A 112923-nucleotide genomic window follows, 5' to 3' on the forward strand; every position below is an offset into this window, starting at 1 on the left:
ATATGACCGCTAAATACCGAGGTACCACGGCGGTTAAAGTCGCCTTCCAGACCATGACCGACCGCTTCGTGCAGCAGAACGCCAGGCCAGCCAGCGCCGAGTACCACCGGTAACGTACCTGCCGGCGCGGCTACTGCGGACAGATTGACCAGCGCCATGCGCACAGCCTCTTTCGCCCACGCGTCGGCACGAACGTCACCATCGAGATCGCCAAGGAAATAGTCATAGCCAAAGCGACCGCCGCCACCGCTCGCGCCGCGCTCACGTTTACCGTCTTCTTCGACCTGTACGCTGACGGACAAACGCACCAGTGGACGGACATCCGCGGCCAGCGTACCGTCGGTCGCCGCCACCAGAATCAGCTCATAAACACCGGTCAAGCTGGCGGTCACTTCCTGAACGCGCTTGTCAGCAGCACGCGCAACGCGGTCAACGCGACGCAGAATATCCAGTTTCTCTTCGCGGCTCATGCTTTGTAACGGATCGACCGAAGTGTAAAGCGCCTGATGCTCTACCGCACCCAGCGTTTTTACTTTGCCGTCACCACTGTCGCGCACAATAGTCCGGGCAGCATGCGCACTTTGCTCCAGCGCCAACAGGCTAATCTGGTCTGCATAAGCAAACCCCGTTTTTTCGCCGCTGATGGCGCGTACGCCAACACCCTGATCGATATTGTAAGAACCATCTTTAATGATGCGATCTTCTAAAACCCAGGATTCGTGATAGCTCGACTGAAAATAGAGATCGCCGTAATCGAGACGGCGTTCGGCCAGTTGGCCCAGAATGGCAAACAGATCCTGATGTTTCAGGCCATTCGCCGCTAGCAATTGTTCACTTACCAGGTTCAGACTCATCGTTTTGTTACTCATTTAATTCTGCCGGATGGCGGCAAAAACGCCTTATCCGGCCTACGTTGTTAGGCTACTGTAGGCCGGATAAGCGCTGCTCCATCCGGCAATACTATGTACTGAGATTGGGGCAATTACTTGCCCCCGTCAAATCATTGCTGGCTTTCTTTGCGCGGCTGACGCAGAACTTCGTTAATCTGCGGCTTATCAACCGGACCGGTGATACGGTAACGCAGAATCGAAACTTTACTCCACAGCGGCCCCAGAACCTTACTGGCGGCAAACACCGCCGCGCCGACAATCGGGTTGACGGCGAACGCGGCGGCAACCCCAACGGTGGCAGAAATTTCAGGCGCGACAACCGCTTCCATATCCAGTTCGCGGCGTACCAGATTCACCGAGCCTTTCATCGCGATGTCAGCTTCCAGACCGTCCACCAGCGTGTCGTCGGTATGCATCACACCATCCTTAATCCACGCCGTGCTGCGAATGGAGTCGAAATAGAAGCCTTCACTGAAGGTATCGCTAAAATCAAAGCGCAGTTTACGTAGCAACGCGTCAAAGCTTAACAGGCGTAACAGTTGCCCCGCATGTCCGGTACTAAGTTCGGTAAGCTCACCTTTGCCCAACCGGGTGCGCAAAATCCCATTCAGCGACGCTTCATCCGGATCCCACGGTGGATTACGCCAGTGCAGGTCGTACTCCACATTGAACGAAGAGTTACGAATCGGCGTCGATACGCCAAAGAAACCGGCGGCAGAGTCAATTTTTTTGCCGTTCAGTTTTCCCTTCAGTGACGTACGCTCTTTACCCGGCACATTCACCCATTCACCATCGGCAGTCAGTCTGGCAAAGCCGGTATCCAACAGACCGTTGCTCAACGAGAGCGTATCGCCTTTGATCGCCACATCGGCATCAATACGTCCATATTTCTGTCCCCACAGCCAACACTCTGCACAGCGGAGTTGAACATCCGGCCAGCCACGGAAGCTGACGTTATTGATGGTAGAGAAAGGCGACGCTGGCGCTGTGCCGGGAGAAGGCTTTGCGGCGCTCGGGTTGTAATAGAGGTATTTAATGTTCGCCAGCCACGGGGCGTTATTGCGCATAGCCAGCGTGGCGTTGATCTCACGCCCCTGCGCCTGCACGCTGGAACCGTTGCCCGAAGGCTCAGACACAATACTTAAATTGTTCCACTGCTGCCCCCCCAGGGATAACGATGGCGTACGTACCGTGATGCGTTGCGGGAAGTTGGCGTTCGAGCCAACGTTATCCGCAGCGCCTTTCTGGAACAAGGCCAGCCATTGCGCGCCGTCCATAGGGGGAAGATTGAGCTCAATGCCTTGCTGATCGGGTAACGCGGGCACGGTGCGGCTTTCCGACGTCCAGATAGCGCGGTCAAGGGTCAGCTTCTGATTCAGCAGCCAGTGGCTGTTGAAGTGATTCTTGCTCCCTGCGTTGCCGGTGAGATCAAAGCTGCGCAGATTGCCGTTGGCCTTCACGTTTACCGGCAGCGCCTCACCGGCCGCCTTATTCAGTGGAGCAGGTAAGTGACTACTTACATTCTTCAGGTCACTCTTTAACGCAATGTCGTAGGTCGCCCCGGCATGATACGGAAGATTGATATCCACCTTGCCATTCCACGCCATACTGCCGCTTAACGCATCGTTCACCTGCGTCGGCAAAATCCCCATACGGTTTGGCTGCCAGTCGCCTTGCAGATTCACCGCCACCTGATAGGCTTTGGCCCCTTCGGTAGTGGAAAAATCGACGTTCAGCGGCTGATTAAACCAGTTTGCCGTCATCGGCTCACTCTGCAGATCGCCGTTCACAAAGCTGAATTTACCGGTCAAATTCTTCAACGTGCTGTCGAGCGGTTTAATAAACAGACTGTTATTACGCAGATTGACATCACCTTTGGCCGTAACCAGCGAGCCATCCAACGGGATATCGAGATGTAAGCGAGCATTCACATCGCCATCAATCTGCAACTGCTCAAGCGTGGCGCCAAGAGAATCTTTTAGCGGCGTATCATCAAAATAAGGTCCAACCGCTTTGCCCGGCCCGTTGATGTCGGCATCAATCAGCAGTTTTTCTTTTGCATAGTCGGGAATATTGGCCGTCAGATTGCTGGCTTTTACGCCGCCTAAATTAACGCCATCCGTTTTCATCCACAGACCGTCGTTAATGAAGTTCAGTTCAATATTGAGGTCAGTCAACGCAGGCCAGTCGGGCTGAAAGGCGAATTTAGCATTGCGTAACGGCACCAGGACCTGAAACTGCCCTTCATTATGCAGATATGGGAACAAATGCGGGTTACCGCCATACACCAACGTGGCATTATCCGCTTCGCCGCCCTGAATCGCGCCGCTGAGGTAGTCAACCAGCTCTTTGCCCATCAGATTTTCCGGGAAGTAGCGCCAGGCCTGAGAGCCGTCATCAGTACTGATCCCCGCCAGAATGCCTAACCATGGCTCGTCACCGGTCGGTTGCAGATAGCGAAAACCACCGCGCGCATGTACCGCTTTCGCTTTGACATCAATGTTGCGCCCATCTAACTGAAAACCTTTATCATTCTTCAGCCAGCTTAGCGTCGCCACGCCGTTTTCTATTTCCAATGGTGCGCGGAAGACGCTCTCATACGGCATGCGGGCTTGCTTGATGGAGGCGGTAAGCGCACCATTTTCCACGCTGCCCGAAAGCGTACCGGAGAAATGCTCCGCCCCCGGTAACAACTTCCACTGTTTCCAGGCCAGATTGGTCCACGAGGACTGGAAACGGGTCTTTTCTGTTGCCTGTAATGGGATATCCAGCGCCAGCACATCAATTTTGCCGCTTGGCTGCGTGGCGCGCCAAATATCCCCCAGCGCTGGCGATAACTTAGCCGCCATCGGGCGCAGCCCTTCTAATCCAGCCAGCTCCAGATTGCTGGCGCGAATGCGTAGCTCGTCACTGCGCTTGTTATTCTCACCACCGACTTCCTGCTCAGGGATCCAGGCCAGCGTTAACGCCCCGCTTGGCCAGGGTTTATCATCCATGGTGATACGGGTATCGGGAATAGAGAATTGCCAGCCCGGCTGTTCGCGGCTAATGTGCGCCGTCAGGTTATCCACGGAGAGCGTATGCGTGCGGTTGTTACCCAGCCAGCTGGCGCCGCCTTTCTTCAGCCAGACATCGCCTCCGGAAACGACGCCTTTATTGATCGTCATCCATGCTTCCAGGCTAAAACGCGCGGTTTGCAACGCGACATTATCCTGCATCCATTTGCCCAGCCACGGTTTGACGTCAATGTCGTCTGCCTGCAGCCAGACCCGACCATTATTCAACAGCCCATTGTCGTCGCGCAGATCCATGCGCACCTGCATAACGCCATGTTGACCGGTCAGACTGGAGAGACTGACCTGCCCCTCAGCGCGATGCCGGTTTTTACCGTTCAGCCAGGTAAGCTGTGGGATCGCCAGTTCAGCGCGCTGGCCTGAGAGGGTTAAAAAGCTGATTTGACTGTCGCGGAGATCGAAATGATCGAACTGACGCAGGAAGAGATCGCTGAGGTGACCCGCTTCAATTCCATCACCGCTTTCACTACTCTGGATAGGGGTATTGGTGCGCAACTGCAATTGCCAGAAGGTGAGATCGCGAAACTGCCAGCGCATGTGCAGTAAACTTTGCCAGACATCCAGCGCTAACGTGACGCGTTTTACCGAAAACTCACCGCCGTCTTTGAGCTGAGCGTGGATATCACGCGCTTCAAGCGTAGGGCCGAAATTTTGCCAGTTGGCGGATAGCTGGCTGGCGGTAACGGGCAGGCCAGTCGCGGATTCAATCTTACCGAGAATGGCCGGACGCCAGCTATCAAGATGAGGTAGCGCAAGGCGCAGTCCACTGACCATCAGCGCTGCAATGACAACGAATGCGGCTCCAGTGAGCAGTAATATCCCCGGCAATCGCCTCACGCGCCTCTCCTTGTCTGCAAAAAAATGTGACTCACACCCCTTGAGTGTATATTGCCGGATGGCGGCGCTTGCGCCTTATCCGGCCTACATGCGCTGGTGCTACTACTCAATTACATCATTACGACGTCGAACTGCTCCTGGTTATAGAGCGGTTCAACCTGGACTTTGACCTGTTTACCCACAAAGATTTCGACTTCCGCCAGCGCATGCGACTCTTCGCCTTTCAGGGTTTCTGCCACTGCCGGAGATGCATAAACCAGGAAGCGATCGGAGTCGTATGCATGGTGTACGCGGACAATTTCGCGCATGATTTCATAGCATACGGTTTCCACCGTTTTCACGGTACCGCGTCCATGACAGGTAGGGCACTCATTGCACAGCACATGCTCCACGCTTTCACGCGTGCGCTTACGCGTCATCTCCACCAGGCCCAGCTGTGAAAAACCGTTAATGCTGGTTTTTACGCGGTCCTTGCTCAGAGCCTGCTCCAGAGAGTGCAACACCCGGCGCCGATGATCTTCATTATTCATGTCGATAAAATCGATAATGATAATGCCGCCCAGGTTACGCAGACGCAGCTGACGCGCAATGGCCTGCGTTGCTTCAATATTAGTATTAAAAATAGTGTCGTCGAGATTACGATGTCCAACAAACGCGCCGGTATTGATATCCACGGTGGTCATCGCTTCGGTTTGATCGATGATCAAATAGCCGCCGGATTTCAGCTCAACCTTGCGTTCCAGCGCGCGCTGGATTTCATTCTCAACGTCAAAGAGATCGAAAATAGGCTGACGTCCGCTGTAATGCTCCAGCTTGCTGGTCATCTCGGGAATGTACTCCGCCGTAAATTCCAGCAACGCCTCATAGGTCAGGCGAGAGTCGACGCGGATCCGATCAAGCTGGGCATCGGCAAAATCACGCAAAACGCGCTGCGCCAGCGCAAGTTCGCCATACATCTGGTAGCGCGTTTGCGGACGTTTTTTGCGCTCCATGACTTTCGTCCAGACGCGCTTCAGGTAGGCAGCATCCGAGGCCAGATCCTCTTCGCATACGCCTTCCGCCGCTGTACGAATAATAAATCCGCCCTGCTCATCACAGTAATCGGCTACCACTTTTTTCAGACGTTCGCGTTCGCTTTCGCTTTCGATACGTTGGGAAACGCCAACGTGCGACGCGCCCGGCATAAAAACAAGATAACGGGAAGGCAGCGTAATGTCCGTCGTCAGACGAGCGCCCTTAGTACCCAGCGGATCTTTTACCACCTGCACCATCAAATCCTGGCCCTGGCGAACCAGTTCAGAAATGTCGCGCACGGTGAACTGTTTTTGTTCTTCACCGGCCACGCATTCGGTGTGTGGCATGATGTCTGAAGCGTGAAGAAATGCGGCTTTATCCAGTCCAATATCTACAAAAGCCGCCTGCATACCCGGAAGTACACGACTTACACGACCTTTGTAGATATTGCCTACGATTCCACGTCGCGCCTCACGTTCAATATGAATTTCCTGCAGAATACCGCCATCAATGTAAGCCACCCGTGTTTCCGATGGCGTTACGTTTACCAACAATTCAGCCGTCATGTTTATCCCTTTGCTCACGCAGTGCGTTAAAATTGGTCAGCAACTCATACGTTTCTACCAGCGGTAAGCCGACTACGGCGTGATAGCTGCCATTTATCTTCCTGACAAAACAGCCACCCAACCCTTGAATACCGTATGCACCTGCTTTATCCATTGGTTCACCGCTGGCAACATAACCCGCGATGTCCTCATCGGTGAGTGCTCTGAATGTCACTTCCGTCACCACCAGACAGTCCAGACTGTGCTGGCGATCGGCCAATGCCACGGCGGTCATGACCTGATGCGTGTTGCCCGACAGCTTACGCAGCATTGCGGCGGCATGGGCGGCGTCGTGCGGTTTTTCCAGCACTTCGCCGTTAAGAATAACAATGGTATCCGCACCCAATACCGGCAAATCGCGCTGCGCCAACGCAACGCCAGCCTGCGCTTTTTCGCGCGCCAGACGAGAAACGTACTGCTGCGCGCTTTCCTGCGGGTGCCGCTGTTCTTCAATCCCAGGAACCAGCCGTTCAAACGTGATACCAAGTTGAGCGAGCAGTTCCTGACGACGTGGAGAACCTGAAGCAAGATACAGAGTATTCATATCAACCTTTATTGCACCGCAAACTGCTGACGGATTTTACGCATCAGTAAGAATAGCCATGGCCAGAGCACACCATTCACTACACTACTCCAGAACACTTCAGGTCTGAAAGAGACATTGATCACTAAAAACTCGGCCCAGAAAACAATAATATCCACGACCAGTGATAACAACACGACCACCAGCGCCTGTTGCCAGAGCGCGAGGTTGCGGAATAGCTGGAATTTCAGCGCGACCAGATAGGCAATGATACTCATCGACAAGGCCCGCACGCCAAGCGTGGAACCGCTAATGAGATCCAGTATGGCACCCACCACGAACCCTGTGCCCACATTTACGCGATGCGGTAGCGCCAGAATCCAATACAACAAGATGAGCAGCACCCAGTTTGGCCGGAAAACAATAATGTCATCCGGCCAGGGCATAACTTGCAGCAACAGTGCAATAAGGAACGAAAGCCAAATAACCCAACGCCCCTGGCTACGATAGCTTGCCACTTACTGTCCTCCCGGCTTACGCGGAGCAGGTTGTGGCGGCGTGGTGTCCGTAGGCGCGGTAGTGACGCCTGTAGCAGGTGCCGGTACTGGCGCAGGCGGCCCCATGGCATCTGGCGCAGGCAGAACTTGCGGCATCATTTGCATCAAACGTTCATTGGCAACACGGTGTACTTCTTCCGGCGTCATCGGATTGGCGCCATTACGATCGGCTCCCCACAACAGCAGCAGATAGCGCAAACGCTGCAAACCCGCGGTCGGACGAGCCTGAATGACGGTATAAGCACGCTGAGTGTCCAGCTTAACGGAAGAAACAACAGCAACCGGATAACCTTCCGGGAAGCGTCCACCCAAACCGGAAGTCACCAGCACATCGCCAACGCGAATGTCGGTGTTCGCCGGCAGATGTTCGAGCTGAAGATCGTCCGTACAACCGTTGCCCGCAGCAATGACGCGAATATCGTTACGCAGAACCTGGATTGGCAGAGCATGCGTTGCATCGCAAATCAGCAGTACGCGGCTGGTCAGTTTTGCTACCGCAACGACCTGACCCACTACACCTTTGTCGCTGATAACTGGCTGACCTTCGTAGACGCCGTTAACGCTCCCTTTGTCGATCACGACCTGATCGCTGTATGGGTCATTAACCGTTGAGATGACCTGCGTCACCATCTTTTGTTCGTCCTGACGCAATGGCGATCCCAGCAGCTCGCGCAAACGCGCGTTCTCCTGTTTATATTGCCCCAGCATCAGCAGCTCGCTATTTTTCAGCAGCAGTTCCTGACGCAGCGCCCGGTTTTCAAGTTCGAGTTGGTCACGCGAAGCCAGCGTTTGCGACACGCCGTCGAGTAATTCACGAGGACCATTAGAGATAAAGTAGAAAGGACTGACGGCGGTATCCATGTACGTTCGGATTTGACTAAACGTACCCAGGCGGCTGTCGGCAATAATAACGCCGAGCGCCACCAGCACCGCCAGAATAAGGCGAATCTGTAGCGACGGGCCACGGCTAAAAATTGGCTTCATAGTCTATGCGTATTCTCGTATCAGAGCGGTAGGGCAACCCGCGGGCCACCCTACCTGCGTCCGATTACTCTTCGCTGAACAGGTCGCCGCCGTGCATATCGATCATTTCCAGTGCTTTGCCGCCACCGCGCGCCACGCAGGTCAGCGGATCTTCAGCAACAACAACTGGAATACCGGTTTCTTCCATTAACAGACGATCAAGGTTACGCAGCAGCGCACCGCCACCGGTCAGCACCATACCGCGCTCGGAGATGTCTGACGCCAGCTCTGGCGGACACTGTTCCAGAGCAACCATTACCGCGCTCACGATACCGGTCAGCGGTTCCTGCAGCGCTTCCAGAATCTCGTTGGAGTTCAGGGTAAAGCCGCGTGGAACACCTTCTGCCAGGTTACGGCCGCGTACTTCGATCTCGCGGACTTCATCGCCCGGATAAGCGGAACCGATTTCGTGTTTAATACGTTCTGCGGTGGCTTCACCGATCAGAGAACCGTAGTTACGACGAACGTAATTAATGATGGCTTCGTCGAAGCGGTCACCACCAATACGTACGGAAGAAGAGTAAACCACGCCGTTCAGGGAGATAACGGCAACTTCAGTGGTACCACCACCGATATCCACAACCATTGAGCCGGTTGCTTCAGAAACTGGCAGACCCGCACCAATCGCGGCCGCCATCGGCTCTTCGATCAGAAAGACTTCACGGGCGCCTGCGCCCTGAGCGGATTCACGGATCGCACGGCGTTCAACCTGGGTTGCGCCAACCGGTACACACACCAGTACGCGCGGGCTTGGGCGCATGAAGCTATTGCTGTGCACTTGTTTGATAAAGTGCTGGAGCATTTTTTCAGTCACGAAGAAGTCAGCGATAACGCCGTCTTTCATTGGGCGAATTGCAGCGATATTGCCCGGCGTACGACCCAGCATCTGCTTCGCATCATGACCTACTGCAGCCACGCTTTTCGGCGAACCGGCACGATCCTGACGAATGGCCACAACAGAAGGCTCATTCAATACGATGCCTTGTCCTTTTACATAAATAAGGGTATTCGCGGTACCCAGGTCAATGGACAGGTCATTGGAAAACATGCCACGAAATTTTTTCAACATACTAAGGGATAATCCTGAAAGCTGGGGCGGAAAACAAAATCCGCTTACTTTACCAACCACACGCAGCAGCGACAAGGCGCAAAAATCATCTGCTACGGTGAAAATTAGTGCAGTTCGTTTCCTTTGTTACAAAACCGGCCTGAGTCCATCAGGGCTGAAAAAATCAGCAGCATTCCTCGCTTTTGTTTGCAACCTGTCAAAGGTCATTCACCTGCATGTTTGCTGTTACAACCTGGCGAGCAGACAAGCACACCCCCAGAAGGCACAGCGCGCGTTATTCTACGTGAAAACGAATTAAACGGCAGGTTAAACCGAATATCTTTGCGAATATTTTTTCACGTTAGTGTCAAGTGGCTGTGATGCGGCAAAAAAATCCCCTTGCCCACCAGCAACTCCGCGTTCCGTCAGCGTATGCCACTCGCTACGCGAACGAACTCCCGTGGCATAAACCTGCGTTGGCGTGCCTGAACAGGCCTCCGCCAGGCTTTGAACCAACAGTTGGTTTTCGGTTCGCTTATCAATATTCCTCACCAGGCTTGGATGCAGCTTCAATAACTCAACGTTAAGCTCTTTAATCCAGCTGGTGCTCACCAGCGTTAAACCGGCCTGCGTAACGGCGATCCGTACCCCTAGCGCATCCATCAATCGGATGACGGGCTGTAATCGGCTGATATGTTGACAAACATCTGCCTCAGCAAGTTCAATAATTATGCGTTTGCGTAGTGATTTTTCGCACTGCATCAACGTATCACGCAGCCAGCGCTGAAAACGTGGGCGAATTAGCGATTCAACCGTTATCTGCATCGCCAGGCTTTCCTGCGGCCAGTAGCCCAAAAGCAGGATCAGACGACTTAACTGTAAACGGTCATACTCTTCAGCCAGGCCAAACTGCAGCACCATCGGCATATATTCCGCCGAAATAACCTCTTCGCTGCCATCAAAAATACGGCACATCAGTTCCCGGTGGTGTACCCGTCCTTCACGCGTTACCGCAGGTTTTTGATATATTCTCGGCCCGCCCCGGCTGAGCATCTGTTCAATCAGCGTCCGCCAGCGCACGTTGCCCCGGCCTTTTTCCGGCAGGGAGTCATCATAGACCGACCAGCTGTTCCCACCCTGCAGGACCGAATTCCGGGTGGCGGCCTCAGCATGATCCATCACCTGTTCCGTCGACTGACCACTGCGGCAAACGCAAATGCCAATATGAACCATATCGGCACGATCGATCATTTTATTAGTCGGAAGCGCATCGACCGCTTTTAATAATTGCCCGGCGATGCTTTCGGCTTCTTTCAGCGTGCGATGTGGCAACAGGATGGCAAAATCGCTACGGTGGTAGCGCGCCAGCAATGCCCCCGGATAACGCGTCATAAACGTCGACAACAAATTGATTAGCGTTGAAATTTGTTCTTCCGCCAGGGTGATTCCCCAGCTATCTCGCAGCAGAGTAAAGTCCGGCAGACGCACCATCATCACGACGCCATGCGCTCCCACCTTTTCTTGATCTTCCAACAGCGTGGCCAACTGGTTATCAAAAAACAGACGGTTACTCAGCCCGGTTTTTGTATCCTGCGCAACATAGGAACGAATCAGGGTGTCCAGTCGGCTGCGTTGCTCGCGGGCATTTTGAATTTCAGTCAGCAACATATCGAGCGCACTGCTGGTGCGCGCTGGCCATTCATAGACCGTTCCTCGTACATTCGACCCGCGTTCACCGTTCAGAATACGCGTGGAACGAATCTCCAGTAACTCCTGGCCTGAAAGCTGACGCTGAAGCCAGCGTACCGACAAAAAGAGCATCAGAATAATAAACGCAATGGCCAGTGTGAGCGGCGCGGTAGTCAGTAGCGAATGGAAATAGTTGCCCATCGGATCCTGATAAACCAGGCGAACTGACATGCCCGGATGCTTGACCAACGGTACGGTGATGTCGCGGTAGAGGTTGTTCGTTCCTGCCGGACGGTAGCTGCTGGTTCGGGAGTGGTCATACACTATATGCTCCCCTTGCAGCAACTCGATACGCACGATATCAACAGAAACCATCAGTTCATCGATTTGCGGCGTCAGCGAAACGAAATCGCGGGAGACAAGATGTGTATCAATCGCCGTCGCCACCGCCTGCACTCGCGTAGTGAACTTATATTGAATAGCGTTGTAGAAACTCAGCGAGCAGCCAATCAGAGTCACAAAGATCGTTAACCCAGTAAGCAGCGTGACAAAAGCTGAGAATTTCGTCGTTAATCGCATCCTTGTGTTAACTCCGACAGTTATGAAACAGGTGTGAAAGAGATAAAGCGACTCGAAAATGCAAAACTGAACGCAAAATCCGCCAATTTATGCAAACTGTGGGGGCATACTACCAAATCAGGTATATCTGGCAATTTATTGCGCAGAATCGGCATCATGTTTTGATTAGCGAGTATAGTCTTCATTAACAATTTTCCAATCCACTATACGAATTGAGGACAGGTTATGCAGGCTTTGATCTTAGAACAGCAGGACGGAAAAACCCTCGCATCCGTTCAACCCCTCGACGAAAACCAGCTCCCGGAAGGCGATGTAACGGTGGATGTCCACTGGTCGAGCCTGAACTATAAAGACGCCCTGGCTATCACTGGCAAGGGTAAAATCATCCGCAACTTTCCGATGATTCCTGGCATTGACTTCGCCGGTACCGTGCGTGCAAGCGAAGATCCCCGTTTTCATGCGGGTCAGGAAGTCTTACTGACCGGCTGGGGTGTGGGTGAAAACCATTGGGGCGGGCTGGCTGAACGTGCGCGCGTCAAAGGCGACTGGCTGGTAGCGCTGCCGCAAGGGCTGGACGGGCGCAAAGCGATGGTCATCGGCACCGCCGGTTTTACCGCCATGCTGTGCGTTATGGCGCTTGAGGATGCAGGTATTCGCCCGCAAGACGGTGAGATTGTCGTCACCGGCGCCAGCGGCGGCGTGGGCAGCACTGCCGTGGCATTACTGCATAAGCTGGGCTATCAGGTTGTGGCAGTATCAGGGCGCGAAAGCACCCACGACTATCTGAAGAGCCTGGGCGCAAATCGTATTCTCAGCCGCGATGAGTTTGCTGAATCTCGCCCGTTGGAAAAACAACTGTGGGCCGGTGCAATTGATACCGTTGGCGATAAAGTGCTGGCGAAAGTCCTGGCACAGATGAACTACGGTGGCTGCGTGGCCGCCTGCGGCCTGGCGGGCGGCTTCGCGCTGCCGACCACCGTCATGCCATTCATTCTGCGTAATGTACGTTTGCAAGGGGTGGACTCGGTGATGACCCCACCGGCACGTCGCGCAGAAGCCTGGGCGCGTTTGGTTAAGGATCTGCCGGAATCGTTCTATGCTCAGGCCGCCACGGAGATTACGCTAGCGGATGCGCCGAAGTTCGCCGATGCCATCATCAATAACCAGGTGCAAGGTCGTACCCTGGTGAAGGTGAAATAACAGGCATCGGCGCAGAAATTTACACTTAACTAACAAAATTTCGCGGCATATATAGAGACTCCCTGCCATATTAACTACGCATCCCTTGTCTGTCATGACGCGTAAGCCGGGAGTCTGTTATGAAGAAATTACGTCCATTTACAGAAGCCGACGTCACCGCCGAGTCGGCTTTTTTTATGCAGCGCCGCCAGGTACTGAAAGCATTAGGGATCAGCGTTGCCGCGTTGTCTTTGCCTCACGCTGCGCAGGCCGACCTTCTGAGCTGGTTTAAGGGTAATGACCGCCCTCCGGCGCCTGCGGGTAAGCCGCTTAATTTCAGCAAGCCCACCGCCTGGCAAAATTCGCTTCCTTTAACGCCAGCAGATAAAGTTTCTGGCTACAACAACTTCTATGAATTTGGTCTCGACAAAGCGGATCCAGCGGCCAACGCAGGCAGCCTGAAAACCGATCCGTGGACCTTGAAAATCACTGGCGAAGTCGCAAAACCCCTCACTCTCGATCATGATGCGCTGACCACCCGTTTCCCATTGGAAGAGCGGATTTATCGGATGCGCTGCGTGGAAGCCTGGTCAATGGTGGTGCCGTGGATTGGCTTTCCATTACATAAACTGCTGGCGCAGGTTGAACCCACCAGCAACGCAAAATATGTCGCTTTCGAAACGCGCTACGCCCCGGATGAAATGCCTGGTCAGAAAGATCGCTTTATTGGCGGCGGGCTGAAATATCCCTATGTTGAAGGGTTACGCCTGGATGAAGCAATGCATCCACTAACCCTGCTTACAGTAGGGGTTTATGGTAAGGCCCTTCCGCCGCAAAATGGCGCCCCCATCCGCTTAATTGTGCCGTGGAAATACGGATTTAAGGGCATAAAGTCGATCGTGAGTATCAAACTTACGCGCGAACGCCCCCCAACAACGTGGAACCTGGCCGCGCCTAATGAATATGGGTTTTATGCCAACGTGAATCCGCATGTCGATCACCCCCGCTGGTCCCAGGCCACCGAACGTTTTATTGGCGCTGGCGGTATTCTGGACGTACAGCGTCAATCCACGCTGTTGTTTAACGGTTATGCCGAAGAGGTTGCTTCCCTGTATCGTGGTCTTAATCTACAGGAGAATTTTTAAGTGCGTCTGACTGCAAAGCACATTACCGGGCTGAAAGTTTGCCTGCATCTTGGCGGATTTTTGCCGTTAATCTGGCTCTTTTGGGCGGTAAATCATGGCGGTTTGAGCGCCGATCCGGTCAAAGATATCCAGCACTTTACCGGTAGGACAGCTCTGAAATTCTTACTGGCGACCTTGCTGGTCTCTCCACTCGCGCGCTACGCTAAACAGCCATTATTGATACGCACTCGTCGCCTGTTAGGGCTATGGTGTTTCGCCTGGGCGACGCTGCATTTAACCAGCTACGCGTTACTGGAACTGGGTATTCATAATCTGGCGCTGTTGGGGCGGGAATTCATTTCGCGACCGTATTTGATGTTGGGTATTGTCTGTTGGGTCATATTATTTGCTCTCACCTTAACGTCCACGCAATCTGCACAGCGAAAGCTGGGTAAGTATTGGCAATTTTTGCACAACTTCGTCTATCTTGTGGCGATCCCGGCACCCATACATTATCTGTGGTCGGTTAAAATCATCTCCCCTCAACCGATTATTTATGCCGCACTTGCTGCGGTGCTGTTAGCCTGCCGCTACAGGAAGTTTCGCCAGTGGTGGCGGTAGTTTCACGATATGTGCAGTACGTTGCAAAACACGGACGATCCGATTTTCTTTACATGTTAACGGTTGATTATCTTCCCTGATAAGACCAGTATTTAGCTGCCAATTGCTACGAAATAGTTATAATGTGCGCCTTTGCTATCCCCGGTAGCGTTTTTACGGCGCGGAAAGGGTGACAATCGCATATTGAAGGTATATTTTGTCTTTTACCCGAAAATGACAGAAGATAGCCGCACAATGACTAACAAGTCTGGCAATCTCATGTAATGGCATCAGCACCCAGTGCAACGCCTGAGATGCGTGGCATCTTGTCACTCACTGTTATAAAAATGCTATACAGACGGCGGTAAAACGCCTGTCACAATCTCACTAAACAAAGAGTACGGAACCCACTCATGGATATTCGTAAGATTAAAAAACTGATCGAGCTGGTTGAAGAATCAGGCATCTCCGAACTGGAAATTTCTGAAGGCGAAGAGTCTGTACGCATCAGCCGTGCGGCGCCAGCTGCAAGTTTTCCAATGATGCAACAGGCTTATGCTGCACCAGTGATGCAGCAGCCAGCTCTGTCTAACGCTGTCGCACAAACTGCCTCTCCAAGTATGGAAGCTCCGGCAGCAGCGGAAATCAGTGGTCACATCGTACGCTCCCCAATGGTTGGTACGTTCTACCGCACCCCGAGCCCGGATGCGAAAGCGTTCATCGAAATCGGCCAGAAAGTGAATGCGGGCGATACCCTGTGCATCGTTGAAGCCATGAAAATGATGAACCAGATCGAAGCCGACAAATCCGGCGTCGTTAAAGCGATTCTGGTAGAAAGCGGTCAACCGGTAGAATTTGACGAGCCGCTGGTCGTCATCGAATAACGAGGCGAACATGTTGGATAAAATTGTCATCGCTAACCGCGGCGAGATTGCCTTGCGTATTCTTCGTGCCTGTAAAGAACTGGGTATCAAGACTGTCGCAGTGCATTCAAGCGCGGATCGCGATTTAAAACACGTATTGCTGGCGGATGAGACGGTCTGTATTGGCCCGGCTCCGTCCGTAAAAAGCTATCTGAACATCCCGGCTATCATCAGCGCCGCTGAAATCACCGGCGCGGTGGCAATTCACCCGGGTTATGGCTTCCTCTCTGAGAACGCCAACTTTGCTGAGCAGGTAGAACGTTCCGGCTTTATCTTCATCGGCCCGAAAGCCGACACCATCCGCCTGATGGGCGACAAAGTGTCCGCGATTACCGCGATGAAGAAAGCTGGCGTACCGACTGTCCCAGGCTCTGACGGCCCGTTGGGCGATGACATGGACGCTAACCGCGCTCATGCTAAACGCATCGGCTACCCGGTTATCATCAAAGCCTCCGGCGGCGGCGGCGGTCGCGGTATGCGCGTCGTGCGCAGCGATGCCGAACTGGCGCAATCCATCTCCATGACCAAAGCGGAAGCGAAAGCGGCTTTCAATAACGACATGGTCTACATGGAGAAATACCTGGAAAACCCACGCCACATCGAAATTCAGGTGCTGGCAGACGGTCAGGGTAACGCGATTTATCTGGCAGAGCGTGACTGCTCCATGCAGCGTCGTCACCAGAAAGTTGTCGAAGAAGCACCAGCGCCGGGCATTACTCCGGAACTGCGTCGCTACATCGGCGAGCGTTGCGCCAAAGCGTGCGTGGATATCGGCTATCGCGGCGCGGGTACTTTCGAGTTCCTGTTCGAAAACGGTGAGTTCTACTTCATTGAAATGAACACCCGTATTCAGGTTGAACACCCGGTAACCGAAATGATCACCGGTGTTGACCTGATCAAAGAACAACTGCGCATCGCAGCGGGTCAGCCGCTGTCTATCAAGCAGGACGAAGTTGTGGTTAAAGGCCATGCGGTAGAGTGCCGTATCAACGCCGAAGACCCGAACACCTTCCTGCCGAGCCCGGGTAAAATCACGCGTTTCCACGCGCCGGGTGGCTTTGGTGTGCGCTGGGAGTCTCATATTTACGCAGGTTACACAGTACCTCCGTACTATGACTCAATGATCGGTAAGCTGATTTGCTATGGCGAAAACCGCGACGTCGCTATCGCACGCATGAAAAACGCCTTGCAGGAACTGATCATCGACGGCATCAAAACCAACGTTGATCTGCAGATCCGTATCATGAATGACGAGCACTTCCAGCATGGTGGAACCAATATCCACTACCTGGAGAAAAAACTCGGACTTCAGGAAAAGTAAGCAAGCGTTAACCGAAAAGGCCGGAAATTCCGGCCTTTTGTTTTTCTCCCCTCCCACAGGTGCCATAAGGTACAATCCCCGCTTTCTTTATTCACAAGGGACAAAAAATGGACGCTCGTTTTGTTCAGGCCCATAAAGAGGCGCGCTGGGCGCTGTGGCTGACCCTTTTATATCTTGCCGCATGGTTAGTGGCCGCTTACTTACCAGACACCTCTCTGGGTTTTACCGGCCTCCCGCACTGGTTCGAAATGGCCTGTCTGCTGACGCCATTGGTTTTCATCGTACTGTGCTGGGCGATGGTGAAGTTTATCTATCGCGACATTCCACTGGAGGATGATGATGCAGCTTGAAGTTATTTTGCCGCTGGTCGCCTATCTTCTGGTGGTTTTCGGTCTCTCTGTTTACGCCATGCGCAAAAGGTCGACCGGCACCTTCCTGAATGAATATTTCCTCGGCAGCCGCTCTATGGGCGGGGTCGTGTTAGCCATGACGCTAACGGCAACCTACATTAGCGCCAGCTCGTTTATCGGCGGCCCAGGTGCTGCTTATAAATACGGGCTGGGATGGGTTTTGTTAGCGATGATCCAACTACCCGCCGTCTGGTTGTCGTTGGGTATTCTCGGCAAAAAATTCGCCATTCTGGCACGCCGTTATAATGCGGTTACCCTCAACGATATGCTGTTTGCCCGCTACCAAAGCCGCCTGCTGGTGTGGCTGGCGAGCCTCAGCCTGCTGGTCGCGTTTGTCGGTGCAATGACCGTACAGTTTATTGGCGGCGCGCGTTTGCTGGAAACCGCAGCGGGTATCCCTTACGAAACCGGCCTGCTGATTTTTGGCGTCAGTATCGCGTTATACACGGCGTTCGGCGGATTTCGCGCCAGCGTGTTGAACGACACGATGCAGGGCATGGTGATGCTGATTGGGACTATCGTACTGCTGGTCGGTGTCGTCCATGCCGCTGGTGGTCTCAGCAATGCGGTAGTCACTCTGCAAACCATCGATCCTAAACTGGTCTCGCCGCAGGGCGCTGATGACATTCTGTCCCCCACGTTTATGACTTCATTCTGGGTGCTGGTGTGCTTTGGCGTGATTGGCCTGCCGCATACGGCGGTGCGCTGCATCTCCTATAAGGACAGCAAAGCGGTACACCGTGGAATTATCATTGGCACCATCGTGGTGGCTGTCCTGATGTTTGGTATGCATCTGGCCGGCGCGTTGGGCCGGGCGGTGATCCCTGACCTGACGGTACCGGATCTGGTTATTCCCACGCTAATGGTAAAAGTCTTGCCACCGGTAGCAGCCGGGATCTTCCTCGCCGCGCCCATGGCCGCGATCATGTCGACGATCAATGCCCAATTGCTGCAAAGTTCCGCTACGATCATTAAAGATCTTTATCTGAACCTTCGCCCGGAACAACTGCAAAATGAAACACGGCTGAAACGCATGTCGGCAGTGATCACTCTGCTGCTGGGCGCGTTACTGCTGCTGGCCGCCTGGAAGCCGCCAGAGATGATTATCTGGCTTAACCTGCTGGCGTTTGGCGGGTTGGAAGCCGTCTTCCTATGGCCGCTGGTGCTGGGCCTTTACTGGGAGCGGGCAAACGCGGCAGGCGCACTGAGCGCAATGATTGTCGGCGGCGTACTTTATGCCGTACTCGCTACTTTTAACATTCAGTACCTGGGCTTTCATCCGATTGTGCCCTCGTTACTGATAAGTTTGCTGGCTTTCCTGATCGGCAACCGTTTCGGTTCCGCCGTTCCGCAAGTCGCCATATTGACTACTGATAAATAAAGAGTTTTGCCATGCCATGGATTCAACTGAAACTGAACACGACCGGTGCAAACGCTGAAGAGTTGAGCGATGCGCTGATGGAAGCGGGCTCCGTTTCCATTACTTTCCAGGATACGCATGATACGCCGGTATTTGAACCTCTGCCGGGCGAGACTCGCCTGTGGGGCGATACCGACGTTATCGGCTTGTTCGATGCAGAAACCGACATGAAAGAAGTCGTTGCGATTCTGGAGCAGCACCCACTACTGGGTACAGGCTTCGCGCATAAAATCGAACAGCTTGAAGACAAAGACTGGGAACGCGAATGGATGGATAACTTCCACCCGATGCGCTTTGGCGAACGTCTGTGGATTTGCCCAAGCTGGCGCGATGTCCCGGATGAGAACGCCGTCAACGTGATGCTCGACCCGGGTCTGGCGTTTGGTACCGGTACTCACCCAACCACCTCTCTGTGCCTGCAATGGCTGGACGGTCTCGATCTTAACGGTAAAACGGTTATCGACTTTGGCTGCGGATCCGGCATCCTTGCCATTGCGGCACTGAAGCTGGGTGCAGCGAAAGCGATTGGTATAGATATCGATCCGCAAGCGATTCAGGCCAGCCGTGATAACGCCCAACGTAATGGCGTTTCTGAGCGTCTGGAACTTTATCTGCCTAAAGACCAGCCAGAGTCGATGAAAGCCGATGTGGTGGTCGCCAACATCCTTGCTGGCCCATTACGTGAACTCGCACCTTTAATCAGCGTGCTGCCCGTTGAGGGCGGTTTGCTGGGGCTTTCTGGTATTCTTGCCAGCCAGGCGGAAAGCGTCTGTGAAGCCTATGCCGACCTCTTTACGCTCGATCCGGTTATCGAGAAAGAAGAGTGGTGTCGCATTACCGGACAGAAAAAATAATCCCTTCCGGCGTGGTTATCCGACCACGCCATTTTCAGACAACAGACCAGCATACTGATACTTTACCCAACGATATAATAAATAATTGATTTTTATATTTTTTGTTAAGTAAACGTATGCACTTCAATCGTTTTACAACAATTTTACTGGCAGCATGCTTAATGCCCCTGAAGACGCTGGCCGTGCCATGGGGCTATACCGGAGAAACCAGCCCTGCGCAGTGGGGCAAAATAAGCAAAGAGTATGCAACGTGTCAGACGGGTATCAACCAGTCACCCGTTGATATCCAGACCACGACAACCAGCAAACTCGGCCTGCCCGCGCTCAATTTACAATACATTGATGGCCCGACAAGATTTCGCAGCATTAACCATACGCTGCAGGCAACAATGAGCTCCTACACCCCTAATTTCATTGAAATTGAAGAAAAGCTCTATTATTTAAAACATTTTGATTTTCACGCTCCAGGCGAACATACCCTCAACGGTAAAATCTATCCACTGGAGCTGCAGTTGACCCACAAAAACCAACATGGTGATATCGCCATTGTGGCGGTCATGTTTGACATTGGTGAGCCTAACCAGGCGATTCAAAACCTGTGGGAGTCCTTTCCCACCATGGAGGGCAACAGCATGCCCATTTTTTCGCCCGTCGATATCAACCAGCTTCTACCCGACAATAAGACCTACTGGCTCTACAGTGGCTCGATAACAACGCCTCCCTGTACTGAAGGCGTCACCTGGGTTGTCCTGAAAAAGCCTGTGGCCCTTTCCGCCGAACAGTTAGATAAATTTCACTACATTGTTGGGCCAGCGAACAATCGTCCACCGCAGCCGCTGAATGAACGCACGATTACGAACAGCAATTCAGGTGGCACCGAGATCCTGTACTAAAATGAGGTAACGATCACACAATAGCGAGGTAATTTGCTGATTAATTCAGCAGAATATCTTGTCAGTACCTTCTGTAACTGAAGAAAAAATGAGAAGTTACGCAAAATTATATGCGTATATAAAATCGACACATTTTTGTAATACCATGATTTATATGATTAAATATTTTCATGAGTTCATATTTACGGCAATTCATTGATCCACCTCAGTGGATTGGTCAAAGTTTGGCCTTTCATCTCGTGCGAAAAATGCGTAATATACGCCGCCTTGCAGTCACAGTATGGTCATTTCTTAACTCATGCGCATCGGACAACACCAGCTCAGAAATCGCCTGATCGCAGCACCTATGGCTGGCATCACTGACAGACCATTCAGGACGCTGTGCTATGAGATGGGAGCCGGATTGACGGTATCCGAGATGATGTCTTCTAACCCGCAGGTTTGGGAAAGCGACAAGTCTCGTTTACGGATGGTGCACGTTGACGAGCCAGGAATTCGCACGGTGCAAATTGCCGGTAGCGATCCTGTTGAGATGGCCGATGCCGCACGTATTAACGTGGAAAGCGGCGCCCAGATTATTGATATCAATATGGGGTGTCCGGCTAAAAAAGTGAATCGCAAGCTCGCAGGTTCAGCCCTCTTGCAGTACCCGGATTTAGTGAAATCAATACTAACCGAGGTCGTCAATGCAGTGGACGTTCCTGTCACACTCAAGATTCGCACCGGCTGGGCTCCGGAACACCGTAACTGCGTAGAGATTGCCCAACTGGCTGAAGACTGTGGCATTCAGGCTCTGACCATTCATGGACGCACCCGCGCCTGTTTGTTCAATGGAGATGCTGAGTACGACAGTATTCGGGCAGTTAAGCAGAAAGTTTCCATTCCGATTATCGCGAATGGCGACATTACTGACCCGCTTAAAGCCAGAGCTGTACTCGACTATACGGGGGCGGATGCCCTGATGATAGGCCGTGCTGCTCAGGGAAGACCCTGGATCTTTCGGGAAATCCAGCATTATCTGGACACTGGGGAGCTGCTGCCCCCGCTGCCACTGGCAGAGGTGAAGCGCTTGCTTTGTGCGCATGTTCGGGAACTGCACGACTTTTATGGTCATGCAAAAGGGTACCGAATTGCGCGTAAACACGTATCCTGGTATCTCCAGGAACACGCTCCGGATGACCAGTTTCGGCGCACATTCAACGCCATTGAAGATTCCAGCGAACAGCTGGCGGCGTTGGAGGCATACTTCGAAAATTTTGCGTAAACAGAAATAAAGAGCTGACAGAACTATGTTCGAACAACGCGTAAATTCTGACGTACTGACCGTTTCTACCGTTAACTCTCAGGACCAGGTAACTCAAAAGCCCCTGCGTGACTCGGTTAAACAGGCACTGAAGAACTATTTTGCTCAATTGAACGGTCAAGACGTTAATGATCTCTATGAGCTGGTACTGGCTGAAGTAGAACAGCCCCTGTTGGACATGGTGATGCAATACACCCGCGGCAACCAGACCCGTGCTGCCCTGATGATGGGCATCAACCGTGGTACGCTGCGTAAAAAACTGAAAAAATACGGCATGAACTGATACTAATCAGTTAAATGTTTGTTTTAAAAGGCGCTACTCGGCATGGGGAAGCGCCTTTTTTATTAATGTCACACGGGAGGCTTTGGCGATGAACGCAAGAGGTGAACCTGTCTATTTTGGCGATGAATCTAAAAAGATAATCCTGGGTGATGCGCTGACCGAGCTAAAAAAGCTACCCGCTGAAAGCATCGATCTCATTTTTGCCGACCCACCTTATAACATCGGCAAAGACTTTGACGGGATGGTGGAATCCTGGGACGAAGAGACCTTTCTGGCGTGGCTGTTTGAGTGTATCGACGAGTGCCATCGTATTCTCAAACCACACGGTAGCATGTACATCATGAACAGTACGGAGAACATGCCGTACATCGACCTCAAATGTCGCCAGCTTTTTACCATCAAAAGCCGTATCGTGTGGTCATATGATAGCTCAGGGGTACAGGCTAAAAACTACTTTGGTTCGATGTATGAACCTATCCTGATGATGGTAAAAGATCAGAAAAACTACACATTTAACCGTGATGATATTCTGGTTGAAGCCAAAACGGGCGCTAAACGTGCGCTAATAGACTACAGAAAGAATCCGCCCCAGCCTTACAATCAGAAAAAAGTACCTGGCAATGTCTGGGATTTTCCCCGCGTTCGCTATCTGATGGATGAATACGAAAATCACCCCACCCAAAAACCCAAAGCCCTCCTGGAACGGATCATTCTGGCTTCCTCCAACCCGGATGACAAAGTGCTCGATCCGTTTGCCGGCAGCTTTACAACCGGCGCCACCGCTGTGGAATTAGGTCGCAAATTTGTCGGTATTGAAATCAATGCTGAATACGTAAAAATGGGGCTCAGAAGACTGAGTATCGGTTCTCATTTTTCAGAGACTGAACTTGCAAAAGTGAAAAAACGTAAGACAAAAAACCTGTCCAAAAAGAGCCGATTAACGGCAAACAGTGGCGCTCTTTCGGTAAAGTAAAGGCATTGTAAGTCTGCTTTTCAGCTTACTGATTTCGTGTATATTCCCTGCACGCTTGGGCATGAATACACAGGATTTAGCAATGATTCGCAAGTATTGGTGGCTGGTTGTTTTTGCGGTCTTCGTTTTTCTTTTTGATGCGCTGCTCATCCAGTGGATAGAACTGATGACGACAGAGCACGACAAGTGCCGGAATATGAACTCAGTGAATCCCCTAAAGCTGGTCAACTGCGCCGATCTCGACTAGCACCGTCGACAGCCGTCAGGCCCTGGCGGCTAAACTACCCAACCTGGTTTTCACTCTGTATTAATTGCATTACACAGCCATCCGGACTTAACATTTTTAATACATTATCAACTAATGCTGGTGCTTGCCCATAAAGATCATAACTCTCTGGATTCATTAGCCAGTTTTTTATTATTCCGCTAAAGCTACCATGCAAAATAATTATGATGACGTCTAAATCCAGACTGGTGGCAATCAAATTTTCATCTACGCACCGTTGGAGAGAATCGCGAATGCTTTGGTGGCTGAGACCTATTTTATCGCGAATGGCCTGCTCTGATATCATATCTTTATGGAATTCGCATTTATGATATAAAATCTGCATTAATGCCTGCTGGCGAGGGTTCTCCGCAATATATTGTAATCCCACCACAAATTTTTCACGCAACCGCTGTAAAGGGTTATCCCCCCAACGACCAATAAGCTTGTCCTGAATAAGATCGCGTAAGGGAGGTTGTTGTAACCATAGCTCATTAAACAATTGAGTTTTATTTTCGAAATGCCAATAAAGTGCACCCCGCGTCACATTGGCGGCATCCGCTATGTCGTTTAGCGTCGTATTACTTACGCCACGTGCGGCAAACTGTACAATCGCCGTTTCCATCAGGTGCTGTCGCGTTTTGAGGGCATCCGCTTTCGTTTTTCTGGCCATGATTCCGACTATCTGGATTGGAGTAGAGAATGATTAACTTTCTTATCTAATATTTTCTATCTGGAACAAATGTATCACTTAGCGTTTATTTAGACGAGGGCTAAAGTATTTAATTACGGACATTACACACGAATAGATAAAACAAATAACAGAAAACAATATATTCACCAATCAGATGATCATTTCAAGATGTATTTATAAGCATCATAGTGTTGCTATAAATATCACAATGAAACGGTAGCTGATTAATCTTTTTTTGCTTTTATGTGCCGTCAACCCCGCCCATAAATAAGTATTGCTTACATCGCAAGCTAATAATTTGTAGGATAGCCAACTATTATTTTTCTTGTGCGCGTTATCACCTCCGCTGTTACCCGGTTAATAACGAGCGTTCGGTTTTTTAAGGAATAGAAATGACGAAAAATGCCAGGTTTTCACTCCTGCCCTCATTCATCATCATCTCCGCTGCATTACTCGCCGGTTGTAACGATCAGGGAGAAACACAAGCACATCCCGCAGAGCCGCAGGTGACTGTCCATGTCGTCGAAAAGGCCCCTTTAGCCGTGACGACCGAATTACCCGGGCGCACCACAGCATTCCGTATTGCAGAAGTCCGTCCTCAGGTTAGCGGAATTGTACTTAAACGGAATTTCACCGAGGGGAGCGATGTTGAAGCCGGTCAATCGCTTTATCAGATCGATCCAGCGACTTACCAGGCTGACTATGACAGCGCCAAAGGCGAACTGGCAAAGAGCGAAGCGGCCGCCGCTATCGCGCATTTAACGGTAAAACGTTATGTGCCGCTGGTTGGCACTAAATACATCAGCCAGCAAGAGTACGATCAGGCAATTGCTGATGCCCGCCAGGCTGATGCCTCCGTAATCGCGGCAAAAGCGGCGGTCGAAAGCGCACGTATCAACCTGGCCTACACCAAAGTAACATCGCCCATTAGCGGACGTATCGGTAAATCTAACGTCACCGAAGGCGCATTGGTCACGAATGGTCAGGCAACTGAGCTTGCTACCGTGCAACAGCTCGATCCTATCTATGTCGACGTCACGCAGTCCAGTAACGACTTTATGCGCCTCAAGCAGTCTATTGAACAAGGTAGTCTGCATAAAGACAGCGCCAGCAGTACCGTCGAACTGGTGATGGAAAATGGTCAGGCATATCCGCTGAAAGGCTCATTGCAATTTTCTGATGTGACGGTTGATGAAAGCACCGGATCAATCACTCTCAGAGCCGTATTCCCTAACCCACAGCACACGCTGCTGCCAGGCATGTTTGTGCGCGCGCGCATTGATGAAGGCGTCCAACCGAATGCCATTCTTGTTCCGCAGCAGGGTGTAACGCGCACGCCACGCGGCGATGCCACCGTGATGGTCGTTAACGACAAGAGCCTGGTTGAAGCGCGGACAGTTGTCGCCGCTCAAGCTATTGGTGACAAATGGCTCATCAGCGAAGGTCTGCAACCCGGTGACAAAGTTATCGTGAGCGGCTTACAGAAAGCACGCCCTGGCGTTCAGGTTAAAGCAACCGCCGATACCGAAACCCCTGCGACGAAAGCCCAATAAGGTAACCGGATATGGCTAACTTTTTTATCAGGCGTCCTATCTTTGCTTGGGTACTGGCCATCATTCTGATGATGGCGGGCGCTCTGGCAATCATGCAACTGCCCGTGGCGCAGTACCCGACCATCGCGCCCCCTGCCGTATCGATTTCCGCCACCTATCCAGGTGCGGATGCGCAGACGGTGCAGGATACCGTCACGCAGGTTATCGAACAGAATATGAACGGTATCGATAACCTGATGTATATGTCCTCCACCAGCGATTCTGCCGGGAGTGTGACCATCACGCTGACCTTCCAGTCCGGTACCGACCCCGATATCGCGCAAGTTCAGGTGCAAAACAAGCTGCAGCTCGCCACCCCCTTACTGCCGCAAGAAGTTCAGCAGCAGGGGATCAGCGTCGAGAAATCAAGTAGCAGCTTTTTGATGGTCGCGGGTTTCGTTTCTGACAACCCACAAACCACGCAGGATGACATTTCCGACTACGTCGCCTCGAACGTTAAAGATTCAATCAGCCGTCTGAATGGTGTGGGTGACGTGCAGCTGTTTGGTGCGCAGTACGCTATGCGCATCTGGCTGGATGCAAACTTGTTGAATAAGTACCAGCTCACACCGGTTGATGTGATCAATCAGTTGCAGGTGCAGAACGATCAGATTGCCGCCGGTCAGTTGGGCGGTACGCCTGCGTTGCCTAATCAGCAGCTTAACGCCTCAATCATCGCGCAGACACGCCTGAAAGATCCTGAAGAATTCGGGAAGGTCACGTTACGCGTCAACAGCGATGGTTCGGTTGTTCACCTGAAGGATGTCGCGCGTATTGAGTTGGGTGGTGAGAACTACAACGTGGTCGCGCGTATTAACGGTAAACCAGCCTCCGGTCTCGGGATCAAACTGGCAACCGGCGCAAACGCGCTGGATACCGCTAACGCTATCAAAGCCAAGCTGGTTGAACTGCAACCGTTCTTCCCGCAGGGAATGAAGGTGGTCTACCCGTATGACACCACGCCGTTCGTCACTATATCCATTCATGAGGTCGTGAAAACGCTGTTTGAAGCAATCATACTGGTATTCCTCGTGATGTATTTGTTCCTGCAAAACATCCGGGCTACGCTCATTCCAACCATTGCCGTGCCTGTTGTATTGTTGGGCACATTTGCCGTGCTTGCCGCGTTTGGCTACTCCATAAACACCCTGACGATGTTCGGCATGGTACTCGCCATCGGCCTATTGGTTGATGATGCGATAGTGGTGGTGGAAAACGTGGAACGTGTGATGATGGAAGATAATCTGCCGCCCAAAGAGGCGACAGAAAAATCCATGTCACAAATTCAGGGCGCGCTGGTCGGTATCGCCATGGTGCTGTCTGCGGTATTTATCCCGATGGCCTTCTTTGGCGGCTCAACCGGGGCTATCTATCGGCAGTTCTCTATCACCATCGTTTCTGCAATGGCGCTTTCAGTGCTGGTAGCGCTGATCCTGACTCCCGCGCTTTGTGCAACGCTGTTGAAGCCGGTATCAGCTGAACATCACGAGAATAAAAGCGGTTTCTTTGGCTGGTTTAATGCCAAATTCGATCACAGCGTCAATCATTACACCAATAGCGTCAGCGGTATTGTGCGTAAAACCGGGCGTTACCTGGTCGTCTACCTGGTTATCGTGATTGGGATGGCGGTGTTGTTTATGCGCCTTCCAACCTCCTTCTTGCCAGAAGAAGATCAGGGCGTATTCCTGACGATGATTCAGCTTCCGGCCGGCGCAACGCAAGAGCGAACCCAGAAAGTGCTGGATCAGGTTACCCACTACTACCTGAATAACGAGAAAGCCAACGTCGAAAGCGTCTTTACGGTTAACGGCTTTAGCTTCAGCGGACAGGGGCAAAACTCAGGGATGGCGTTTGTCAGCCTCAAGCCCTGGGAAGAACGCAGTGGCGACGAGAATAACGTTGAATCGATTATCGCCAGAGCAACCCGCGCGTTTAGCCAGATTCGTGATGGCTTAGTGTTCCCTTTCAACATGCCAGCCATTGTTGAACTGGGTACCGCAACCGGCTTCGACTTCGAACTGATTGACCAGGGCGGGCTGGGACATACCGCGTTAACGCAAGCACGTAACCAACTTTTGGGCATGGTTGCTAAACATCCTGACCTGTTGGTTCGCGTGCGTCCAAATGGTCTCGAGGATACCGCGCAGTTCAAACTGGATGTTGATCAGGAAAAAGCCCAGGCCCTTGGTGTCTCGCTGTCCGATATTAATGAAACCATCTCCGCTGCGCTGGGTGGCTATTACGTCAATGACTTCATAGACCGTGGCCGCGTGAAAAAAGTGTACGTACAGGCCGATGCCAAATTCCGTATGTTGCCGGAAGACATCAATAATCTGTATGTTCGTAGCGCCAATGGCGAAATGGTACCGTTCTCCACGTTCAGTTCCGCACATTGGATCTACGGGTCACCACGTCTGGAACGTTACAACGGCATGCCTTCAATGGAACTGTTAGGGGAAGCGGCCCCAGGCCGAAGCACCGGTGAAGCGATGGCGCTGATGGAAAGTCTGGCTGAGAAACTGCCTAACGGTATCGGCCATGACTGGACGGGTATGTCCTATCAGGAACGACTCTCGGGGAACCAGGCGCCTGCGCTGTATGCCATCTCGCTCATCGTTGTCTTCCTTTGCCTTGCCGCATTGTATGAGAGTTGGTCAATTCCGTTCTCGGTGATGCTGGTTGTACCGCTTGGCGTGGTTGGCGCACTGTTAGCAGCATCGCTACGTGGGATGAATAACGACGTGTATTTCCAGGTTGGGTTGCTAACCACTATCGGTCTCTCGGCTAAAAACGCCATCTTGATCGTCGAGTTTGCCAAAGACCTGATGGATAAAGAGGGCAAAGGACTGATCGAAGCGACGTTGGAGGCATCCCGCATGCGTCTTCGCCCTATCCTGATGACCTCTCTGGCCTTCATTCTGGGGGTTATGCCTCTGGTTATCAGCCACGGTGCGGGTAGCGGTGCGCAGAATGCGGTCGGTACAGGTGTAATGGGGGGAATGCTAACCGCAACATTGTTGGCGATCTTCTTTGTTCCCGTCTTCTTTGTTGTCGTCAGACGGCGTTTTAGTCGGCACACTGATTAATTTGTAAAATAAAGGCGTCTACGGACGCCTTTTTCATCAGTACACTCTCTCTTTGTTTATTAATAAGATAGCCATTTATTTCATTTAAGTCGTTCCTTCAAACCCACCCGCAACCTTTCTTTTTATCCATTATTTTTACAATCCACATGAATTGAGATTATTCCTCCTGTCAGTCTTTTTTTAAGAAGTGGTAAAATAATGACCGAGTTCGCAGATGGCTTAGCGTTTGTCTTTGCTCAATTAGCGAAACGCTTATTTTTGAGGTAACATCATGAAAAGATTAATATCCGTTGCATTGCTTACCGCGTTTCTTGCCGGTTGTGCACACGATTCTCCCTGCGTACCTGTATACGACGATCAGGGACGCCTGGTTCATACCAATACCTGTATGAAAGGCACCACGCAGGATAACTGGGAAACAGCCGGTGCCATCGCTGGTGGCGCAGCCGCCGTTGCCGGATTGACGCTTGGGATAGTTGCCCTGACCAAATAACTCTTCTTAAAGGTTTTAAAGGCGCGGTGGTTACCGCGCTTTTAGCAATAAAATAAAATTCACATATAAGACAAAACGTTGGTTTATAGCTCTTCCTGAATAATAAAATTATTATAGATATCCCTCACATATCCACGATTTGAAATTAGCATTTTTCCTGTTCTTTGTTACACCGCGTTTTCTTTTCATTATTCTCACGCGATCAATATTAACGTCCGAAATCGTTATCACGCGTCCTGTCTGATTTTAAAATTTTTGCGCTGAAATGTGGCTTACGTTTCAATTTTGCACCACTTCAGGGCGCTGCATTTATTTTTTCCTGTCTACACTCTGCATATTGCGCCGAATAATCGAGCGCAAAAACCTGGCACTACCTTTGCTTAAAAGAGTATGGCCAAAGCCACAGACCGGTAAAAGACGTTTTCAGAACGTTTTCATAACAATAATTCCTCCACACAGGATGCTCTATGAAAAAGATGATAATAGCCAGCCTGGCTGCAGCCGGCGTGCTCCTTGCGATTGCAAATCAGGCGCATGCCGGCGCAACACTTGATGCCGTAAAGAAAAAAGGGTTTGTGCAATGCGGGATCAGTGACGGGTTGCCTGGCTTCTCTTACGCCGATGCGAACGGTAAGTTTTCAGGTATTGATGTCGACGTATGCCGAGGCGTTGCCTCCGCCGTATTTGGTGATGATACCAAAGTAAAATATACCCCACTTACCGCCAAGGAACGTTTTACCGCGTTACAGTCGGGCGAAGTCGACATGCTCTCGCGTAATACCACATGGACCTCCTCTCGTGATGCAGGTATGGGCATGTCTTTCACTGGCGTAACCTATTACGATGGCATTGGTTTTCTTACCCACAATAAAGCCGGCCTGAAGAGCGCCAAAGAACTGGATGGCGCAACGGTGTGTATTCAGGCAGGAACCGATACCGAACTGAACGTGGCTGACTACTTTAAAGCCAACAATATGAAGTACACCCCTGTCACTTTTGACCGCTCGGATGAATCGGCTAAGGCACTGGAATCAGGACGTTGTGATACGCTGGCCTCCGACCAGTCGCAGTTGTACGCCCTGCGAATCAAGCTGAGCAATCCTGCAGAATGGATTGTCCTGCCAGAAGTTATTTCTAAAGAACCCTTAGGTCCGGTTGTACGTCGTGGCGACGATGAATGGTTCTCCATTGTTCGCTGGACGCTGTTCGCCATGCTGAATGCGGAAGAGATGGGTGTTAACTCGAAAAACGTTGACGAAAAAGCGGCTAATCCTGCAACGCCGGATATGGCGCATCTGTTAGGTAAAGAAGGGGATTATGGTAAGGATCTGAAGCTTGATAACAAATGGGCTTATAACATTATTAAGCAAGTAGGTAACTACTCGGAGATCTTTGAACGTAACGTTGGATCGGAAAGTCCATTGAAGATCAAACGTGGACAGAACAACCTCTGGAACAACGGTGGCATTCAATATGCGCCACCGGTGCGCTAATGCAACGTGATGTAACGGGCGCCGCAGTTGCGGCGCTCAGCCCAGAGTCATTGTTACCGAGGTTTTCTTATGCTTCATCGCCGCTCAACCGTAAAAGGATCGCTATCCTTTTCTAACCCTGCGGTCCGCGCCTGGTTATTCCAAATACTCGCCGTCATTGCGGTCATTAGCATTGCGGTCTATCTCATTCATAACACGATTAATAACCTGAGCAGTCGCGGTATTACCTCGGGATTTTCTTTTCTCGACCGCAGCGCCGGATTTGGTATCGTCCAGCATCTGATTGATTACGAGCAAGGCGATACCTATGGCCGCGTGTTCCTGGTCGGTCTGCTTAATACGCTGTTAGTTTCCGCACTATGTATCGTCTTCGCTTCATTTCTCGGTTTCTTTCTCGGGCTGGCACGCCTGTCAGATAACTGGTTATTGCGAAAGCTCTCCACGGTCTATATCGAAACGTTCCGCAATATCCCACCGCTATTGCAGATCTTCTTTTGGTATTTTGCCGTATTACGTAACCTGCCCGGCCCACGTCAGGCGGTTAACGCGCTGGATTTAATGTTTCTGAGCAACCGGGGGCTGTATATTCCGGCGCCGCAAATGGGAGAAGGTCTTTTTGCCTTTTGTACCGCGGTCCTTATTGCCGTCGTTGTCACCTTCGGGCTATTCCGTTTCAACAGAATGCACCAGATCAAAACCGGTCAGTTACGCCGTACCTGGCCCACAGCTCTGGCGTTGATCGTATTCTTGCCAATGATTTCACAATGGTTTTTTGGCGCGGCACTTCACTGGGATATCCCCGAACTACGCGGTTTTAACTTCCGTGGCGGTATGGTGCTTATACCTGAACTGGCGGCTCTGACGCTGGCGCTTTCAGTGTATACCTCAGCGTTTATTGCAGAAATAATTCGGGCAGGAATTCAGGCTGTTCCTTATGGCCAACATGAGGCAGCACGCTCTCTGGGTTTGCCAAATCCGGTGACGCTCCGCCAGGTCATCATCCCGCAGGCGCTGCGCGTCATCATTCCTCCACTAACCAGTCAGTACCTGAATATCGTTAAAAATTCATCGCTCGCTGCCGCCATTGGCTACCCGGATATGGTTTCCCTGTTTGCCGGCACGGTACTCAATCAAACGGGACAAGCCATTGAAACTATTGCCATCACGATGTCGGTGTACCTGATCATCAGCCTGAGCATTTCTCTACTGATGAATATTTATAACCGTCGTATCGCACTGATCGAGCGCTAAGGAGCCATGATGACAAAAGCACTACTGTCTCACCCCTCGCGCCAGAGCAGTAACCCGGCAAGCCGCTGTCTGTTCTGGGTTCGCAAAAACCTGTTCTCCAGTTGGTCAAATAGCCTGCTCACGCTGCTATGCGTGTGGCTAATTTGGTCCTTCCTTCCACCGCTGTTGAACTGGGTATTTTTTCAGGCCAACTGGGTAGGCTCTACCCGAGCTGACTGTACCAAAGCGGGGGCCTGCTGGGTGTTCATTCATGAACGCTTCGGACAATTCATGTATGGACTTTACCCACACGATCAGCGCTGGCGCATTAATCTGGCCCTGCTGATTGGCCTGGTCTCAATCGTTCCCATGTTCTGGAAAACCATTCCCCACCGTGGTCGTTATATCGCCGTTTGGGCAGTCGTTTATCCTTTGGTGGTCTGGTGGTTGATGTACGGTGGTTTTTTCGGGCTTGAGCGAGTAGAAACCCGGCAGTGGGGCGGGTTAACGCTGACGCTTATCATCGCATCCGTCGGTATTGCGGGTGCGCTCCCGTGGGGGATTCTACTGGCATTGGGGCGTCGTTCTCATATGCCCGTCGTGCGGATTTTATCCGTGATTTTTATTGAGTTCTGGCGCGGCGTACCGTTGATCACCGTCCTGTTTATGTCCTCTGTCATGCTGCCTCTGTTTATGTCTGAGGGGACCAGTATCGACAAGCTTATCCGGGCACTGGTCGGTGTCATTCTTTTCCAGTCAGCCTATGTTGCAGAGGTGGTTCGTGGGGGATTACAGGCCTTGCCAAAAGGTCAGTATGAAGCGGCTGAATCACTGGCTCTGGGGTACTGGAAAACCCAAGGGTTGGTCATTCTTCCCCAAGCCCTCAAGCTGGTTATTCCTGGTTTGGTTAATACGATTATTGCCCTGTTCAAGGATACCAGTCTGGTCATCATCATCGGCCTGTTTGATCTCTTCAGCAGCGTGCAACAAGCAACCGTGGATCCTGCATGGCTGGGTATGTCGACGGAAGGATATGTTTTTGCCGCACTGATTTACTGGATCTTTTGTTTCAGTATGTCGCGTTACAGCCAACATCTGGAAAAACGTTTTAATACCGGGCGTACACCGCACTGAGGAATTTATGAACCAATTATTAAGGCCGTCTACCGACGCGATGATTACGCTGGAAAACGTCAACAAATGGTACGGACAGTTCCACGTTTTGAAAAACATCAATCTGCAGGTAAAACAAGGAGAGCGTATCGTCTTATGCGGTCCTTCCGGCTCGGGTAAATCGACAACTATCCGTTGTATTAACCATCTGGAAGAGCATCAGCAAGGACGTATTGTGGTGGATGGGATTGAACTCAATGAGGACATTCGCAATATTGAGCGTGTCAGGCAAGAGGTTGGCATGGTCTTTCAACACTTCAATCTCTTTCCTCATTTGACGGTTTTGCAAAACTGTACGCTGGCGCCAGTCTGGGTGCAAAAGATGCCGAAAAAAGAGGCTGAAGTGTTGGCAATGCACTACCTTGAGCGAGTTCGTATTGCTGAACATGCGCATAAATATCCAGGACAAATCTCTGGCGGGCAACAGCAGCGTGTGGCCATTGCACGTTCGTTATGTATGAAACCTAAAATTATGTTGTTTGATGAACCCACATCAGCGCTGGATCCTGAAATGGTGAAAGAGGTGCTTGATACCATGATCGGTCTGGCGCAATCGGGTATGACTATGCTGTGCGTTACCCATGAAATGGGATTTGCCCGCACAGTGGCCGACCGGGTGATCTTTATGGATCTTGGCGAGATTGTAGAGCAGGCGCCACCGGATGAGTTTTTTGCCAATCCCAGGTCAGAACGTACGCGGGCATTCCTGTCGCAGGTGATTCATTAATCTTCTGTTTTGCCCGGTGGCCTGCGCTTACCGGGCCTACGGGTTAGCAAGAAACATAACGCAAAAAGGCCATCCTTTCGGATGGCCTTTTCACTTATTTGATGTCTGGCAGTTCCCTACTCTCGCATGGGGAGACCCCACACTACCATCGGCGCTACGGCGTTTCACTTCTGAGTTCGGCATGGGGTCAGGTGGGACCACCGCGCTACAGCCGCCAGACAAATTCTTTTCTAAGTGCCGAACTTTAACCGAAAAACTGGTGCTGATACCCAGAGTCGAACTGGGGACCTCACCCTTACCAAGGGTGCGCTCTACCAACTGAGCCATATCAGCACACTAAATTTGATGCCTGGCAGTTCCCTACTCTCGCATGGGGAGACCCCACACTACCATCGGCGCTACGGCGTTTCACTTCTGAGTTCGGCATGGGGTCAGGTGGGACCACCGCGCTACAGCCGCCAGGCAAATTCTGTTTATTAACCCGCTTTTCGCCGGTTAATCTTATCTGTATCAGGCTGAAAATCTGTCTTCTCAAATCCGCCAAAACATCTTCGGCGTTGTAAGGTTAAGCCTCACGGTTCATTAGTATCGGTTAGCTCAATGTATCGCTACACTTACACACCCGACCTATCAACGTCGTCGTCTTCAACGTTCCTTCAGGAGACTCAAAGTCTCAGGGAGAACTCATCTCGGGGCAAGTTTCGTGCTTAGATGCTTTCAGCACTTATCTCTTCCGCATTTAGCTACCGGGCAGTGCCATTGGCATGACAACCCGAACACCAGTGATGCGTCCACTCCGGTCCTCTCGTACTAGGAGCAGCCCCCCTCAATTCTCCAGCGCCCACGGCAGATAGGGACCGAACTGTCTCACGACGTTCTAAACCCAGCTCGCGTACCACTTTAAATGGCGAACAGCCATACCCTTGGGACCTACTTCAGCCCCAGGATGTGATGAGCCGACATCGAGGTGCCAAACACCGCCGTCGATATGAACTCTTGGGCGGTATCAGCCTGTTATCCCCGGAGTACCTTTTATCCGTTGAGCGATGGCCCTTCCATTCAGAACCACCGGATCACTAAGACCTGCTTTCGCACCTGCTCGAGCCGTCACTCTCGCAGTCAAGCTAGCTTATGCCTTTGCACTAACCTCCTGATGTCCGACCAGGATTAGCTAACCTTCGTGCTCCTCCGTTACTCTTTGGGAGGAGACCGCCCCAGTCAAACTACCCACCAGACACTGTCCGCAACCCGGATTACGGGCCCACGTTAGAACACCAGCCATTAAAGGGTGGTATTTCAAGGATGGCTCCATGCAGACTGGCGTCCACACTTCAAAGCCTCCCACCTATCCTACACATCAAGGACCAGTGTTCAGTGTCAAGCTATAGTAAAGGTTCACGGGGTCTTTCCGTCTTGCCGCGGGTACACTGCATCTTCACAGCGAGTTCAATTTCACTGAGTCTCGGGTGGAGACAGCCTGGCCATCATTACGCCATTCGTGCAGGTCGGAACTTACCCGACAAGGAATTTCGCTACCTTAGGACCGTTATAGTTACGGCCGCCGTTTACCGGGGCTTCGATCAAGAGCTTCTCCTTACGGATAACCCCATCAATTAACCTTCCGGCACCGGGCAGGCGTCACACCGTATACGTCCACTTTCGTGTTTGCACAGTGCTGTGTTTTTAATAAACAGTTGCAGCCAGCTGGTATCTTCGACTGATTTCAGCTCCACGGGTAAACCGCTTCACCTACCTATCAGCGTGCCTTCTCCCGAAGTTACGGCACCATTTTGCCTAGTTCCTTCACCCGAGTTCTCTCAAGCGCCTTGGTATTCTCTACCTGACCACCTGTGTCGGTTTGGGGTACGATTTCGTGTTACCTGATGCTTAGAGGCTTTTCCTGGAAGCAGGGCATTTGTCACTTCAGCACCGTAGTGCCTCGTCATCACACCTCAGCGTTAAAAGGTACCGGATTTACCTGGAACCTCCGCCTACATGCTTAAACCGGGACAACCGTCGCCCGGCCAACATAGCCTTCTCCGTCCCCCCTTCGCAGTAACACCAAGTACAGGAATATTAACCTGTTTCCCATCGACTACGCCTTTCGGCCTCGCCTTAGGGGTCGACTCACCCTGCCCCGATTAACGTTGGACAGGAACCCTTGGTCTTCCGGCGTGCGGGTTTTTCACCCGCATTATCGTTACTTATGTCAGCATTCGCACTTCTGATACCTCCAGCAACCCTCACAGGCCACCTTCAACGGCTTACAGAACGCTCCCCTACCCAACAACACATAGTGTCGCTGCCGCAGCTTCGGTGCATGGTTTAGCCCCGTTACATCTTCCGCGCAGGCCGACTCGACCAGTGAGCTATTACGCTTTCTTTAAATGATGGCTGCTTCTAAGCCAACATCCTGGCTGTCTGTGCCTTCCCACATCGTTTCCCACTTAACCATGACTTTGGGACCTTAGCTGGCGGTCTGGGTTGTTTCCCTCTTCACGACGGACGTTAGCACCCGCCGTGTGTCTCCCGTGATAACATTCTTCGGTATTCGCAGTTTGCATCGGGTTGGTAAGTCGGGATGACCCCCTAGCCGAAACAGTGCTCTACCCCCGAAGATGAGTTCACGAGGCGCTACCTAAATAGCTTTCGGGGAGAACCAGCTATCTCCCGGTTTGATTGGCCTTTCACCCCCAGCCACAAGTCATCCGCTAATTTTTCAACATTAGTCGGTTCGGTCCTCCAGTTAGTGTTACCCAACCTTCAACCTGCCCATGGCTAGATCACCGGGTTTCGGGTCTATACCCTGCAACTTAACGCCCAGTTAAGACTCGGTTTCCCTTCGGCTCCCCTATACGGTTAACCTTGCTACAGAATATAAGTCGCTGACCCATTATACAAAAGGTACGCAGTCACACCCGAAGGTGCTCCCACTGCTTGTACGTACACGGTTTCAGGTTCTTTTTCACTCCCCTCGCCGGGGTTCTTTTCGCCTTTCCCTCACGGTACTGGTTCACTATCGGTCAGTCAGGAGTATTTAGCCTTGGAGGATGGTCCCCCCATATTCAGACAGGATACCACGTGTCCCGCCCTACTCTTCGAGTTCACAACCTGTGCGTTTTTGTGTACGGGACTATCACCCTGTACCGTCGGACTTTCCAGACCGTTCCACTAACACACATGCTGATTCAGACTCTGGGCTGCTCCCCGTTCGCTCGCCGCTACTGGGGGAATCTCGGTTGATTTCTTTTCCTCGGGGTACTTAGATGTTTCAGTTCCCCCGGTTCGCTTCGTTAACCTATGTATTCAGTTAACGATAGTGTGACGAATCACACTGGGTTTCCCCATTCGGAAATCGCCGGTTATAACGGTTCATATCACCTTACCGGCGCTTATCGCAGATTAGCACGTCCTTCATCGCCTCTGACTGCCAGGGCATCCACCGTGTACGCTTAGTCGCTTAACCTCACAACCCGAAGATGTTTCACTTCTGATTGCGAAAATTTGAGAGACTCGAACACACCTTTTATCTGTTCTTATTACGGAGAACAGACACAGTGTGTCGTTTCAATTTTCAGCTTGATCCAGATTTTTAAAGAGCAAAACTTCGCAGTGAACCTTTTCAGGTACACTCTGAAGTTTTCTTGGGTTGTTGCAGTAAAGATGGTGGAGCTATGCGGGATCGAACCGCAGACCTCCTGCGTGCAAAGCAGGCGCTCTCCCAGCTGAGCTATAGCCCCATCGTAGTTATCTCATTCACCTTAATTCTTGCTGAGACAAGGCGTGGAACGGCGAAGCATACTTCAGTATGTGAGTCGTTTCACAACGCGGTATCAGAAAGAATTTGGTAGGCCTGAGTGGACTTGAACCACCGACCTCACCCTTATCAGGGGTGCGCTCTAACCACCTGAGCTACAAGCCTGCAGAGATTTTCTTACTGCTAATTTTCATCAGACAATCTGTGTGAGCACTGCAAAGGTCGGTTCTTTAAGGTAAGGAGGTGATCCAACCGCAGGTTCCCCTACGGTTACCTTGTTACGACTTCACCCCAGTCATGAATCACAAAGTGGTAAGCGCCCTCCCGAAGGTTAAGCTACCTACTTCTTTTGCAACCCACTCCCATGGTGTGACGGGCGGTGTGTACAAGGCCCGGGAACGTATTCACCGTGGCATTCTGATCCACGATTACTAGCGATTCCGACTTCATGGAGTCGAGTTGCAGACTCCAATCCGGACTACGACATACTTTATGAGGTCCGCTTGCTCTCGCGAGGTCGCTTCTCTTTGTATATGCCATTGTAGCACGTGTGTAGCCCTACTCGTAAGGGCCATGATGACTTGACGTCATCCCCACCTTCCTCCAGTTTATCACTGGCAGTCTCCTTTGAGTTCCCGACCGAATCGCTGGCAACAAAGGATAAGGGTTGCGCTCGTTGCGGGACTTAACCCAACATTTCACAACACGAGCTGACGACAGCCATGCAGCACCTGTCTCAGAGTTCCCGAAGGCACCAAAGCATCTCTGCTAAGTTCTCTGGATGTCAAGAGTAGGTAAGGTTCTTCGCGTTGCATCGAATTAAACCACATGCTCCACCGCTTGTGCGGGCCCCCGTCAATTCATTTGAGTTTTAACCTTGCGGCCGTACTCCCCAGGCGGTCGACTTAACGCGTTAGCTCCGGAAGCCACGCCTCAAGGGCACAACCTCCAAGTCGACATCGTTTACGGCGTGGACTACCAGGGTATCTAATCCTGTTTGCTCCCCACGCTTTCGCACCTGAGCGTCAGTCTTTGTCCAGGGGGCCGCCTTCGCCACCGGTATTCCTCCAGATCTCTACGCATTTCACCGCTACACCTGGAATTCTACCCCCCTCTACAAGACTCTAGCCTGCCAGTTTCGGATGCAGTTCCCAGGTTGAGCCCGGGGATTTCACATCCGACTTGACAGACCGCCTGCGTGCGCTTTACGCCCAGTAATTCCGATTAACGCTTGCACCCTCCGTATTACCGCGGCTGCTGGCACGGAGTTAGCCGGTGCTTCTTCTGCGAGTAACGTCAATCACTAAGGTTATTAACCTTAATGCCTTCCTCCTCGCTGAAAGTACTTTACAACCCGAAGGCCTTCTTCATACACGCGGCATGGCTGCATCAGGCTTGCGCCCATTGTGCAATATTCCCCACTGCTGCCTCCCGTAGGAGTCTGGACCGTGTCTCAGTTCCAGTGTGGCTGGTCATCCTCTCAGACCAGCTAGGGATCGTCGCCTAGGTGAGCCGTTACCCCACCTACTAGCTAATCCCATCTGGGCACATCCGATGGCAAGAGGCCCGAAGGTCCCCCTCTTTGGTCTTGCGACATTATGCGGTATTAGCTACCGTTTCCAGTAGTTATCCCCCTCCATCGGGCAGTTTCCCAGACATTACTCACCCGTCCGCCACTCGTCACCCGAGAGCAAGCTCTCTGTGCTACCGTTCGACTTGCATGTGTTAGGCCTGCCGCCAGCGTTCAATCTGAGCCATGATCAAACTCTTCAATTTAAGTTTGATGCTCGTGAATTAAACTTCGTAATGAATTACGTGTTCACTCAGAGACTTGGTATTCATTTTTCGTCTTGCGACGTTAAGAATCCGTATCTTCGAGTGCCCACACAGATTGTCTGATAAATTGTTAAAGAGCAGTTGCGACGCGCTTTAGCGCTCTGTCGCGAGGTGGCGTATATTACGCTTTCCTCTTTCAGAGTCAACCCTCATTTTCAGGTTTTTCTCTTCAACCGACCGGGCTGTTTGCGTGAAGTGATTCACATCCGCCGTGTCGATGGAGGCGCATTATAGGGATCCCATTTTTTAGCACAAGTGTTTTTTGGATCTTTTTTGCTGAATGCTTGTTTTTCACCCCTTTCGCTATATTCCTGCGCAATTTGGCTGATTTTTGATAGATAAATCACTTGCACAGTCTCGATAATCCAACCAAAGTCTTCATTACCGCTCTATTTTCGCTGAGGTAAACATGTCTGATGTACTGCGCCCTTATAAGGATCTTTTCCCACAGATCGGAAAACGCGTGATGATCGACACCAGTAGTGTCGTCATTGGCGATGCTCGTTTGGCTGATGATGTCGGAATTTGGCCACTGGTCGCGATCCGTGGCGACGTGAACTACGTGCAAATCGGTGCGCGTACAAACATTCAGGACGGCAGCGTTCTACATGTCACACATAAATCTACATCCAATCCGCAGGGTAATCCGCTGATCGTAGGTGAAGATGTCACAGTTGGTCATAAAGTCATGCTGCACGGTTGTACCATTGGTAACCGCGTATTAGTCGGCATGGGATCGATTCTGTTGGACGGTGTCGTTGTTGAAGACGACGTTATGATTGGGGCGGGAAGCCTGGTTCCGCAAAACAAACGCCTGGAGAGTGGATATCTGTACCTGGGAAGCCCGGTTAAGCAGATTCGTCCATTAAGCGATGAAGAGAAAGCAGGCTTGCAATACTCAGCTAACAACTATGTTAAGTGGAAAGATGAGTATTTAAGTCAGAGTAACCACACCCAACCCTGAGCGTCTTCCTGCTGGTCCTGGATCAATGCTTCGGCCTCTTCTTCCAGGTCCCAGCGATGTAATCGAAAGATTTCCAGCCACTGTTCAGGCGTGTCGCCGCCAAAGCGGGACGCCAACATCTTTCCCGATATGGCACATGTTAACTGCATACCATGAACCATTGCAGGGAAAACAATGGCATTTACATCCGTCCGCCATTCTTCTCGATCGGGAAACTGGATCGCCTGATTCATGCCGACAATTCCTGCTGCATGCTTTTAATGACCGGCTCAATCTGGGGTAAAACACCATGCCAGAGTAAAACAGCATGTGCAGCTTGCCCCACCAGCATCCCCAGACCATCGGCATACTGTTTCGCCCCATGCTTTTCACACCAGGAAAGGAACGGCGTATTCCCTTTCTGATAAAACATGTCGTAGCAGTAGACGGAGGGATGGATAAGAGATGCAGGAATAGACGGGACCTCACCGCTAATACCGCTGGACGTCGCGTTAATAATCAGATCAAAGCTGTGATTATCAAGTTCGTCCATTCCCACCGCCTGCACGCTACCGGTATGAGAGAAGAGCTGTGCCAATTCTTCAGCGCGGTAGGCCGTACGATTAACAATGGTTACCGCACAATCCATAGAAAGAAGAGGTAGCAATACCCCACGGGATGCACCACCCGCACCAATCAGCAGAATTCGCGATCCGGGACGAATGAAAGATAAACGCTCAAGATCGCTTAATAAACCGATACCATCCGTGTTATCTCCCAGCAAACGTCCATCCTCCAGCCGTTTAAGGGTGTTAACTGCTCCAGCTAGCGATGCCCGCTCTGTTAATTCATCGGCACGCGCAAACGCCTCTTCTTTAAAAGGAACGGTGACATTTGCCCCCTTACCACCCTCAGCAAAAAAGGCGTTCAGCGAATTCACAAAGTCATTGATCGGCGCCAGTACACGTCCATAGGAGTAATCAATCTTCAGTTGCTCTGCAAATTGCTGATGGATAAAAGGCGATTTACTGTGCGCTATCGGATTACCAAAAACAGCATAGGCTTCTTTCATATTACCCCTGTCGAAACTGTTCACCCGTCAGTGCATCACGGATCTCCGAAGGATTCAATCGCCCTCCGGTCTCTCCTTCAACAACGGGAAAGTCTGTACCGAACTGCGCGCGGACTTCCTCTACCGTTCGGCAAGGCGGTAAGCCACTCAAATTAGCACTGGTGGAAACTATAGGTTTGCCATAAGCCTGGCACAGTGCAACCACCAGCGGATGATCGGTGACACGCACGGCCAGCGAATCAAAACGACCGGTCAACCAACGAGGTGTAGTCGCAAGCGCCGGGAAAACAAAGGTGACGGGACCAGGCCAGCGAGCGAAGATAGCCTCACGTTGAGTATCAGTAAGCGAGCTATCGTCAATATAGGGCTTAAGTTGCTCAAAGTTGGCCGCAATCAAAATTAAGCCTTTCTCGACCGGACGTTGTTTTAATTCCAACAAACGACTTACTGCCGTTTCGCTGTCGGGATCGCAGCCGACACCAAATACAGCTTCTGTTGGATAGGCGATGACTTTCTCTTGGTTCAGTACCTCTATTGCAGCAGCGATAGGGCCTGTGGGCAGGTTATTATTCACTTTTTTATTCCGCCGAAATCGGCTTTCCACATTGTTTACTGGCACAGAAATGCTTCACACCCTGCGCGGTTTTCTTTTCGATGAGTAGCGGATAATGACACTCTGGACATTCTCCAGCTAACGGTTTGAAGTTAATAACAAACTGGCACTCCGGATAGCGATCGCAGGAGTAAAAAGTTTTGCCATAACGGGAACGCCGCTGGACCAGGTGACCGGTCTGGCATTGAGGACAGACTATTGCTGTTTCATCTGGCTTGTCGATAAGCTCGGTGTGCTCGCATGCAGGATAGTCACTGCATCCGATAAACATACCGAATCGCCCCTGTCGCAATACCAACTCAGCGCCACATGCAGGGCAAAACTTACCCTCCAGAACTTTGACAATATGCCCGTCTGCAGATGATTTCAGCGGACGGATATAATCGCATTCTGGATAGTGTGAACAACCGAGAAACGGGCCGTGTTTCCCGGAGCGAATAACCAGTTCAGCCCCGCATTGTGGGCAGGGCTCGTTTTTACGCACCGTAAACAGTGCTGATTTAGCCATAACAACTCATACTGAATGAAGATTGATTAATGCAGCATACCTTCATTCACTTCAAAGAGTAATTCTTCCATTTGCTGATAGGCATTTTCACAACCTGGAATGTTGAATAGCACCATCAGGATCACCCACTTCAGGTCTTCCAGATCAAACTCTGCCGTATCCAGCGCGAGTACGCGCTCAATTACCATTTCTCGCGTTTCGAGGTTTAGCACCTGAATCTGCTCCAGGAATAGCAAGAATCCGCGACAACTCGCATCCAGCCGTTCACATTCTTCTGCCGTATAAATACGCAGAGAAAGAGGATCAGATGCTAGCTGCATAGGTTCGGCAAGGCCATCCTGATAATCAGCAAGCTTTTCCAGCCACAGTAACGCGTTGTAGATGTCTTCACGATCAAAACCAGCGTCGGTAAGATCCCGTTCCAGTTTGTCCTGATCCACTCGCAGCTCAGCTTCGTTATGGATATATGTCTCAAACAAATACATTAGTACGTCGAACATGGCATGCCCTCCTCAATCGGACATAGCCGCCGGGTACAGCTGCGATCCATCCTGCTAACTCCAGTTCGAGTAGTTGAGCCACTACCTCTGGCACAGGTTGGCCGGCACGTTCAGCGACGACGTCAACAGGTGTTACCTCATCTCCTACGTTAGCCAGGAGCTCAGGAAATGGCAATGCCACCTCTTCGTGATCTGGCGAATAAATTGATTTTTCAGGTTCATCTGGCAACCATTGCAGCCCATATTGCAAATTTTCCAGAATTTCCTCTGGTGCGGTCACAAGCGTGGCTCCCTGCTGAATAAGCCAATGTGGGCCTTCACTTCCCGGACTCCCAATCGGCCCAGGCAAAGCAAAAACCTCCCGCCCCTGCTCCAGCGCACAGCGTGCCGTGACCAATGAACCGCTACGTTGCGCGGCCTCAACGACCAGGACACCTTTACTTAGACCACTGATAATGCGATTTCGTCGGGGAAAATTGCGCGGCAGCGGGAGCGTATCTAATGGGAACTCAGACACCAATGCGCCTCCGGAATCGATCAGACGTTCGGCGAGACGGACATGCTGTCGTGGATGAATGGTCTCAAGCCCATTTCCCAGCACCGCAATACTCGTGCCTTGTCGGTTTATCGCCGCATTATGCGCCACGCCATCAATTCCCCGGGCCAGCCCACTGGTTATCGTCACCCCAAACGCGGCAAGCTTTTCGCAAAATAATCGCCCCCAACGTTCGCCATACCATGAATGCTGGCGACTACCGACGACGGCCACCTGAAATGAATGCAGGCATGCGGGAGTACCGGCAACGAAAAGTACCCCAGGATAATCTTCAATCGCGCGCAGCTGGGACGGATAATGCTCGCTGTCGGCAACCACTAAATGGTGATTCGGCTGCTCCAACCAACGCAGCGTTTTTTCCAGTAACTGTTCTGAAAAGGTTAGAAAGCGCTTGGCCTGGCGGGAAGATAATCCTGCGTGCTGGAGTATCGTGTTGTTAATACAGGGTTGGGCATTGAGCCAGTGGGCAAGGCGCACCATCTCATCACCATACAGTTCATTCACTTGCGCTAAACGTAGCCAAATTTCAATTTGGGTCATCCCTGCTCCCCTGCCACAAGCAGTCCTGGCAATCTTTGCGATTGGTCACTGATGCTGTCAATCAGAGGGGGTTTTGTCTAGAATAGAGGTAATAATCTTTTCAACTCCTGAACACAACTCTGGATAACTATGTCAGTTTTGCAAGTGTTACATATTCCGGACGAGCGCCTTCGCAAAGTCGCAAAACCGGTTGAAGAAGTGAATGCAGAAATTCAGCGTATCGTTGATGATATGTTCGAAACGATGTACGCAGAAGAGGGTATCGGTCTGGCGGCAACACAGGTCGACATCCATCAGCGCATCATTGTTATTGATGTCTCTGAAAATCGCGACGAGCAGTTGGTTTTAATCAACCCAGAGCTGCTGGAGAAAGATGGCGAAACCGGTATTGAAGAAGGTTGCCTGTCTATCCCCGAACAGCGTGCATTAGTCCCACGCGCTGAGAAAGTAAAAATTCGTGCGCTCAATCGCGACGGTAAATCTTTTGAACTGGAAGCCGATGGCCTGCTCGCTATCTGCATTCAACATGAAATGGATCACCTGGTCGGTAAACTGTTTATCGATTATCTGTCTCCGTTGAAGCAACAACGTATTCGTCAGAAAGTTGAAAAACTCGACCGCCTGAACGCCCGAGCTTAAGGACAAGAATCAACGTGTCAGACTCACTACGTATTATTTTTGCGGGTACACCTGACTTTGCAGCGCGTCACCTTGACGCGCTGTTGTCTTCTGGACATAACGTCGTTGGCGTGTTTACCCAACCGGACCGCCCTGCGGGACGCGGTAAAAAGCTGATGCCCAGCCCGGTAAAAGTGTTGGCAGAAGAAAAAGGGATACCGGTTTTCCAGCCCGTCTCTCTTCGCCCTCAGGAAAACCAACAGTTGGTTGCTGATTTACACGCAGACGTGATGGTGGTAGTGGCATATGGACTGATTCTGCCAAAAGCCGTGCTGGAAATGCCGCGCCTGGGTTGTATCAACGTTCACGGTTCCCTGCTTCCACGCTGGCGTGGCGCAGCACCGATTCAACGTTCACTGTGGGCTGGCGATAGCGAAACGGGCGTTACCATCATGCAAATGGATGTTGGTCTCGACACCGGTGATATGTTGCTTAAGCTCTCCTGCCCGATTACGGCAGAAGATACCAGCGGTTCTTTATACGACAAGCTGGCGGACCTGGGGCCTCAGGGGCTGATTGAAACGCTAAAACAGTTGGCTGCTGGCACGATAAAACCCGTGGTACAAGATGAATCACTGGTTACGCATGCAGAGAAACTCAGTAAAGAAGAGGCCCGTATCGACTGGTCACTTTCGGCCGCTCAGTTGGAGCGCTGCATACGCGCCTTTAACCCGTGGCCAATGAGCTATATCGTCATCGACGAGCAACCAGTAAAAATTTGGCAGGCGACGGTGATCGATACGCCCGCTAACGCTGAACCAGGCACAATTCTGGAAGCGAACCGTCAGGGTATCCAGGTTGCAACAAGCGACGGCATCCTGAATCTCGTCTCTTTGCAGCCTGCCGGCAAAAAAGCCATGAGTGCGCAGGATCTGCTTAATTCGCGCCGGGAGTGGTTTGTACCCGGAAACCGTCTGGCCTGACGGTTCATCTCTTTAAGCCCGGTGTGACCGGGCATTTTTATTTTTGCACTTATGAAAAAACATCTTAATTTACGCAGTATGGCGGCCCAGGCCGTCGAGCAGGTTGTCGAAAAGGGGCAATCATTAAGCAACGTGCTGCCCGCCATGCAGCAAAAAGTTGCCGATAAAGATAAAGCGCTGTTGCAAGAGCTTTGCTTCGGCGTATTGCGCACACTCTCGCAACTGGAGTGGATGATCCAGCAACTGATGGAACGTCCGATGACGGGCAAACAGCGTACCGTTCACTACCTGATCATGGTGGGCTTCTACCAACTGCTGCATACCCGTATCCCACCCCATGCTGCGCTGGCCGAAACCGTAGAAGGCGCGGTGGTGATTAAGCGTCCGCAGTTGAAAGGGCTGATCAATGGTGTATTACGCCAGTTCCAGCGCCGTCAGGAAGAACTACTGACCGAGTTCGCACAAAGCGATCTACGTTTCTTACACCCCTCCTGGCTGGTAAAACGTATTAAAGCCGCTTATCCACAGCAATGGGAAGCCATCCTTGAGGCTAATAACCAACGCCCGCCAATGTGGCTCCGTGTTAATCGCAACCACCATACGCGCGACGCCTGGCTGGAACTACTCGCCGAAGCAGGATTGACCGGTTTCCCTCATCCGGATTACCCGGATGCGGTCCGTCTGGAAACACCAGCCCCCGTGCTCGCCCTGCCAGGTTTTGAGCAAGGTTGGGTCACCGTTCAGGATGCCTCTGCCCAGGGTTGCGTCAGCTATCTGCAGCCACAAAACGGAGAGCAGATCCTTGATTTATGTTGCGCTCCCGGCGGCAAGACCACTCACATTCTGGAGGTCGCGCCAGATGCGAACGTGATGGCAGTCGATGTCGACGATAAACGCCTGTCTCGCGTGTATGACAACCTGAAACGCCTGGGTATGAAAGCAACCGTGAAGCAGGGTGATGGTCGCTATCCGCAGCAGTGGTGCGGTGAGCAACAGTTTGACCGTATTTTGCTGGACGCTCCATGTTCTGCCACTGGTGTGATCCGTCGCCATCCGGATATCAAATGGTTGCGTCGCGATCGTGATATTGCCGAACTCGCTCAGTTGCAGGCCGAGATTCTCAACGCGACCTGGACACACCTTAAGCCGGGCGGCACGCTGGTCTATGCAACCTGTTCTATTCTGCCAGAAGAAAACCAACAGCAGATCGCCGCGTTCCTTGCACGCACACCGGATGCGGTGTTAAGCGAAACCGGTACGCCAGAGCAGCCGGGACGTCAGAATTTACCGGGTGCAGAAGATGGCGATGGCTTCTTTTACGCTAAGCTAATCAAAAAGTGATGAGATAACGGGTCGCGACTGATGAAAATTATCATTCTTGGCGCAGGGCAAGTTGGCGGTACGCTGGCTGAAAACCTGGTCGGAGAGAACAACGATATCACGGTAGTCGATACCAATGGTGAGCGCCTGCGCAGCTTGCAGGACAAGTTTGATCTCCGCGTCGTGCAAGGACATGGTTCACATCCCCGTGTATTGCGTGAAGCTGGTGCCGACGATGCCGATATGCTGGTTGCCGTAACCAGCTCAGATGAAACAAATATGGTTGCCTGCCAGGTAGCTTATTCCCTGTTTAATACGCCTAACCGTATCGCCCGTATTCGTTCACCGGATTACGTTCGCGATGCAGACAAGCTATTTCAATCCGATGCCGTCCCTATCGATCATCTGATTGCGCCTGAGCAACTGGTTATCGATAGCATTTATCGCCTGATTGAATATCCGGGCGCATTGCAAGTCGTGAATTTTGCCGAGGGCAAAGTCAGTCTGGCGGTCGTGAAAGCTTATTACGGCGGACCGCTAATCGGTAATGCGTTGTCGACCATGCGCGATCACATGCCGCATATCGATACCCGCGTTGCGGCGATATTCCGTCATGACAGGCCAATTCGCCCGCAGGGTTCTACCATCGTTGAAGCGGGTGATGAAGTCTTCTTTATCGCGGCATCACAGCACATTCGCGCCGTCATGAGCGAGCTACAGCGTCTGGAAAAGCCGTACAAACGCATTATGTTAGTCGGTGGCGGTAATATCGGTGCAGGGCTCGCGCGGCGTCTGGAAAAAGATTACAGCGTCAAACTGATCGAGCGTAATCAGCAGCGCGCATCGGAGCTTGCAGAGAAACTGCAAAATACGATCGTCTTTTTTGGCGATGCTTCGGATCAAGAGCTTCTGGCGGAAGAACACATCGATCAGGTTGATCTGTTCATCGCGGTGACCAATGACGATGAAGCTAACATCATGTCGGCGATGCTGGCTAAACGAATGGGCGCCAAGAAAGTGATGGTGCTGATCCAGCGCAGAGCGTACGTCGATCTGGTGCAGGGCAGCGTGATCGATATTGCGATTTCACCGCAGCAGGCGACCATCTCCGCACTCCTGAGCCATGTTCGTAAAGCTGATATTGTTGGTGTTTCATCACTACGCCGCGGCGTAGCGGAAGCCATTGAAGCCGTCGCACACGGTGATGAGACAACATCACGGGTAGTAGGTCGCTCGATTGATGAAATTAAACTTCCGCCCGGCACCATTATTGGCGCTGTTGTACGGGGTAATGATGTGATGATTGCTAATGACAACCTGCGTATTGAACAGGGCGATCACGTTATTATGTTCCTGACAGATAAAAAGTTTATTACCGACGTCGAGCGCTTATTCCAGCCAAGCCCCTTCTTCCTGTAATAATTTAGGCGCTAATATAGCGCCTTTTTTTTTCCCTTTATTTATCAGGGCCTAATAATTTTTCCTTTCCGCAATACATAAATGGAAATTGCCTAAACATTTGTTAAACTTATAAACGTCAGCTGCATAGGGAGAATAAAATGAGCATTATTAAAGAGTTTCGCGAATTCGCGATGCGCGGGAATGTTGTCGATTTGGCAGTGGGTGTCATTATTGGTGCGGCATTCGGTAAGATCGTTTCATCACTGGTTGCCGATATCATCATGCCGCCACTGGGGTTGCTAATTGGTGGGATTGATTTTAAACAGTTTGCTTTAACGTTACGTGATGCGCAGGGAGACATCCCGGCGGTGGTCATGCATTACGGCGTATTCATTCAGAATGTCTTCGATTTCATTATTGTTGCGTTTGCTATCTTTATGGCAATCAAACTGATCAATAAATTGAATCGTAAAAAAGCTGAAGAGCCAGCGGCACCCCCAGCACCATCTAAAGAAGAAGTATTACTAAGTGAAATTCGTGACCTGCTGAAAGAACAGAATAACCGCTCTTAAGCGTTCACTGAAACAAAAAGGCCAGTGGTAAAAAAGTGCTTCACTTTCTTGCCACTGGCCTCCCAGTTTCCCCGATTGCCATGTTTACCTTTACGTAGATAACTTCCTTTCCCTTTCTTATTTTTCTCAACGCGCTGCCTGAACAGTGGATCATGCAGAAGCGCCTCAATGGCGTTGTCCTTTATCTGTCCTTTGGTATGCTGATAACGGCTCATACTCTCTCCAGTTTGTGGGGTAATTTACGCCAGGAGTGTAGACCTGACCGTGCAAAAAATCAACGATCTGATAGTGTCCCGCTGGCGCCTTGTTCAAGTGCTTCAAGAATAGAACAGTACACACTGCTGTGTGCTTTACCACAGCATGCATCATTTAATCGCTGTAACGATCGTTGCATCGCCTGAAGCTCCGCTATGCGCGCTTCGACCTCTTGTAATCTTTCCTGAACGATCCCTTTTGATTCCTGGCAGGTATGGTGCTCTGGATCTATGCGGATCGAAAGCAGTTCGCGAATCGACTCCAGTGTAAAACCAAGCTGACGGGCATAACGAATAAACTTAAGACGCTGAAGATCACTTTCCGTGTAGAGGCGAAACCCGCCTTCGGTACGTACTTCATGTTCCATCATCTGCTGCTTTTCATAGTAACGGATAGTATCCGGCGTCACGTCAGCCAGCTTCGCTAATTCACCAATTCGGTACATGCTCTCTCCGCTATTTGTCGTTGATCTTCTGTAGCAGCTTATCTGCGTATTCGCCGTGTAAAAATTCGGTGCTAAATCCAGCCAGGCGAAGTTTTAGCTCCAGTAGCGACAACCGTCGACTGACTTCCTGATAACTGGCATCATCTTTGCGGATCCCCGCGAGTATTTCAAGCAGCTGGATCGCCTCTCTGCGCTGCTCAAGCTCAGGTGGAAGGCAGCCTGCATTTTTTAATAAACGGTATCCGGCTCGAAGTTCAGGCGGAATATGGGAATCATCGTCAAGAGTAAGCGGTTCGCCTGTACCAGGTAAATCATCAAACTCGCCTTTAGACTGTGCAGCAATAATATGGCGCTCCGCCCACTGGTCCAGTAACCACATATGACGCTCCAGGGGATGAACAAAAAGAGTACAGATATTGTAGTTAAGTGGGGATATGGCGGATATAAAAAAACCCGCCGAGGCGGGTTTTTTTACGTTACTACAGATTACTCTGCAGCAGCTTCTGTTTTCTCTGAACGATCAACCAGCTCGATGTATGCCATCGGCGCGTTGTCGCCTGCACGGAAACCACACTTCAGAATGCGAGTGTAACCACCGGCGCGGCTCGCGAAACGCGGGCCCAGTTCGTTAAACAGTTTTGCCACGATCTCGTTATCACGAGTACGGGCGAATGCCAGACGACGATTAGCTACGCTATCAGTCTTGGCAAGAGTAATCAGCGGCTCAACTACGCGACGCAGCTCTTTCGCTTTCGGCAGAGTCGTCTTGATGATTTCATGACGAACCAGTGAACCTGCCATATTGCGGAACATAGCCTGGCGATGGCTGCTGTTGCGGTTCAGTTGACGACCACTCTTACGATGGCGCATGACCTTATCCTTCTCAGTAAAACCTTAACCTGTGATCCGGTTACTCGTCAGCGATGCTTGCCGGTGGCCAGTTTTCCAGGCGCATGCCCAGAGACAGTCCACGGGAAGCCAGCACGTCTTTAATCTCAGTAAGAGATTTTTTACCAAGGTTAGGCGTCTTAAGAAGCTCAACCTCAGTACGCTGTACCAGATCACCGATATAGTGGATAGCTTCTGCTTTGAGGCAGTTAGCAGAGCGGACAGTCAATTCCAGATCGTCAACAGGGCGCAGCAGGATCGGATCGAATTCTGGTTTCTCTTCTTTAACTTCCGGCTGACGTACATCACGTAAGTCAACAAAAGCTTCCAGTTGTTCAGCCAGAATGGTTGCCGCACGACGAATCGCCTCTTCAGGATCGATTGTGCCGTTGGTTTCCATTTCGATGACCAGCTTGTCCAGGTCGGTACGCTGTTCTACACGCGCTGCTTCAACATTGTAGGCAATACGCTCTACAGGGCTGTAGCATGCGTCGACCAGCAGACGGCCGATTGGGCGCTCATCTTCTTCCGAATGAATTCGGGTAGAAGCCGGCACATAACCACGACCGCGCTGAACTTTGATGCGCATACTAATAGATGCGTTCTCATCGGTCAGGTGGCAGATCACGTGCTGTGGCTTGACGATTTCGACATCACCATCATGGGTAATGTCGGCTGCAGTCACAGGGCCAATGCCAGATTTATTCAAGGTAAGAATAACGTCATCTTTACCCTGAACTCTCACCGCCAGCCCTTTCAGGTTGAGCAGGATTTCCAGGATATCTTCCTGAACGCCTTCTTTGGTGCTGTACTCATGTAGTACACCATCAATCTCAACCTCGGTCACCGCGCAACCCGGCATCGATGAGAGCAGAATACGGCGCAGTGCGTTACCCAAAGTATGGCCAAAGCCACGCTCTAAAGGCTCAAGGGTCACCTTGGCGTGCGTCGAACTCACTTGCTCGATATCTACCAGGCGCGGTTTTAGAAACTCTGTCACAGAACCCTGCATTGTGTCCTCTCTTTGGTACTAAGCTTTACTTGGAGTAAAGCTCGACGATCAGGTGTTCGTTAATGTCCGCAGACAGATCAGAACGCTCCGGCTTACGCTTGAACGTACCTTCCATCTTGCCAGCATCAACTTCCAGCCAGGTTGGCTTTTCACGCTGCTCAGCCAGCTCCAGAGCGGCTTTCACGCGAGACTGCTTCTTCGCTTTCTCACGAATGCTAACAACGTCATTCGGACTAACCTGATAAGAAGCGATGTTAACAACACGACCGTTTACCATAATTGCTTTATGGCTGACCAGCTGACGTGCTTCTGCACGAGTGGCACCGAAGCCCATACGGTATACAACGTTGTCCAGACGACCTTCCAGCAGACCCAACAGGTTTTCACCGGTGTTGCCTTTCAGACGTGCTGCTTCTTTGTAGTAGTTACGGAACTGACGCTCCAGCACACCATAGATACGGCGAACTTTTTGCTTTTCACGCAACTGCACACCATAGTCAGACAGACGCGGTTTACGCGCACCGTGCTGGCCAGGAGCTTGTTCAATTTTACACTTGGTATCGATCGCGCGAACGCCAGACTTAAGGAATAAGTCAGTGCCCTCACGACGGCTCAGCTTGAGCTTAGGACCCAAATATCTTGCCATTTTCTTTCTCCAACAATCCTAGAAACGACAGCGTTATACGCGACGTTTTTTCGGCGGACGACAACCGTTATGAGGGATCGGAGTCACATCAGTAATATTAGTGATGCGGAAACCAGCGGCGTTCAGAGCACGAACAGTAGATTCGCGACCTGGACCCGGTCCTTTGACCATAACTTCCAGATTCTTGATACCGTATTCTTTTACGGCTTCAGCGCAACGCTCTGCTGCAACCTGAGCTGCAAACGGAGTGGATTTGCGAGAACCACGGAAACCGGAACCACCGGCTGTTGCCCAACCCAGTGCGTTACCCTGACGATCAGTAATGGTAACGATGGTGTTGTTAAAAGAAGCATGGATATGAGCCACGCCGTCAGAGACTTGTTTTCTTACACGTTTACGTGCACGAATTGGTGCCTTTGCCATTATTCAATCACCCCGATTATTTCTTGATCGGTTTGCGCGGACCCTTACGGGTACGTGCGTTGGTCTTGGTACGCTGACCGCGAACCGGGAGACCACGACGATGACGCAAACCGCGATAGCAACCAAGGTCCATAAGGCGCTTGATGCTCATGCTAACTTCACGGCGCAGATCACCTTCAACGACAAATTTGGCAACTTCGTCACGCAGCGTGTCGATTTGTTCTTCAGACAGCTCACTGATCTTAACATCTTCAGCGATACCCGCTGCAGCCAGAATGGCTTTAGAACGGGTCTTGCCGACGCCGTAGATCGAAGTTAATGCGATCACAGCATGTTTCTGATCAGGAATGTTAATGCCTGCTATACGGGCCACTATGCACTCCTACTATTTAATATGTACGCACCATGCTGAAAAGCCCGTTTTCAGGATACTCAAATGGAAACGCACAGACATACAAAAGATTGGCTGGCTAATCTAGCCAGCTCAACCCAACTTTGCAAGAAAAATATGCGAATAAATCAGCCTTGGCGCTGTTTATGCTTCGGCTCGGCACTGCAAATCACACGGATGACACCATCACGCTTAACGATTTTGCAGTTACGGCATAATTTCTTGACGGAAGCACGAACTTTCATTTTTACTCTCCGTAACTTCTCGGGCGACTGTTAACGGCCGTAGCCTTTCAGATTCGCCTTCTTCAATGCAGACTCGTACTGACTTGACATCATCAGAGTTTGCACTTGAGCCATAAAGTCCATAATCACGACAACAACGATAAGCAGTGAGGTCCCACCAAAGTAGAACGGTACTTTCATTGCATCACGCATGAACTCCGGGATCAGGCAGATAAAGGTAATGTAGAGCGCACCAACCAAAGTCAGGCGGGTCATTACTTTATCGATATACTTCGCCGTTTGCTCTCCCGGACGAATTCCTGGTACAAATGCACCGGACTTCTTCAGGTTATCTGCTGTTTCACGCGGGTTGAAAACCAACGCCGTGTAGAAGAAACAGAAGAATATGATTGCAGACGCATAGAGTAACACATAAAGCGGTTGCCCAGGCTGCAAATACAGCGAAATTGTTGTCAGCCAGTTCCAACCAGTCCCGCCCCCGAACCATGACGCGATGGTCGCCGGGAACAGAATAATACTGGAAGCGAAGATTGCCGGGATTACCCCCGCCATATTCACTTTCAGCGGTAAATGTGTGCTCTGTGCAGCATAGACACGACGACCTTGCTGACGTTTCGCGTAGTTTACCACAATACGGCGTTGACCACGCTCAACAAATACAACAAAGAACGTCACTGCAAATACTAATACTGCAACCAACAGCAACACGAGGAAGTGCAGGTCGCCTTGACGCGCTTGCTCGATAGTATGGGCAATGGCTGGCGGGAGTCCCGCAACAATACCGGCGAAGATAATGATTGAGATACCGTTGCCGATACCACGTTCAGTAATCTGTTCGCCCAACCACATCAGGAACATAGTCCCTGTAACCAGACTTACAACAGCGGTGAAATAGAATGCAAAGCCTGGATTCATTACCAGGCCCTGCATACCAGGCATATTCGGCAGACCGGTAGCAATACCGATCGACTGGAATATCGCCAGCACCAGAGTACCGTAGCGGGTGTACTGGCTGATCTTACGACGACCAGACTCCCCTTCTTTCTTAATTTCTGCCAGCGTTGGATGAACCACCGTCAGCAGCTGGATAATGATCGACGCCGAAATATACGGCATGATCCCCAGAGCAAAGATAGAAGCACGGCTGAGAGCACCACCAGAGAACATGTTAAACATTTCAATGATGGTGCCTCGCTGTTGCTCAAGCAGTTTGGCAAGTACAGCGGCATCAATACCAGGGATCGGAATGAAAGAGCCAATACGGAACACAATAAGCGCACCGATTACAAACAGCAGTCTGCGTTTCAGCTCGCCTAAGCCACCTTTGGCACTTTGAAAATCTAATCCCGGTTGTTTAGCCATCTGCTACTTATTCCTCGATTTTACCGCCAGCAGCTTCGATAGCAGCACGAGCGCCTTTAGTAACACGCAGGCCACGAACAGTTACCGGAGTAGTGACTTCACCAGCCAGGATCACTTTCGCGAACTCGATCTGGATACCGATAATGTTAGCTGCTTTCAGCGTGTTCAGGTCTACAACACCGCCTTCAACTTTAGCCAGGTCAGACAGACGAACTTCGGCTGTAATCGCTGCTTTACGTGAAGTGAAGCCGAATTTCGGCAGACGACGGTACAGAGGCATCTGACCACCCTCGAAACCGCGACGTACGCCACCGCCAGAACGAGACTTCTGACCTTTGTGACCACGACCACCGGTTTTACCGAGGCCAGAACCGATACCACGACCCAGGCGTTTACCCGCCTTTTTGGAGCCTTCGGCCGGAGACAGAGTATTTAAACGCATCTCTTACTCCTCAACTTTAACCATGAAGGAAACCGCGTTGACCATACCACGAACTGCAGGAGTATCCTCGCGTTCTACGGTGTGACCAATACGACGCAGACCCAGGCCAAGCAGCGTTGCCTTGTGTTTCGGCAGACGACCGATTGCACTGCGGGTTTGAGTAATTTTAATAGTCTTTGCCATGGTTTATTTCCCCAGAATTTCTTCAACGGATTTACCACGCTTGGCAGCGACCATTTCCGGAGATTTCATATTTTCCAGACCGTCGATAGTTGCACGAACCACGTTAATCGGGTTGGTGGAACCATACGCTTTAGCCAGAACGTTACGAACTCCAGCGACTTCCAGAACGGCGCGCATTGCACCACCGGCGATGATACCGGTACCTTCGGAAGCCGGCTGCATGAATACACGAGAACCCGTGTGAGTACCCTTAACCGGGTGCTGCAGGGTGCCGTGGTTCAGCGCGACGTTAATCATATTGCGACGGGCTTTTTCCATCGCTTTCTGGATCGCTGCTGGAACTTCACGCGCTTTACCGTAACCAAAACCAACGCGACCGTTACCATCGCCAACTACAGTCAGAGCTGTGAAGGAGAAAATACGACCACCTTTAACGGTTTTAGATACGCGGTTTACCGCGATCAGCTTTTCCTGCAGTTCGCCAGCTTGTTTTTCGATGTGAGCCATCTTACACCTCTACCTTAGAACTGAAGGCCAGCTTCACGGGCAGCATCTGCCAGTGCCTGGACACGACCATGATATTGGAACCCGGAACGGTCAAAGGACACATCTTTGATGCCTTTTTCCAGAGCGCGTTCTGCGACAGCTTTACCCACAGCTGCTGCAGCGTCTTTGTTACCGGTGTACTTCAGTTGTTCAGCGATAGCTTTTTCTACAGTAGAAGCAGCTACCAGAACTTCAGAACCGTTCGGTGCAATTACCTGTGCGTAAATATGACGCGGGGTACGATGTACCACCAGGCGAGTTGCGCCCAGCTCTTTGAGCTTGCGGCGTGCGCGGGTCGCACGACGGATACGAGCAGATTTCTTATCCATAGTGTTACCTTACTTCTTCTTAGCCTCTTTGGTACGCACGACTTCGTCGGCGTAACGAACACCCTTGCCTTTGTAAGGCTCAGGACGACGGTAGGCGCGCAGATCTGCCGCAACCTGACCGATCAGCTGTTTATCAGCGCCTTTCAGCACGATTTCAGTCTGAGTCGGACATTCTGCAGTGATACCTGCCGGCAGCTGATGATCAACTGGATGAGAGAAACCTAAAGCCAGGTTTACTACATTCCCTTTGACCGCTGCACGATAACCTACACCAACCAGCTGCAGCTTCTTAGTGAAGCCTTCGGTAACACCGACAACCATTGCATTCAGCAGGGCACGCGCGGTACCAGCCTGAGCCCATCCATCTGCGTAACCATCACGCGGACCGAAGGTCAGTGCATTATCTGCATGATTTACTGCAACAGCATCGTTGAGAGTACGAGTCAGCTCGCCGTTTTTACCTTTGATCGTAATAACCTGACCGTTGATTTTTACATCAACGCCGGCAGGAATAACGACCGGTGCTTTAGCAACACGAGACATTTTTTCCTCCGATTAGGCTACGTAGCAGATAATTTCGCCACCAAGACCAGCCTGGCGCGCTGCACGATCAGTCATAACACCTTTAGAGGTAGAAACAACTGCGATACCCATGCCAGCCATAACCTTCGGCAGCTCGTCTTTACGCTTATAAATGCGCAGACCTGGGCGACTGACACGCTGAATGCTTTCTACAACAGCTTTACCCTGGAAATACTTAAGAGTAAGTTCCAGTTCCGGCTTGGTGTCGCCTTCAACTTTAAAATCTTCAATAAAACCTTCTTCCTTCAGCACGTTGGCAATTGCCACTTTCAGCTTGGAGGAAGGCATGGTGACCGCAGCTTTATTCGCGGCCTGACCGTTACGGATACGGGTCAGCATATCCGCGATCGGATCTTGCATGCTCATCTGTCTTTACTCCCGTGATTCAATTGGTAATTACCAGCTAGCCTTTTTCAAGCCTGGTACTTCACCGCGCATAGCGGCTTCACGCAGTTTGATACGGCTCAACCCGAACTTGCCCACATAGCCATGCGGACGACCTGTTTGACGGCAGCGGTTACGCTGACGGGACGGGCTGGAATCACGCGGCAGAGACTGCAGCTTCAGAACTGCGTTCCAACGATCTTCGTCGGTCGCGTTCACATCAGAGATAATAGCTTTCAGTTCAGCGCGTTTTGCGAAGTACTTATCAGCTAAAGCTACGCGCTTTACTTCGCGTGCTTTCATTGATTGCTTAGCCATTCAGTAACCCTACCTTACTTGCGGAACGGGAAGTCAAAGGCAGCCAGCAGAGCACGGCCTTCTTCGTCAGATTTCGCAGTAGTGGTAATGGTAATATCCAAACCACGCACGCGGTCGACTTTATCGTAGTCGATTTCTGGGAAGATGATCTGCTCACGGACACCCATGCTGTAGTTACCACGACCATCGAATGACTTAGCGGACAGGCCACGGAAGTCACGGATACGTGGAACAGCAATAGTGATCAGACGCTCAAAGAACTCCCACATGCGTTCGCCACGCAGAGTTACTTTACAGCCGATCGGATAGCCCTGACGGATTTTGAAGCCTGCAACTGATTTGCGTGCTTTGGTGATCAGCGGTTTTTGACCGGAGATTGCTGTCAGGTCAGCTGCTGCGTTATCCAGCAGTTTCTTGTCAGCGATCGCTTCACCAACACCCATGTTCAGGGTGATCTTCTCGACCCGAGGGACTTGCATGACAGAATTGTAGTTAAACTCAGTCATGAGTTTAGCGACTACTTCGTCTTTGTAGTAATCATGCAGTTTCGCCATCGTACTACTCCAAATTACTTGATAGTTTCGCTGTTAGATTTGAAGAAACGGACTTTTTTGCCGTCTTCGAATCTAAAGCCTACACGGTCAGCCTTGCCGGTTGCCGCGTTGAAGATTGCAACGTTAGAAACCTGAATAGCAGCTTCTTTTTCAACGATGCCGCCTGGTTGGTTCAGAGCCGGAACCGGCTTCTGGTGTTTCTTAACCAGGTTGATACCTTCAACAATGAGCTTGCCGGAAGACAAGACATTCTTAACTTTACCGCGTTTACCTTTATCTTTACCGGTTAACACGATAACTTCGTCATCACGACGGATCTTCGCTGCCATGATTCGCTCCTTAGAGTACTTCTGGTGCCAGAGAGATAATTTTCATGAACTTCTCGTTACGAAGTTCACGAGTTACCGGCCCAAAAATACGCGTACCGATAGGTTGCTCGCTGTTATTGTTTAAAATAACGCATGCATTACCATCGAAGCGAATGACAGAACCGTCCGGGCGACGAACACCCTTCTTGGTGCGCACCACTACCGCCTTCAGCACATCACCTTTTTTGACCTTACCACGCGGAATTGCTTCCTTGATGGTGATCTTGATGATATCGCCGACGCCTGCGTAGCGACGGTGCGAGCCACCCAGAACCTTGATACACATTACGCGACGTGCACCGGAGTTGTCGGCGACGTTCAGCATAGTCTGTTCTTGGATCATTTTAGTGCTCCGCTAATGTCAACTACTACTGAGACCCGAAAATCAGGTCGTTAAAAAAGCCCCATATCGGGGGCGCGGCATTATAACACCGCTCAAACGATATGGGTAGAAAAAATAAACGGCTCATCGCTGAGCCGTTTATTCGTTGAGAATGCCTACTGTATTACAGAACAGCTTTCTCTACAACGCGAACCAGCGTCCAGGACTTAGTCTTGGACAGCGGACGGCATTCGCGGATTTCAACCACGTCACCAGTACCGCATTCGTTGTTCTCGTCATGTACGTGCAGTTTGGTCGTACGCTTAATGAATTTACCGTAGATCGGGTGTTTCACAAAACGTTCGATAGCAACAACGATGGATTTCTCCATTTTATCGCTAACAACGCGACCTTGCAGAGTACGGATTTTATCGGTCATTACGCACCCGCCTTCTCAGTCAGTAAAGTCTTAACGCGTGCGACATCACGACGCACTTGCTTCAACAGGTGAGACTGTTGCAGCTGGCCACTTGCAGCCTGCATACGCAGGTTGAACTGCTCACGCAGCAGATTCAGCAGCTCGGTGTTCAGCTCTTCAACACTCTTCTCACGCAGCTCTTTTGCTTTCATTACATCACCGTCTTAGTTACAAAGGTGGTTTTAATCGGCAGTTTCGCTGCTGCCAGCTTGAATGCTTCACGGGCCAGCTCTTCCGGTACGCCGTCCATTTCATACAGGACTTTACCCGGCTGAATCAAGGCAACCCAATACTCCACGTTACCTTTACCTTTACCCATACGCACTGCCAGCGGCTTTTCAGTGATCGGTTTGTCCGGGAATACACGGATCCAGATCTTACCTTGACGCTTAACTGCACGGGTCATAGCACGACGTGCTGCTTCGATCTGACGGGCAGTCAGACGACCACGGCCAACAGCTTTCAGACCGAAGCTGCCGAAGCTAACATCCGCGCCAGCAGCCAGACCGCGGTTACGGCCTTTGTGCATTTTACGGAATTTTGTACGCTTTGGTTGTAACATCAGCGACGCTCCTTATTTACGGCCTTTACGCTGCTGCTTTTTAGGTTGCGCAGCCGGTTTTTCCGGTTGTTCAACAGCAGCCATACCACCCAGGATCTCGCCTTTGAAGATCCACACTTTAACGCCGATTACACCGTAAGTGGTGTGCGCTTCAGAGGTGTTGTAGTCGATGTCAGCACGCAGAGTGTGCAGCGGTACGCGACCTTCGCGGTACCATTCGGTACGTGCGATTTCCGCGCCGCCCAGACGGCCGCTAACTTCAACTTTAATACCTTTAGCGCCCAGACGCATTGCGTTCTGTACAGCACGCTTCATAGCACGACGGAACATAACGCGACGTTCCAGCTGAGAAGTGATGCTGTCAGCAACCAATTTTGCGTCCAGTTCAGGTTTACGCACTTCGGCGATATTGATCTGGGCAGGAACGCCAGCAATATCAGCTACGACTTTGCGCAGTTTTTCTACGTCTTCGCCTTTCTTACCGATAACGATACCCGGGCGAGCGGTGTGAATGGTCACACGGATGCTCTTAGCCGGACGCTCGATAACGATACGAGATACAGACGCTTTAGCCAGTTCCTTAGTCAGGTACTGACGTACTTTAAAATCGCTGTCCAGGTTGTCAGCGAATTCTTTGGTGTTCGCAAACCAGGTTGAGTTCCATGGTTTTACAATACCCAGGCGAATACCATTAGGATGTACTTTCTGACCCATTGCTAGTCTCCAGAGTCTCAGCGATCGGACACAACCACAGTAATGTGGCTGGTGCGCTTCAGGATGCGATCTGCACGACCTTTTGCACGCGGCATAATGCGCTTCATGCTCGGGCCTTCGTCTACGAAAATTTTCGTAACTTTCAGATCGTCAATGTCAGCGCCATCGTTGTGTTCAGCGTTAGCAATGGCAGATTCCAGGACTTTCTTAACCAGTACAGCCGCTTTCTTATTGGTGTAGGTCAGAATATCCAGAGCCTGCGACACTTTCTTACCGCGAATCAGGTCTGCAACAAGGCGAACCTTCTGAGCAGAAGAACGAGCATGGCGATGTTGAGCTAAAGTTTCCATCTCTTCCTCCTACCTTATTTCTTCTTCGCTTTTTTATCAGCAGCGTGGCCGCGATAAGTACGAGTCGGTGCGAATTCACCCAGTTTGTGACCGACCATTTCGTCGGAAACAAATACCGGAACGTGCTGACGACCATTATGGACAGCGATGGTCAAACCGATCATGTTAGGAAAGATCGTTGAACGACGGGACCAAGTGCGCAGGGGCTTCTTGTCTCCGCTTTCCACCGCTTTCTCTACCTTCTTCAGCAAGTGCAGGTCAATAAAAGGACCTTTCTTGAGAGAACGTGGCATGGCTTATCCTCTAAAATTATTTGCTACGGCGACGTACGATGAATTTATCAGTACGCTTGTTGCTGCGGGTCTTCTTACCTTTGGTCTGAACGCCCCACGGAGTTACCGGGTGCTTACCAAAGTTACGACCTTCACCACCACCATGTGGGTGATCGACTGGGTTCATCGCAGTACCGCGAACGGTAGGACGAACACCACGCCAGCGTGCAGCACCTGCTTTACCCAGAACGCGCAGCATATGCTCAGCATTGCCAACTTCGCCCAGAGTTGCACGGCAGTCTGCTTCGACTTTACGCATTTCACCAGAACGCAGACGCAGGGTGACATAAGCACCATCACGCGCAACGATCTGAACGTAAGTACCAGCGGAACGTGCCAGCTGACCGCCTTTACCTGGTTTCATTTCTACGTTATGAACGGTAGAACCAACCGGGATATTGCGCATCGGCAGGGTGTTACCTGCTTTGATTGCAGCATCAACGCCAGATTGAACCTGGTCGCCAGCTTTCAGGCCTTTAGGGGCCAGAATGTAACGGCGTTCACCGTCTTTGTACAGAACCAGCGCGATGTTCGCGGAGCGGTTCGGATCGTACTCAAGACGTTCAACAATTGCTGGGATACCGTCTTTGTTGCGTTTGAAGTCAACAATACGATAAGCCTGCTTGTGACCACCACCGATGTGACGAGTGGTGATACGGCCATTGTTGTTACGACCACCGGATTTGCTGTTTTTTTCAACCAGCGGAGCAAAAGGTTTGCCCTTGTGCAGCTCTGGGTTGACCACTTTAACAACGTGGCGACGACCCGGAGATGTCGGTTTACATTTAACAACTGCCATTGTATTACTCCTCCGACTTACTCAGCGCCGCCGACGAAGTCCAGATTCTGGCCTTCCTTCAGGGTGACGTAAGCTTTTTTCCAGTCGCTACGACGACCGATACGCTGTCCGTGACGTTTAACTTTCCCTTTAACTACCAGGGTGTTAACGACTTCGACTTCGACTTCAAACAGTTTCTGCACAGCAGCTTTGATCTCTGCTTTGGTCGCGTCTTTAGCAACTTTGAGAACGATGGTGTTAGTTTTTTCCATCGCAGTAGACGCTTTTTCAGAAACGTGCGGTGCGCGCAGCACCTTCAGCAGACGTTCTTCACGAATCATGCCAGCATCTCCTCAACTTGCTTAACAGCATCAGCAGTCATTACGACTTTGTCGAAGGCGATCAGGCTAACCGGGTCGATACCAGTTGCATCGCGTACGTCAACCTTGTGCAGGTTGCGCGCAGCCAGGAACAGGTTTTCGTCCAGCTCACCGGTGATGATCAGCACATCTTCCAGAGCCATGTCTTTCAGTTTCTGTGCCAGCAGCTTAGTTTTAGGCGCTTCTACAGAGAACTTCTCGACAACGATCAGACGATCCTGACGTACCAGTTCGGACAGGATGCTTTTCAGCGCGCCGCGGTACATCTTTTTGTTAACTTTTTGACTGTGGTCCTGCGGGCGAGCAGCGAAGGTCACGCCACCTGAACGCCAGATCGGGCTCTTGATAGAACCTGAACGCGCACGGCCGGTACCTTTCTGGCGCCACGGCTTTTTGCCTGAACCAGTTACTTCAGCACGAGTCTTCTGAGCACGAGTACCCTGACGAGCACCAGCTGCATAAGCAACAACAACCTGGTGAACCAGCGCTTCGTTGAAATCACGACCGAAGGTAGTTTCGGAAACAGTCAGCGCGCTCTGCGCGTCTTTCAATACTAATTCCATTGCTATCCCCTTACGCCTTCACAGCTGGTTTAACGATCAGGTCGCAACCGGTCGCACCCGGAACACCACCTTTAACCAGCAGCAGGTTGCGCTCAGCGTCAACACGTACTACGTCCAGGCTCTGAACGGTTACACGTTCGTTGCCCAGCTGACCTGCCATTTTCTTGCCTTTGAACACTTTGCCCGGAGTCTGGTTCTGACCGATAGAACCCGGAACGCGGTGAGACAAGGAGTTACCGTGAGTAGCGTCCTGGGTACGGAAGTTCCAGCGCTTAACGGTACCAGCGAAACCTTTACCTTTAGAGGTACCGGTTACGTCAACTTTTTTAACGTCAGCAAACAGTTCAACGCTAATGTTCTGACCAACGGTGTATTCTTCACCATCTGCCAGACGGAACTCCCACAGGCCGCGGCCAGCTTCTACGCCAGCTTTAGCAAAGTGGCCAGCTTCCGGCTTAGTTACACGGTTAGCTTTTTTAGCACCGGTGGTAACCTGAACAGCGCGGTAGCCGTCGTTAGCCAGATCTTTAACCTGAGTAACGCGGTTTGCTTCAACTTCGATAACGGTTACTGGGATAGAGACGCCATCTTCAGTGAAGATGCGGGTCATACCCACTTTTTTACCGACTAAACCAATCATTGTATCAACCTCTCAATCGCTCGATGACCTGATTAACCCAGGCTGATCTGCACGTCTACACCGGCAGCCAGGTCCAGACGCATCAGAGCATCAACGGTTTTTTCAGTTGGCTCAACGATGTCAACCAGACGCTTGTGAGTACGGATCTCGTACTGATCACGCGCGTCTTTGTTAACGTGCGGAGAGATCAGAACGGTGAAACGCTCTTTGCGGGTCGGCAGCGGGATCGGACCACGAACCTGCGCACCAGTGCGCTTGGCAGTCTCGACGATTTCCGCGGTTGATTGATCGATCAGACGATGATCAAACGCTTTCAAACGGATACGGATTCTTTGGTTCTGCATGAGACCAGAGCTCCAATTATTTTATAGACGAAATAGTTACTCCTCAAACCCATTACGATTGATGGGAGAGTGTAACCGTTCTTACAGAGTTCCCCGATTGGGAACATTGTCAGATAGTCAAATCGACTATCAGTGGCTCATATCGAACCAGCCGTCAATTAAGACAAGCCCGCGCATTATACGTATCTGCGGGCTTAATGCAAGTGAAGTTGTATCGATAATAACCAACCTTTCGCAGGACGACGTTATTGCTGGTCAATTTCCGCTATGGCCTGCTTCACTCGCGCTTTGAGATCCCCGTTTTGAACAGACTCGTCAGGCGATGACGGTTCTTCGCTGCGCATATCATCCGCGCCTTCTTCTTCAACGGTCTCTTCCGGTTCCGGCAGCGGCTGCTGCTTATATATATAGTGCGCGTCAGACAGACGAAAGTTCGGCGGCACGGCCGGCGTCGCGGTATGCTGAATAAACGCGCTATGCGTATAGTAGCCTATGATTACCATGCCAATGCTCAACCCCAGCCATGAAAGCGCGATACGCGCGCCCCGCCATAACGTAAGCGGCATATCTGGACGGTCAAAACGTAGGTTTTCGCTACAATAATATTCATGATCCGTTTTCATGCTTTCCCTCCGTCATGCATCAGTTTTGGGCTTTCATCCAGCGCCTGCCATAGACGAATAAGAGTAAGCCGCCCTACCATACCGTCAGCCTTAATCTTATTTTGCATTTGAAACTGGCGGACTTTTTCCGATAAAAGAGGGCTCCACTCTCCCGTGCTCTCAGCCTCAACATTCAACACGCGACTCAGCATCATATCCAGCCAGAGAATGTCTTCGACGCTGCTTTTCTTCATGATGCTCACATTACCGTCTGGTGAAGGTTTCCACATTAGCGTGTAATTCCCTTGCCACACTTCACTGAACCAGGCTTTATCCATAATCCATGTACCAGCGCCCGACTGGGCAGTGATGGTCTGGTTGCTTTCTCCAATCACGACAACAGGTATAAGGCTATTATCTACCTTTAGCGTTGCTATCCAGGGGAGTTGCTGGGCCAGAAGCGATTCCAGCGTATCAGTGCCCGACAGGCAAACCAAACCCGCCCGGTACGCCTGATCGCACCATGCTTCCCCTTTATTGACTTCATATCCCCAGACGCTGTAAAGCCGCGCGAGCGACTCATTAGTTGACATAATCGTTGACGTCAGCGTTGTGGAAGAAAGTGATGCAGCCGATGGCTGTCCTGCAGGCCATATGCTGGCTATGGGCGGCAACCATCTGTCAAGCAATGGACTGAAGTGCCAGCCAGCGCTACCACATAGCGCCGCGACGACAACCACTGCCAGACACGTCCCCCCGGTTCGACGAGGCGCAGGCAGACAACGCAGCGCTTCACGTTGCTGAAGCGGCGTGATGCTGGTTTGTTGTTCACCCTGTTTCGTTTTATTACGCGTAAGATTCCACCCGACACGCGCCGCCAGATGCAGATTACCGCGGCAACGTTTCTTGATATGTCGGATAAATGTCTCAGGAAGGGCATCTTGGCCCTCCTGTTCCGTTTCGATACAGGGTGCGATTACCCTACGGTAATCCTCAATATCCGGGATGGGTACGTCGAACCAGAGCGGATGCATCGTACGCAACTGGCGCTGCTGTCTCAGACTGTATCTACCGGTTACTAGCAGCCGGGCCTTCGGCATTATGGCGATAAACGCCTTAACCGTTGCAGTAATACCGGTGGTGACCTGATGTCCGTCTTCCAAAATAAACAAAGGCTTATCGCATGCCTTAACGGTTATCAGACCAAGTAATTCGCTCCAGATCGTCTCGCCAGAAAATGACCGTCCGGTTAAACATCCCACCTTTTGCGTATCTGCGATAACCTGCCATTCCCACCTATAACCTTTTCTATTTACAGGTGCCAGAGTTAGCACCCGATGTGGCCATAACGCTTCTACACTGCGTGCAAGCGTGCTTTTTCCGGTGCCTTTTGCCCCATGTAATACCAGCCATTGTTCGTTCAAAAACGCGGAAAGGATATTATCCCGCAACAGTTGCTGGCGGGAGGTCAAAACAGAAATGAACTCATCCATGAACATTCATATTTTCCATAAAATTTATTATTTCCTAAAGTAGGAACGTGGGAGCCAAAACGCTTGTCGCCTGGCAGCAGGATAAATATATTATCGTTATCATTAACAAGAAACAGATTAACTTGTTAGTTATTCTTAATCATAATTTTATGAAAACTATCCGCCACGTATTCAAAAGCACGCTATTTTATCATGGCGCCTACCTCATAGTGATATTTGCAAGCGTTATATGTATTTTTGCTTGTATACATAAAGGATATGAACAGTGGTTTGAAAACAAAACATTGCGGACAGCATCAAGTCAAATTCATCAGGAGAATATCTCAAACAGAAAACAAAAATGGCATTTATCATCCGTGCCCTTAGATGCAGATATGAATGTTTCCCCCCATCAACAATCGCATGCGCAAGAGGCATTGCTGTCCGGGGTCGTTGTCAGCGGAATTATTCATAGTTCAAATAAATCCATTTCCCGCGCAATCTTGCAGGAAAATGGTGAGCAGAATGTTTATGCCATTAATGATTATCTGAAGTCCTCCAGCAAAATACGTGTTACGGGTATTACAAAGAATCAGATAATGTTTTCTTCTGGTGAGCAAACACTGCAACTGACATTGCTTGCTGAACTGGCACAACTGTCCAGGTCTCAGGGGGCGGTAGCATCCCAGCAAGAGCAACAAGCGGTAACGCTGGCTGATTTCATTGATGCCAGTCCTGTAGTGGATAAGAACACTTTACGTGGTTTACGCCTTCTACCACGAAAACAGGTTCAGTTTTTTAAGCATTCTTCCCTCGAACCTGGGGATATAGCCATTCAGCTAAATAATATCAAGTTGACTCAACAGGCAAATTTAGGCAAAGCACAAAATGCGCTTAAGCACCTTAAAATGGCTCAGTTCACCGTCTTACGTAATGCTTCGCCACGGTTAATTAATGTTTCAGTTCAACAATTCCAGGATGGAAAGGAAGACTAAATGGAGAGAACTGTTTTACATCGGCGACTGAAAAGTTGGTCGTTGATACTTTTACTCGCAGCCTCCTGCCGCACTGCATTCGCAGTCGATTATACCGCTAACTTTGACAATGCGGACATTCAGACATTTGTCAATATTGTCGGCCAAAATATGGGTAAAACCATTCTGATTGATCCCGATGTTAAGGCTTCAATATCTGTCAGAAGCAATGATACCTTCAATGAGGATGAATATTATCAGTTTTTCCTGAGCGTACTGGATCTCTACGGTTTCTCAATTATTACTCTTGATAATGGGTTACTTAAGGTAGTGCGTTCAGAGCAAGTCAAAACAATGCCAGGAAGACTCATTAGCGGGACGAAACCCGGCAAAGGAGATGAACTGGTGACGCGTATTGTGTCACTGGAAAACGTTCCTGCTCGCGTATTGTCCCCCTTGCTTCGACAAATGCTTGATGGCGGTAAGGTCGGTAATGTTGTGCATTACGAACCATCAAATGCATTGATCATCACCGGCAAAGCCTCAACCGTCAATCGTCTGTTGGAGGTGGTTAAACGTGTCGATGTGATGGGTGATGCCAAAGAACAGGTTTTCACACTGAAGTATGCCTCAGCGACCGACCTGGCCGACGTCCTCAATGACCTGGCGCGAGAAAATGGCAAAGAGGCTAAACCGGCCACACTTCAGACGCGCATCGTTGCAGATAAACGTAGTAATGCGTTAATTGTCAGCGGTTCCGATCGTGCCCGGGCGCGCATGGCACAACTTATTTCCCGGTTGGATACGCAAGATCAAGGTGAAGGCAACACCCGTGTCTGGTATTTGAAATATGCCAAAGCAGATAAACTGGTTGAAGTTTTAACCGGCGTCACGCAAAAGATGAAGGATGAAAAAAGCAGCGCTTCAAAATCATCTGCCAGCAGCAGCAATAACGATATATCCATCACGGCAGATGAACAAACCAACTCGCTGGTTATTACCGCAGACCAAAGTATCCTCCAGCAGTTAGAAGATGTCATCGCCAAACTGGACATTCGCCGCGCCCAGGTTCTGGTCGAAGCTATCATCGTGGAAGTTCAGGATGGTAAAGGCATTAATCTTGGGGTCCAGTGGGCCAACAAAAACGTCGGCGTGCAGCAGTTTACCAAGACCAATCTTCCCATTTTCAATGCCGCACAAGGGGTTCAAGAATTCAAGAGACAGGGCGGTACCACCAGCGATAACCCTGCATATGATTTGTTCAGTAACTTCAATGGTCTTGCCGCAGGATTCTTCAACGGCGACTGGGGGGTTCTCCTTACCGCGCTGAGTAGCAATAGCAAGAATGATATTCTTTCTACTCCGAGTATCGTGACACTCGATAACAAAGAGGCATCTTTCAACGCCGGGCAAGACGTTCCGGTGCTTTCCGGGTCGCAAACCACCTCGGGCGATAATATTTACAGCACCGTCGAACGTAAGACAGTCGGCACTAAGCTAAAGGTTACGCCACAAATCAATGAAGGCGATTCCGTATTAATGGAAATTGAGCAAGAGGTGTCCAGTGTCGACTCTACGGCAACCTCATCCACTCTCGGCCCTACATTTAATACCCGTACTATTCAAAACGCCGTCCTGGTAAAAAGCGGTGAAACCGTGGTATTGGGCGGATTGATGGATGACTCAAGTAAACAAGAGGTTTCGAAAGTTCCCTTACTGGGTGATATCCCCCTCATTGGGCAACTTTTTCGCTATACCTCAAATGAAAAAAATAAACGCAACTTGATGGTGTTCATCCGACCAACCATCATCAGAGATGATGAAGTCTATCATTCGCTTTCGAGGGATAAATATACTGGCTTCAAGGAGATGCAACAAAACAGGAGTAGCAAGCAAAACGGTAGCCTGATTGATGTCGATGCCATTGAATCATTAGATGACCACGCATTTGACTCCTCTGTGGCCACACCAGCTAAGTCAAACAGCAAAAATCCGTTCCATAACGGCAGTGCAAAATGACAGCCTTTACGTGGAAAAAAGCACAGCGATACGGTATTGCCGTACAGCAGGAAGAGCTGATTTATGCTGAAAATACCTCGCTTGAATCTATGCTGGACGTAGCCGCAACAGCGCCTGAATGTAGCCGGTTTACCCGGCTCTCTACGCAACAGTTTGAGGAAAAACTCGAGCACCTGTATCAACAGAACAGCGGCACTGCCCAGTTGATCGCAGAAGATATGAATAACCTTGATGATCTCAACATTCTTTCTGAGGAGATCCAGTCCAATGAAGATCTGCTTAACGAACAATCCGATGCGCCGGTCATACGACTAATTAATGCCGTACTCAGTGAAGCAATCAAGGAACATGCATCCGATATTCATATCGAAGTATTTGAGAAAACGATGGGGATCCGCTTTCGCGTCGATGGCGTTCTGCGTCCAGTGGTTCAGCCTAATAAAAAGTTGGCGGCCCTGCTGATCTCACGTATCAAAGTGATGGCCAAGCTGGATATTGCCGAAAAGCGCCTCCCACAGGATGGCCGCATAACGTTAAAAATAGGCCAGAGAAATGTGGATGTGCGCGTCTCTACGCTCCCCTCACAGCATGGCGAACGTGTCGTTTTGCGTCTGCTGGATAAAACCAGCCTGCGGTTATCAATCGATAAGCTGGATATGTCAGCAGAAGACACACACAGCCTGAAAGATCTGATTGCCCTCCCCCACGGCATTATTCTGGTCACCGGCCCAACGGGTTCAGGAAAAAGTACCACGCTATACGCCATCCTTTCCGCACTGAATAGCCCGGAGCGTAACGTCCTCACCGTTGAAGATCCGATTGAATATGAACTGGAAGGGATAGGTCAAACGCAGGTCAATAGTCGCGTAGATATGTCTTTTGCCCGTGGGCTACGCGCCATTTTACGTCAGGATCCTGATGTCGTAATGGTAGGTGAAATTCGCGACGCCGAAACAGCGCAGATTGCTGTTCAGGCGTCGTTGACCGGACATCTGGTTCTTTCGACTCTCCATACAAACAGCGCCAGCGGTGCCGTAACACGATTGCGGGATATGGGGGTGGAATCGTTTCTGCTTTCTTCATCACTTGTCGGGGTTATTGCCCAGCGTCTGGTAAGACGACTGTGTAACCACTGCAAAATACCGCGCCCCGCCACCCACCAGCAACAACAACTCCTGCTGGCTCAAGGGGTCAATACCTCTCAGGTCTGGCATGCCGGGGGCTGCGAGGCATGCAGGCATAGCGGCTATCAGGGGCGACTGGCAATTCACGAGCTGTTACTTGTTACGCCTGAACTGCGCGAAGCCATTCACACAGAGACCAACGAACAGCATCTGGAGCAAATTCAGCGTCGTCACCATCGTAGTTTGCTGGCAAACGGTCTCCGCGTCGCCGCAGAAGGCATTACATCGCTGGAGGAAGTGCTAAGAGTGACATCGGAAGGGCAAACACCGACGGAGCAGCCTGAATGAAATATTGCTGGACCGCAACAGATGTGAAGGGAAATCGTATTACGGGCGTTAGCGAGGCCGCAAGCGAACGGGACATGGTGGCGCAACTGCGTAGCCAGGCCCTATTGCCGCAAACGATAAAACCCCAACGACGCGGGATCCCCCTGAAGCCCCTCCCTGCACGAGTCAGTCACAGTGAATTAACGCTTTTTACGCGTCAGATTGCAACGCTAATCGCCGCAGCATTACCGCTGGATGAAGCCCTCGACGTGGTTCGGCAACAAAAAGAAAATAAGAAACTTGCCGATGTGATTACGACTCTTCGGCAGTCCATTCTTGAAGGACAATCACTGTCAACTGCGATGCAGGCGTATCCCCGCCTGTTTGATGCCGTCTTTTGCACGCTCGTTAAAGCGGGCGAAACGGTGGGTCAGTTAGGCGCGGTTCTGGAAAGACTGGCGGATTTTAACGAAGCGCGCCAGCGAATGCGCAGCAAGCTTACGCAGGCTTTAATCTATCCTTCCCTGCTCACTACGGTCGCTATTCTGGTGGTTATTATTTTGCTCACCACCGTGGTGCCTAAAGTTGCAGCGCAGTTTATCCACCTCAAACACGCATTGCCGCTCACCACTCGGATCCTGCTCGCGACCAGCAATTTTTTGTCGGCATATGGACCTTGGATCCTCCTCACCCTCATTGGCGGTGGATGCCTGTTTTCTTTCTGGCTTAAAAAAAAGGGAAACCGGCATCGATTTCACCGTTGGTTAATTCAATTTCGCTTAACGTCGCCTTTAGTATGCGCCATCAATAGCGCTCGCTACTTACGCGCCCTGAGCATTCTTAACAGCAGCGGCGTTCCTCTTTTACAAGCTATGTCGCTTTCCGCTGAGGGGGTGAGTAATCAGGAAATACGCCAGCGTCTGGGTGAAGCGGCTGAGAGCGTTCGCCAGGGCAACAGCGTTAGCCAGTCGCTGGAGAAGACGAAGATTTTTCCCGCGATGATGCTCTACATGATCGCCTCCGGGGAAAAAAGCGGTCAGCTTGGAGAACTCATGCAGCGGGCAACAGAAAATCAGGAAATCCAGCTACAAAACCGCATCGCACTGACGCTGGCAATTTTTGAACCTGCGTTGATCGTTGTGATGGCGATGATCGTTTTGTTCATTGTCGTCTCGGTTATGCAGCCAATTTTACAACTTAACTCATTAATGAACTAAGGAAAGGTTATGGAACAACAGACACGAGCCACAGAGCGTGGCTTTACCCTCATGGAATTGATGGTGGTCATTGTGATTTTGGGGGTTCTGGCAAGCCTGGTCGTGCCGAATCTGATGGGCAACAAAGATCGCGCGGACAGACAAAAGGCGGTCAGCGACATTGTCGCGCTCGAAAATGCGCTGGACATGTACAAGCTGGACAACCATCGCTACCCCACGACGGAACAAGGTCTGGAAGCACTCATCACCGCGCCGGAGCTCTCTCCCAAGGCCGAGAATTACAATACTGACGGTTACATCCGACGTCTGCCTGCAGACCCATGGGGGAACGACTATATCCTGATAAGCCCCGGCGAACATGGCGCTATTGATATCAGCTCCGTAGGGCCAGATGGAGAAGCTGGAACGGCGGATGACATTAACAACTGGGATAATAACAAAAAATCGCAATAAACATGACGCATCAGAAAGGATTCACGTTGCTGGAAGTGATGCTGGTTGTGGTCATTATCGCCATCTCAGCTACGGGCATTATCGCCATGCAAAGTGACCGGCTGGGATCAGGCGGAAAGCTACTACAGCGGATCGACACCTTCAGGCAGACGGTGAAATACGCGTCAGACCTGGCGTTGCTGGAAAAGCATGTGGTCGGTTTGCGGTTGACCACTGAAGGCTGGGCTTTTTACCTACCGCAAAAGGATTCAACCCACAAATGGAACTGGCAAGAGCTGGCCGACAGCGACAGTTTACCGCTTTACGGTGACTGGGCTGCGCCAGCGAAACCTGAAGTAACGCCTTCAGCAGAAAATGCAAATCCACAAATTATGATCTTACCCGATGGTCAACTGACGCCTTTTACCGTGATGTTCAGAGATGAAGACGGTGCAAAATTCGTGACTCTGCGGTGTGACGGATCGCTACCGCTGGATATCACTCGTCTTGAGGATGCGCAATGAAGCAACAAAGCGGAATGCTCCTGCTTGAGGTATTGCTGGCGATGGCAATCTTTGCGACCGCTGTAATAGGGCTGATTAGCAGTATGCAATGGCAACTCTCTGCTCTCGACACGCTGAAGCAAGAAACTCTGGCACTCTGGGCTGCGGACAACGCCTTGATTGGAACCATTAACGACCAGACCACCTCGGGAAAAGGTCAGACAATACTGCTGAACGAGACTTTCTCCTGGCAGTTGTCGGGTAGCCTGCAAAACCAGTCAGCCATTAATCAAAAGCAAGCCAGCGTAACCTCCGCCAGCGGACGGACGCTTAATCTGTACTCCTGGACGCCAGAAAACGGAGACAAAAAATGAGTAAGATGCCGCGGGGCTTCACGTTACTGGAAGTGATGCTGGCAATTGCCATTTTCTCGACGCTCAGTTTTTTGGCCTCAATGGTTTTTTCCCAGGCCTCAGAGCAGCATCAGCGTGCAAAAAAGACAGCCGATAATTTTGATGCTATTCAGCATACGATGCTGCTGTTTGAAAACGATTTGATGCAGTACGTTCCGCGAAAAAACCGTCAGACGAATCAGCCTTTTTTCAGCGAAAAAGATGGCGCGATTTTCACTACCCAGACACGAGACCCAGCCATGCCTTTCGAGGCCGCTTTCATTCTCACTACCGTCCACTGGTATGTGGACAACGGCACGTTATACCGCGCGATGAGACGCTCGCCCGATGGCAAAAAGGAGGCACCGCCACAAGCGTTACTCTCCGACATCGCTCATCTGTCCGCAACAATGGCTCTCGCTGAGGGCGACAGTGCATCCACAACGGCTAAAATAACGCTGGAGCGTGAAAACGGAGAGATTCTTACTCGTCTTTTTATTCTGCCCGGCTGGTTCCCGGAGAAACAGAAATCCAGCCCGACTTCAGGGGCGGCTACAGGGACAGCTAAATGAGTAATCAAAGGGGATCGGCGTTACTGATCGTGTTGATGATTCTGGCGCTGATGGCCGCGCTGGCTTCAGAAATGACGATCAGCTTTCAGACTCAGTTGCAGCGCAGCCGACGCACAAATGACAGTATCCAGGGGAAATATGCGCTGCTGTATGCCGAAGCGCAAGCCACTGCACAAACGCTGCAGAATGCCAAGGATAAGCTTAGCCAATTTGATGAGCTCCCCCAGTTTGCAGAACTTCGCGACAACACAACGGTAAGCTGGCAAACCAGCGATCTACAACATTGCTTCAATCTGAATGCATTAGCAGATGTGCCGACGGACCCGATGACCACTCTGCCCTATAAAATCGAGGTGTTCGCAGCCCTGTTGGAAAAAATCGGCGTGGAAAAGTATCGCGCAGACGAGATCGCTCAATCTGGCGCAGATTACATTGACGCTGACGTGACGCCCCGTGTCAAAGGCGCTGAAGATGAGTATTACAAGTCCAGCCAACCGGGTTTTCTTACAGCAGGCCAGATGATCTTTTTACCTGCCGAAATACGCAAGCTCAAAGGAATGACCGACGCTATTTATCAAAAATTATCCCCTTTTATCTGCGCGACATTCAGCAATGAACTCGCCATAAATATTAATACTCTTACTGAGCAGCAGGCCCCTCTATTAGCTGCGCTATTTCTCAATAACCTCAGTGACTCAGATGCAAAAACACTGCTGAAGAAACGCCCTGAAGGTGGCTGGAAAACGGTAGATGCCTTTCTCTATCAGGCACAACAAGATTACAGCGCCGCCAAACCCCTGACGGATTCGCTTAAAAAACAGTTAACCGCCAATAGCACCTTTTTTTTGACCACATCTACAGCCCACGAGGGTGACCTTACTTCCGGTATGCGCACATTTTTCTTTTATGATGAAAAAAATAAAACAATTAAAATCTATTTACGCCAACTTACGGATGGCAGCAGCGAAGAGTAAAGCAGTTTCAGTGTCCTCACCAAAACTGCTTATCCGCCTGCAAAAACAGCCGTCAGCCCCCGTGGAATGGGTGGAATATACTGAAGGTGGCGGAGGTGAAATCCAGCATCTGTCCATGGAACTGTTAGCGGAGCTTGGTACACTTCCAGCGGCGCAGTCCGCACATCTGCTTCTTTCCGCCAGTATGGCGACATGTAAAACAATCGTCATACCGGATGAAGAGTATGAACTGACTGACCAAAAGCTTCACTGGCTCGCTGATGAAACGCTCGACGAAGGGGCGCCCTCATTGCACTGGACATTACTGTCCCGTCAGGGGTCTCGTCTCACTGTTGCAGGCATTGATGCCGGCTGGCTTGCGTCTCAGCTCCGAACCCTTGCCGATGCAGGTATTAACACCACATGTGTCACGTTTGACGCCTGTTGCCTGCCGGCATGCGACAATGGCTGGACGGTATTAAGAGAGGGCGATCGGTGGTTGCTCAGAACACAGGAAAATTATCTCTCCTGCCTGACGGAGGCGTGGCTTACCCACCTGCTTACGCATTTCGGCCCTCCGCAGTTGGTAAACTACGGTTCGTTACCACTGGCCTGTTCCAGTACAGAGAGTCAACCTGAACGCCATATTCTGACTCTCTACCCAAACGGCAATGTACCTAATCTTCTACACGATAAGATTCGCGCCCCTTCTCCACGCTCGCCCACGACCGCGCTCCTGAAGCGCGTCGCGCTATTCAGCATCATGCTGGCTGCGGGTGTCGCACTGCTTACCCGCTCTATTACCTACTGGCAACTCCATAGCCTGGAGAAGCAGCTCAGTCAGGATCTGGTACAGCAGTGGCAGCGATACATTCCTGAGAACAGACACAGTAGCAATTTGCGAACCTATCTGCCGAAACAGTTACAACAACATATCCCCGCCCCCTATTTGTTCTTGCAGCAGTTGCAGTCAAAGCTGTCAGCATTCCCGGGATTGGCGCTGGAAGGACTGAACTATGATCCGGCGAGTAAATCTTTGCAGCTTTTCATCTACGCCAGTGATGAAAGCCAGGTACAGGCATTCATCAAAGCGCGCATCTATGGCTTGCCATTAAAAGTCGAAAAACATGAACAGGGAATGTGGACACTTCGAAATGATTAAACGTGCTCAGGTCTGGTTTCATCATAAAAATACGCATGAGCAACGCATCTTTATAACGTTGTTCGGATGCTGCCTGTTGGCCATTTTTTGGTTTGGCGCCTGGCAGCCTTTAGGTCAGGCTATCGATACAATGCAATCCCGGGACGAAAAGTTACAGCTCGACATACAGTGGCTTCACAAACAGGCTTCAGCAGCCGGTCTTCTTCCACAGCGGACGCAATCGGACTCCCTGGAAACGCTGGTGAAGCGCAGTCTTAAAAAATCGGGACTTAACGCAACACTCCAGCCGGCTCACGGTGGTGGACTCAATATCAGCGCCTCCACCATCAAGATGGACACCTTCGTACGCTGGTTGGCGGTGTTACAGGGCGAATATGGTCTGCACATCGTGGCGCTTGAGTTTCACGCCAGTAAAGACGATGCCGACAGTATTACGCTGACACGACTGACGATTGGAGCGAAAAAAAATGGATAACGGGTTAGCAATATTGTCCCTTGTCGTTGGACTACTGGCGGGCAGCACCATGGGAATGCTCACCTGGCGCCTGCCTCTGATGGTGCTCCCCCCCTCCCCCGCAGACGGAGCGCTCTCCCCTTTTAATTTATGGCTGCCTGGTTCGCATTGCTGCCACTGCCAAACCCCGCTGGCGTGGTATGACAACATTCCCCTACTGAGTTGGCTATGTCTGAAGGGGAAGTGTCGTCATTGTGGTCTTCCTGTCTCGAAACGCTATCCTTTGCTCGAAGCGCTCTGTGCTGTTATGGCCGTTTTCTGTTACGCCCTACATCCCAACGAAATCCTGCTGGCGCTGGCGCTCTTTATCTATTTTTGGTTTGCGCTCGCACTCAGCGTAATCGACCTGCAGCATTATCTTCTGCCTGACAAACTCACGCTGCCATTGCTGTGGCTCGGGCTGTTATTCAACGCCAGTTTCGGTGTTATACCCGGCAAAGACGCCATCATTGGAGCCGTTGCGGGATATATGATTTTGTGGTTGATCTACTGGTTAGTCAGGTTGTTATGGCATAAAGAGGGGATCGGCTACGGGGACTTCAAAATGCTGGCCGCTGCCGGGGCCTGGAGCGGTTGGCAAAGTATACCAATGATTCTTTACGCAGCTTCAATCACAGGGATTATGTATGGTCTTCTGTTATGGGCAAAAAAAGGACGTCGCGGCGCGCTGATTCCTTTTGGTCCGGCACTGGCCGTAAGTGGGTGGGGTTACTTTTGTTGGATAAGTTGGTGAACTCAGCAGGAAGGATTAACTCCTTCCTGTATTAACGACTCTGCTTCTACTCTTCTTCGCGAATTTGCGCCTGCAGATAATTCTGGATCCCCAGTTTATCGATAAGATCCAGCTCGGTCTCCAGCCAGTCGATATGGCCTTCCTCATCCGCCAGAATTTCAATCATCATGTCACGGCTGACGTAATCAAATACACTGTCGGCATAGGCGATTGCTTCACGCAGGTCTTTTGCACCTTCCAGCTCAAGAGCCAGATCCGAACGCAGCATCTCTTCAACATCTTCACCGATGCCAAGTTTGCCCAGATCCTGGAGATTGGGAATACCTTCAAGAAAGAGAATACGCTCAATGTACTTATCGGCGTGTTTCATCTCGTCGATAGATTCATGATATTCAACGTCATTCAGACGTTTGAAACCCCAGTTTTTGAACATTCTCGCATGAAGAAAATACTGGTTGATGGCGACAAGCTCGTTTCCCAATAATTTATTGAGATAATTTATTACCTTAACATCACCTTTCATTATATAGTCCCTCCGCTTCCACTCTTAGAGAGTAGATGGGGCTAGCGGGATGTCAAAAAAAAGAGTGTGACTCAGGCGATCTCTTTAAATTCTGGCATTTGCATTAATTCTTCCTGCATCACTTCGCGCGCGGCCCGAATACATTTACCACATTGATTTCCAACAGGAATAAACTTGCGTAACTGCTGAAATGACTGTGGGTGAAACTGGCGTACCGCCTGACGAATTTTTTTATCACTGATGCCGTTACATAAACAAATGTACATATATGCTCCCAACCATGAACACCATCAGGATAAATGATTATTGTTCTCAATACAACGTCATCTAAAAGAAATAAATCCCTCCCCCTGCACAGAATCGGGTTTGGGATTTATTTCAACGAGTTAACAACTAATCATTAATGGACCAGAGCACCGCCATCCTTCAGAATATCGTCTGTAAGTACCACTTCTGCAATAGTCGTTTCAACACTATTACTGAAACGATACAAGCGAACAGTATCTCCCGCTTTCAATTCTTTGACCCAGGTCCCCGTGACGGTGTCATTCGCTTTATTAACGCGTTTCTGACCACCACTGATTGAACCAAACTGGCTTTTGCCGATATATTTTCCATTTAACTGAATAGAGTAGTTTTTATTTCTTGCCTCATGAGCGGCAGTAGTCAGAGTCATACTTAACGCAGGCTTGTCGTCCTGAATAACAACCTGGAACTCTTTCAGTTCACTGGCAATCTCCGGACGCATATCTTTTTTACCTGCCAGAGTTTCTTCTGTCACCGTTACTTGCTCCAGTGGGTAGAGTACACCATTGCTGTAGCAGCTCAGTTCAATTAGATCGCCAACTTTCAGCGGCATTCCCCAGCTCGCGGTAACAGTACCTTCCTCTTCATTAATTTCTTTTTTACCCCAATCATAAATGGTGCCGTGCTGGCTCTTACCGTAATATTTTCCATTCTGATAAACAGAATAGTTCATATTCCTGGCCTCATGTGCCGCTTTGGTGATGGTGAATTCCGTCATCGGCGTACCGTCTCGCAGATATATGCCAAAATCTGACAGATTCGCGCGGCATTCCGATAAAGGCACTTCCATTATATCATCGACAATCTCACCCAATTCATGTTCTGGAGTATCACCGCTAATATCCCAGATTATCGCTCCGCCGTATCCTTGCTGGTTAATGTAGGCAACTTTTTTCTGAATCGACTCCGGATCGTCATACGTCAAGAACTCTTGCGTTTTCGCATTATACAAGTAAGGAACCTGTGATTCCGGATCCCAGTAGCGAGTGTAGTCAGCAGACGAAGAATACTGTTTTAACAGATAGTAGGGGTTAGTACCAGTATACTGATCTTCATCATCCCACGCGCCGTGTACGGTAGCGGAACCTGAAGCGAACAGACCAGGCAGACCTTTAACGATTTCCGTCGGCGCCACGCTACCCCAGCCACGGCCGTAGAACGGGATCCCCATCATCAGCTTACTTTTGGGCACATGCCATTTCGAACTGTATTCCTGCATCGTGGAAGCGACATTTAGCAACTGATCGGCATCCTGGCTGTTGGCATAGAGCGGAGCATTGTGGCCTGTGATAGGGTCAAAAGCGCCATGAATATCATATGCCATGACATTGACGCTATCCAGCAATGGTGCGGTGACCTCTGGGTTGATGTACTCAATATTATTATGGTTGGTTGTTACTGCTGCGGAAAGTTGGAAGTACTTATCGCTCTGTAAACCAAGGGTATCCAGTTTACTTCTGAGCGTCTGGATAAGTTTAGTGAAATTGGTCTTTTCAGTATCGCTATCCGGGTATTCCCAATCTACATCAATACCATCAAACCCCCACTCCTGCATGAAAGCAATCATGCTGTCTGCCAGTTTATTGATACCGTCATCCGTTTTGGTGGCTTCTTCGAATACACCTTCTTCAGAGTTATTCCATCCGCCAACGGAGACCATATTTGTGACGTTGTTTTGCTCAGTCAGTTTGTCCAGCTGACGGAGCAGATCCGGGCCTTTATAGGTATCATGGACAATAACTTCACCATCCTTAATAACCGCAAAGCCATAGTTAAGGTGGGTTAACTGACTGAAGTCAATTTTATCCGGCGTGAAATAGTTATGTGCTTCATAAACGCCCCACTCAGGGAAATAGCCGATAACTTTACGTTGCGCGGCAGCCTTATCTTTACCTTGTTTTTGCAGATCTGCCGCTTTCTGGCCGGTATAAGGCGTAAAACTGAACGTGGCAAGATTTTGTATTTGAATAGGACCGACCTTCAGCCATACAGAGTCACTTCCTGGAACCATACCGGGATCAACCCACCACTGACTTTTCCAGTAATAGCCATTATATCGAACAATTGTTCCTGTCGTACCATAAGTGGCAGTGGGATCATAGTCTACAGAATTAATTGCGTTATTATCCTTTTCCGCTACGGTTACCGTCACCGTACCCGGAAAATTATTTTGACTACTGTCTGTATAAGCGACCCAGGTATTACCATTATCCTTCGTCAACATCTGACTATTATCAAGGCCGCTGATTGTATTAGTGTCGTCATTCATCGACAACGTTGCAGCAAATGATGAAAAAGACAATGACATCCCAGCAGCAAGTATTGCCGCTGTTAATTTATTTAGTTTCATACATTATCCTTAATGATAAAATTATCGCTCGGTAAATAGCCATTTTTGGCAATGTTAGAATAGGTAATAGAACCAGCAATAACAATTAATACATTTCTCATCAAACCAGCGATTATTGCTATATATAAACCTCACTAATATACCGTCAGAAAGGGAGTATTACTGGCAAAAATATCATCACAGCAGTCAATAATCACAATATAAAGATCCGTTACATATCTGGCCAATCACGCATGTCAAAGAAAAACGATAACCGATATCACTTCATTCACCCCTACGCCATCCAAATAAAATAGGTAGTGTGAATAATAAAAAGTGTAATTTTTTATTACAGATGGGAGCATCATAAAAAAGCCTGAGCAGAATAGGTTATCTGACTCAGGCCTTGAGACTAACTCGATTTGTAATACTTCAGGTTACAACTGCAATGACCGCGCTCACTCTCCACAATCACACAGTAACCTTTTGCTGCTGAGGATGAATGAGGAACCTGCCTGTCCCTCATTCAAAAGCAGCCTTTGGATGTTTTTAGCCTGTAACCCGAATGATTAAGGGCATAAACTGTTTTCAGTTATTTCAGCATATCTTTCGTAACAACTACTTTCGCAATGGTCGCCGGATTTGGTGTCACACGCTCGACAACCACCGTTTCACCCACTGAAATTGCACGCTCATCAGATTTTACGGTTGTCACACCATTTTTGGTTGATTTCGAAGAGTAGTAACATTTGCCATTATCACAGCTGAAGACGTAGTTACCGTTTTTCTCATCACCCATAACTTTAACCATATATGCGCTGTTGGTGCCTGCAGCAACTTTATCAGCGGCAAAATCGACATACACCATAGGAATGCCATTCTCTTTCTTCACCGTCAGAGAAGACACATCCGCACTGCCTACCAGTGGATTATTGCCTGCCAGCATGTCATCCGTCACGGTGAGCGTCGCCAGTACCTGAGCATCAGGGTGAGTACGCTTCACTGTCACCACGCTGCCAGGATGAAGCATATAACTCAAGCCGCCAGTACGCAGAGTCGACTGTTCGCCATAGTTATAACGGTAGCTGTAATAATTCTTCTTCCCTTCCGTCGAGAAAACATATTTACCATCGACCTCAACACGGTAGTTATTAGAATCACTCAGCTTGCTGGCATCAAAGTTCACATTGACTCGCTGTGAGCCATCAAAAACATCAATGTAAACGGCTTTGACATCACCCGCTAAATCACCTGCAGTTTCGCTTTGGGTAAACGGGGCAAAGACTTCGCTAAAGGCGTATTTCGCAGCCTGCTGTTCGGTCAGACCGCTGTGCTCAGGGGAAACCTGCCTGGCCACGCCAGGCTGATCGCGCATCATGGACCATATGCCAATCATGCCCAGACCACGATCAGTGGCATCCTGCATCACCAGTTTCGCATCAGACATATAAAACACTTCGCCCTGAACGTCGTTGTAACCGATCATCGGCGTCGTGCCCATCATGGCGTTGATTTCCGCATCGCTCTTGTCAGTGAAAATTTGCTTCATCTGGCTATGGAGGTTTTCAATGGCGGATGTCGCACATTTGCCATGAATGTTTTGGCCTTCAGTACCATCAGACTGGCAGATGCTGTTACCGTAATCCATCGCCATGACGTTGACACCAGCCAGTTCAACGCCCTTGGTTTTCGCATCTTCAAGCACGTAAAGACCTTCAGCCGTCAGGCCCGTCGGCAGAATAGGCAAGGTGTACCAAATTCCGACGCTACGACCTTCTGCTTTCCAGGTGTCCTGAACAGCCTTCACCGCTTCATTACGACGGTTTATGGATTCATGATCCGCAACCCAGGTGCCTTCAATATCGAAGTCCAGCACGTTAAGATTCAGGTTGTCTACGATATCGTAATAATGCTGCTTCAGGTCATTCACATTCTTACAAGACGCTGCCAGTGGGGAGTTATTCGCTCCGCCAATGGAAACCATGATGTCGCCACCTGCTTCACGCAGCGCTTTAATTTTGCTGTACTGAGCGTAGTCGTTAACGTTATATGCGGTACCCCATGTCGGCAGGCAGGTATCAGCATCTTTACTGACCACGAAAGCCATGGTGAAGTGGGTGACATTCTGGTTCTGCGCAAGGCTTGCCAGATCCGGCTGTGAGTTGAGGGTAAAATCGACATATGGGGCATAGACATGCGCAGGCCATGGTGACTTCGGCGTGCCTACTTTTTCTTTGGTGCCGGTCCAGTCGATAAACACGCGCCATGGATTGGTATCAGATGGGGAGACTTTCTGTACTTTGGACTGCGAAACGTAATTACCACCGTTATAGCGGATCAGCGTGCCGCTTTCATATACAGTGGAGGAATTATATTCTGGAGCTTTATTCAACTGGTCCTGAGTATAAGAGACAACAGTGCCCAGTGGTTTCCATGGACGACCATTTGTGCCGGTTGGGTTTTGATTAGCTGGAAGAGAAGGATCATCCCCTACGGTATAAAACAGGGCTTCATATTCCTGGCCATTTTTCTGAACTTTATCGCCTTTATTATAGACGGTCGAGGACGCCCATTGCGTGACAACGGCATAAGCCTCCCATGGATTTTCCTGACCAGGAGCAAAACCATAAGCGCTTTGCGCGACAGACGTTTTATACGTCGCATTATTATAAATAACAATATCACCAGCATTATAAGCGATACTATTGTCATATGCTGGGTAAGTTACCGTACCGCCACCCGTATCGCAGGTTGTTGGATTACCATATTTCGTTATTTCATCAGCGGTCGCTGCTCGCTCGTAGCGCCATGGGTTATTCGCTTCGTCGCCCGCGGCGTTTCCCGGACAATCCGATGCACCTACCCACCACGCATTGCTATACACGCCGCTGTCGAAAATCACTTCATACGTACTGCCGCCTTCCTGACCGCTCCATGCTTCCAGGGCAAATGCTGGCAAGGCAGCACATGTCAGCCCCATACAAAATAAGGCTTTTGTTGCGAGATTTAATTGCATTATTAAACATTCCTGTTGTTATAAATCCATCAATTTATTACATATGTATGTAATAACGCATAAGGTAGATATAACAACAAACAAGTTCAATTAATAAAATACAAATCGCAATGCTTTAAGAAATGAACAAACTTATCCTACCAGATAAATTATTTATATATTGAGATTAACTAATATTTCTGAAATCTTTAAATAAACACAAATAAAAAAGCCCCGAAATATATTCGGGGCTTTTAAACTAACTACGTTAAATAAACGTAATATTAGCTCATTACTTTAGCAACAACGCCCGCACCTACAGTACGGCCGCCTTCACGGATTGCGAAACGCAGACCGTCGTCCATCGCGATCGGGTGGATCAGGGTAACAACCATTTTGATGTTGTCGCCCGGCATTACCATCTCTACGCCTTCCGGCAGTTCGATGGTGCCAGTCACGTCAGTAGTACGGAAGTAGAACTGCGGACGGTAGCCTTTGAAGAACGGAGTATGACGGCCGCCTTCGTCTTTGGACAGGATGTACACTTCAGATTCGAACTTGGTGTGCGGCTTGATAGAGCCCGGCTTAGCCAGTACCTGACCACGTTCGATTTCTTCACGTTTGATACCACGCAGCAGAACACCAACGTTCTCACCAGCACGGCCTTCGTCCAGCAGTTTGCGGAACATTTCAACGCCAGTACAGGTAGACTTAGCAGTCTCTTTGATACCAACGATTTCAACTTCTTCACCAACTTTGATGATACCGCGTTCTACACGACCGGTAACAACGGTACCACGACCGGAGATGGAGAATACGTCTTCGATAGGCAGCAGGAACGGCTTGTCAATCGCACGCTCTGGTTCCGGGATGTAAGAGTCCAGGAAGCCAGCCAGTTCGATGATTTTCGCTTCCCACTCTGCTTCGCCTTCCAGCGCTTTCAGAGCAGAACCACGAACGATCGGCGTGTCGTCGCCCGGGAAATCGTACTGAGACAGAAGTTCACGAACTTCCATTTCTACCAGTTCCAGCAGCTCTTCGTCATCAACCATGTCGCATTTGTTCAGGAACACGATGATGTACGGAACGCCTACCTGACGACCCAGCAGGATGTGCTCACGAGTCTGCGGCATCGGGCCGTCAGTCGCAGCAACAACCAGGATCGCGCCGTCCATCTGCGCAGCACCGGTGATCATGTTTTTAACATAGTCGGCGTGGCCCGGGCAGTCTACGTGTGCGTAGTGGCGAGTCGGGGTGTCATATTCAACGTGAGAAGTGTTGATGGTGATACCACGAGCTTTTTCTTCCGGCGCGTTATCGATCTGGTCGAATGCACGAGCAGCACCGCCGTAGGTTTTAGCCAGTACGGTGGTGATTGCAGCGGTCAGGGTAGTTTTACCGTGGTCAACGTGGCCGATGGTGCCGACGTTAACGTGCGGTTTTGTACGTTCAAATTTTTCTTTAGACACGGCTATATTCCTTACTATAGTGCTCTCCCCTATGGAGAGAGCACGGGACTTAGGTTTTAATCCTGTGGCTTATTTACCACGGGCTTCAATAACGGCCTGAGCAACGTTGTTCGGCGCATCGTCGTACTTCAGGAACTCCATGGAGTAAGAAGCACGGCCTTTGGTCAGAGAACGCAGCTGGGTTGCATATCCGAACATTTCAGACAGCGGAACTTCAGCATGGATAACAACGCCAGTGACGTTGGATTCCTGACCACGAAGCATACCACGACGGCGGCTCAAGTCACCGATAACGTCACCGGTGTTCTCTTCCGGAGTCTCTACTTCAACCTTCATGATAGGCTCAAGCAGAACTGGTTTCGCTTTCTTAAAGCCATCTTTGAAGGCGATAGAAGCGGCCAGTTTAAACGCCAGCTCAGAGGAGTCAACGTCATGGTAAGAACCGAAGTGCAGACGCACGCCCAGATCAACAACCGGGTAACCAGCCAGCGGGCCAGATTTCAGCTGTTCCTGGATGCCTTTATCAACGGCCGGGATGTATTCGCCAGGAATTACACCACCTTTGATGTCGTTGATGAACTCGTAGCCTTTCGGGTTTGAACCCGGCTCCAGCGGGTACATGTCGATAACAACATGACCGTACTGACCGCGACCACCAGACTGCTTAGCGTGTTTACCTTCGATATCGGTAACTTTCGCGCGAATCGCTTCGCGGTAAGCAACCTGAGGTTTACCGACGTTCGCTTCAACGTTGAATTCACGCTTCATACGGTCAACGATGATGTCGAGGTGCAGCTCACCCATACCAGCGATAATAGTCTGGTTAGATTCTTCGTCAGTCCATACGCGGAAAGACGGGTCTTCTTTAGCCAGACGGCCCAGAGCCAGACCCATTTTTTCCTGGTCAGCTTTGGTTTTCGGTTCTACCGCGATGGAGATTACCGGCTCAGGGAATTCCATACGTTCCAGAATGATCGGGTGATCCGGGTCACACAGAGTGTCACCAGTGGTCACGTCTTTCAGACCGATTGCAGCAGCGATATCGCCCGCGCGAACTTCTTTGATCTCTTCACGTTTGTTGGCGTGCATCTGAACGATACGGCCAAAACGCTCACGTGCAGTTTTCACGGAGTTCAGGATGGTGTCACCGGAGTTAACCACACCAGAGTACACACGGAAGAAGGTCAGGTTACCCACGAACGGGTCGGTAGCGATTTTGAATGCCAGAGCAGCAAACGGCTCATCATCGCTAGCGTGACGCTCAGCCGGAGTATCTTTACCGTCGTCCAGAATACCGTTGATCGCAGGTACGTCAACTGGGGATGGCAGGTAATCAATTACCGCATCCAGCATCGCCTGAACACCTTTGTTCTTAAACGCAGAACCACAGGTTACCAGGATGATTTCGTTGTTCAGAACGCGCTGACGCAGAGCTTTTTTGATCTCTTCTTCAGTCAGTTCTTCACCACCCAGGTATTTCTCCATCAGCTCTTCTGAAGCTTCCGCTGCGGACTCGATCAGGTTCTGGTGCCATTCGTCAGCCAGTTCCTGCATGTCAGCCGGGATATCTTCATAAGTGAAGGTTACGCCTGCATCTTCTTCGTTCCAGTTGATGGCTTTCATTTTCACCAGGTCAACAACACCGGTGAACGCTTCTTCAGCGCCAATCGCCAGCTGCAGCGGAACAGGGTTCGCGCCCAGACGGGTTTTGATCTGACCAACAACTTTCAGGAAGTTCGCACCCATACGGTCCATTTTGTTAACGAACGCAATGCGCGGAACTTTATATTTGTTTGCCTGACGCCATACGGTTTCAGACTGAGGCTGAACACCACCAACTGCGCAGTAAACCATTACTGCACCATCAAGCACACGCATGGAACGTTCTACTTCGATAGTGAAGTCAACGTGCCCCGGGGTGTCGATGATGTTTACGCGATGCGGTTCATACTGCTTAGCCATACCAGACCAGAATGCAGTAGTCGCTGCGGAGGTGATAGTAATACCACGCTCCTGCTCCTGCTCCATCCAGTCCATGGTGGCTGCGCCGTCATGAACTTCACCGATTTTATGGTTTACACCGGTGTAGAACAGAATACGTTCGGTAGTAGTGGTTTTACCGGCGTCGATGTGCGCACTGATACCGATGTTACGGTAGCGCGCGATGGGTGTTGTACGAGCCATTTGATTCCTCGTTTATCTTTTAGGCGTTCAATTTAAGTAGCCCAAAGCGGGCTGCTTACTGGAAGCGCCCGCCTGGTGACTAAAACTCCGAAGGGATTACCAACGGTAGTGTGCGAACGCCTTGTTGGCTTCTGCCATACGGTGAACGTCTTCACGTTTCTTAACTGCAGTACCTTTGTTTTCTGCAGCATCAGAAAGTTCGTTCGCCAGGCGCAGAGCCATGGATTTATCACCGCGTTTACGAGCAGCTTCAACGATCCAACGCATTGCCAGGGCATTACGACGGACCGGACGGACTTCAACTGGTACCTGATAAGTAGAACCACCAACGCGGCGAGACTTAACTTCGACAGTCGGGCGCACGTTTTCGAGAGCTACTTCGAAAGCTTCCAGTTCGTTTTTACCAGAACGCTGAGCCAGGGTCTCCAGCGCGCTGTATACGATAGTTTCGGCAGTAGATTTTTTACCATCTACCATCAGGATATTTACAAATTTAGCCAGCAGTTCTGATCCGAACTTCGGATCCGGCAGAATTTTACGCTGACCAATGACGCGACGACGTGGCATGGAAATACTCCGTTGTTAATTCAGGATTGTCCAAAACTCTACGAGTTTAGTTTGACATTAATATAAAACGTTTGGCCTTACTTAACGGAGAACCATTAAGCCTTAGGACGTTTCACGCCATACTTGGAGCGTGATTGCTTACGGTCTTTAACGCCGGAGCAGTCAAGCGCACCACGAACGGTGTGGTAACGAACACCCGGGAGGTCTTTTACACGACCGCCACGGATCAGGATCACGGAGTGCTCCTGCAGGTTGTGACCTTCACCACCGATGTAGGAAGTCACTTCAAAACCGTTAGTCAGACGAACACGGCAAACTTTACGCAGTGCGGAGTTCGGTTTTTTAGGGGTGGTAGTATATACACGAGTACATACGCCACGTTTCTGCGGGCATGCTTCCAGCGCAGGCACGTTGCTTTTTGCAACTTTGCGTGCACGTGGTTTGCGTACCAGCTGGTTAACTGTTGCCATTAAATAGCTCCTGGTTTTAGCTTTTGCTTCGTAAACACGTAATAAAACGACCTCATACAATATGAGGACGCAGAATTTTAGGTCGGTGTCGAAAAGGTGTCAAGAAATATACAACGATCCCGCAATTACCAGGACATCTGGTTGGGATGCTTCACCGTAAGTCTGACGAAGTCAGTATAGCTAACCCTGACGACACTGTCTGAAATTTGACCATCTAACCCGCGAGCTTTAATGTCTTCTTCCAGTACAGAGACCTTAATGGAGGCATTTTGCAGACTTTCAAGGAAACGGCTTCCTTCTATTGCGGCAGTCACGCCATCCTGGAGCAGTAAAAGCTCATCGCCTTTTTCAATCAGGCGAAGAAGAGAGGAGAAATCAGTAAGCCACGCGGAGCGGTGTAGTGTGTGCAGCATGAGAGTCTCAAAACCTTAAAATGACGTCATAATTGCCTAGCTCACGGCGCAAATCTTCAGGTTCCAACGGCGTGGCATCAACCACAAAATTAACACCCTGCTGAAGACCCCGCTCACGTAATGAGGCGGCACAAAGCCAACATTGATCGATATCGTACAACTCCAACAGCTTGAACGTTGCGATATAGTTGCGAGCCAGAACGACATCCGGTTGTTGACCCTGGAGGATCTGGAACACGCCATCGCCGATAAAAAACACGCCGAGACCTTCCGTTAGCGCAGATGTCGCCAGTAAGGCATCTAACCCTTCACGGCCGGATGCGCTGCCGTGCGGCACGGTAGAAAAGACAAAAGCAACCCGTTTCATTAAAACTGCACCACGCGATCGCAGGTCAGGGACGCCTCAGCCAGCGAACCCAGCCCGCTGAGATTGAAACCTGATTGTAGATTAGCACCTGCCAGCCCAAGCCGCTTTGCTTCAGCTTCATCAACAACGCCGCGGCGCAACGCCGCTGCAACGCAAATATTTAGCGTCACGCCATGTTGTTGGTTCAGCTGTTGCCAGGCTCGTACCAGATCATACTCATCGCTGGCGGGCGAAGTCAGGAAGTTGGCGTTATACACACCTTCACGATAGAAAAATATGCTGCTTAACTCATGCCCTTCCTTGAGTAGCGCGTGGGCAAATTGCAACGCGCTACTCGCCTGCTGTGTACCATAAGCAGGTCCCGTCACCATGATGGTAAAGCGCATTACTTGTCTTGCCCCTGGAAATCGCCGCTTTTGAACTGGCGAATATAGAGGTAGACCGTGTGCTTGGAGATATTCAGCCGATCGGCGACCTGGTTAATCGCATCTTTAATATCGAAGATACCTTTCTCATACAGATTCAGGACAATCTGGCGGTTTTTCGCATTGTTGGATACATTGCGATCGGCATTCACTTCTTCGATCGTGAATTCCAGCGTCTGGGTGACCAGATCTTCGACTGAAGAAGCAAAGTTCACGGCAGAGCCCACTTCCGGGGTTTCCGGTGGGATAAAGGTATTCATTATCTGCGAGAATGGCACATCGAGGTTCATGTTGATGCACAGCAGACCAATCACGCGATGCTCTCGGTTACGAATGGCAATCGTCACCGACTTCATCAAGACACCGCTTTTCGCACGTGTGAAGTAACACTTCGACACGCTGCTATCCGCACCCGTCATATCATGCAGCATACGCAAAGCAAGGTCGGTTATCGGTGAGCCAATTTTACGGCCCGTGTGTTCACCGTTCGCAATGCGGATAGCTGAGCATTTCAAATCCTGCAAAGAGTGCAATACGATTTCACAATGGGAACCAATGAGCATCGCCAACCCGTCCACTACCGCTTCATAGGATTTAAGGATATCGAAGTCAGTTTGATCGAAAGGACGTTGATCCAGTAAATCTAGCTCACTGGTTTCGTTGGTTAAAAGCGACCTGGACATGAAAAAAAGCACTCCTTTTCAGGAGCCTGTCGTTATGTTGTCAGGGCAGGCTCATCACTATTATAGGGGCATCTAAAGTAATACAGCGCACAAGGCGCTTTCCAGTATTAATTATATCCTGTCGATAATAAAAAACCGCCGCCCTGTGGGCGGCGGTTACTGTTCGCTTACTTTTTGCTGCTATCTGCAGCTTTATCGGCCGGTGCAGCATCTGGCTGTGCCTCGGCTTTCGGTGCCGGTTTGATGTCTAACAGTTCAACATCAAAGACCAGCGTAGAGTTGGCCGGAATACCCGGAACCCCGGTTTTGCCGTAAGCCAGATCCGGTGGGATAACCAACTGAATTTTACCGCCTTTCTTGATGTTTTTCAGACCTTCAGTCCAGCCAGGGATAACACCATCAAGACGGAAAGAGAGCGGCTCGCCACGGGTGTAGGAGTTGTCAAACTCTTTACCATCAATCAGCGTACCTTTGTAGTTTACAACCACGGTATCGCTGTCTTTCGGCGCAGCGCCGGTACCTTCTTTCTCTACTTTGTAGATCAAGCCGGTGGAAGAGGTTTTAACGCCTTTCTCTTTAGCAAATTTCTCGCGGTAAACTTTACCTTTGGCTTCATTGTCAGCCGCGTCTTTTTCCATTTTCGCCTGAGCGGAGCTCTTCACGCGCGCTTCAAACGCCTGCAGAGTTTGTTCGATTTCCTGGTCAGAGAGCTTGCTCTTGTCAGCAAACGCATCCTGAACGCCAGCGATCAGCTGATCTTTATCCAGTTTGATGCCCAGCTTTTCCTGCTCTTTCAGGGAGTTTTCCATATAACGACCCAGTGACGCGCCCAGCGCGTAAGCGGATTTTTGGTCGTCATTCTTGAATGCTGCTTTGCTGTCAGCAGTAGCGGCTGGTTTCGCAGCATCAGCAGCGAAGGTGATCGGGGCATGCAGAGCAACAGCCATTGTGGTCGCCAGCAGCGTTACTTTAAACAGTGATTTCATCCATATCTCCAGGGCCGGGGCATCTCACCCCAGGGTTATCTAACATAAAAATGTACTATAAAGCGTTGCAGAACAAATCAACATACAGGCACGCCCTATTATCACCACTTTTCAGACTCTTTTTGTTTAAATTAGTTTCGTTGCCGAAGATTGAGTGCTGTGCAAACAGGCAAAGTTAAGTAGAATTCGCCGCAGTCCGCGATCTGCCGGAGAAAAAAGAAAGAGGTGAATCATGCAGGATACAACATTGGAAACTCGCCTGGCCGAGCTGGAAAGCCGCCTGGCATTTCAGGAAATCACCATTGAAGAGCTCAACGTGACGGTAACTGCGCATGAACTGGAAATGGCTAAACTACGCGATCATCTGCGTCTGCTGACTGAGAAGCTGAAAGCCACGCAGCCGTCCCACATCGCGTCGCAGTCCGAAGAGACCCCACCGCCGCATTATTAAGACGTAAAAAAAGCGGGGATATCCCGCTTTTTTGTGCCCGATGGCGCGAACGCTTAGCAGGCCTACTCACATATACCCAAAGGATTTCAAATCACAGCAAGGCGGCAAGCTTGAGGAAGTCCCGGGAGCATAGATAACTATGTGACCGGGATTTGAAAGCGCAGCCAACACCGCTGTGGGTTGAAAGACGAAGGGTATTAGTGGCAACCGCAGCCGCCGTTACCTTTACCGCCACCGCCGCAGCAGCCTTCGCCACCGTGCTCGTGACCATGGTCGTGGCCGTGACCACCGCAGCAACCATCGTGACCGTGGTCATGATCGTGGTCGTGACCGTGCGCGCCGTGAACGTGGCCATGAGCCAGTTCTTCTTCGGTCGCTTCACGAATCGCTACAACTTCTACGTTGAATTTCAGGTTCTGGCCAGCCAGCATGTGGTTACCGTCAACCACAACGTGGTCGTCTTCCACTTCGGTAATTTCTACCGGTACTGGACCCTGGTCAGTTTCAGCCAGGAAACGCATGCCAACCTGCAGTTCGTCAACGCCCATGAAGACGTCTTTAGGAACGCGCTGCACCAGGTTTTCGTCGTACTGACCGTAAGCGTCGTTTGCGCCAACAGCAACGTCGAATTTGTCGCCAACTTCATGACCGTCCAGCGCTGTTTCCAGGCCAGAAATCAGGGAACCGTGACCATGCAGGTAGTCCAGCGGTGCACTCACCGGAGACTCATCAACCAATACACCGTCTTCTGTACGTACCTGATAGGCCAGGCTGACCACCAGGTCCTTTGCTACTTTCATGATATCTCCTGAGCATGGAAAGAATAGTGGCGCAGATTGTAGCGGAATTCTGCACCCGTGTACCCTCTAGCTTAAAAAAAGCTGCGCCATATCGCTAGTCCGGATGAAAAATCCCGATCACTTGCTCTTCTTTGCGAACATGTTCGCGCGCCTCTTTATCGGCTTCCCGCATCTGATGCCCGCACTTAACACACTCAACAATATCGATATTATTTTCGCGCCACATCGCCAGCGTATCCTGCGCCTGGCAGGACGGACATTTTGCGCCTGCAATAAAACGTTTACGAATTGCCATGATTACCTCTACTCAAATTCATCCCAGCCGTCCAGCTGACGCCGCTCTTGCTGCATCTCACGTTGGAAAATTTCCTCCAATTCACGCCGGGCTTCCCTGGCTCGCGAGATTTGTACCGTGTCTGTATGCATGGGAATCAGTTCCCGCAACATGCGCATATCGAGCCGCCGAAAATGCAGCTGAGCGCGCTGAGCCTGGTGCGGATGCATCCCCAACGTGACCAGCGTTTTACGCCCCAACTCCAGCGCACTGGAGAACGTTTCGCGGGAAAACTGCGTCACTCCGGCCTGTAATAACTCATGCGCCTCTACACGTCCGCGCGCTCGCGCAAGAATATGCAAATGCGGAAAGTATTGTTGGCAAAGCTCCACCAGTTTCATGGTGTCTTCGGGTTCATTACAGGTAATGACGATGGATTGCGCCGCCTCTGCCCCCGCGGAACGCAGCAGATCCACCTGCGTTGCATCTCCGTAATAGACCTTATAGCCATATTTACGCATCAGATTCACAGCGCTGATATCTCGCTCCAGGACGGTAATACGCATTTTATTGGCCATCAGTAAGCGACCAATAACCTGACCAAAGCGTCCAAACCCCACGACAATGACCTGCGGTTTATCATCCTCCACCCAGGGTTTTTCATCTTCTTCATCCGGGCCGTTAAACTGGCGGGAGAGCCATTTATCAATCAGCTTCATCACCAGCGGCGTGGTCATCATCGACAACGTGACGGTCACCAGCAGTAGCGCCATTTGATCGCCCTGAAACAATCGTTGCGAGGATGCCGTTGAAAACAGCACGAAAGCGAATTCACCGCCCTGGCTTAACACGCCGGCAAACTGCATTCGTTCAGAGCTTCTCATGCCGTTCAGTCGTGCCAGCACATACAGCACCAGCATCTTCACAAGCACCAGCACGATTACGCTCGCCGCTACCCACAGAATATGGGTATAGAGCACGCCGAGATTGAGCGACATGCCGACGGAGATAAAAAACAGTCCGAGCAACAGGCCCTTAAAGGGATCGATTGCCGTTTCCAACTCATGGCGGTATTCGCTTTCCGCCAGCAGCACGCCCGCGATAAACGTTCCCAGCGCCATCGACAATCCCAGCGCATCCATAAATAGCGCGGAACCCAGTACCAGCAGCAGCGTAGCGGCGGTGAACACTTCCCGCACGCCAGAACCCGCAATGAAGCGGAAAACAGGGCGCAGCAAATAGCGTCCGCCAATCAACATGCCGGCGAAAGCCAACACCTTCATGCCCACTTTGATCCAGTCAAAATGTTCATCAGCAGACCCCGCCAGCAGTGGAACCAGCGCCAGTGCGGGGATTACTGCCAAATCCTGGAACAGCAGCACCGAAAAACCCAGTTGCCCGGATTCGCTGCGGTTCATGCCTTTTTCGCGCATCAACTGTAGCGCCATGGCGGTCGATGACATCGCCAGACCAATGCCGCCGACCACTGCCGCTTGCCAGGAGAATGCGGTAAGCATCAGCAAACCAGCCAGTACCACTGCGCTCAACATCACCTGCGCGGCACCGACGCCAAAAATTGAACGCCGCAATTGCCATAACTTGGCCGGGTTAAGTTCCAGCCCAATGATGAACATCAAAAAGACGACGCCCAGTTCGGAAAAGTGCAGGATTTCATCTACATCGCTAATGAATCCTAATCCCCACGGGCCGATAGCGATCCCCGCCAGCAAGTATCCTAATACCGGGCCAATACCCAGCCGCGATGCCAGCGGCACCGCAGCGACCGCCGCGAAGAGGAACAACACTCCCGCGGTCAATAAATCAGAACCTTCCATCAGCGGCCTCCCACAGGAATCGGATTCGCCAGCCAGTCACCGTACGCTTTAGCATGGCTGTCCAGCTCCTGCTTCGTTTGCCGCCTTGCCCAGTAAACGATGATTGGGCTCATCCAGTGCATGCGGCACATACCGGCCGTTAGCTCAAAAGGGCGCAGTACATCGCTCATCGGATAACGGTTCAGCGCGTCATAACGGTACGCGCTTTCCGGTTCACCGGTGGTGATGACGCTTCGCCAGTACTTTCCCGCCAGTTGATTCCCTCCGGGACCGCTGGCAAATCCGCGGCTCAGTACACGGTCAAGCCACTCCTTTAACAGCGCCGGGCAGCTATAGGTGTAGAGAGGATGCTGAAAAACAATCACATCATGCTCGCGCAACAGCGCCTGCTCATGCGGAATGTCGATGAAAAAATCAGGATAGTGCGCGTAAAGATCGTGCACGGTCACATTACTGAGCTGCATGGCCGGTTTAAGCAGAACCCGGTTCGCGACCGAGTCCTGAGATTCCGGATGGGCATACAGCAGCAACACTTTCGCTGGCTGGAACATCATCCCCCTCCCGGTTTTGTCTTTTGTCTATTTTCGACGTTTTGGGCTACCATGGCGCCTCAGTGCGGCAAACGGCCCACACATTACATTATCATAATGATAAATTAACATAGTCTGAACATACGGCGCCTTATGATTGTTTTCTCATCGTTACAAATTCGTCGCGGCGTGCGCGTCTTGCTGGACAATGCCACGGCCACCATTAATCCAGGGCAGAAAGTTGGCCTGGTGGGCAAAAATGGCTGCGGTAAATCTACTCTGCTGGCATTGCTGAAAAATGAACTCAGCGCTGACGCCGGAGGATTTACCTATCCGGGAAACTGGCAGCTCGCCTGGGTGAATCAGGAAACGCCTGCGTTGCCACAGCCCGCGCTGGAGTACGTGATTGACGGCGACCGCGAGTATCGTCAACTGGAAGCGCAGTTGAACGATGCCAACGAACGTAACGATGGACACGCCATTGCCACCGTCCATGGCAAGCTGGATGCCATTGACGCCTGGACCGTACGCTCACGCGCGGCAAGCCTGCTGCATGGCCTCGGCTTCTCCAATGAACAGCTTGAACGTCCGGTCAGCGATTTTTCCGGCGGCTGGCGTATGCGTCTTAACCTGGCGCAGGCGCTGATTTGCCGTTCAGACCTGCTACTGCTTGATGAACCAACCAACCACCTCGATCTTGACGCGGTGATCTGGCTGGAAAGATGGCTGAAAAGCTATCAGGGCACGCTGATTCTGATTTCCCATGACCGCGACTTCCTCGACCCGGTGGTGGACAAAATTATTCATATCGAACAGCAAACCATGTTCGAGTACACCGGCAACTACAGCGCGTTTGAAATCCAGCGCGCCACCCGCCTCGCGCAGCAACAGGCGATGTACGAAAGTCAGCAGGAGCGTGTGGCGCACCTGCAAAGCTATATCGATCGTTTCCGCGCTAAAGCAACCAAAGCAAAGCAAGCGCAGAGCCGTATCAAAATGCTGGAGCGTATGGAGCTCATTGCCCCGGCGCACGTGGACAACCCGTTCCACTTCAGCTTCCGTCAACCGGAAAGCCTGCCAAACCCGCTATTGAAGATGGAAAAGGTCAGCGCCGGCTATGGCGATCGCGTCATTCTCGATTCGATCAAACTGAATCTGGTGCCGGGTTCACGCATTGGCCTGCTCGGTCGTAACGGTGCGGGTAAATCAACCCTGATTAAGCTGCTGGCGGGTGAACTGGCCCCCATCAGCGGTGAAATTGGTCTCGCCAAAGGCATTAAACTGGGTTACTTCGCGCAGCATCAGCTGGAGTTTTTACGTGCCGATGAATCGCCCATCCAGCACCTGGCGCGCATGGCGCCGCAGGAACTGGAGCAGAAACTGCGCGACTACCTCGGCGGATTCGGCTTTCAGGGCGATAAAGTCAGCGAACAGACCGCCCGCTTCTCCGGTGGTGAAAAGGCGCGTCTGGTGCTGGCATTGATCGTCTGGCAGCGCCCGAACCTGCTGCTGCTTGATGAACCGACTAACCACCTGGATTTGGATATGCGTCAGGCGCTGACCGAAGCGCTGATCGATTTCGAAGGCGCGCTGGTCGTGGTCTCGCACGACCGTCATCTGATTCGCTCCACTACCGACGACCTCTATCTGGTGCACGACAAGAAAGTCGAGCCGTTTGACGGCGATCTGGAAGATTATCAACAATGGCTGAGCGATGTGCAGAAACAGGAAAACCAGAGCGACGAACCGGCGAAGGAGAGCGTGAACAGCGCCCAGGCGCGTAAGGATCAGAAGCGTCGCGAAGCTGAACTCCGCACCCTGACGCAGCCGCTGCGCAAAGAGATCACCCGTCTGGAAAAAGAGATGGAGAAACTACAGGCGCAGTTGGCGCAGGCGGAAGAGAAACTCGGTGATAGCGAACTCTACGATCAAAGTCGCAAAGCCGAACTCACTGCCTGTTTGCAGCAGCAAGCGAATGCAAAATCCGGGCTGGAAGAGTGTGAAATGGCCTGGCTGGATGCGCAGGAACAACTCGAACAGATGCTGGCCGACTAACGATGGGAAGACGATGATGAATCAGCTGACGACCAACGATATTACCTTCCGCAAGCTGAGCATCTTCATGACCTTTATGGAGAAGGGTAACATCGCCCGCACCGCCGAGGCGCTGAACATCAGCGGCGTTAGCGTTCACCGCGCGCTGCATACGCTGGAAGAGAACGTTCGTTGCCCGCTGTTCGTTCACAAAGGGCGTAATCTTATCGCCCAGCCCGCAGCGTGGACGTTGCTGGAGTACTGCCAGGAAGTCACCCAATTGATGGAACGCGGGCTGGAAGAGGCGCGCAAAACGGCAGGCGTGGGTCAGGGCCGCCTGCGCGTGGGTACGCTCTACTCACTGACGCTGGAGACGGTACCGCACCTGATTATGGGCATGAAGCTGCGCCGACCTGACCTGGAGCTGGATCTCACCATGGGCTCCAACGAAGCGCTGCTGAAGATGCTGGAAGACGGCGTGCTGGACGCCATCCTCATCTCCATTTCCGAAAGCGAAATCGACCGCAACAGCCTCGAAGTGCTGCCCCTGTTCCACGACGATATCTACCTCGCCGCACCGATGTCAGCTACGCTGGACGCCACCATGAAGGCGGACCTGCGCCACTATCGCAATGAGAAATTTGTCTCGCTGGCGGAAGGATTTGCCACCTACGCCGGTTTTCAGGAAGCATTTCATATCGCCGGGTTTGAGCCTGAAATCGTTACCCGCGTAAACGACATCTTCTCCATGCTCAGTCTGGTACAGGCAGGGGTGGGTTTCTGTTTAATGCCGGGGCGAATGAAGAAAATGTATGAGAATACCGTGAAGCTGCAAAAACTGGCTGAGCCCTATCAGATGCAGCAGCTTATCGCGATTGTCTTTGCCCGCAACCGCGAGCGCGACCCAAGCCTGTTAGCGCTGGCCGCCGAAGGGCGCATGTACGCCAGGACGCTGAACCAGAACGCCTGAATCGCCGGATGGCGACGCTTCGCGTCTTATCCGGCCTACATCAGGTGCGAGCCGTAGGCCCGATAAGCGCAGCGCCATCGGGCAATCACATCACGCACGAAGGCGTTTCGCCAGATGCACGGCAACATCGACGCCGCTGCGCTCCAGAGAAATAGACTCCCCTTCCCACGCGGCCTGACGCGTCAGGCAGGTCAGTACGCCACCGGGCGGCATTTCAATCGCCAGCCGCGCTTCACGTTCGTTAGCGGAAATCACCGCCTCCTGCCAACGTACCGTACGTGCCATATTCATCGCCAGGTCGTCAGCAATACGCTCCGGCTGCCACAGCACACGCCCGGTACTGCCGCTCAGGTAGGCATAGCGCGGACGGGAAAGCGTCACGCGGCTGAACGCTTCAACCAGCTTTTGCGCGGGCTCGGCCAGCAGTTCACAGTGCGACGGTACGCTCACCGCCAGACGAGAAGCCTTGCTGGCCCCTTTGGCCATCGCGCGTTTTGCCACTTCCGCCATCGCTTCATCGGTACCCGCAATCACAATCTGCGTTTCGGCATTCAGGTTGGCAATATAGGTTTCGCTGTCTGCCACCAGGCTTTCCACCTGACTTAACGTTAGCCCCATAATCGCCGTCAGGCCGTAACCATGTGGGTATGCTTGCTCCATTAAGTCACCGCGCAGCGCCACCAGCCGCAGCGCATCGCTAAATTCCAGTGCACCAGCAACCACCGCTGCCGGATAAGCACCGATCGACAGTCCGCTCACGATATCAGGCGCGACACCACGACGTTCCAGCTCACGCGCCCAGGCAACGCCGGCAATCAGCAGAGACAGTTGAACGGCTCGGGTATGTTTCAACGCTTCAGGGCTATCCAGCGTATCCACCTCTGCGCCCAGCACTTCACGCGCCTGAGCGAGCTCCGCCCCCGGAAGGTTTTGCAGCATACCTTCGTGCTGTGTCCCCTGCCCCGGGAAGGTAAACAGAATTTTCATGACTCCTCCCTGCCCCACGGATCGCGCACCAGTTGCGGCCCCTTTGAGGTTTTTAACAGCGCTTTTCCATCACGCAGCCATTCATTGAGGGCAAAGCCGCCGCGCGGAGTATCCACTTGAGTATCTGCCCGGCACAGTTCGCCCGTCAGCTGCTGCTGCCACTTCTCCAGCGCTTGTCGGGAGAGCGGCTGAGGCGCGCGGATCAGCAGATCCAGATCGCTTGCCGCATGGATCACCGGGATCCCGGTCGCCAGCGCATAGCCAGTACTCCCGGTAATGCCCCACGTCCACGGCCACGACTGCTGGGCCAATAATAAAGCCACCTGAAGCGGCGGCTGAGAGATAAAGGGCGAACGCAGCAGCGTCTGCGGGTCCACCAGCGATTCCGGCGAGCAGACGCGAACGACCGCCTCCGCTTTCACCCAACCGGCGGCGCGCTGGTCGCGCTTCATCCCGCGGACGCCCACGGGAATACGCCCCTGCGCATCAACATCACGCCGCACGACCACCGGCAGACCGCTATGCCAGACGGTATCCACCCAGGATTCCGTGACATCCTCGAGCGCGTCGCGTGCGTTCAGCCAGATAAGATCGTGTGGACGTAATGTTGTGCTCATGATTTAGATTCCTGAAGTCAGCGAGATAAACAGCGGCAGCGACAGGATACACAGTACAGAGCTCAACAGCAGCACGGCTTCTGCATCTGGAGACTGCACGCCAAAGCGGTTACCGAACACCACGCCGAAGAAGCCCGCGGACAATGCAATCATCAGAATGGCAGTGATAGCCACGGAACCATGCAGGCCGAAAACCAGCACGATACCCCAGGCAATGGCCGGTTGAATCAGCAACTTAGCGATGGTGGAAGTAATCACCACGGTATTGATTTGCAGTTTACGCGCAGAGAGGATAACACCGGTCAGGAACAGCGCCGCCGCAGTAGCAGACAGACCCAGCGGTTTGATCGCCGCCAGCACCAGCTCCGGCATTTTAATACCAATGGCGGAAAGGATAACCCCCAACAGTGGGCCCATTACGATTGGCTTTTTAATCGAACGCCACATCAGTACCGGCAGCATAGAGAGCGTAGAACCGGTGTTACCGCCTTCCGCACGTGCTTTTTCGCGTTCGAGGATCAGCAGGCAGAACGGTGTCATCAGTACGGAACCGCAGGCGATGGAAACGGCAACGGAAAGCGAGGTGGAAGAGGTTTCACCCAGCACGCTACCCAGAATCGGCAGACCCAGCGCGGCATAGTTTGGCAGCGCAACGGTCAGGGTCAGCACGGCGGCATCCTGTGGAGATTTCTTGAAGACTTTGGTCGCCATAAAGTAGATAGCGGCATAGGTAATCCACATCGCCAGCGTCAACACCACAATCAGCGGTGACTGAGCCACGATACCGGCCCACGGCGTTTGTACCGTGGCGCTAAACAGCGCTGCGGGTAACGCAAAGTCCATCACAAAGATGTTGAGCAGGGAGACATTTTTGTTGTCGACCATTTTGGCCTTCCCGGCCCAGAATCCCAGCAACATGATGACGAAAATCGGAGCAAGAGCATGAACAATTACGTAAGTCATATTTCACCTGTAATCTTAAAAGAAGTAGCACTGACGCGATGATTGTTATTTTTCAGATGCAGCGACCCACGCGGGTGCAGCGTATGCACCCGCGGAGCCGTACATCCGGCAGGTCTCTTTTTTTACTTACCAGCTTGCTCGCATGCGTTCGCGTACGAGGGCAGAGCTGCGGCGATTGTCGGCACCCAGACGGCTTTTAAGCGTAGGGTCCTGACGCGCGTCGTTGATGGCCTGTTGCAGAGTGTTTTTCACCAGCGCCAGATCTTGTGCGGATGGGGCATCCGGGTTGCTGATATCCAGCAGATTTTCCAGCAGGCCCAGGGTGGCGTAGTTGCTGATGTCATAGGCCATCGGCGGAATAGTTGCCGCCAGTTTTTCCAGCGCCTCAACGGTACGCAGGGTAATGCGCGCCGCGGACTCTTTGCCCATCGCGTGAATCAGTACGCCTTTATCGTTGAAGGCGATCAGACGGTTTGCCTGGTAGCCGTGCGCCAGAAATGCCCCGGACATCGCTTTACCGACGATAAGGCCAATCACCGGGTGGCCTGCCAGACGCGCATTGGCATACGCCGCAGCCGCGCCAGCCAGCGCCTGATGAATGCCAAAGCCTTCTTCACGACGACCATAGGCCTGGCTGGCGACGTCAATCACCGCCACGATCGGGCGCTTCACGGCGCTGTTGGCATCGGCGGCGATGGTTTCGCTGACGACTTTCGCCAGCGTCCAGCCTTCCAGCAGACCGACTTCACCTTTAGTGGCGCGCGGATAGTGGTTATGGGCATCCGGAACGACGGCGATAAAGCGCACGTTTTCACCGTTCAGCTCGCCATCAGCGGCCTGTACGGACGGGCACAGCCCTGCAATACGTTTGGCGCCTGGCGCCAGCGTTTCCAGCCATAATTCGCCACGGCTAATTACGTTACTCATCATTTCACCTCCCGGGCGAAGAGCGCTCTAATCTGTTCTGAATCGGCCTGTTTGCGGGTGTCGAAATGGCTCAGGCGATCGAGGTACCAGTCGTAGTTATCGGTGCGATGTTTTGCCGGAACGCCTTTCGCCAGCGCCTCGTTCATGGCGGCTTTCACCGCATTCACACCGTCGTTGACCAGTGCTTCTACCAGCCCGCTTTCGTAGCGAACTTCACCACCGGTCATGCTCCAGATGAACGGACGGTCGCGGGAGTCATACTCTTCAATCCCGGCTTCCTGTTCGATTACCTGCGGGCCGTTCAGGCCGAGACGCGCTTCGCGGGTCACAATCAGATAGCTACACAGCGCCGCCGCGATGGACATCCCGCCGAAGCAGCCCACAGTACCGGCCACAATGCCAACCACCGGGGTGTAACGACGCAGATCCACAATCGCCGCATGAATATCGGCAATCGCCGCCAGACCGAGGTTCGCTTCTTGTAAACGAACCCCGCCGGTTTCCAGGCTCAGTACCGCCTGAGTAGGAATGCCGTTACGGTTATCTTCCGCCGCCAGCTCCAGCGCCGCTGCCATTTTGGCACCGGACACTTCGCCCATGCTGCCGCCCTGGAACGCGCCTTCAATCGCTACAACAACGGCCGGTTTACCATTGATGGTGCCTTTTGCCACGACCATGCCGTCATCGGCCTGTGGAACAATGCCCTGTGCGCCGAGCCACGGCGACATCACGCCTTCAAACGGGTCGAGCAGTTCACGGTAGCTGCCTTCATCCAGCAGCGCATGCGCACGCTGGCGTGCTTTTAATTCGATAAAACTGCGGTCATCACGCATAGCTCACCTCTTCAAAAACCTGTTCGATACGGATGCGCGCCACGCCCGGCGTCGCGCCGAAGTCATGGATGGTCAGTTTGCCCGCAGGCAGGCTGCTGACCGTCTGCAGACGGTTGAACAGCGCTTCCCAGCGGCGGGTGCTGTTATCGACAGAAGTGGTGATATCAATGGTTAACGTCTGGCCCTGGTCGGCGGTGAATAACACCTCCATATCCCCGGAGCCCACAACGCCTGCCAGCGCTTTGCCGCTTAAGGTGCGGCTGGCCGGTACGGTTAACGTAATGTGTTCCATAACATCCTCTTAATGCTTGAAATAGGGCGATTCGATGCGATCGAGAAACAGCGTGGCGGCGAGCAGGTCAGCCGCGCCGCCCGGCGAGGCGTTTAGCGCCAGCATCTGGCTATCCAGTTCCGCTAATGCCGCCTGACCCGCCGGGTGCGCGCTGCCGCCTGCATTCAACACGGCGCGCGCGCCGTCCTGCATGGCATCAAGCCCTTCCAGCCCGGCACGAGAAAGTACGCAGGTATCGGTCAGCGAGGTCATGATCGCCATCAGCGCATCCAGCCTCGCGTGCGTCTCGCTACTACCGCGCAGGCGGCTTAAACGCAGCTGCGGCAGCGCGCGCTGCATCACGTGCGGAAACGCCTGCTGAGCTTCTTCACGAGCGCCCGGTACACGATAACGATGCGTTGCGCGAAGCCCTTTGCTGAACACCTTCGGCGCTGCGTCATCCGGCAGCTTCGCCAGTTCCGCTGCGGTAGCGGCTATCTGCTGCGCGCCACCGGCACCACCGTGCATCGCAACGGCGCTCACCAACAACCCCAGCGCCCAAATCGCGCCGCGGTGGGTATTCACGCCGTGGGTCGCGGCCATCATCTGCTGCTCGCCCTCACGGCCGAGTCGCCCTATGGTTTGTCTGAGCGCAATATCCGCTGGACGCTGCCAGCTTTGCTGCGCCAGCGCCTGAAACGTAGGGGTCAGGCTATGTGCGGAGCGCTCCATTAGCGAAAGCGTAAGATCGTGGTGCGCGCCGTTCCCCCGACTGTCCACCAGACCGGGTTTCGGGCTTAATCGTGCTTCGTCAATCAGACACTGCGTGGCGGTTCGCGCCAGCCACTCGGCACCGCCTTCAACCTGAATCTGGGGCAGAAGTTTCATTACCAGCTCCGGAATTTCGCAGGTGGGTTGTAAAGACCGCCGGACCATTCCACCAGGTCAGCGACGCTACCGGCTGCCAGCAGCGAACGGGTGGCATCGGTACGACGAATGCCCATATCTTCCGGATAGACCACCTTGCCGCTCTGACGCAGTTCGGCAACGCGCTTAGCATCAACGCCCAGCCCGATATCGGTGATACCCGCGACCGCAGCCACCATCGCACGGCGCTCTTCAAGATCTTTGGCGCGGTAGAGGTAGGCGATACCTTCTTCGGTCAGCACGTGGGTTACGTCATCGCCGTAGATCATTACCGGTGCCAGCGGCATGCCGGAGGCTTTCGCCACGTCAACCGCGTCCAGTTTTTCGACGAAGGTTGGCTTCACGCCCGCCTGGAAAGTTTCGACCATCTGCACCACCAGTTTTTTACCGCGCTGCATTGGGTCTGGTTCGGTGATCATATTCAGCCAGGCTGGCGTTGCATGACGACGACCGTGCGGGTCGTGACCCATGTTTGGCGCGCCGCCGAAGCCAGAAAGACGGCCGCGGGTCACGGTGGAGGAGTTGGCGTAGCCATCAACCTGCAGGGTGGAGCCGATAAACATATCTACCGCGTACTGGCCAGCCAACTGGCAGAAGGCGCGGTTAGAACGCATCGAGCCGTCGGAACCGGTAAAGAAGATGTCTGGGCGGGCGCGGATATACTCTTCCATCCCCAACTCGCCGCCGAAGCAGTGCACGCTTTCTACCCAGCCGCTCTCAATTGCCGGAATCAGCGTTGGATGCGGGTTCAGGGTCCAGTGCTTACAGATTTTGCCTTTCAGACCGAGCTGTTCACCGTAGGTTGGCAGCAACAGTTCAATCGCCGCGGTGTTGAAGCCGATACCGTGGTTCAGCGACTGTACCTGATGTTCCGCGTAGATGCCTTTAATCGCCATCATCGCCATCAGGATGTGTTCCTGTTTGATCAGGCGCGGGTCGCGGGTAAACAGCGGTTCGATAAAGAACGGTTTGTCGGCGACAACCACGTAGTCAATCCAGGAACCCGGAATATCCACGCGCGGCAGGTCGCATTCGTCGTCCACCAGCTCGTTCACCTGTGCGATGACGATACCGTCGTGGAATGCAGCAGCTTCCACCAGCGCCGGGGTATCTTCGGTACTCGGCCCGGTGTAGAGGTTACCTTTACGGTCAGCTTTATAACCGGCAATCAGCGCCACGTTCGGGGCCAGGTCAACATAAAGACGGGAATAGAGTTCGATGTAGGTGTGGATGGCGCCGATTTCCAGTTGGCCATCTTCCAGTAGTTGCGAAATACGCAAGCTTTGGGTACCGGAGAAGGAGAAGTCCAGCTTGCGGGCGATGCCTTTTTCAAAGATATCCAGATGCTCGCTGCGCCCGACGCTTGGCATAATCATATGCAGGTCGTGCACAATCTGCGGATTGACTTCAGCCAGCATGCGGGACAGGAAATCTGCCTGCTTCTGGTTATTCCCTTCTAATACCACGCGGTCACCCGGCGCGATCAGTTTTTCCAGCATCGCGGTCAGGTCTGCGGTCGGCAGCACCTTACCCTGCACCGGAACGGAAGCCAGACGGCGCTGTTTTTCCGTGCGGCGGGTGTTCCAGACTCGTGCTGGCGTTTGCCCAGATAACATTATTAACCTCCTGATTCAGCTAATCATTTTGATTGCTTAACACTGGAAAGAGTGTGCACCCTGGTGAGAAAGTCATCAATTAAGCGTAGGAAAGAATCATTAGCTTGAGAGTAATAATTGAAGTAACCATTTGTGACGATGATCAATTCACGCCGGGAGGGAGGAGGAAGCGGGTAACGCAACCCGCTTGCGGAAAACTAGCTTTGTGCCGCCAGGCGCTGGCGGATCTGTTCGAAGTGCTCACGGTTAATCAACTTCCCGTTGAGAAAACGGGTTTTCAGCTCTCCTTCCTGCTCTTGCACCCAGGTTTGTTCATCATGCAGACGCAATTCTCCTTGCTCATCACGTACTACGCGAAGCAAACCTCGGGCCGAGCGCTTTAAGCCGTTATCGGTTTTCGGCTCTTTAAAAATCGTCCGACCCTTGCCGTCGACTTCGCCCCACGTTGCCTTCATCGCAAAACCGAAGGTGTCACGCGTGTTGTACTGATAGGTAAAAGAACCCACGCCAAACACCACATTTGAACTGGCAAATCCTTTCGCTTCCAGGCGGCGCAGGATCTCATTCGCCCGCTCAAGGGTGATGGAATCGCCATAAATTAGCCCCACATGTGGGTCGAGCACCTTGTAGCCTTTGGCGTTAACCGTGCCGCCAAATATCTCCCACAGCACCTCCACAGAGCCTTTCTCCTGTGCCGTACGATCGGCTCGTGTATCCTCATCCGCGCCAGTACCGCACAGGATCTCAACCGGATTACCGCTGTCCGGGCGGAAAACCACCCGTCCCTCGCGCGCCAGAATGATGTTCTTCAGCTCGCGGGTGTACTCCGTCAGTACCTGCCAGTAATCCCACGTATCAGAGACAATCGACACAAATCCCTGCGGGTAGAGATCGGCAATCAGGCGGCGGAAGGTTTCAATCTCATGCTCACGCTCCCCCATACACATCACGCTGTGCTCGGTCGCCGGAATGCTGGCGCCGATAAAATAGGGCTCGCCGTCGGTATAATAATCCCGAGCGTAGAGAAGCGACGGAATGCTGTCAGTGCCTTTAAAACTCAACAAGTGGCCGCTGCCCGCCTGCATGGTGTCCTGCAATCCGGCCATACCGCGAAATGAAAAGTCATGGCACTGGAAGTCGAGGTGTGACAGGTCGCTACAGGTTTTCTGTGCCCAGCGCGCGCAAATTTTACGATAGTGATGAGCAATGGTGGCGTTTGTTGACGCCTTCCACAGTTCTGCCGACAGCACGGTCTCCAGGTAATTCACCAGCCAGAAAAACTCAGGTTGGGTGTTGATGATAGTTAAAACAGGCACCGCCATCGGCACTTTGCTGCCTTCATCCAGCGCTTTGATGTGCAACGGCAGATAGCCCAACTGATGCAGGGCGCGGATATGATCAACCGCTACCGTATCTTTGCCGAGATAGCTGTCCATGACCTGTTTGTATTCGCTGACCACCTCGTCTTCCGGACGGGCAAAGAATGCCTCGTTAAACAAATCAACCAGAAACCACTGCAGAAAACCTTGCAGGCCAAAAAACACCAGTTTGCCATCCGCCAACGGCGAGGAGAAAAAGCGATCGCTGCGCGGGGTAAAGTTGGAATACACGCGACTGGTTCCTTGCGGATACTGTACGCGGTGAGAAACTTTGTAGCCGTCGATAGCCAGAATCGGGTTCATTTTCATAATCAGTATCTCCCTCAGGCGCGGTAAATCGCGTCAATGTCGATAAGCTCAAGCTGCGGATGTTCCAGCGTCGGGGCAGCGAAAGAGGTGGTGGTGTAGATAGCATCAATACCGTTCGCAAACAGGTGTTCGACGCCTTTAGAGAAAATACCGTGGGTGATATACAGGTTGACGCTACGGGCACCTGCATCACGGAGTACCTGCGCAGAACCAATGAACGTACCGCCAGCGTCACACAGGTCGTCAACAATCAGCATATCCCGGCCCCTGACGTCTCCGGCGACTAAAGCAAATCCCGTCAGCTTGCCGCTTGCCACATCGCGTTTTTTGCTCAGGACGGCGTACTCCGCTACACCGACCGCTCTGGCAACGGCATCAATTTTCTTCAGCGATCCGGCATCGGGGGCGACCAGCATTAGCGCTTTTTGTCGGAACTGCCGCTGCAAGGTCGCGCTGTGCAGCAGGCAAGTCTCTTGTGAAATCGCCACAAAATTATTGATAGCTGCCGCCGCCGCGTCACTGTGCGGATCGAGCACCTTCACCCTATCGAATTGCAGCGTATTAAGCTGGCTGCCAAAGACTTTCAGCGCAAAGCTATCACCCACCACCATATGGCGATCCTGACGAGCCCATGGTAACCAGGGAAGTTCGAGATGACTGACCAGCACATCCGTTTGATGGCGAACCGCCTCCACCAGTTGCGCCAACAGCATAAAGTCGTTCATATCGCGCATCGCCGTCGCACGAATGCGCATCAGGCGAGCAAAGGGTGGTAATGCTTCAGTAACCTTCAACCAGACGGCGCCATCAGGAAAAACACCGTGTGTCACTCCGTAGCCCTGGTCATCCAACGTTAGTGTCAGTTTTATGTTCATCACGCTCACCCCTTAATTGTGTCCCTTCGACACAATTAATAATGTCCTTAGGACACATATAAAGCAAGCACAAATGCATTATTTTTAGGCCATCGCATAAACAACTGATAAATAATAAGAAAAAACGAACCTTGCCCCCCGGTATTGGGCTGGTACACTTGTGGGCGTTGCAAATCATCGTGAGTACCTTATGACCACCGAAGCCGACTACCTGAATCAATACGATGCCCGCCGCTTTCCCACACCACTGGTGACGGTCGATAGCGTGCTGTTTACCCTGCATCAACAGGCGCTGTGCGTATTACTGGTTGAACGAGCAAACCAGCCGCAAAAAGGGCGTTGGGGATTACCAGGTGGCTTCATTGATATCGAGCGCGATGACTCCACTCGCGCCACAGCGCTGCGCAAGCTCACTGAAAAAACAGGGGTTTTGCCTTCGTGGCTGGAACAACTGGATACTTTTTCCGGCCCGGATCGCGACCCGCGCGGCTGGAGTCTGACAGTCGCCTGGTTTGCGCTTATCGCCTGGGTAGACTGTGCGCCGCACATCGCCAGCGTCAGCAATGCCCGTTGGGTGCCGGTTGATGAGCTGAAAAATTATTCACTCGCGTTCGACCACGGAGACATCATTACGGCGGCCCTGCATCGCTTGCGGCAAAAAACGATGTACTCACTACTGCCCGTATACTGCTTGCCGGAGACATTTACCCATGGGCAACTGCTCGAAGCCACCGAGGTGATCCTCGGTCAGTCGATCCAGCGTAAAAGTCTGATTCGCCGCTTTGAAGCGTCAGGAATGTTTGAAGATACCGGAGAAAGCGTAGCGACAGGGACGCGTAAAGCTCGCCTGTGGCGACGAAAGCCCGACGTCGATTTTCATTTTTTCTCGCGTAACCTGCTGACTGACTAGCGACAAAATCACATATTGGCTAACCCGCAAGCGCTGCGCGCGGTATAGTTATTCTTTCCGATTATTAATTGCTCTGGTGTTATGGTTGAAATCACGTCCACAGAAATGATCCCACCTACTGATGATTCGCGAGAATTCCGCCCTATGCGCGGTATCAGTAACCGCCATTTGCAGACAATGCTGCCGCGTTTAATTCGCCGCAAGGTGAAGTTCGACGCCCATTGGCAGCGTCTGGAATTACCCGACGGTGACTTTGTCGATCTGGCATGGAGTGAAGATCCGCAACAGGCGAAGCACAAACCGCGCCTGGTGGTTTTTCACGGTCTGGAAGGCAGTCTGAACAGCCCGTACGCACATGGCCTGATTGAGGCAGCGCAAAAGCGCGGCTGGCTGGGCGTGGTGATGCATTTTCGCGGCTGCAGCGGCGAACCAAATCGTCTCAACCGTATTTATCATTCTGGTGAAACAGAAGATGGCACCTGGTTTTTACATTGGCTGGAACGCGAGCTTGGTCGTGTGCCGACCGCGGCGGTCGGCTATTCACTCGGCGGGAACATGCTTGCCTGCCTGCTGGCCAAAGAAGGCAACGATATTCCCATTGATGCAGCGGTTATTGTCTCTGCGCCTTTCGTGCTGGAAGCCTGTAGTTACCATATGGAGAAGGGGTTCTCACGCGTCTACCAGCGCTATCTGCTCAATCTGTTGAAAGCTAACGCCTCGCGTAAGCTACAGGCCTATCCGGGTTCGTTGCCGGTGAGTCTGACCCAGTTGAAATCCCTGCGTCGCATTCGTGATTTTGACGATCTCATCACTGCCAAAATCCACGGTTTTGCCGATGCTATAGACTATTACCGCCAGTGTAGCGCCATGCCATTGCTTAATCAGATCGCCAAACCGACGCTGATTATCCATGCCAAGGACGATCCGTTTATGGATCATCACGTGATCCCTGAACCGGAAAACCTGCCCTCACAGGTGGAGTATCAGTTGACTGAACACGGCGGACACGTCGGATTTATTGGCGGCACAGTGCGCCGCCCTGAGATGTGGCTGGAATCCAGAATTCCCGACTGGCTGACAACGTATCTGGAGGCGTCATCATGATTATCCCCTGGCAAGACATCTCCCCGGACGCGCTGGACAATCTGATTGAAAGCTTTGTCTTGCGCGAAGGTACCGATTATGGTGAACATGAACGTTCGCTCGAACAAAAAGTCGCCGACGTCAAACGCCAACTACAATCAGGTGAAGCCGTCCTGGTGTGGTCCGAACTGCATGAAACGGTCAACATCATGCCGAGGAAGCAGATTCACCAGTAATTCGTAGCCGACGGCCGACTATAATAAAAAATCAACCTATTCATGGAGTTGTTATGTCTGCCAAACATCCGGTGATTGCGGTAACAGGATCCAGCGGCGCGGGGACCACCACCACCAGCCTCGCGTTTCGTAAAATTTTCGCGCAGCTAAATCTGCGCGCCGCCGAGGTGGAAGGTGACAGTTTTCATCGCTATACCCGTCCGGAAATGGATATGGCGATTCGCAAAGCGCGCGATGCCGGGCGACATATCAGTTATTTCGGGCCCGAAGCCAATGACTTTGGTCTGCTGGAACAAACCTTCATTGAATACGGCCAGACGGGAAAAGGTCAGTCGCGTAAATATCTGCACACCTACGATGAAGCCGTACCGTGGAATCAGGTCCCGGGAACGTTTACCCCCTGGCAGCCATTGCCTGAACCGACGGATGTCCTGTTCTATGAAGGGCTACACGGCGGCGTCGTCACCCCACAGCAAAATGTGGCCCGGCATGTCGACCTTCTGGTCGGTGTGGTGCCGATCGTTAACCTGGAATGGATCCAGAAACTGACCCGCGATACCAGCGAGCGTGGACACTCGCGTGAAGCGGTGATGGACTCGGTTGTGCGCTCAATGGACGATTACATCAATTACATCACGCCGCAGTTTTCCCGTACGCACATTAACTTTCAGCGCGTACCCACCGTCGATACCTCAAACCCCTTTGCCGCCAAGAGCATTCCGTCGCTGGATGAAAGCTTTGTGGTCATTCATTTTCGTAATCTGGAAGGGATCGACTTTCCGTGGCTTCTGGCCATGCTGCAAGGCTCATTCATTTCCCACATCAATACATTAGTCGTACCTGGCGGCAAAATGGGTCTGGCGATGGAATTGATTATGCTGCCGCTGGTTCAGCGACTGATGGAAGGTAAAAAGATAGAGTGAGGTACGGAATGTGCCCGATGGCGCTACGCTTATCGGGCATCACGTATTACGCAGCAACCACTTCATAGGAGTGGGTAATATTCACCGCCTTTTCCAGCATCAATGCCACGGAACAATATTTTTCCGCCGAGAGATCGACGGCGCGGGAGACCGACGCCTCTTTCAGATCGTTGCCGGTGACGATGAAATGCAAATTAATGTGGGTAAACAAACGCGGCGCTTCTTCACGGCGCTCAGAGGTGAGCTTCACTTCGCAGTTGGTCACATCCTGACGACCCTTTTGCAGGATCGACACCACATCGATAGCGCTACAACCGCCTGCAGCCATTAATACCATTTCCATCGGGCTCGGCGCTTTATCACCGGAGTTACCGTCCATCAAAATTTGGTGGCCAGAGGCGGACTCACCGAGGAAGGTTAACCCCTCAACCCACTTTACACGCGCTTGCATATTTCGTAACTCCAATGTTTCAATTTTCCTGACAGATTACGCGTACATAACAATTCTCGCAACGGAAGGCGACCTGCGTCATGCTGAAGCGAGACACCAGGAGACACACGGCGAAAGCTATGCTAAAACAGTCGGGATGCTACAGTAATACATTGACGTACTGCATGTATGCAGAGGACATCACATTACAGGCTGCAGTATATTTTTAGTAGCCCCCTTCCCAGGTAGCGGGAAGCACATTTTTGCAAACCCAGAGGCAGCGTCGTTTTCTGGCTCTGGAGACAGCTTATAACAGAGGATAACCGCGCATGGTGCTTGGCAAACCGCAAACAGACCCGACTCTCGAATGGTTCTTGTCTCATTGCCATATTCATAAGTACCCATCGAAGAGCACGCTGATTCACCAGGGTGAAAAAGCGGAAACGTTGTATTACATCGTTAAAGGCTCAGTGGCAGTGCTGATCAAAGATGAAGAAGGGAAAGAAATGATCCTTTCTTATCTGAATCAGGGCGATTTTATTGGTGAATTAGGCCTCTTCGAAGAAGGCCAGGAACGTAGCGCTTGGGTACGGGCCAAAACCGCATGTGAAGTCGCTGAAATTTCCTACAAAAAATTTCGCCAATTAATCCAGGTCAACCCGGATATTCTGATGCGCCTGTCTTCTCAGATGGCTCGTCGCCTGCAGGTCACGTCTGAAAAAGTAGGCAACCTTGCCTTCCTCGACGTCACCGGCCGTATTGCCCAGACTCTGCTGAATCTGGCAAAACAGCCTGACGCGATGACTCACCCGGACGGTATGCAGATTAAAATCACCCGCCAGGAAATCGGCCAGATCGTTGGCTGCTCCCGTGAGACCGTTGGTCGTATTCTGAAGATGCTGGAAGATCAGAACCTGATCTCCGCTCACGGTAAGACCATTGTCGTTTACGGCACACGTTAATCCCATCGAAATGGCGCGTTACCCGGTAGCGCGCCATTTTTGTTTGTTCCGATGTGGCGAAGACTGATTTATCACCCCGAGATCAACTACGCACTACGGCAGACGCTGGTGCTGTGTTTACCTGTGGCCGTCGGTCTTATCATTGGTCAGCTTCATCTGGGGCTTCTGTTTTCCCTCGTCCCTGCCTGTTGCAACATTGCCGGTCTTGATACCCCGCATAAACGCTTTTTTAAACGTTTAGTTATTGGCGCATCGCTGTTTGCCGGTTGCAGCCTGATCATGCAGTTACTGCTGGCGCAAGATATACCACTGCCGCTCATCCTCACCGGCCTGACGCTAATTCTTGGCGTAACCGCCGAGCTAAGCCCGTTGCATGCGCGACTGCTGCCAGCCTCACTCATCGCGGCAATTTTCACGCTAAGCCTTGCCGGGAACATGCCCGTCTGGGAGCCATTGCTGATCTATGCACTGGGTACGTTGTGGTACGGTCTGTTCAACTGGTTCTGGTTCTGGATGTGGCGTGAGCAGCCACTGCGTGAATCGCTTAGCCTGCTGTACCGCGAATTAGCCGATTACTGTGAGGCCAAGTACAGTCTGCTGACCCAGCATGCCGATCCAGAAAAAGCGCTGCCTCCGCTACTGGTTCGTCAACAAAAAGCGGTGGATTTGATTACCCAGTGCTACCAGCAAATGCACATGCTGTCGGCGCATCACAATAATGAATACAAGCGACTGTTGCGTGCCTTTCAGGAAGCGCTCGATTTGCAGGAACATATTTCAGTTAGCCTGCATCAGCCGGAAGAGGTGCAAAAGTTGGTCGAGCGAAGCCACGCGGAACAGGTGATTCGCTGGAACGCGCGCACCGTCGCCGCCCGCCTGCGCGTCCTGGCCGATGATATCTTGTATCACCGATTACCGACCCGTTTCTCAATGGAAAAGCAGATTGGCTCGCTGGAGAAAATCGCCAACCAGCATCCGGATAATCCGGTAGGACAGTTTTGCTATTGGCACTTCAGCCGTATCGCCCGCGTGCTACGGACCCAGCGCCCGCTGTATGCCCGAGATTTGATGGCGGACAAACAGCGGCGGTTGCCGTTGATCCCGGCGCTGAAAAACTATCTGTCGTTGAAATCCCCGG

Annotated in this window: 123 protein-coding genes, 3 tRNA genes, 4 rRNA genes and 1 pseudogene (2 of these 131 only partly in view); 48 read left to right on the forward strand and 83 right to left on the reverse strand. The window is 51.5% G+C overall.

Features of this window, described 5'->3' with window-relative positions; translation table 11 throughout:
• From tldD to mreB, 7 genes are all read right to left on the reverse strand, one after another.
• Positions 1-854 carry the 5' portion of a metalloprotease TldD gene (gene tldD / locus FOB24_RS22635; protein ID WP_038642897.1) on the reverse strand. 592 nt of this gene lie to the left of the window's left edge, so 854 of the gene's 1446 nt are visible here — the first part of the coding sequence; its start codon is at positions 852-854; its stop codon lies off the left edge, out of view.
• 146 nt (positions 855-1000) lie between these two features.
• The gene (yhdP, locus tag FOB24_RS22640) at positions 1001-4801 is read right to left on the reverse strand and encodes an AsmA2 domain-containing protein YhdP (RefSeq protein ID WP_085048630.1); all 3801 of its coding nucleotides are present in this window, start codon (positions 4799-4801) and stop codon (positions 1001-1003) included.
• Positions 4802-4911: 110 nt separating this feature from the next.
• On the reverse strand, positions 4912-6381 hold the full coding sequence (gene rng, locus FOB24_RS22645) for a ribonuclease G (protein ID WP_038634356.1): 1470 nt from the start codon (positions 6379-6381) through the stop codon (positions 4912-4914).
• Positions 6371-6964, reverse strand: coding sequence for a Maf family protein (locus tag FOB24_RS22650; RefSeq protein ID WP_085048629.1), 594 nt, complete (start codon positions 6962-6964; stop codon positions 6371-6373). Before FOB24_RS22650 ends, rng begins: the two co-directional genes overlap by 11 nt.
• 8 nt (positions 6965-6972) lie before the next feature.
• Positions 6973-7461 carry a rod shape-determining protein MreD gene (mreD, locus tag FOB24_RS22655; RefSeq protein WP_085048628.1) on the reverse strand — a complete coding sequence of 163 codons (489 nt, stop codon included), beginning with the start codon at positions 7459-7461 and terminating at the stop codon, positions 6973-6975.
• The gene (gene mreC / locus FOB24_RS22660) at positions 7462-8484 is read right to left on the reverse strand and encodes a rod shape-determining protein MreC (protein WP_042311343.1); all 1023 of its coding nucleotides are present in this window, start codon (positions 8482-8484) and stop codon (positions 7462-7464) included.
• A gap of 64 nt (positions 8485-8548) precedes the next feature.
• Positions 8549-9592, reverse strand: a complete 1044-nt coding sequence (gene mreB / locus FOB24_RS22665; protein WP_000913396.1) for a rod shape-determining protein MreB — start codon at positions 9590-9592, stop codon at positions 8549-8551.
• Between mreB and FOB24_RS24345 the strand changes: the two genes are divergently transcribed.
• Positions 9570-9890, forward strand: a complete 321-nt coding sequence (locus FOB24_RS24345; RefSeq protein WP_154050627.1) for a hypothetical protein — start codon at positions 9570-9572, stop codon at positions 9888-9890. The two genes, mreB and FOB24_RS24345, sit on opposite strands and share 23 nt — an antisense overlap.
• An 8-nt stretch (positions 9891-9898) precedes the next feature.
• On the opposite strand, the gene csrD is transcribed toward FOB24_RS24345, so the two are convergent.
• Complete coding sequence (gene csrD, locus FOB24_RS22670) at positions 9899-11839, reverse strand: RNase E specificity factor CsrD (RefSeq protein WP_085048627.1); 1941 nt, start codon at positions 11837-11839, stop codon at positions 9899-9901.
• A 225-nt stretch (positions 11840-12064) separates the two neighbouring features.
• Between csrD and acuI the strand changes: the two genes are divergently transcribed.
• From acuI to FOB24_RS22735, 13 genes are all read left to right on the forward strand, one after another.
• Positions 12065-13039 (forward strand): acrylyl-CoA reductase (NADPH), encoded by a 975-nt coding sequence (acuI, locus tag FOB24_RS22675; protein ID WP_085048626.1) that lies wholly within the window; start codon positions 12065-12067, stop codon positions 13037-13039.
• A 119-nt stretch (positions 13040-13158) separates the two neighbouring features.
• Positions 13159-14163, forward strand: a complete 1005-nt coding sequence (gene msrP / locus FOB24_RS22680; RefSeq protein ID WP_150345488.1) for a protein-methionine-sulfoxide reductase catalytic subunit MsrP — start codon at positions 13159-13161, stop codon at positions 14161-14163.
• Complete coding sequence (msrQ, locus tag FOB24_RS22685) at positions 14164-14763, forward strand: protein-methionine-sulfoxide reductase heme-binding subunit MsrQ (RefSeq protein ID WP_150345489.1); 600 nt, start codon at positions 14164-14166, stop codon at positions 14761-14763.
• Positions 14764-15155: 392 nt separating this feature from the next.
• On the forward strand, positions 15156-15626 hold the full coding sequence (accB, locus tag FOB24_RS22690; protein WP_003025210.1) for an acetyl-CoA carboxylase biotin carboxyl carrier protein: 471 nt from the start codon (positions 15156-15158) through the stop codon (positions 15624-15626).
• A 10-nt stretch (positions 15627-15636) separates the two neighbouring features.
• Positions 15637-16986 carry an acetyl-CoA carboxylase biotin carboxylase subunit gene (gene accC / locus FOB24_RS22695; RefSeq protein WP_003828838.1) on the forward strand — a complete coding sequence of 450 codons (1350 nt, stop codon included), beginning with the start codon at positions 15637-15639 and terminating at the stop codon, positions 16984-16986.
• A 107-nt stretch (positions 16987-17093) separates the two neighbouring features.
• On the forward strand, positions 17094-17336 hold the full coding sequence (locus tag FOB24_RS22700) for a YhdT family protein (protein WP_085048623.1): 243 nt from the start codon (positions 17094-17096) through the stop codon (positions 17334-17336).
• Positions 17326-18777 (forward strand): sodium/pantothenate symporter, encoded by a 1452-nt coding sequence (gene panF / locus FOB24_RS22705; RefSeq protein WP_038634386.1) that lies wholly within the window; start codon positions 17326-17328, stop codon positions 18775-18777. The genes FOB24_RS22700 and panF overlap by 11 nt, the downstream gene beginning before the upstream one ends.
• A gap of 11 nt (positions 18778-18788) precedes the next feature.
• Entirely contained in the window at positions 18789-19670 is an 882-nt protein-coding gene (gene prmA / locus FOB24_RS22710) for a 50S ribosomal protein L11 methyltransferase (protein WP_085048622.1), read from the forward strand.
• Between the two features lie 161 nt (positions 19671-19831).
• Positions 19832-20563, forward strand: a complete 732-nt coding sequence (locus FOB24_RS22715) for a carbonic anhydrase (protein ID WP_223851225.1) — start codon at positions 19832-19834, stop codon at positions 20561-20563.
• A gap of 298 nt (positions 20564-20861) precedes the next feature.
• Positions 20862-21827, forward strand: a complete 966-nt coding sequence (gene dusB, locus FOB24_RS22720; protein ID WP_038634395.1) for a tRNA dihydrouridine synthase DusB — start codon at positions 20862-20864, stop codon at positions 21825-21827.
• 25 nt (positions 21828-21852) lie between these two features.
• Positions 21853-22149: a DNA-binding transcriptional regulator Fis gene (gene fis / locus FOB24_RS22725; RefSeq protein ID WP_000462905.1), complete on the forward strand. Its 297-nt coding sequence runs from the start codon at positions 21853-21855 to the stop codon at positions 22147-22149.
• Between the two features lie 88 nt (positions 22150-22237).
• Positions 22238-23122 carry an adenine-specific DNA-methyltransferase gene (yhdJ, locus tag FOB24_RS22730; RefSeq protein ID WP_085048619.1) on the forward strand — a complete coding sequence of 295 codons (885 nt, stop codon included), beginning with the start codon at positions 22238-22240 and terminating at the stop codon, positions 23120-23122.
• An 82-nt stretch (positions 23123-23204) separates the two neighbouring features.
• Entirely contained in the window at positions 23205-23369 is a 165-nt protein-coding gene (locus FOB24_RS22735; protein ID WP_032940702.1) for a DUF2556 family protein, read from the forward strand.
• 34 nt (positions 23370-23403) lie between these two features.
• Here FOB24_RS22735 and envR read toward each other — a convergent pair whose 3' ends face one another.
• Entirely contained in the window at positions 23404-24060 is a 657-nt protein-coding gene (gene envR / locus FOB24_RS22740) for an acrEF/envCD operon transcriptional regulator (protein ID WP_038634405.1), read from the reverse strand.
• 413 nt (positions 24061-24473) lie between these two features.
• On the opposite strand from envR, the gene FOB24_RS22745 reads away from it, so the two are divergent.
• The 7 genes from FOB24_RS22745 (at position 24474) to FOB24_RS22775 (ending at position 33875) form a co-directional block, all read left to right on the forward strand.
• Positions 24474-25634 carry an efflux RND transporter periplasmic adaptor subunit gene (locus FOB24_RS22745; RefSeq protein ID WP_087856912.1) on the forward strand — a complete coding sequence of 387 codons (1161 nt, stop codon included), beginning with the start codon at positions 24474-24476 and terminating at the stop codon, positions 25632-25634.
• 11 nt (positions 25635-25645) lie between these two features.
• Positions 25646-28759, forward strand: coding sequence for an efflux RND transporter permease subunit (locus FOB24_RS22750; RefSeq protein ID WP_085048617.1), 3114 nt, complete (start codon positions 25646-25648; stop codon positions 28757-28759).
• A gap of 271 nt (positions 28760-29030) precedes the next feature.
• Positions 29031-29252, forward strand: a complete 222-nt coding sequence (locus FOB24_RS22755; RefSeq protein WP_003025292.1) for a lipoprotein — start codon at positions 29031-29033, stop codon at positions 29250-29252.
• Between the two features lie 467 nt (positions 29253-29719).
• Positions 29720-30745: an amino acid ABC transporter substrate-binding protein gene (locus tag FOB24_RS22760; protein ID WP_087856913.1), complete on the forward strand. Its 1026-nt coding sequence runs from the start codon at positions 29720-29722 to the stop codon at positions 30743-30745.
• Between the two features lie 69 nt (positions 30746-30814).
• On the forward strand, positions 30815-31996 hold the full coding sequence (locus tag FOB24_RS22765; protein WP_038634418.1) for an amino acid ABC transporter permease: 1182 nt from the start codon (positions 30815-30817) through the stop codon (positions 31994-31996).
• Between the two features lie 9 nt (positions 31997-32005).
• Positions 32006-33109, forward strand: coding sequence for an amino acid ABC transporter permease (locus FOB24_RS22770; RefSeq protein WP_038634420.1), 1104 nt, complete (start codon positions 32006-32008; stop codon positions 33107-33109).
• A gap of 7 nt (positions 33110-33116) precedes the next feature.
• Complete coding sequence (locus tag FOB24_RS22775; protein WP_038634423.1) at positions 33117-33875, forward strand: amino acid ABC transporter ATP-binding protein; 759 nt, start codon at positions 33117-33119, stop codon at positions 33873-33875.
• Positions 33876-33978: 103 nt separating this feature from the next.
• On the opposite strand, the gene rrf (FOB24_RS22780) is transcribed toward FOB24_RS22775, so the two are convergent.
• From rrf (FOB24_RS22780) to FOB24_RS22810, 7 genes are all read right to left on the reverse strand, one after another.
• A 5S ribosomal RNA gene (gene rrf / locus FOB24_RS22780) occupies positions 33979-34094 on the reverse strand.
• A gap of 38 nt (positions 34095-34132) precedes the next feature.
• A tRNA-Thr gene (locus FOB24_RS22785) sits at positions 34133-34208 on the reverse strand.
• A gap of 14 nt (positions 34209-34222) precedes the next feature.
• Positions 34223-34338, reverse strand: a 5S ribosomal RNA gene (gene rrf, locus FOB24_RS22790).
• Positions 34339-34436: 98 nt separating this feature from the next.
• Positions 34437-37341 (reverse strand): 23S ribosomal RNA (locus FOB24_RS22795).
• A 198-nt stretch (positions 37342-37539) separates the two neighbouring features.
• Positions 37540-37615 (reverse strand) — tRNA-Ala (locus tag FOB24_RS22800).
• Positions 37616-37720: 105 nt separating this feature from the next.
• Positions 37721-37797 (reverse strand) — tRNA-Ile (locus FOB24_RS22805).
• 71 nt (positions 37798-37868) lie between these two features.
• A 16S ribosomal RNA gene (locus FOB24_RS22810) occupies positions 37869-39408 on the reverse strand.
• Together the 16S, 23S and 5S rRNA genes with 3 tRNA genes alongside form the textbook arrangement of a ribosomal RNA operon.
• A gap of 469 nt (positions 39409-39877) precedes the next feature.
• Here FOB24_RS22810 and FOB24_RS22815 point away from each other — a divergent pair.
• On the forward strand, positions 39878-40432 hold the full coding sequence (locus FOB24_RS22815; protein ID WP_038634622.1) for a gamma carbonic anhydrase family protein: 555 nt from the start codon (positions 39878-39880) through the stop codon (positions 40430-40432).
• On the opposite strand, the gene FOB24_RS22820 is transcribed toward FOB24_RS22815, so the two are convergent.
• Genes FOB24_RS22820 through dprA form a run of 6 tightly spaced genes read right to left on the reverse strand, consistent with a single transcriptional unit; the run spans position 40408 to position 44200 of the window.
• On the reverse strand, positions 40408-40665 hold the full coding sequence (locus FOB24_RS22820; RefSeq protein WP_150345491.1) for a DUF1488 family protein: 258 nt from the start codon (positions 40663-40665) through the stop codon (positions 40408-40410). The genes FOB24_RS22815 and FOB24_RS22820 overlap by 25 nt on opposite strands.
• Positions 40662-41483, reverse strand: a complete 822-nt coding sequence (aroE, locus tag FOB24_RS22825; RefSeq protein WP_087856968.1) for a shikimate dehydrogenase — start codon at positions 41481-41483, stop codon at positions 40662-40664. Before aroE ends, FOB24_RS22820 begins: the two co-directional genes overlap by 4 nt.
• A 1-nt stretch (position 41484) precedes the next feature.
• Positions 41485-42057, reverse strand: a complete 573-nt coding sequence (gene tsaC, locus FOB24_RS22830; protein ID WP_137351504.1) for an L-threonylcarbamoyladenylate synthase type 1 TsaC — start codon at positions 42055-42057, stop codon at positions 41485-41487.
• Positions 42058-42061: 4 nt separating this feature from the next.
• On the reverse strand, positions 42062-42604 hold the full coding sequence (locus tag FOB24_RS22835; protein ID WP_069325294.1) for a DNA topoisomerase family protein: 543 nt from the start codon (positions 42602-42604) through the stop codon (positions 42062-42064).
• A 26-nt stretch (positions 42605-42630) separates the two neighbouring features.
• Positions 42631-43104 carry a DUF494 family protein Smg gene (gene smg / locus FOB24_RS22840; RefSeq protein WP_038634635.1) on the reverse strand — a complete coding sequence of 158 codons (474 nt, stop codon included), beginning with the start codon at positions 43102-43104 and terminating at the stop codon, positions 42631-42633.
• Positions 43076-44200 (reverse strand): DNA-protecting protein DprA, encoded by a 1125-nt coding sequence (gene dprA, locus FOB24_RS22845; RefSeq protein WP_038634638.1) that lies wholly within the window; start codon positions 44198-44200, stop codon positions 43076-43078. Before dprA ends, smg begins: the two co-directional genes overlap by 29 nt.
• A gap of 129 nt (positions 44201-44329) precedes the next feature.
• Here dprA and def point away from each other — a divergent pair, with 129 nt between their 5' ends.
• From def to mscL, 5 genes are all read left to right on the forward strand, one after another.
• Positions 44330-44839: a peptide deformylase gene (gene def / locus FOB24_RS22850; RefSeq protein ID WP_038634641.1), complete on the forward strand. Its 510-nt coding sequence runs from the start codon at positions 44330-44332 to the stop codon at positions 44837-44839.
• A gap of 14 nt (positions 44840-44853) precedes the next feature.
• Entirely contained in the window at positions 44854-45801 is a 948-nt protein-coding gene (gene fmt / locus FOB24_RS22855; RefSeq protein WP_121529618.1) for a methionyl-tRNA formyltransferase, read from the forward strand.
• A 51-nt stretch (positions 45802-45852) separates the two neighbouring features.
• A complete protein-coding gene (gene rsmB / locus FOB24_RS22860) occupies positions 45853-47142 on the forward strand; it encodes a 16S rRNA (cytosine(967)-C(5))-methyltransferase RsmB (RefSeq protein ID WP_038634647.1) in 1290 nt (429 codons plus the stop codon).
• A gap of 21 nt (positions 47143-47163) precedes the next feature.
• A complete protein-coding gene (trkA, locus tag FOB24_RS22865) occupies positions 47164-48540 on the forward strand; it encodes a Trk system potassium transporter TrkA (protein ID WP_006687350.1) in 1377 nt (458 codons plus the stop codon).
• A gap of 140 nt (positions 48541-48680) precedes the next feature.
• Positions 48681-49094, forward strand: coding sequence for a large-conductance mechanosensitive channel protein MscL (gene mscL / locus FOB24_RS22870; protein ID WP_003031152.1), 414 nt, complete (start codon positions 48681-48683; stop codon positions 49092-49094).
• On the opposite strand, the gene arfA is transcribed toward mscL, so the two are convergent.
• The 33 genes from arfA to FOB24_RS23035 all read right to left on the reverse strand — a co-directional run bounded on the left by arfA (position 49091) and on the right by FOB24_RS23035 (position 66031).
• Positions 49091-49309 carry an alternative ribosome-rescue factor ArfA gene (gene arfA, locus FOB24_RS22875; protein WP_038634656.1) on the reverse strand — a complete coding sequence of 73 codons (219 nt, stop codon included), beginning with the start codon at positions 49307-49309 and terminating at the stop codon, positions 49091-49093. The genes mscL and arfA overlap by 4 nt on opposite strands.
• A gap of 59 nt (positions 49310-49368) precedes the next feature.
• Complete coding sequence (gene zntR, locus FOB24_RS22880; protein WP_038634659.1) at positions 49369-49794, reverse strand: Zn(2+)-responsive transcriptional regulator; 426 nt, start codon at positions 49792-49794, stop codon at positions 49369-49371.
• Positions 49795-49804: 10 nt separating this feature from the next.
• Positions 49805-50173, reverse strand: coding sequence for a DnaJ family domain-containing protein (locus FOB24_RS22885; protein ID WP_150345492.1), 369 nt, complete (start codon positions 50171-50173; stop codon positions 49805-49807).
• A 107-nt stretch (positions 50174-50280) separates the two neighbouring features.
• On the reverse strand, positions 50281-50664 hold the full coding sequence (gene rplQ, locus FOB24_RS22890) for a 50S ribosomal protein L17 (RefSeq protein WP_001216370.1): 384 nt from the start codon (positions 50662-50664) through the stop codon (positions 50281-50283).
• Positions 50665-50704: 40 nt separating this feature from the next.
• A complete protein-coding gene (locus FOB24_RS22895) occupies positions 50705-51694 on the reverse strand; it encodes a DNA-directed RNA polymerase subunit alpha (RefSeq protein ID WP_003031139.1) in 990 nt (329 codons plus the stop codon).
• A 25-nt stretch (positions 51695-51719) separates the two neighbouring features.
• Positions 51720-52340: a 30S ribosomal protein S4 gene (gene rpsD, locus FOB24_RS22900; RefSeq protein WP_003031138.1), complete on the reverse strand. Its 621-nt coding sequence runs from the start codon at positions 52338-52340 to the stop codon at positions 51720-51722.
• A gap of 33 nt (positions 52341-52373) precedes the next feature.
• Entirely contained in the window at positions 52374-52763 is a 390-nt protein-coding gene (gene rpsK / locus FOB24_RS22905) for a 30S ribosomal protein S11 (protein ID WP_003031137.1), read from the reverse strand.
• Between the two features lie 16 nt (positions 52764-52779).
• A complete protein-coding gene (gene rpsM / locus FOB24_RS22910; protein ID WP_003031135.1) occupies positions 52780-53136 on the reverse strand; it encodes a 30S ribosomal protein S13 in 357 nt (118 codons plus the stop codon).
• A 146-nt stretch (positions 53137-53282) separates the two neighbouring features.
• The gene (gene rpmJ / locus FOB24_RS22915) at positions 53283-53399 is read right to left on the reverse strand and encodes a 50S ribosomal protein L36 (protein ID WP_000868187.1); all 117 of its coding nucleotides are present in this window, start codon (positions 53397-53399) and stop codon (positions 53283-53285) included.
• 30 nt (positions 53400-53429) lie between these two features.
• Positions 53430-54761, reverse strand: a complete 1332-nt coding sequence (gene secY, locus FOB24_RS22920) for a preprotein translocase subunit SecY (RefSeq protein WP_001118864.1) — start codon at positions 54759-54761, stop codon at positions 53430-53432.
• 7 nt (positions 54762-54768) lie between these two features.
• Positions 54769-55203, reverse strand: coding sequence for a 50S ribosomal protein L15 (rplO, locus tag FOB24_RS22925; protein WP_001238917.1), 435 nt, complete (start codon positions 55201-55203; stop codon positions 54769-54771).
• A gap of 3 nt (positions 55204-55206) precedes the next feature.
• Positions 55207-55386 (reverse strand): 50S ribosomal protein L30, encoded by a 180-nt coding sequence (gene rpmD, locus FOB24_RS22930; protein WP_001140434.1) that lies wholly within the window; start codon positions 55384-55386, stop codon positions 55207-55209.
• A gap of 3 nt (positions 55387-55389) precedes the next feature.
• Entirely contained in the window at positions 55390-55893 is a 504-nt protein-coding gene (rpsE, locus tag FOB24_RS22935; protein WP_003031131.1) for a 30S ribosomal protein S5, read from the reverse strand.
• 14 nt (positions 55894-55907) lie between these two features.
• Positions 55908-56261: a 50S ribosomal protein L18 gene (gene rplR, locus FOB24_RS22940; protein WP_000358956.1), complete on the reverse strand. Its 354-nt coding sequence runs from the start codon at positions 56259-56261 to the stop codon at positions 55908-55910.
• A 9-nt stretch (positions 56262-56270) separates the two neighbouring features.
• Positions 56271-56804 (reverse strand): 50S ribosomal protein L6, encoded by a 534-nt coding sequence (gene rplF, locus FOB24_RS22945; protein WP_006687355.1) that lies wholly within the window; start codon positions 56802-56804, stop codon positions 56271-56273.
• 12 nt (positions 56805-56816) lie between these two features.
• Positions 56817-57209: a 30S ribosomal protein S8 gene (gene rpsH / locus FOB24_RS22950; protein ID WP_003031127.1), complete on the reverse strand. Its 393-nt coding sequence runs from the start codon at positions 57207-57209 to the stop codon at positions 56817-56819.
• A 30-nt stretch (positions 57210-57239) separates the two neighbouring features.
• A complete protein-coding gene (gene rpsN / locus FOB24_RS22955; protein WP_003031125.1) occupies positions 57240-57545 on the reverse strand; it encodes a 30S ribosomal protein S14 in 306 nt (101 codons plus the stop codon).
• A 14-nt stretch (positions 57546-57559) separates the two neighbouring features.
• A complete protein-coding gene (rplE, locus tag FOB24_RS22960; RefSeq protein WP_003031123.1) occupies positions 57560-58099 on the reverse strand; it encodes a 50S ribosomal protein L5 in 540 nt (179 codons plus the stop codon).
• Positions 58100-58113: 14 nt separating this feature from the next.
• Positions 58114-58428, reverse strand: a complete 315-nt coding sequence (gene rplX, locus FOB24_RS22965; protein ID WP_004106345.1) for a 50S ribosomal protein L24 — start codon at positions 58426-58428, stop codon at positions 58114-58116.
• Between the two features lie 10 nt (positions 58429-58438).
• Positions 58439-58810, reverse strand: a complete 372-nt coding sequence (rplN, locus tag FOB24_RS22970) for a 50S ribosomal protein L14 (protein ID WP_000613954.1) — start codon at positions 58808-58810, stop codon at positions 58439-58441.
• 163 nt (positions 58811-58973) lie between these two features.
• A complete protein-coding gene (rpsQ, locus tag FOB24_RS22975) occupies positions 58974-59228 on the reverse strand; it encodes a 30S ribosomal protein S17 (RefSeq protein ID WP_003031120.1) in 255 nt (84 codons plus the stop codon).
• Positions 59228-59419 carry a 50S ribosomal protein L29 gene (gene rpmC, locus FOB24_RS22980; RefSeq protein ID WP_000644742.1) on the reverse strand — a complete coding sequence of 64 codons (192 nt, stop codon included), beginning with the start codon at positions 59417-59419 and terminating at the stop codon, positions 59228-59230. Before rpmC ends, rpsQ begins: the two co-directional genes overlap by 1 nt.
• Complete coding sequence (rplP, locus tag FOB24_RS22985) at positions 59419-59829, reverse strand: 50S ribosomal protein L16 (protein WP_000941208.1); 411 nt, start codon at positions 59827-59829, stop codon at positions 59419-59421. The genes rpmC and rplP overlap by 1 nt, the downstream gene beginning before the upstream one ends.
• 12 nt (positions 59830-59841) lie before the next feature.
• A complete protein-coding gene (rpsC, locus tag FOB24_RS22990; protein WP_000529945.1) occupies positions 59842-60543 on the reverse strand; it encodes a 30S ribosomal protein S3 in 702 nt (233 codons plus the stop codon).
• Between the two features lie 17 nt (positions 60544-60560).
• On the reverse strand, positions 60561-60893 hold the full coding sequence (gene rplV / locus FOB24_RS22995) for a 50S ribosomal protein L22 (RefSeq protein WP_000448832.1): 333 nt from the start codon (positions 60891-60893) through the stop codon (positions 60561-60563).
• A gap of 14 nt (positions 60894-60907) precedes the next feature.
• On the reverse strand, positions 60908-61186 hold the full coding sequence (rpsS, locus tag FOB24_RS23000) for a 30S ribosomal protein S19 (RefSeq protein WP_001138115.1): 279 nt from the start codon (positions 61184-61186) through the stop codon (positions 60908-60910).
• A 16-nt stretch (positions 61187-61202) separates the two neighbouring features.
• Positions 61203-62024, reverse strand: coding sequence for a 50S ribosomal protein L2 (gene rplB, locus FOB24_RS23005; protein WP_038634702.1), 822 nt, complete (start codon positions 62022-62024; stop codon positions 61203-61205).
• Between the two features lie 17 nt (positions 62025-62041).
• Positions 62042-62344, reverse strand: a complete 303-nt coding sequence (rplW, locus tag FOB24_RS23010) for a 50S ribosomal protein L23 (RefSeq protein ID WP_000617546.1) — start codon at positions 62342-62344, stop codon at positions 62042-62044.
• Entirely contained in the window at positions 62341-62946 is a 606-nt protein-coding gene (gene rplD, locus FOB24_RS23015) for a 50S ribosomal protein L4 (protein WP_000424395.1), read from the reverse strand. The genes rplW and rplD overlap by 4 nt, the downstream gene beginning before the upstream one ends.
• 10 nt (positions 62947-62956) lie before the next feature.
• The gene (rplC, locus tag FOB24_RS23020) at positions 62957-63586 is read right to left on the reverse strand and encodes a 50S ribosomal protein L3 (protein ID WP_003031117.1); all 630 of its coding nucleotides are present in this window, start codon (positions 63584-63586) and stop codon (positions 62957-62959) included.
• Between the two features lie 32 nt (positions 63587-63618).
• Positions 63619-63930 (reverse strand): 30S ribosomal protein S10, encoded by a 312-nt coding sequence (gene rpsJ, locus FOB24_RS23025; protein WP_001181005.1) that lies wholly within the window; start codon positions 63928-63930, stop codon positions 63619-63621.
• Positions 63931-64175: 245 nt separating this feature from the next.
• Positions 64176-64553, reverse strand: a complete 378-nt coding sequence (locus FOB24_RS23030; protein WP_087856964.1) for a hypothetical protein — start codon at positions 64551-64553, stop codon at positions 64176-64178.
• Positions 64550-66031 carry a peptidoglycan-binding domain-containing protein gene (locus tag FOB24_RS23035; RefSeq protein WP_150345493.1) on the reverse strand — a complete coding sequence of 494 codons (1482 nt, stop codon included), beginning with the start codon at positions 66029-66031 and terminating at the stop codon, positions 64550-64552. Before FOB24_RS23035 ends, FOB24_RS23030 begins: the two co-directional genes overlap by 4 nt.
• A gap of 41 nt (positions 66032-66072) precedes the next feature.
• Between FOB24_RS23035 and gspC the strand changes: the two genes are divergently transcribed.
• Genes gspC through FOB24_RS24605 form a run of 12 tightly spaced genes read left to right on the forward strand, consistent with a single transcriptional unit; the run spans position 66073 to position 76926 of the window.
• Positions 66073-66999 carry a type II secretion system protein GspC gene (gene gspC / locus FOB24_RS23040; protein ID WP_087856962.1) on the forward strand — a complete coding sequence of 309 codons (927 nt, stop codon included), beginning with the start codon at positions 66073-66075 and terminating at the stop codon, positions 66997-66999.
• Positions 67000-68997 (forward strand): type II secretion system secretin GspD, encoded by a 1998-nt coding sequence (gene gspD, locus FOB24_RS23045; protein ID WP_085049672.1) that lies wholly within the window; start codon positions 67000-67002, stop codon positions 68995-68997.
• Positions 68994-70469, forward strand: coding sequence for a type II secretion system ATPase GspE (gene gspE / locus FOB24_RS23050; RefSeq protein WP_150345494.1), 1476 nt, complete (start codon positions 68994-68996; stop codon positions 70467-70469). Before gspD ends, gspE begins: the two co-directional genes overlap by 4 nt.
• A complete protein-coding gene (gene gspF / locus FOB24_RS23055) occupies positions 70466-71665 on the forward strand; it encodes a type II secretion system inner membrane protein GspF (protein ID WP_150345495.1) in 1200 nt (399 codons plus the stop codon). Before gspE ends, gspF begins: the two co-directional genes overlap by 4 nt.
• 9 nt (positions 71666-71674) lie before the next feature.
• Positions 71675-72118 carry a type II secretion system major pseudopilin GspG gene (gene gspG, locus FOB24_RS23060; protein ID WP_038634727.1) on the forward strand — a complete coding sequence of 148 codons (444 nt, stop codon included), beginning with the start codon at positions 71675-71677 and terminating at the stop codon, positions 72116-72118.
• Between the two features lie 2 nt (positions 72119-72120).
• Positions 72121-72621, forward strand: coding sequence for a type II secretion system minor pseudopilin GspH (gene gspH / locus FOB24_RS23065; protein WP_137347746.1), 501 nt, complete (start codon positions 72121-72123; stop codon positions 72619-72621).
• Positions 72618-72974, forward strand: a complete 357-nt coding sequence (gene gspI / locus FOB24_RS23070) for a type II secretion system minor pseudopilin GspI (protein ID WP_038634734.1) — start codon at positions 72618-72620, stop codon at positions 72972-72974. Before gspH ends, gspI begins: the two co-directional genes overlap by 4 nt.
• Positions 72971-73564 (forward strand): PulJ/GspJ family protein, encoded by a 594-nt coding sequence (locus FOB24_RS23075; protein ID WP_051594490.1) that lies wholly within the window; start codon positions 72971-72973, stop codon positions 73562-73564. Before gspI ends, FOB24_RS23075 begins: the two co-directional genes overlap by 4 nt.
• Positions 73561-74538, forward strand: coding sequence for a type II secretion system minor pseudopilin GspK (gspK, locus tag FOB24_RS23080; protein WP_069325304.1), 978 nt, complete (start codon positions 73561-73563; stop codon positions 74536-74538). Before FOB24_RS23075 ends, gspK begins: the two co-directional genes overlap by 4 nt.
• Before the next feature lie 10 nt (positions 74539-74548).
• Positions 74549-75679, forward strand: coding sequence for a type II secretion system protein GspL (gene gspL / locus FOB24_RS23085; protein WP_170973711.1), 1131 nt, complete (start codon positions 74549-74551; stop codon positions 75677-75679).
• On the forward strand, positions 75672-76154 hold the full coding sequence (gspM, locus tag FOB24_RS23090; RefSeq protein ID WP_161668184.1) for a type II secretion system protein GspM: 483 nt from the start codon (positions 75672-75674) through the stop codon (positions 76152-76154). Before gspL ends, gspM begins: the two co-directional genes overlap by 8 nt.
• Positions 76147-76926 carry a prepilin peptidase gene (locus FOB24_RS24605; RefSeq protein ID WP_137351493.1) on the forward strand — a complete coding sequence of 260 codons (780 nt, stop codon included), beginning with the start codon at positions 76147-76149 and terminating at the stop codon, positions 76924-76926. Before gspM ends, FOB24_RS24605 begins: the two co-directional genes overlap by 8 nt.
• A 46-nt stretch (positions 76927-76972) precedes the next feature.
• Here FOB24_RS24605 and bfr read toward each other — a convergent pair whose 3' ends face one another.
• The 13 genes from bfr to fkpA form a co-directional block, all read right to left on the reverse strand.
• Positions 76973-77449, reverse strand: a complete 477-nt coding sequence (bfr, locus tag FOB24_RS23100; protein ID WP_038634748.1) for a bacterioferritin — start codon at positions 77447-77449, stop codon at positions 76973-76975.
• Positions 77450-77520: 71 nt separating this feature from the next.
• The gene (gene bfd / locus FOB24_RS23105) at positions 77521-77715 is read right to left on the reverse strand and encodes a bacterioferritin-associated ferredoxin (protein ID WP_038634750.1); all 195 of its coding nucleotides are present in this window, start codon (positions 77713-77715) and stop codon (positions 77521-77523) included.
• A gap of 134 nt (positions 77716-77849) precedes the next feature.
• A complete protein-coding gene (locus FOB24_RS23110; protein WP_150345496.1) occupies positions 77850-80105 on the reverse strand; it encodes a glycosyl hydrolase family 18 protein in 2256 nt (751 codons plus the stop codon).
• Positions 80106-80676: 571 nt separating this feature from the next.
• Entirely contained in the window at positions 80677-83100 is a 2424-nt protein-coding gene (locus FOB24_RS23115; protein ID WP_087856955.1) for a glycosyl hydrolase family 18 protein, read from the reverse strand.
• Positions 83101-83363: 263 nt separating this feature from the next.
• Complete coding sequence (gene tuf, locus FOB24_RS23120; protein WP_003031109.1) at positions 83364-84548, reverse strand: elongation factor Tu; 1185 nt, start codon at positions 84546-84548, stop codon at positions 83364-83366.
• Positions 84549-84617: 69 nt separating this feature from the next.
• Positions 84618-86732, reverse strand: coding sequence for an elongation factor G (gene fusA / locus FOB24_RS23125; protein ID WP_038634754.1), 2115 nt, complete (start codon positions 86730-86732; stop codon positions 84618-84620).
• Between the two features lie 96 nt (positions 86733-86828).
• A complete protein-coding gene (rpsG, locus tag FOB24_RS23130; protein WP_003023657.1) occupies positions 86829-87299 on the reverse strand; it encodes a 30S ribosomal protein S7 in 471 nt (156 codons plus the stop codon).
• Positions 87300-87394: 95 nt separating this feature from the next.
• Positions 87395-87769, reverse strand: coding sequence for a 30S ribosomal protein S12 (rpsL, locus tag FOB24_RS23135; protein ID WP_003023654.1), 375 nt, complete (start codon positions 87767-87769; stop codon positions 87395-87397).
• Between the two features lie 125 nt (positions 87770-87894).
• A complete protein-coding gene (tusB, locus tag FOB24_RS23140) occupies positions 87895-88182 on the reverse strand; it encodes a sulfurtransferase complex subunit TusB (protein WP_150345497.1) in 288 nt (95 codons plus the stop codon).
• A gap of 7 nt (positions 88183-88189) precedes the next feature.
• On the reverse strand, positions 88190-88549 hold the full coding sequence (tusC, locus tag FOB24_RS23145; RefSeq protein WP_038634761.1) for a sulfurtransferase complex subunit TusC: 360 nt from the start codon (positions 88547-88549) through the stop codon (positions 88190-88192).
• A complete protein-coding gene (tusD, locus tag FOB24_RS23150) occupies positions 88549-88935 on the reverse strand; it encodes a sulfurtransferase complex subunit TusD (protein WP_121529631.1) in 387 nt (128 codons plus the stop codon). Before tusD ends, tusC begins: the two co-directional genes overlap by 1 nt.
• The gene (locus FOB24_RS23155) at positions 88935-89657 is read right to left on the reverse strand and encodes a helix-turn-helix transcriptional regulator (RefSeq protein WP_003023643.1); all 723 of its coding nucleotides are present in this window, start codon (positions 89655-89657) and stop codon (positions 88935-88937) included. Before FOB24_RS23155 ends, tusD begins: the two co-directional genes overlap by 1 nt.
• 167 nt (positions 89658-89824) lie before the next feature.
• The gene (gene fkpA, locus FOB24_RS23160) at positions 89825-90643 is read right to left on the reverse strand and encodes an FKBP-type peptidyl-prolyl cis-trans isomerase (RefSeq protein WP_038634767.1); all 819 of its coding nucleotides are present in this window, start codon (positions 90641-90643) and stop codon (positions 89825-89827) included.
• 232 nt (positions 90644-90875) lie between these two features.
• Between fkpA and FOB24_RS23165 the strand changes: the two genes are divergently transcribed.
• On the forward strand, positions 90876-91094 hold the full coding sequence (locus tag FOB24_RS23165; RefSeq protein WP_038634770.1) for a protein SlyX: 219 nt from the start codon (positions 90876-90878) through the stop codon (positions 91092-91094).
• Positions 91095-91291: 197 nt separating this feature from the next.
• Here the strand turns inward: FOB24_RS23165 and slyD are convergent, their stop codons facing one another.
• From slyD to kefG, 4 genes are all read right to left on the reverse strand, one after another.
• Positions 91292-91894, reverse strand: coding sequence for a peptidylprolyl isomerase (gene slyD, locus FOB24_RS23170; protein ID WP_006687368.1), 603 nt, complete (start codon positions 91892-91894; stop codon positions 91292-91294).
• Between the two features lie 94 nt (positions 91895-91988).
• On the reverse strand, positions 91989-92189 hold the full coding sequence (locus FOB24_RS23175) for a YheV family putative zinc ribbon protein (RefSeq protein ID WP_016154768.1): 201 nt from the start codon (positions 92187-92189) through the stop codon (positions 91989-91991).
• An 8-nt stretch (positions 92190-92197) separates the two neighbouring features.
• A complete protein-coding gene (gene kefB, locus FOB24_RS23180; protein ID WP_137351160.1) occupies positions 92198-94003 on the reverse strand; it encodes a glutathione-regulated potassium-efflux system protein KefB in 1806 nt (601 codons plus the stop codon).
• Positions 94003-94554: a glutathione-regulated potassium-efflux system ancillary protein KefG gene (gene kefG, locus FOB24_RS23185; protein ID WP_003023629.1), complete on the reverse strand. Its 552-nt coding sequence runs from the start codon at positions 94552-94554 to the stop codon at positions 94003-94005. The genes kefB and kefG overlap by 1 nt, the downstream gene beginning before the upstream one ends.
• A 132-nt stretch (positions 94555-94686) precedes the next feature.
• Here kefG and FOB24_RS23190 point away from each other — a divergent pair, with 132 nt between their 5' ends.
• Together FOB24_RS23190 and FOB24_RS23195 are read left to right on the forward strand one after the other, a co-directional pair.
• The gene (locus tag FOB24_RS23190) at positions 94687-96588 is read left to right on the forward strand and encodes an ABC transporter ATP-binding protein (RefSeq protein WP_085048984.1); all 1902 of its coding nucleotides are present in this window, start codon (positions 94687-94689) and stop codon (positions 96586-96588) included.
• A 16-nt stretch (positions 96589-96604) separates the two neighbouring features.
• The gene (locus tag FOB24_RS23195) at positions 96605-97537 is read left to right on the forward strand and encodes a LysR family transcriptional regulator (protein WP_069323833.1); all 933 of its coding nucleotides are present in this window, start codon (positions 96605-96607) and stop codon (positions 97535-97537) included.
• Between the two features lie 90 nt (positions 97538-97627).
• Here the strand turns inward: FOB24_RS23195 and mdcH are convergent, their stop codons facing one another.
• From mdcH to prs, 10 genes are all read right to left on the reverse strand, one after another.
• Entirely contained in the window at positions 97628-98524 is an 897-nt protein-coding gene (mdcH, locus tag FOB24_RS23200; protein WP_150345498.1) for a malonate decarboxylase subunit epsilon, read from the reverse strand.
• Positions 98521-99141, reverse strand: a complete 621-nt coding sequence (locus FOB24_RS23205; RefSeq protein ID WP_038634780.1) for a malonate decarboxylase holo-ACP synthase — start codon at positions 99139-99141, stop codon at positions 98521-98523. Before FOB24_RS23205 ends, mdcH begins: the two co-directional genes overlap by 4 nt.
• Before the next feature lie 3 nt (positions 99142-99144).
• Positions 99145-100104, reverse strand: coding sequence for an AEC family transporter (locus tag FOB24_RS23210; protein WP_150345499.1), 960 nt, complete (start codon positions 100102-100104; stop codon positions 99145-99147).
• 126 nt (positions 100105-100230) lie between these two features.
• On the reverse strand, positions 100231-101031 hold the full coding sequence (gene mdcE / locus FOB24_RS23215; RefSeq protein ID WP_121529634.1) for a biotin-independent malonate decarboxylase subunit gamma: 801 nt from the start codon (positions 101029-101031) through the stop codon (positions 100231-100233).
• Positions 101031-101864: a biotin-independent malonate decarboxylase subunit beta gene (locus FOB24_RS23220; protein ID WP_038634789.1), complete on the reverse strand. Its 834-nt coding sequence runs from the start codon at positions 101862-101864 to the stop codon at positions 101031-101033. Before FOB24_RS23220 ends, mdcE begins: the two co-directional genes overlap by 1 nt.
• Complete coding sequence (mdcC, locus tag FOB24_RS23225; protein WP_032945188.1) at positions 101857-102156, reverse strand: malonate decarboxylase acyl carrier protein; 300 nt, start codon at positions 102154-102156, stop codon at positions 101857-101859. The genes FOB24_RS23220 and mdcC overlap by 8 nt, the downstream gene beginning before the upstream one ends.
• Positions 102157-102165: 9 nt before the next feature.
• Complete coding sequence (locus FOB24_RS23230; RefSeq protein WP_150345500.1) at positions 102166-103023, reverse strand: triphosphoribosyl-dephospho-CoA synthase; 858 nt, start codon at positions 103021-103023, stop codon at positions 102166-102168.
• On the reverse strand, positions 103023-104678 hold the full coding sequence (gene mdcA / locus FOB24_RS23235) for a malonate decarboxylase subunit alpha (protein ID WP_038634792.1): 1656 nt from the start codon (positions 104676-104678) through the stop codon (positions 103023-103025). Before mdcA ends, FOB24_RS23230 begins: the two co-directional genes overlap by 1 nt.
• Positions 104679-104875: 197 nt before the next feature.
• Positions 104876-106366 (reverse strand): nicotinate phosphoribosyltransferase, encoded by a 1491-nt coding sequence (locus FOB24_RS23240; RefSeq protein WP_150345501.1) that lies wholly within the window; start codon positions 106364-106366, stop codon positions 104876-104878.
• A 14-nt stretch (positions 106367-106380) separates the two neighbouring features.
• On the reverse strand, positions 106381-107241 hold the full coding sequence (gene prs, locus FOB24_RS23245; protein ID WP_150345599.1) for a ribose-phosphate diphosphokinase: 861 nt from the start codon (positions 107239-107241) through the stop codon (positions 106381-106383).
• Between the two features lie 190 nt (positions 107242-107431).
• Between prs and FOB24_RS23250 the strand changes: the two genes are divergently transcribed.
• The 4 genes and pseudogenes from FOB24_RS23250 to FOB24_RS23265 all read left to right on the forward strand — a co-directional run bounded on the left by FOB24_RS23250 (position 107432) and on the right by FOB24_RS23265 (position 110393).
• Positions 107432-108151, forward strand: coding sequence for an NUDIX hydrolase (locus tag FOB24_RS23250; protein WP_121530039.1), 720 nt, complete (start codon positions 107432-107434; stop codon positions 108149-108151).
• Between the two features lie 44 nt (positions 108152-108195).
• Positions 108196-109255: pseudogene (locus FOB24_RS23255) on the forward strand (hydrolase).
• On the forward strand, positions 109252-109470 hold the full coding sequence (locus FOB24_RS23260) for a YheU family protein (RefSeq protein ID WP_087856300.1): 219 nt from the start codon (positions 109252-109254) through the stop codon (positions 109468-109470). The pseudogene FOB24_RS23255 and the gene FOB24_RS23260 overlap by 4 nt, the downstream one beginning before the upstream one ends.
• Positions 109471-109523: 53 nt before the next feature.
• Positions 109524-110393 carry a phosphoribulokinase gene (locus FOB24_RS23265; RefSeq protein ID WP_003827751.1) on the forward strand — a complete coding sequence of 290 codons (870 nt, stop codon included), beginning with the start codon at positions 109524-109526 and terminating at the stop codon, positions 110391-110393.
• Positions 110394-110439: 46 nt separating this feature from the next.
• On the opposite strand, the gene FOB24_RS23270 is transcribed toward FOB24_RS23265, so the two are convergent.
• The gene (locus FOB24_RS23270; RefSeq protein ID WP_006687378.1) at positions 110440-110844 is read right to left on the reverse strand and encodes an OsmC family protein; all 405 of its coding nucleotides are present in this window, start codon (positions 110842-110844) and stop codon (positions 110440-110442) included.
• Between the two features lie 308 nt (positions 110845-111152).
• Between FOB24_RS23270 and crp the strand changes: the two genes are divergently transcribed.
• Both crp and FOB24_RS23280 read left to right on the forward strand, forming a co-directional pair.
• Complete coding sequence (crp, locus tag FOB24_RS23275) at positions 111153-111785, forward strand: cAMP-activated global transcriptional regulator CRP (protein ID WP_000242758.1); 633 nt, start codon at positions 111153-111155, stop codon at positions 111783-111785.
• Between the two features lie 51 nt (positions 111786-111836).
• Positions 111837-112923: the 5' portion of a YccS/YhfK family putative transporter gene (locus tag FOB24_RS23280; protein ID WP_087856299.1), read on the forward strand. Its footprint extends 1001 nt past the window's final position; 1087 of the gene's 2088 nt are visible here — the first part of the coding sequence; it begins with the start codon at positions 111837-111839; the stop codon falls past the right edge of the window.

It is taken from the genome of Citrobacter werkmanii (assembly GCF_008693645.1).
In the GTDB taxonomy this organism is placed as follows: domain Bacteria; phylum Pseudomonadota; class Gammaproteobacteria; order Enterobacterales; family Enterobacteriaceae; genus Citrobacter; species Citrobacter werkmanii.

Excerpts from the sequence above, each read along its gene's own strand:
- rng (WP_038634356.1), bottom strand. The coding sequence starts at position 6,381 with ATGACGGCTGAATTGTTGGTAAACGTAACGCCATCGGAAACACGGGTG.
- FOB24_RS22650 (WP_085048629.1), bottom strand. The coding sequence starts at position 6,964 with ATGAATACTCTGTATCTTGCTTCAGGTTCTCCACGTCGTCAGGAACTG.
- mreC (WP_042311343.1), bottom strand. The coding sequence starts at position 8,484 with ATGAAGCCAATTTTTAGCCGTGGCCCGTCGCTACAGATTCGCCTTATT.
- FOB24_RS24345 (WP_154050627.1), top strand. The coding sequence starts at position 9,570 with ATGCCACGAAATTTTTTCAACATACTAAGGGATAATCCTGAAAGCTGG.
- mreB (WP_000913396.1), bottom strand. The coding sequence starts at position 9,592 with ATGTTGAAAAAATTTCGTGGCATGTTTTCCAATGACCTGTCCATTGAC.
- csrD (WP_085048627.1), bottom strand. The coding sequence starts at position 11,839 with ATGCGATTAACGACGAAATTCTCAGCTTTTGTCACGCTGCTTACTGGG.
- acuI (WP_085048626.1), top strand. The coding sequence starts at position 12,065 with ATGCAGGCTTTGATCTTAGAACAGCAGGACGGAAAAACCCTCGCATCC.
- msrP (WP_150345488.1), top strand. The coding sequence starts at position 13,159 with ATGAAGAAATTACGTCCATTTACAGAAGCCGACGTCACCGCCGAGTCG.
- accB (WP_003025210.1), top strand. The coding sequence starts at position 15,156 with ATGGATATTCGTAAGATTAAAAAACTGATCGAGCTGGTTGAAGAATCA.
- accC (WP_003828838.1), top strand. The coding sequence starts at position 15,637 with ATGTTGGATAAAATTGTCATCGCTAACCGCGGCGAGATTGCCTTGCGT.
- FOB24_RS22700 (WP_085048623.1), top strand. The coding sequence starts at position 17,094 with ATGGACGCTCGTTTTGTTCAGGCCCATAAAGAGGCGCGCTGGGCGCTG.
- panF (WP_038634386.1), top strand. The coding sequence starts at position 17,326 with ATGCAGCTTGAAGTTATTTTGCCGCTGGTCGCCTATCTTCTGGTGGTT.
- prmA (WP_085048622.1), top strand. The coding sequence starts at position 18,789 with ATGCCATGGATTCAACTGAAACTGAACACGACCGGTGCAAACGCTGAA.
- FOB24_RS22715 (WP_223851225.1), top strand. The coding sequence starts at position 19,832 with ATGCCCCTGAAGACGCTGGCCGTGCCATGGGGCTATACCGGAGAAACC.
- dusB (WP_038634395.1), top strand. The coding sequence starts at position 20,862 with ATGCGCATCGGACAACACCAGCTCAGAAATCGCCTGATCGCAGCACCT.
- fis (WP_000462905.1), top strand. The coding sequence starts at position 21,853 with ATGTTCGAACAACGCGTAAATTCTGACGTACTGACCGTTTCTACCGTT.
- yhdJ (WP_085048619.1), top strand. The coding sequence starts at position 22,238 with ATGAACGCAAGAGGTGAACCTGTCTATTTTGGCGATGAATCTAAAAAG.
- FOB24_RS22735 (WP_032940702.1), top strand. The coding sequence starts at position 23,205 with ATGATTCGCAAGTATTGGTGGCTGGTTGTTTTTGCGGTCTTCGTTTTT.
- envR (WP_038634405.1), bottom strand. The coding sequence starts at position 24,060 with ATGGCCAGAAAAACGAAAGCGGATGCCCTCAAAACGCGACAGCACCTG.
- FOB24_RS22745 (WP_087856912.1), top strand. The coding sequence starts at position 24,474 with ATGACGAAAAATGCCAGGTTTTCACTCCTGCCCTCATTCATCATCATC.
- FOB24_RS22750 (WP_085048617.1), top strand. The coding sequence starts at position 25,646 with ATGGCTAACTTTTTTATCAGGCGTCCTATCTTTGCTTGGGTACTGGCC.
- FOB24_RS22755 (WP_003025292.1), top strand. The coding sequence starts at position 29,031 with ATGAAAAGATTAATATCCGTTGCATTGCTTACCGCGTTTCTTGCCGGT.
- FOB24_RS22760 (WP_087856913.1), top strand. The coding sequence starts at position 29,720 with ATGAAAAAGATGATAATAGCCAGCCTGGCTGCAGCCGGCGTGCTCCTT.
- FOB24_RS22765 (WP_038634418.1), top strand. The coding sequence starts at position 30,815 with ATGCTTCATCGCCGCTCAACCGTAAAAGGATCGCTATCCTTTTCTAAC.
- FOB24_RS22770 (WP_038634420.1), top strand. The coding sequence starts at position 32,006 with ATGACAAAAGCACTACTGTCTCACCCCTCGCGCCAGAGCAGTAACCCG.
- FOB24_RS22775 (WP_038634423.1), top strand. The coding sequence starts at position 33,117 with ATGAACCAATTATTAAGGCCGTCTACCGACGCGATGATTACGCTGGAA.
- FOB24_RS22815 (WP_038634622.1), top strand. The coding sequence starts at position 39,878 with ATGTCTGATGTACTGCGCCCTTATAAGGATCTTTTCCCACAGATCGGA.
- FOB24_RS22820 (WP_150345491.1), bottom strand. The coding sequence starts at position 40,665 with ATGAATCAGGCGATCCAGTTTCCCGATCGAGAAGAATGGCGGACGGAT.
- aroE (WP_087856968.1), bottom strand. The coding sequence starts at position 41,483 with ATGAAAGAAGCCTATGCTGTTTTTGGTAATCCGATAGCGCACAGTAAA.
- FOB24_RS22835 (WP_069325294.1), bottom strand. The coding sequence starts at position 42,604 with ATGGCTAAATCAGCACTGTTTACGGTGCGTAAAAACGAGCCCTGCCCA.
- smg (WP_038634635.1), bottom strand. The coding sequence starts at position 43,104 with ATGTTCGACGTACTAATGTATTTGTTTGAGACATATATCCATAACGAA.
- dprA (WP_038634638.1), bottom strand. The coding sequence starts at position 44,200 with ATGACCCAAATTGAAATTTGGCTACGTTTAGCGCAAGTGAATGAACTG.
- def (WP_038634641.1), top strand. The coding sequence starts at position 44,330 with ATGTCAGTTTTGCAAGTGTTACATATTCCGGACGAGCGCCTTCGCAAA.
- rsmB (WP_038634647.1), top strand. The coding sequence starts at position 45,853 with ATGAAAAAACATCTTAATTTACGCAGTATGGCGGCCCAGGCCGTCGAG.
- trkA (WP_006687350.1), top strand. The coding sequence starts at position 47,164 with ATGAAAATTATCATTCTTGGCGCAGGGCAAGTTGGCGGTACGCTGGCT.
- mscL (WP_003031152.1), top strand. The coding sequence starts at position 48,681 with ATGAGCATTATTAAAGAGTTTCGCGAATTCGCGATGCGCGGGAATGTT.
- arfA (WP_038634656.1), bottom strand. The coding sequence starts at position 49,309 with ATGAGCCGTTATCAGCATACCAAAGGACAGATAAAGGACAACGCCATT.
- zntR (WP_038634659.1), bottom strand. The coding sequence starts at position 49,794 with ATGTACCGAATTGGTGAATTAGCGAAGCTGGCTGACGTGACGCCGGAT.
- FOB24_RS22885 (WP_150345492.1), bottom strand. The coding sequence starts at position 50,173 with ATGTGGTTACTGGACCAGTGGGCGGAGCGCCATATTATTGCTGCACAG.
- rplQ (WP_001216370.1), bottom strand. The coding sequence starts at position 50,664 with ATGCGCCATCGTAAGAGTGGTCGTCAACTGAACCGCAACAGCAGCCAT.
- FOB24_RS22895 (WP_003031139.1), bottom strand. The coding sequence starts at position 51,694 with ATGCAGGGTTCTGTGACAGAGTTTCTAAAACCGCGCCTGGTAGATATC.
- rpsD (WP_003031138.1), bottom strand. The coding sequence starts at position 52,340 with ATGGCAAGATATTTGGGTCCTAAGCTCAAGCTGAGCCGTCGTGAGGGC.
- rpsK (WP_003031137.1), bottom strand. The coding sequence starts at position 52,763 with ATGGCAAAGGCACCAATTCGTGCACGTAAACGTGTAAGAAAACAAGTC.
- rpmJ (WP_000868187.1), bottom strand. The coding sequence starts at position 53,399 with ATGAAAGTTCGTGCTTCCGTCAAGAAATTATGCCGTAACTGCAAAATC.
- secY (WP_001118864.1), bottom strand. The coding sequence starts at position 54,761 with ATGGCTAAACAACCGGGATTAGATTTTCAAAGTGCCAAAGGTGGCTTA.
- rplO (WP_001238917.1), bottom strand. The coding sequence starts at position 55,203 with ATGCGTTTAAATACTCTGTCTCCGGCCGAAGGCTCCAAAAAGGCGGGT.
- rpmD (WP_001140434.1), bottom strand. The coding sequence starts at position 55,386 with ATGGCAAAGACTATTAAAATTACTCAAACCCGCAGTGCAATCGGTCGT.
- rpsE (WP_003031131.1), bottom strand. The coding sequence starts at position 55,893 with ATGGCTCACATCGAAAAACAAGCTGGCGAACTGCAGGAAAAGCTGATC.
- rplR (WP_000358956.1), bottom strand. The coding sequence starts at position 56,261 with ATGGATAAGAAATCTGCTCGTATCCGTCGTGCGACCCGCGCACGCCGC.
- rplF (WP_006687355.1), bottom strand. The coding sequence starts at position 56,804 with ATGTCTCGTGTTGCTAAAGCACCGGTCGTTATTCCTGCCGGCGTTGAT.
- rpsH (WP_003031127.1), bottom strand. The coding sequence starts at position 57,209 with ATGAGCATGCAAGATCCGATCGCGGATATGCTGACCCGTATCCGTAAC.
- rpsN (WP_003031125.1), bottom strand. The coding sequence starts at position 57,545 with ATGGCTAAGCAATCAATGAAAGCACGCGAAGTAAAGCGCGTAGCTTTA.
- rplE (WP_003031123.1), bottom strand. The coding sequence starts at position 58,099 with ATGGCGAAACTGCATGATTACTACAAAGACGAAGTAGTCGCTAAACTC.
- rplX (WP_004106345.1), bottom strand. The coding sequence starts at position 58,428 with ATGGCAGCGAAGATCCGTCGTGATGACGAAGTTATCGTGTTAACCGGT.
- rplN (WP_000613954.1), bottom strand. The coding sequence starts at position 58,810 with ATGATCCAAGAACAGACTATGCTGAACGTCGCCGACAACTCCGGTGCA.
- rpsQ (WP_003031120.1), bottom strand. The coding sequence starts at position 59,228 with ATGACCGATAAAATCCGTACTCTGCAAGGTCGCGTTGTTAGCGATAAA.
- rpmC (WP_000644742.1), bottom strand. The coding sequence starts at position 59,419 with ATGAAAGCAAAAGAGCTGCGTGAGAAGAGTGTTGAAGAGCTGAACACC.
- rplP (WP_000941208.1), bottom strand. The coding sequence starts at position 59,829 with ATGTTACAACCAAAGCGTACAAAATTCCGTAAAATGCACAAAGGCCGT.
- rpsC (WP_000529945.1), bottom strand. The coding sequence starts at position 60,543 with ATGGGTCAGAAAGTACATCCTAATGGTATTCGCCTGGGTATTGTAAAA.
- rplV (WP_000448832.1), bottom strand. The coding sequence starts at position 60,893 with ATGGAAACTTTAGCTCAACATCGCCATGCTCGTTCTTCTGCTCAGAAG.
- rpsS (WP_001138115.1), bottom strand. The coding sequence starts at position 61,186 with ATGCCACGTTCTCTCAAGAAAGGTCCTTTTATTGACCTGCACTTGCTG.
- rplB (WP_038634702.1), bottom strand. The coding sequence starts at position 62,024 with ATGGCAGTTGTTAAATGTAAACCGACATCTCCGGGTCGTCGCCACGTT.
- rplW (WP_000617546.1), bottom strand. The coding sequence starts at position 62,344 with ATGATTCGTGAAGAACGTCTGCTGAAGGTGCTGCGCGCACCGCACGTT.
- rplD (WP_000424395.1), bottom strand. The coding sequence starts at position 62,946 with ATGGAATTAGTATTGAAAGACGCGCAGAGCGCGCTGACTGTTTCCGAA.
- rplC (WP_003031117.1), bottom strand. The coding sequence starts at position 63,586 with ATGATTGGTTTAGTCGGTAAAAAAGTGGGTATGACCCGCATCTTCACT.
- rpsJ (WP_001181005.1), bottom strand. The coding sequence starts at position 63,930 with ATGCAGAACCAAAGAATCCGTATCCGTTTGAAAGCGTTTGATCATCGT.
- FOB24_RS23030 (WP_087856964.1), bottom strand. The coding sequence starts at position 64,553 with ATGAAAACGGATCATGAATATTATTGTAGCGAAAACCTACGTTTTGAC.
- FOB24_RS23035 (WP_150345493.1), bottom strand. The coding sequence starts at position 66,031 with ATGTTCATGGATGAGTTCATTTCTGTTTTGACCTCCCGCCAGCAACTG.
- gspD (WP_085049672.1), top strand. The coding sequence starts at position 67,000 with ATGGAGAGAACTGTTTTACATCGGCGACTGAAAAGTTGGTCGTTGATA.
- gspE (WP_150345494.1), top strand. The coding sequence starts at position 68,994 with ATGACAGCCTTTACGTGGAAAAAAGCACAGCGATACGGTATTGCCGTA.
- gspF (WP_150345495.1), top strand. The coding sequence starts at position 70,466 with ATGAAATATTGCTGGACCGCAACAGATGTGAAGGGAAATCGTATTACG.
- gspG (WP_038634727.1), top strand. The coding sequence starts at position 71,675 with ATGGAACAACAGACACGAGCCACAGAGCGTGGCTTTACCCTCATGGAA.
- gspH (WP_137347746.1), top strand. The coding sequence starts at position 72,121 with ATGACGCATCAGAAAGGATTCACGTTGCTGGAAGTGATGCTGGTTGTG.
- gspI (WP_038634734.1), top strand. The coding sequence starts at position 72,618 with ATGAAGCAACAAAGCGGAATGCTCCTGCTTGAGGTATTGCTGGCGATG.
- FOB24_RS23075 (WP_051594490.1), top strand. The coding sequence starts at position 72,971 with ATGAGTAAGATGCCGCGGGGCTTCACGTTACTGGAAGTGATGCTGGCA.
- gspK (WP_069325304.1), top strand. The coding sequence starts at position 73,561 with ATGAGTAATCAAAGGGGATCGGCGTTACTGATCGTGTTGATGATTCTG.
- gspM (WP_161668184.1), top strand. The coding sequence starts at position 75,672 with ATGATTAAACGTGCTCAGGTCTGGTTTCATCATAAAAATACGCATGAG.
- FOB24_RS24605 (WP_137351493.1), top strand. The coding sequence starts at position 76,147 with ATGGATAACGGGTTAGCAATATTGTCCCTTGTCGTTGGACTACTGGCG.
- bfr (WP_038634748.1), bottom strand. The coding sequence starts at position 77,449 with ATGAAAGGTGATGTTAAGGTAATAAATTATCTCAATAAATTATTGGGA.
- bfd (WP_038634750.1), bottom strand. The coding sequence starts at position 77,715 with ATGTACATTTGTTTATGTAACGGCATCAGTGATAAAAAAATTCGTCAG.
- FOB24_RS23110 (WP_150345496.1), bottom strand. The coding sequence starts at position 80,105 with ATGAAACTAAATAAATTAACAGCGGCAATACTTGCTGCTGGGATGTCA.
- FOB24_RS23115 (WP_087856955.1), bottom strand. The coding sequence starts at position 83,100 with ATGCAATTAAATCTCGCAACAAAAGCCTTATTTTGTATGGGGCTGACA.
- fusA (WP_038634754.1), bottom strand. The coding sequence starts at position 86,732 with ATGGCTCGTACAACACCCATCGCGCGCTACCGTAACATCGGTATCAGT.
- rpsG (WP_003023657.1), bottom strand. The coding sequence starts at position 87,299 with ATGCCACGTCGTCGCGTCATTGGTCAGCGTAAAATTCTGCCGGATCCG.
- rpsL (WP_003023654.1), bottom strand. The coding sequence starts at position 87,769 with ATGGCAACAGTTAACCAGCTGGTACGCAAACCACGTGCACGCAAAGTT.
- tusB (WP_150345497.1), bottom strand. The coding sequence starts at position 88,182 with ATGCTGCACACACTACACCGCTCCGCGTGGCTTACTGATTTCTCCTCT.
- tusC (WP_038634761.1), bottom strand. The coding sequence starts at position 88,549 with ATGAAACGGGTTGCTTTTGTCTTTTCTACCGTGCCGCACGGCAGCGCA.
- tusD (WP_121529631.1), bottom strand. The coding sequence starts at position 88,935 with ATGCGCTTTACCATCATGGTGACGGGACCTGCTTATGGTACACAGCAG.
- FOB24_RS23155 (WP_003023643.1), bottom strand. The coding sequence starts at position 89,657 with ATGTCCAGGTCGCTTTTAACCAACGAAACCAGTGAGCTAGATTTACTG.
- fkpA (WP_038634767.1), bottom strand. The coding sequence starts at position 90,643 with ATGAAATCACTGTTTAAAGTAACGCTGCTGGCGACCACAATGGCTGTT.
- FOB24_RS23165 (WP_038634770.1), top strand. The coding sequence starts at position 90,876 with ATGCAGGATACAACATTGGAAACTCGCCTGGCCGAGCTGGAAAGCCGC.
- slyD (WP_006687368.1), bottom strand. The coding sequence starts at position 91,894 with ATGAAAGTAGCAAAGGACCTGGTGGTCAGCCTGGCCTATCAGGTACGT.
- FOB24_RS23175 (WP_016154768.1), bottom strand. The coding sequence starts at position 92,189 with ATGGCAATTCGTAAACGTTTTATTGCAGGCGCAAAATGTCCGTCCTGC.
- kefB (WP_137351160.1), bottom strand. The coding sequence starts at position 94,003 with ATGGAAGGTTCTGATTTATTGACCGCGGGAGTGTTGTTCCTCTTCGCG.
- kefG (WP_003023629.1), bottom strand. The coding sequence starts at position 94,554 with ATGTTCCAGCCAGCGAAAGTGTTGCTGCTGTATGCCCATCCGGAATCT.
- FOB24_RS23190 (WP_085048984.1), top strand. The coding sequence starts at position 94,687 with ATGATTGTTTTCTCATCGTTACAAATTCGTCGCGGCGTGCGCGTCTTG.
- FOB24_RS23195 (WP_069323833.1), top strand. The coding sequence starts at position 96,605 with ATGAATCAGCTGACGACCAACGATATTACCTTCCGCAAGCTGAGCATC.
- mdcH (WP_150345498.1), bottom strand. The coding sequence starts at position 98,524 with ATGAAAATTCTGTTTACCTTCCCGGGGCAGGGGACACAGCACGAAGGT.
- FOB24_RS23205 (WP_038634780.1), bottom strand. The coding sequence starts at position 99,141 with ATGAGCACAACATTACGTCCACACGATCTTATCTGGCTGAACGCACGC.
- FOB24_RS23210 (WP_150345499.1), bottom strand. The coding sequence starts at position 100,104 with ATGACTTACGTAATTGTTCATGCTCTTGCTCCGATTTTCGTCATCATG.
- mdcE (WP_121529634.1), bottom strand. The coding sequence starts at position 101,031 with ATGAGTAACGTAATTAGCCGTGGCGAATTATGGCTGGAAACGCTGGCG.
- FOB24_RS23220 (WP_038634789.1), bottom strand. The coding sequence starts at position 101,864 with ATGCGTGATGACCGCAGTTTTATCGAATTAAAAGCACGCCAGCGTGCG.
- mdcC (WP_032945188.1), bottom strand. The coding sequence starts at position 102,156 with ATGGAACACATTACGTTAACCGTACCGGCCAGCCGCACCTTAAGCGGC.
- FOB24_RS23230 (WP_150345500.1), bottom strand. The coding sequence starts at position 103,023 with ATGAAACTTCTGCCCCAGATTCAGGTTGAAGGCGGTGCCGAGTGGCTG.
- mdcA (WP_038634792.1), bottom strand. The coding sequence starts at position 104,678 with ATGTTATCTGGGCAAACGCCAGCACGAGTCTGGAACACCCGCCGCACG.
- FOB24_RS23240 (WP_150345501.1), bottom strand. The coding sequence starts at position 106,366 with ATGAAAATGAACCCGATTCTGGCTATCGACGGCTACAAAGTTTCTCAC.
- prs (WP_150345599.1), bottom strand. The coding sequence starts at position 107,241 with ATGAACATAAAACTGACACTAACGTTGGATGACCAGGGCTACGGAGTG.
- FOB24_RS23250 (WP_121530039.1), top strand. The coding sequence starts at position 107,432 with ATGACCACCGAAGCCGACTACCTGAATCAATACGATGCCCGCCGCTTT.
- FOB24_RS23260 (WP_087856300.1), top strand. The coding sequence starts at position 109,252 with ATGATTATCCCCTGGCAAGACATCTCCCCGGACGCGCTGGACAATCTG.
- FOB24_RS23265 (WP_003827751.1), top strand. The coding sequence starts at position 109,524 with ATGTCTGCCAAACATCCGGTGATTGCGGTAACAGGATCCAGCGGCGCG.
- FOB24_RS23270 (WP_006687378.1), bottom strand. The coding sequence starts at position 110,844 with ATGCAAGCGCGTGTAAAGTGGGTTGAGGGGTTAACCTTCCTCGGTGAG.
- crp (WP_000242758.1), top strand. The coding sequence starts at position 111,153 with ATGGTGCTTGGCAAACCGCAAACAGACCCGACTCTCGAATGGTTCTTG.